The following is a 112086-nucleotide window of genomic DNA, read 5'->3' as shown; positions in this document are numbered from 1 at the left end:
GTTCGGTGCATTCGGCATCTTCATGGGCGTGTGCGGTTTTGCCGGCTGGGCCTTCCATCCCGACATATTGAGCAATTTCCTCGGCTGATCCGCGTTTTCGCAACAAGCCCGGCGTGCCGGCATAAAAATTCCATAATAACGCCGCGCCCGCGCCCGGGTTTAGGTCCACCCGCCTTGTTCAAGGCGAGTAAAGCGTATGATCGACCCTGTTGGACGGCGCCGTCGGCGCAACCTGTCCGCAATGTTCCCGGCGAAGAGAGGCTGATATGCGTGCCTCCGCAATCGCCAAGGGCGGCAACAACCTCAGCGCCTATGCCAGGCACCGGCCCGCCGGTTCGGCACTGTTCGACCGTTACGACGCGGCCATGCCGCGCGGCGTGGAAACCCCCGGGCCCGATGCTCCTGTCGGGACGCGCGCCGACGGGTTGCGTGTCGCGTTGTTCTCCGGAAACTATAATTGCGTCCGCGACGGCGCCAACAAGGCGCTCAACCGGCTCGTCGCGCATTTGCTCGACCGGGGCGCCGCGGTCCGGGTCTATTCGCCGACCGCGCCGGTGCCGGCCTTCACCCCGGCAGGCGATCTTGTCCCGGTCCCGTCGATCGCGATTCCGGGCCGTCCCGAATATCGGCTGGCGACCGGCCTGCCGGCGCGGATTCGCGACGATATCCGGCTTTTCGCCCCCAATATCGTGCATCTCTCGGCGCCGGACCTGCTGAACCTGAAAGCGCGCCGCTTCGCCCGGTCGATGGGCGTTCCGGTGGTGGCGAGCCTGCATACCCGCTTCGACACCTATTTCGCATATTATGGCCTGGGGCTGCTGCGCCGGCCGGCGACCGCCTTGCTGTCGCATTTCTATCGCGGGTGCGACATGGTGCTGGCGCCCAACCGGTTCGAAGCGGCCGGCCTTGAAGAGATGGGGGTCGAGCCCGGCGCGATCCGCCTGTGGGGACGCGGCGTCGATACCGAGACATTCACCCCCGCCCTGCGCGATCCGGCATGGCGCCGGGCGCAGGGATTCGCCGACGAAGATATGGTCCTGCTCTTCTTCGGCCGGCTGGTGCTGGAAAAGGGCCTCGACGTCTTCGCCGATACGGTCGGCGAGCTGCGCCGGCGCGGCCACCGCGCGCGCGCGCTGGTCGTCGGGATGGGCCCGGCCGAGCAGCATTTCCGCGAGCGGCTCGGCGACGCGGTCTTTGCCGGCCATCTCGAGGGGCAACAGCTCGGCCGCGCGGTCGCCAGCGCCGACATCCTGATCAATCCCAGCGTCACCGAGGCGTTCGGCAACGTCAATCTCGAGGCGATGGCCGCCGGCCTCGCCATTGTCAGCGCCAATGTCGGCAGTGCGCGCGCGCTGATCGACGACCGGATGACGGGCCGGCTCGTCGCCCCCAACCCGGCCGACCTGGCCGATGCGGCCATGGAGCTGATGCTCCGCCGCGGCGAGCGGGCTGCGCTCGGCCGGGCGGCGCACCGTGCCGCCTGCGATTATCGCTGGTCCGACATATTGGACGGCGCGATCGCCTCCTATCATGTCGCCAGCCGGCTGGCCGGCCCGGCGACCGGATAGATCGCGAGCGAGGTCGCGGGACCATTACTATAATATTTTTATGCATGGACCTCGCCGCCGCGTGACGACAATCATGATCCCGGCCGATCGGTCCGGCCGGGCGCCCCCTCAGGCCCGGGCCGGTTCCGATGCCACCTCACCACGGCGGTGGGTCTATACAGCCCCGACCCGCCGCCGTGGACCAGAGAGTGAATGATGAGAACCGCGATCCCTGCGCGACGCGCGCCCTATCCCAATCTGATCGGCACGATCTCCGCGCTGCCCGATCGCCGCGAATTTCTCTCGACCGTGGCGATCATCGCGGTCACCGCCGCCAGCGCGGCGCTGGTCGGCCATGTTTATGGCGAGGTCGCAGCGGCACTGATCTTCGTGCTCGGCATCACCATTGCCGGGGCGTTTGGCGGCCTGATCTGCGCGCTCGCCGCCGCGGTCGTCGCCTTCCTGACCTATAATTTCTACCTCACCGAACCGGAGCTGACCTTCCGCCTCGCCACCGGCCGCGACGTCGCCCCACTGGTGATCTTCAACCTGTGCGCGGTGGTCACCGGCATATTGGCGGGCCGGCTGCGCGACCATGCCGAGGCGGCGCGCGATAGCAACGAGCGGTTGCGCAGCCTGCTCGACCTGAGCCGCAGCCTGCAATCCGCGCTGCGCCAGCAGGAAATTGCCGCGACCCTGTCCGGCTTCGCCGCCAGGACCCTGGGCGGCAACGCCGTGCTGCTGCGCCGCGACGAGGGCCGGCTGGTACCGGTCGGCAGCGACGATCTGGCAGCCGAGACGCGGATCATGGCCGAAGCCGCAATCGCCGGCGGCGCAACGGTCGAAACGGAAAACCGCCTGATCCATCCGCTGCGCGGCGGCGATGACGTGTTCGGCGCAATCGTGCTGGAGCAGCCCCCGGCGCAGAAGGCGCGGCGCAAGGTCGACGATGCGCTGCTTGACGCCAGCGGCAATATCGTCGCGCTGGCCGCCGAGCGCGCCTTGCTCTCCGAACAGATGGCCGAACGCCATGCCGCCCTTCGTGCCGAGGAGCTGAAATCCGCGCTGCTGTCCTCGGTCAGCCATGATTTCCGCACCCCGCTGACCGCGATCAGCGCCTCCGCCTCGAGCCTGATCGCGTATCGCGACAAGCTCGATGCCGAAACATCGAGGCGTCTGCTCGCCGGGATCGTCGAGGATTGCGAGCGGCTCAATCGCTACACCGCCAACCTGCTCGAGATGAGCCGGCTCGAAGCGGGCGGGGTCGCCGCCACATTGCAGGTGCTAAGCGTGGCGGAGATGATCGGCGCGGCGCTGCAGCGCGTCCGCGCCCGCGCGCCGGAGCGGCTGATCCTGCGCACCGACTGTCCCGAGGACCTGCTGGTGGCGGCCAATCCCGCCTTGTTCGAGCTGGTCCTGATCAACGTCATCGACAATGCCATCCTGTACAGCCCGGCCGAAGGGCGGATCGCGATCCGGACCGAAAAAATCGGCGGCCGCTGCCGCGTCGAGATCGCCGATGAGGGCGAGGGCATTCCGGCGAGCGAGCTGGAGCGCGTGTTCGAGCGTTTCTACCGCGTCCCCCGTTCGGAGGTGTCACCGCGCGGCAGCGGCCTCGGGCTCGCCATCGCGCGCGGTTTCGTCGAGGCGCTTGACGGCACGATCGAGGCGCGGCGGCCGGGCATCGGCGACAAGGGCAGCTGCATCGTCATCCAGCTGCCGCTGTGCGAGGCGACCGGGCCATGAGCCATATCCTGCTGATCGACGATGAGCCTTCGCTCGTCGCGGTGCTCCGGCCGGTGCTGGGCGCGGCCGGCTATAGCGTCACCATCGCGATGGATGCGCGGTCCGGCATCGCCGCGATGGCGGCGCAGCAGCCCGATATCGTCATCCTCGACCTCGGCCTGCCCGACATGGATGGCCAGCAGGTCATCACCACCATGCGCGCGACCAGCGATGTGCCGATCATCATCATCTCGGCACGGCACCAGGAAGGCGAGAAGATCGCCGCGCTCGACGGCGGTGCCGACGATTATGTCAACAAGCCGTTCGAGATCGGCGAGCTGATGGCCCGCATCCGCGCCGCGTTGCGACGGCACGGTGCGGGCGGCGATGCGCGCAGCAGCTATCGCCACGGCGAGCTCACGGTCGATCTCGCCACGCGTCATGTCGCGCTGGCCGGCGATCCGGTGCGTTTGTCGCCCAAGGAATTCGCGCTGCTCGAGACATTGGTCGGCAGCGCCGGCCAGGTCGTCACGCACAAGCGCCTGCTGATCGCCGGCTGGGGGTCGGAGGCGGCGGACAGCCAGTATCTGCGCGTCTATGTCGGGCTGCTGCGCCAGAAGATCGAGGAGGATCCCGGCGCGCCGCGCCTGATCCTGACCGAACCCGGTGTCGGCTACCGGCTGGTCGCGCCGCAATGACTGACCGGAGTCACTGGTCATGATCGAACTGCGCCCGCTCGACTCGCATGGCCGAACCCGGGACGAGCGGATCGATGCGGTCCACCACCTCGCCTTCAGCGCATTCCAGGATCTGCGCCGGATCGACTGGGGCGACCTGGTGACGCTCAACCACAATATCCTGCCGCCGCGCGGCGAGGTTCGCGCCCAGCCGATCGACGGAGTCGAGAGTCTGGCCATCGTGCGCAGCGGGGTGATCGCGCATAGCGGCATTTTCGGACCGAGATGCCGCGCGGTGGCCGGCGAAGTGATGCTCGTCTCCCCCGGGCGCGGCATGGAGCATGGCTATTTCAATCCCGGCGCCCGCCCGGCCGATTATGTCGAGCTGCGCATCCGTGCCGATGCGCTGCCGGATCGCCCGATGCACCGGACGACCCGCTTCCCGACACGCGCGCGGATCGACGAGGCGGTGGTGATCGCCAGCCCCTGGCCGGAGGATCGCAGCGCATTGCGGCTACACGGGGCCGCACGCGTCCATGCGGCGCGGATCAAAAGAGGTTCCGAGATTCCACTCCGGTTCAATCCGGGTGCGATGGCCTATGCGGTGGTACTCGCCGGCCGGGTGCGCGTCGGCGATCTCACGCTGGGGGCCGGCGATGGCTGTGCCATACGTCATGAGCGGGCACTGACCCTGTACGCACTCGACGCAGCGCACGTCCTGGTGGTCGAGACGGTGTCGCTATGAGAATGGCGTGTTGCGCTGCCACGCTGCTTCTCATGCTCACCGCCGCATGCGACCGCGCGCCTCAATCCACCGATCAGGCCCGGCAAGCGCGTCACAAGCTTGGACTCGAGCGGATCGACCGGGCGGCGTATTGCACGGCCGTGACGAAAGCCGTTTCCAGTTTGGCGACGCCGGCGCTGCGGCGGCAGGCGGAAGCGCTCGGCCTTGATGACGTCACGGCCCAGTTCGCAACCCGCTGGCAAACGGTGCTGAAGCAGCAGGCCCGGCTTGCCCGGGCCGATACCAATGACATCTCAGCCGCGATCGATCGCAATCAGATCATCATTCGCACCACGGCCGATTTGAAAGCGGTTGCCGACGATGCCTTCACCTGTGCCGGCGAAATCGAGCGATCCGGAAACGATTGATCGCGCCGATTCAAAACCGTGCCCGATCCGGGCAGCATGGCGCAATGCGGGACCAGCGATGGTTTCGCGGCGCTCTTTCTCATGTTGAAGACTGGACGACCTCCCTGTTTCAGCGAAAACAGGGAGCGGAATCTCCCTGTTATGCGGGCGAAACTCCCTGTTATGGCCATAACAGGGAGCGGCCTCGTAACCCACTGGGATTACTGGACGAATTTGATCAAAACACCCCCTTTTTCGCCTGAAACGCCTGAAAAAATACCGAACAGGGAAATAACAGGGAGAACAGGGAGCGATATTGCCCCGGCGCCGGAAAGCGGCGACAAACCGGCATGGCCGATATCGTCAACAACACCGCGAAGCAGCGCTACGAACTTCACCAGGATGATGCGCTCGCCATCGCCGCCTATGAACGGCACGGCGATGTGGTGGTCTTCACCCATACCGTGGTGCCGGGCGCGCTGCAGGGCAAGGGCATTGCCAGCCGGCTGATCAAGCATGCGCTCTACAACGTCCGCGCACAGGGGCTGAAGATCGATCCGCAATGCGAGTTCGTTGCGGCCTATCTCGATCGCCATCCCGAGGAACGCGATCTGCTCGCGGACGCCGGGTGAGCACCTCGCTGCCCACACCGTGCGACCAGGCCGCGACTGGCCCGGGCGGCACGACCGGACATCCCAACTGGACGCTTGTCGCGACGATCCTGGCGTCGAGCCTCGCCTTTATCGACGGCTCGGTGGTCAATGTCGCGCTGCCGGCGATCGGACGGAGCTTCGGCGGCGAGGCAGCCGATTTGCAATGGACGGTCAACGCCTATCTGCTGCCGTTATCGGCGCTGCTGCTGCTCGGCGGTGCGGCGGGCGATCATTTCGGGCGGCGGCGGATGCTGATCGCGGGCACGGCGCTGTTCGCCGCCGCGTCGATCGCCTGCGCGGTGGCACCGTCGCTTGCCGTGCTGCTCGCGGCGCGCGCGGTGCAGGGGATCGGTGCGGCAATGCTGATGCCCAACAGCCTGGCGATCCTCGGCAACGCCTTTTCCGGCGAAGCGCGCGGGCGCGCGATCGGCACCTGGGCGGCGGCGGGCGCGATCGCCAGCGCCGGCGGACCGCCGCTCGGCGGCTGGCTGGTCGACGGGCTGGGCTGGCGCTTCATTTTCCTGCTCAACCTGCCGGTCGCGGCGGGCGCGATGCTGATCGCCTGGCGCTATATCGGCGAGAGTGCGGAGGGCGAACAGCCACTCGACTGGCCCGGCGCGCTGCTTGCCACCGCCGCGCTCGGCACACTGACCTGGGCGCTGACCCTGTGGTCGAGCCATCACGAGGCGAGTATGATGGTGTGGGCCGGCACCGGCGCCGGCATCGGGCTGCTTGGCCTGTTCCTGCTCACCGAGCATCGCCGCGGTGACCGCGCGATGATGCCGCTGTCGCTGTTCGGCTCGCGCGCCTTTGTCGGCCTGACCGCGCTGACCTTCCTGCTCTACGGTGCGCTTGGCGGGCTGCTCGTGCTGCTGCCTTATCTGCTGATCGTCGGCGGCGGCTACACCCCGTTCCAGGCCGGCATGGCATTGCTGCCCTTTTCGATCGTGATCGGCGGCGCATCGCGGCTGATGGGCCGGACCACCGAGCGGATCGGCCCGCGCTGGCCGCTGACCATCGGCCCGGTGGTGACCGGGATCGGTTTCGCGCTGATGATGCGGGTCGATCCGCAGGCGAGCTACTGGACCAGCGTGCTGCCCGGCATGGTGGTGATCGCACTCGGCATGGCCGGCGCGGTCGCGCCGCTGACCACCGCGGTGCTGTCCTCGGTCGATGAGCGGCACACCGGCACCGCCTCCGGCTTCAACAGCGCGATCGCCCGCACCGGCGGCCTGATCGCCACGGCATTGACCGGCGCCGTGATCGCGCAGGTCGGCGCGGCGCTGACCTCCGCCTTCCAGGCGGCGGCATTGATCTGCGCGGTGCTCGCGGTGGCGTCGGGCGGCATTGCCTTTCTGACCCTGGACGGCGCGACGCGGCGGGACTGACGTCAGGCCGGAGTTGCGCGGCGCAACTTCACCGGTTCAACAATCCCAACCTTGCAAAGCGTTCGCCGATAAGCCGGTGCGTCGCTGCATCGGGATGCAGCCGGTCAGGCAAGGGCAATGCCGCGTGATCGGCATCGCCATACAAGTCCCGCCCATCGAGATAGTGAACGTTGGGATCGCTTGCCGCGCGCTGTTCCACAACCTGCGCCAATGCGGTGCGGATGACGCCAAGCGTCAGCTTGCCGCTCGCCACATCCGCCGGGTCGCCCGTCGCGCGAAAGCGAAGCTGCCCCTCGGCAAAATCGGGTGCAGCTGGCCCGGGGGTATCTTCGTGGATCGGACAGAGGATTGGTGACACCATCAGCAACGGCGTCGCCGGATGGCCGTCACGGATCGTATCGAGGAAACCATGGACCGCAGGGCCAAAGGCGCGCAGCCGCATCAGGTCGGCATTCACCAGGTTGATGCCGATCTTCACACTGATCAGGTCCGCCGGCGTGTCGCGCATGACGCGCGCGACAAAGGGATCGAGCAAGGCGCCGCCGCCAAAGCCCAGATTGACCAGCTCGACACCGGCAAGCGTGGCGGCAACGGCCGGCCAGGTGCCGGTCGGACTGGCGGCATCGGAGCCATGGCTGATCGAACTGCCATGGTGCAGCCACAACGGCGCGGCGCGCTCAGCACTGGCCTGAACCCGGGCATTGGTGCGCAGCGCAACAAGTTCGGTGGCTTCATTGTGCGGCAGCCAGAGCTCGATCTGCTTCACGCCCGCAGGGAGATCCACGAAGCGCAAGGTGCCGGCAGGCCCGGCTTCGGTCGTGGTGGCGCCGGTCGCCATGTCGATATGGAGAATGTTGCCGCCATCCAGGCTGGCCTGCGCCGCCAGCCGGCCATCGATGCACAGGTCATAAACGCCGGGCGGACGCGGCGGCACGCCCGCATAGAGGCGGCGGGTGGCAAGCGCATCGAGCTCGATCGCCGTCGCACCGGTGCGAAAGACGAGCCGCACTCCCGAAGGCTGGGCTTCGACCATCGCCAGTTGCGGGTCGGTACACTGCGAACGCGCCCAGGCCGGCAGGCGGTGCGGCAGCACGCCGTGGCTGGTCCGCTCCAGCTCGATTGCGCCGCGCATGATGTCCGATGTGATCGGTGTGGTGAACCAGCTCACCCTGACACCTGTGGCCAATGCCGCAGAACGGCATCCAGCGCCTCCAGCGTCCGCCCCCAGGAGTCCTGCGGGTCAGGCGCGCTGTGGCTGAAGCTCCCGCCAAGCTCCAGCGTGGCAAAGCCGAGAAACACACTGCCCAGCAACCGGACGGCATGGGTCTGCTCCGGCTCGGCCAGGTCATAGCCGCGCAGGACGGCACGGATCATCCCGGCAAGCCTGACGCCACCGCTGGTCGCGGCGGTTTCGCTATCGAGCGAAAACCGGGTTGCGGCAAAAAGACCGGGATGCGTGCGGGCGAAGTCGCGATGGACGTCGGCCAGCGCGACCAGTGCTTCCTTGCCCGACCTGCCGGCCACCGCATCGGTCGCAAGGTCGGCCAGTTCGCTGAGCGCCAGGAGCGCGACCCGCGTTTTCAGATCATGCGCACTGGCCACATGCGAATAGAGGCTGGCGACCTTGACGTCGAACAGCTTCGCCAGCGCCGATGGCGTCACGGCGTCAAACCCCGCTTCGTCGGCCAATGTCGCGCCGGCGCGAACCAGCCGCTCCGTCGTCAATCCGGCGCGAACCATGAAATCTCCATCCTAAATCTATTAGCCAGTTTGCCTAATATCTTTAGGCTAGTCAACTATGTCAGGATCTGAACGTCTCAACCGCCTGCGTGATAGCGGTATGGATCGCCCCAAGATCGCTGTCGTCGGTGCAATAAGGCGGCATGACATAGACGGTGTTGCCGAGCGGCCGGAGCAACAGGTCGCGCTCACGGAAAAAGCCTAGCAGCCGCGGGCCAAGATCGGAGAGATAGCCGTCTTCACCCTCGATCTCGATTGCCGCGATCGTCCCGAGCACGCGCGCGCCGCGAATGCCGTGCTGCCCGGCAAGGCTATCGATCCAGGCCTGCTGGCGGCGACCGAGATCGGCGATTCGCTCGCGCACCGGTTCGTCGCGCCAGATCGCGAGATTGGCATTGGCGGCCGCGCAGGCGATCGGGTTGGCGGTGTAGCTCGACGAGTGGAAGAACATCCGCGCGCGGTCCGCCGCATAATGCGCCTGGAACACCGGCTCGCTCGCCATGGTCACGGCAAGCGGGAGGGCACCGCCGGTCAGCCCCTTCGACAGGCACAGGATATCGGGCACCACATCCGCCTGCTCGCACGCCAGCAAGGTGCCGGTGCGCCCCCAACCGGTCATCACCTCATCGGCGATGAACAACACCCCATATCGCGCGCAGATGCGCCGCATCTCGGCCAGCACGGTCGCGACATAGAAGACCATGCCGCCCGCGCCGAGCACCAGCGGCTCGACGATGAACGCCGCCGGCCCGGTCCGGCAAACCGCCTCCAGCGCATCGAGCGTGTGCTGCTCCGCCCCGGCAACTGGAAAGGGGATCGTCGCCACATCGAACAGCAATGGCTCATAGGCCTGATTGAATACGCCGCGCGCGCCGACCGACATCGCGCCGATCGTGTCGCCATGATAGCTGTGCTGCATCACCACGATACGGTCGCGCCGCTCGTCCCGGCTGCGCCAGTAACCGAGCGCCATCTTCAGCGCGACCTCGACGCTGGTCGATCCCGAATCGGAGAAGAAGACACGCGTGAGCGCCGCCGGCATGATCTCGCACAGCCCGCGCGCGAGCGATTCGGCCGGCTCGTGCGTCCAGCCGGCGAAGATGATCTGGTCGAGCTTTCCGGCCTGCTCAGCGATCGCCGCCATGATGCGCGGATGGCGGTGGCCATGCGTGGTCACCCACCAGGACGAGATCGCATCGATGATCCGCCGGCCATCGGCGGTATGGAGTGCGGCGCCCTCACCGTGCGTGACCAGCGGGATCGGCTCGCCCAGCCCATGCTGAGTGAAGGGATGCCAGACGGGCGAACCGCTCACTGGAAATCCTTGAGAGTGAAATGGGCCTGGAATGCCGCCGCCAGAGTCGTGGCGTCGAGCTCGGGCAGATGCGGCAGCCGGCCGAGGCGGCGCACCGCGCCGAGACGGGCAATGGTCGCTTCGCTGTCCTCGACCGCATCGCCGATAAAGGCGATGCCGAGAATCGGCACGTCGCGCCGCCGCAGTGCCTCGATCGACAACAGGCTGTGGTTGATGGTGCCCAGTCCGGTGCGCGCGACCAGCACCACCGGGTATTGCCAGCGCGCGAACAGGTCGGCGAACAGAAGGTCCGGCGTGATCGGCACGAGCACGCCACCCGCGCCCTCGATGACCAACGGCCCGTCGATCGCCGGGATCGCCAGCCGCTCGATATCGATCGCAACGCCGTCGATCTGCGCGGCGCGATGCGGCGAGCAGGGTGTGGTCAGCCGGTACGCCTCGGGCAGGATGCGCTCGGCCGGAAGCCCGCCGAGCCGCGCCACCGTCGAGGTATCGCCGCCCTCGTCCAGTCCTGCCTGGACCGGCTTCCAATAGGATGCGCCGAGCGCTGCGGTCAGCGCGGCGGCGAACACCGTCTTGCCGACATCGGTATCGGTCCCGGTGACGACGATCGTCCGATTGCTCATTGCCCCGTTCATTGCAGGGCGTCCCGCAGAGCCTCGGCCAGCGCGTCGATCTGCGCTGGCGTCACATTCAGCGTCAGCGAGATGCGCAGCCGCGCGGTGTTTGCGGGCACAGTCGGCGGGCGGATGCCGCGGACATCGAAGCCGGCGGCCTGCACCGCGCCGGCAACCCGCATCGTCGTCGCATCGTCGCCCAACACCAGCGGCAGGATCTGCGACCCGGTGGGCGCAACGCCGACCGGTGCGAGCACCCGTTCCGCATGGGCAACCAGCGAACGGAGCCGCTCGCGCCGCTCCGGCTCATCGGCAAGGATCACCAGGCTTTCGCGCGCCGCCCGCGCCATCAGCGGCGACGGCGCGGTGGAGAAGATGAAGCCGCGGCCCCGATTGACCAGAAAATCGCGCAGCACGGCAGGTCCGCACAGCAAGGCGCCCTCGCAACCCAGTGCCTTGCCGCAGGTGCGCAGGGTCAGGACGTTCTCGCGCCCCTCAAGCTCGTCCGCCAGCCCGCGCCCCATCGTGCCGAACACCCCGGTCGCATGCGCCTCATCGATCAGCAGAAAGGCATCGAGCCGGTCCGCCAGATCGGCCAGCGCAGCGAGCGGCGCGCGGTCGCCGTCCATACTGTACAGGCTCTCGACCGCGATCCACGTGCGGCCAGTGCCGCCGGCACGCCGCCAGCGCGCGATCTCGTCCTCGAATGCGCCGACATCATTATGCGGGGCGGAAACATGGTCGGCACGGCTCAGCCGCATCCCTTCATGTGCACTGGCATGGACCAGCGCATCATGCACCACGAGATCGCCGCGCTGCGGCAGCGTCGCGAACAACGCAGCATTGGCGACATAGCCGCTGGAGAAGAACAGAGCCGTTTCCGCACCGAAGAAGCGCGCGGCCTCCTGCTCAAGCACTTCATGCTCCGCATCATTGCCGCGCAACAGCCGCGATCCGCCCGACCCAATCGCCACGCCCTCGCCCAGCGCCGCAGTCACCGCATCGCGCAAGCGCGACGATGTGGCGAGCGCAAGATAGTCGTTGGAGGCGAAATCGACGCCACGGCGCGGGACGAGCGACCGCAGCCGGTCCTGAGCCGCGAGCTGGGCGAGATTTTCCTGATGGACCGACAGCATCGACATCGCCGTTCGGTAGCGACGCGATTCGCCGCTGGCGAGCCCCGGCGTCGATCGGCATCGTGGAGAGTCCGGACGGTATCGTCGCGATCGCAACGAACGGCAGTTCTCGATTTTTCGAAAACTGGAGCGGGCGAAGGGATTCGAACCCTCGACCCCAACCTTGGCAAGGTTGTGCTCTACCCCTGAGCTACGCCCGCTCTGGCGCCTGACCGGTCACGGACCGGGCGGGTAAGGCGGTGGCCTCTAGCAGCGGCTTTCCGGTCCGGCAAGCCCCAACTCGGCCGCCTTCGCATTCCCAACGAAAAGGGTTGGCTTGAGCCCCCAAGCGCCCACATAAGGCCCCATACCCGGACAGCTGCGATATTGGAGTGTGACTTGGCTACCCTTGGAATGAGCGCCGTTGACCGCGAAGCCGTGGAGGCTTTCCGCCGCGACGTGGTCGAGCCGTCGATGACGAGCCTCGTCATCATCGATTTCTGGGCCGAATGGTGCGGACCGTGCAAGGCGCTGACCCCGATCCTGGAAAAGGTCGCCGCCGCCTATGCCGACAAGGGCGTGGTGCTGGCCAAGGTCGATACCGACAAGAATCAGTTCATCTCGTCCCAATTCCAGATCAAGTCGATCCCGACCGTCTATGCGATGTTCCAGGGACAGCTGGTCGCCGACCTGACCCCGGCGCACACTGAATCGCAGCTTCGCGTGATGCTTGACCAGATCCTCAAGCAATTGCCGATCCAGAGCGAGGCCGCGAGCCTCGAAGCCGAGCTCGAGCCGCTGATCGCAATGGGCGAGCAGGTGCTGGCCGAAGGCGATGCCGAACGGGCGCTGTCGGTGTTCGATCAGCTGGCCGAGATGGCGCCGGATCACCCGGCAGTGCTGTCGGGCCGCTTGCGTGCGCTGGTCGCAGCGAATCGGGTCGATGAAGCCGATGCGGCGATCGCCGCACTGCCCGAGGAGATGGCCAAGCTGCCCGAGATCGAGCGCGCGAAATCGGCGCTGGCGCTGGCGCGCGACGCCAGGCCGGTCGATGATCTCGCCGGGCTGGCGGCGGAGGTCGCGGCCAATCCCGACGATCATGCCAAGCGATTCGAACTCGCCGGCGGGCAGATGGCGACGGGCGACCGCGATGCGGCCGCTGATTCGCTGCTCGCGATCATTGCCGCCGATCGCACCTGGAACGAGGGCGCAGCGCGGACGCAATTGCTGAAATTGTTCGACGTCGTGGGGCTCGAAGACCCCTGGGTATCGGCGCAGCGCCGCCGTTTGTCCGCGATCCTGTTCGGATGAACGACACGCCCCGAAACACGCGCCTGTCCGTCTTTCCATTGGCGGGCGCGCTGCTGTTTCCGGGGATGCATCTGCCGCTGCACATCTTCGAGCCACGCTATCGCGCGATGATCTCCGATTCGATGGCGCGCGACCGGCGAATCGGCATGATTCAGCCCCGCCCGAATATGGGCACGCGTGGCGAGCCACCTGCGCTGTTCGACATCGGCTGTGTCGGCAAGATCGGCGAATTCGAGGCGATCGAGGACGGGCGCTACAATCTCGTACTCGAAGGGCTGTCGCTGTTCCGGATCATCCGCGAACTCGACGTCACCACGGCGTTCCGCCAGGTCGAGGCCGAATTGCTGCCAGTATCGGCCGAAGCCGAGATATTATCGCTCTCCCGCCGCTCCTCGCTGGAGATGGAATCGCGCCGCTTTGCCGATTCGCAGGGCTATGCGGTCGACTGGGAAGCGGTCACCCGGCTCGACGACGAGGCGCTGGTCAATGGCATCGCCCAGATCGCACCGTTCGACGTCGCGGCGAAACAGGCCCTGCTTGAAGCCCAGGGTATCGAAGACCGCGCCGAGCTGATCATCCAGCTGATGCAATTCTTCGGCCGACATGACGGCGAGGATTCGGTGACGCTGCAGTGAGCGTGGGTCGATGACTCACACCAGCGCGGATGACCTTAGCGGTCGATGGGACGGCATCTTCAACTATCCCCGCGGGCCCGGATCGAACCATTTCGTCGCCATATTGCGCGATAGCGGCGGCATATTGGTGGGGGAAACCACCGAACAGAGCGATGCATCAGGTGATCGCGGCGCGACGCTCATTGCCTGGATCGAAGGCCGGCACGATGGCGGCAAGGTTAGCTTCGTGAAGTCATACGATAAACCGACCCGTGCGCATTATACGGTTTCGTACCAGGGATCGGTCAGCCCGGACGGTAACGAGATCAACGGAATCTGGGATATTCCGGGAATCTGGTCGGGCACGTTCATCATGGTGCGTCCCGCAGGCAAAGCCATTGCCGCGGAGCAGGAAATCGCCGAACCGGTCCGCTAGACCATCAACCCCTGCAGCAGTTTCGGCACTTCACCGCTCTCTCCGCGTGCCTCGGCCATGAAGCGATCCTTGAGCGGCGGCAGTTTCTGCACCGCCGACAAGCCGAAGCGACGCGCCGCATTGGCGGTCTTGCCGGGGATGCCGAACAGGCGCGTCAGCCCGTCGGTGGCGATCGACACCATCAGCGTGTCGAGGCTGCGCCAGCGCTGATAGCGCGCGAGCAAGGCCGGGTCGCCGAGATCGAGGCCAATTCGTTTCCCCTCGACCAGCACCTCGACCAACGTCGCGACGTCGCGGAAGCCGACATTGACGCCCTGGCCAGCGATCGGATGAATGCCGTGCGCCGCATCGCCGACCAGCGCGAGCCGGTCCGACACGATCTGCGCCGCGTGGTGGAAGCCAAGCGGATAGCTTGAGCGCCCGCCCAGCGGCCCGAGCGTACCGAGAAATCCGCCCATCTTCTTTTCCGCCTCAGCCAGGAAGCCGCGATCGGACAATTTCATCATGCCCGGCGCTTCATGGCGCTTGACCGACCAGACGATCGCCGAGCGATGGCCTTGCGCGTCGTCGTTAAGCGGCAGAATCGCGAACGGCCCCTGCGGGTAGAAGATCTCGAACGCCACATTCTCATGGCTATGTTCGTGATAAAGCGAGGTGACGATCGCGGCGTGATCATAGGTCCAGCGCGCCACGCGGATGCCGGCGGCATCGCGGGTCGGCGAATTGCGCCCCTCGGCAGCGATCAGCAGCGGCGCCGAGATGGTCGCGCCTGAATCGAGCGTCGCGGTGACGCCATGCGAGCCGCGGTCGACCGCCACGGCACGCGTCTTCATGCGCAAATCCACGCCGGGCGCCGCACTGGCCGCCGCGAACAGAGCGCCGCGCAGCAGCCGGTTCTCGAACATATGGCCAAGTGCGCCGTCATCGGCATCGGGTTCGAAGTCGAGCGCACCGGGTTCCAGCCCGTCGCTGACCCGAATGCCCTGGATCGGGCAGCCATGGCCGGCGAGCCGGTCGACCACGCCGATCGCACTGAGCATCCGATAGGGCGCGCTGGCGATCGCCGAAGCACGGCCATCGAATCCGGCAGCCAGGATCACGTCCGGGTCGGCGATATCGACCACGATCGAGCTCAGCCCATGGGTATCGAGCGCCACTGCAAGTGCGCTGCCGACCAGCCCACCGCCCAGGATTATCACATCGGCTGTTTCCATGACCGTCCTGTAACGCTCAGCTGAGGCGCTGCCAATGCGCTCCAGGGTCGTTAGCGTTGACGTCATCAGTCTGACGCCATTTGCTTGACGGGGGAGTCGACAAGCGCGATCATTGCGGAACAGACAGCGGACAGACGGGGATAACACATGGCGAGCCGTGCGCAGCCACCGCTTTGGCGCGAAACGATGAAGGCAGGTGCGGTGCGCAGCAGCGCGCTGCTCGGCGCGATCACCTTGTTCACGCTGACCATTTTGATGATCATTGCGCTCGCCAGCTATCATTCGGGCGATCCGTCGCTCAATACAGCGTCGGGCGGTCCGGCCCAGAATTGGCTCGGCACTCCAGGCGCCTGGTTCGCCGATCTCGCCTTCGCACTGTTCGGGCCGCTGCCCGCCATATTGCTTCTGCCGGTTGCGCCGATCCTCGCGATGCGCCTGTGGCGTGGGGTTTCCGCGGGGCGCTGGCGCCGGATGCTGATCGGCGCGGTGATTGGCGTCGCACTGATCGGTACAGCCTTGTCGTTCGTGTCGGCATCATCGGTGCTGGCTCTGCCCGCCGGATGGGGCGGGCTGATCGGCTTGTCGCTCGCCGACCTGCTGCGCTGGGGCATCGATTTCATTGGCGATCCGGTGGTGATCCTATGGACCGGGCGTGGTGTCGGCCTGCTGGCCGGCGTGGCGGGCGCGGTGGTCTATGTCCGCGCGCTGCAAATCAGCCTGGCTGAGCGCGACTGGCAACAATTGCTGCCGTTCAAGGCCGATCTGAGCATCCCCGACCAGCAGGTGCTGGCGCCAGAATCGCCCCGCACGCCGTCGCGCAAACCCGAGCCGCGGCCGATCGCCATGCCCGATCCCCGGCCCGGCCCGGTGATCGCCGAACGCTCGCTTGCGCCGTCGGTCGCCAAGCCCAAGACCAAACAGGCCTCGTTCGACCTGGGCGACAATTCGCAATTGCCGCCGCTCGACCTGCTCAAGCCGGCGCCGCCGGCGCCCGGCGGGCCGATCGACAAGGCGGCGCTGGAGCGCAATGCCCGGCTGCTCGAATCGGTACTCGACGATTTCCACGTCAAGGGATCGATCATCAACATCCGCCCCGGCCCGGTGGTGACGATGTACGAACTGGAACCGGCATCGGGGATCAAGGCAAGCCGGGTGATTCAGCTCGCCGACGATATCGCGCGCAACATGTCGGCAATTTCCGCCCGCGTCGCGACGATTCCCGGGCGCACCGTGATTGGCATCGAATTGCCCAATGCGCGGCGCGAAACGGTGGGCTTGCACGAACTGATCGGGTCGCAGACCTTCGAGGACCAGTCCGCCTCGCTGCCGCTGGTGCTGGGCAAGAACATTGCCGGCGATCCCGTCATCGCCGATCTCGCGCCGATGCCGCATCTGCTCGTTGCGGGCACCACCGGCTCGGGCAAGTCGGTCGGACTCAACTGCATGATCCTGTCGCTGCTCTACCGGCTGCGGCCCGACCAGTGCCGGATGATCATGATCGACCCGAAGATGCTCGAATTGAGCATGTATGAGGATATCCCGCATCTCCTCGCCCCGGTCGTCACCGACCCCGCCAAGGCGGTCCGCGCGCTGAAATGGGCGGTGGAGCAGATGGAGGACCGGTACCGGCAAATGTCGTCGGTCGGCGTGCGCAGCTTGGCGAGCTTCAACGAGAAGGTCCGCGCCGCCCGTGCCAAGGGCCAGCCGCTCGGCCGCCGTGTGCAGACCGGCTACGACCCGGATACGCGCCAGCCGGTCTATGAGGAGGAAACGCTCGACTTCCAGCCGCTGCCGCAGATCGTGGTGATCGTCGACGAACTCGCCGACCTGATGATGACCGCGGGCAAGGAAGTCGAATTCCTGATCCAGCGGCTCGCACAAAAGGCGCGCGCAGCCGGCATTCACCTGATCATGGCGACGCAGCGTCCGTCGGTCGACGTCATCACCGGTGTGATCAAGGCCAATCTGCCGACGCGAATCAGTTTCCACGTCACCTCGAAGATCGATTCGCGCACCATTTTGGGCGAGCAGGGCGCCGAACAGCTGCTCGGCAAGGGCGACATGCTCTACATGCCCGGCGGCAAGGGCGTGGTGCGCGTGCACGGTCCGTTCGTGTCCGACGATGAGGTACGCTCGGTCGCCGATCACTGGCGCGCCCAGGGCCGGCCGGATTATATCCAGTCGGTCACTGAAGAACCCGAGGACGGTTTCGTCCTCGACGGCACGCCGACCGGCGAGGATTCGGCCGAAGACCAGCAATATCGCTCGGCGATCCAGCTGGTGGTCGAAAGCCAGAAGGCATCGACCTCCTGGCTGCAGCGTCAGCTACGCATCGGCTATAATTCGGCCGCACGGCTGATCGAGCGGATGGAGAAGGACGGCATCGTCTCGCGCCCCGACCATGTTGGCCGGCGCGACGTGCTGCGCGACCGCGACGGGAACCCACTGTAGCGCGAACGGTTCAGAGCGGGTTCAAGGCCGAGCCCCTAGCGCTTGCGGCCTGTATCGGGAGAATTTCGTGAATTTCCGCCTGTTGTCCGCGCTTGCCGCGGTTCCCGCCCTCGTAGCCCCCATTATTGCCGCCGCGGCACCGGCGCCCGCCCGCGCGCCGGGCGACCTCGGCCTGGTCCAGACGCATCTGCAATCGGTGCAGAGCATGACCGCGACTTTCACTCAGACCGACCGGGTCGGCAAGGTGCTGACCGGTGAGCTGACCCTTAAAAAACCGGGCAAGATCCGCTTCCAATATGAAAAGGGCGTGCCAATCCTGATCGTCGGTGACGGCAAGGCGCTGACCTTCATCGATTATTCGGTGAAGCAGGTGCAACGCTGGCCGATCGGCAATTCGCCGCTGTCGATCCTGCTCAATCCCGAGCGCGACATGACGCGATTCGCCAAGGTGATTGCCGGCAACGACCCACGGATCATCTCGGTCGAGGCGAACGATCCCAAACATCCCGAATATGGCCGTATCACCCTGGTCTTTGTGCGCAACGAGTCGGCACCGGGCGGATTGATGCTGCAAGGCTGGGTCGCGCTCGACAGCCAGAATAATCGCACCACCATCCGGCTGACGAATCAGCGTTTCAACGCGTCAATCAGCGACGGAGCGTTCCGCTGGAACGATCCACGGCGCATTTCTGGGCCGCGATAGGATTTCATTCATATTGGCGACAGGTTTGCTTCACTATTACGACCCTCGCGGATGTGGGGCAGTTCGGGATTTTCCCCCTGTTGCTCGAATAAGGTCCCCATCCTGCCTGCGTGACGAACGCTAGGTCGGCCCTCGCTCCATGCCCCCGGAGCGGGGGCCTTTCCTTATCCGGGTCAATGCTTACCCACCTCATGTCCCGTTCCGGCGCAGCGCACTGGCGCTATTGTGACGGCATGGCTACATCGCCGGGATGACGGACACGCTCAAAATCGTTTCGTGGAATATCAACTCGGTGCGGTTCCGCATCGAGATCGTCGAACGGTTCCTGCGCGAGGTCGCGCCGGATATCCTGTGCCTGCAGGAAACCAAAGTGATCGACGGCGACTTTCCAGCCGCGCCATTCCGGGCGCTCGGCTATGACCATATCCTGCTCCATGGGCAGAAGATGCATCACGGCGTGGCGATCATCAGTCGCGTGCCGCTGGTCGAGGACGACCGGTTCGACTGGCAGGCCAATCGCGAGGCGCGGCATATCGGCGTGCGGCTGCCGGGCGGCCTGCGCCTTGAGAATGTCTATGTCCCCGCCGGCGGCGATGTACCCGACCGGGAGGTGAACCCCAAATTCGGTCAGAAGCTCGATTTCGTCGAGCGCATGACCCGTTGGTCGCAAGGGTTGACCGTACCGACCTTGCTGGTCGGCGATTTCAATATCGCACCGCTGGAATGCGATGTGTGGAGCCACAAGCAGCTGCTTGACGTGGTCAGCCATACGCCGATCGAGGTCGCGGCGCTCGACGGGCTGAAAGCATCAAACGACTGGGTCGATCTCGGGCGGCATTTCCATCCCGATCCGGCGCGACTGTACACGTGGTGGAGCTACCGCGCCAAGGATTGGCTGGCGTCGGATCGCGGGCGGCGGCTCGACCATATGTGGGCCACCGCAGATGTCGCGAGGACGGCGATCGGCCATACCGTGTTCGAGGGTTGCCGCAGTTGGCTGAAACCGTCCGACCATGTGCCGATCATGACCGAATTCGCCCTGTGAGCGGCGCGGAGAGGAATGAGGATGGAATGAGCGATGCCGGGGCCGCCGCACGGGCGATCGATGCCCTGCGGCGCGGATGGCCGGTCACCATTGCGGGCAGCGACGGCACGCTTGCGCTGCTGCCGATCGAGACCGCCGACCCGGTACGGCTGGCTACGTTCGATCCCGATGCGCGCGCGCCGATCCTGCTGTCCGCCGGTCGTGCCGCGACACTGAAGCTCGCCAATCAGGTCGACGCGGCGGTACCCGACGCGCCGGTCCTGGTCGAACGCGCATCCTGGCTCGATTTCGCGACCGCGACCGCACTGGCCGACCCGCAGTTTGACCTGAAAACCCCGCTGAAGGGCCCGTTCCATGCCATCCGGCTTGACGCGCCCGAGGCAGGCGCTGCGGCGCTGCGGCTAGCCCGGATCAGCGGGATGCTGCCCGCATTCTTCGTCATTGCCGGCGGCCGCGCCGGCCAGGACATCACCGTCGCCGATATCGATGCGCATGAAGACGCCGTAAGGCTGACGATCGCGGCGCGAGCGAGGCTGCCTGTGGCGGGGGCCGAAGATGCCGAGATCGTTGCATTCCGCACGCCCGAGTCACCGGGCGAGCATATCGCGCTGCTGATCGGCGCGCCCAATGGCCAGCCGCCGCTGGTGCGCCTGCACAGCGAATGCCTGACCGGCGATGTGCTCGGCAGCCTCAAATGCGATTGCGGACCACAGCTCGACACCGCGATTGCCGCGATTGCCGCGAGTGGCTGGGGCATCCTGCTCTATCTGCGCCAGGAAGGGCGCGGGATCGGCCTGATCAACAAGCTGCGCGCCTATGCGCTGCAGGACCAGGGATTCGATACGGTCGATGCCAATACCCGGCTGGGCTTCGCGATCGATGCGCGCGATTTCTCGGTCGCGGCGCGCATGTTGGCGCTGCTCGGGCAGCGGTCGGTGCGCTTGCTGACCAACAATCCGCAAAAGGTCGCACAGCTCGAGGCGGCCGGAATCAACGTGGTCGAGCGCGTGCCGCACTTCCTGCCGACCAATCCGCACAACGAGCGCTATCTGGCGACCAAGCGCGATCGCACCGGTCACCAGCTTTAGGCGATTAGCGCGGCAATCTCGTCGAAGGTACCGGCAATATCGCGCACACCGATCGCGCGCAGCCGGTCGCCATGGTCTGGGGCGCAGTGGCTGCCGCCGACAAAGCCGATGACATGCGCGCCCGACACCACCGCGCCGGTCGCACCGACCGGAGAATCCTCAATGATCACGCAGCGCGTGATGTCGATGCCGAGCGCGTGCGCCGCGTAAAGATAGAGATCGGGTTCGGGCTTGCCGCGCGCGACATGCTCGCGGCCGCTGAAAATCATCGGTTCGAACCGGTCGCGCAGGCCGATATGATCGAGATGGCGCCTGATCCAGCGGCACGAGCTCGATGAGGCGATGGCGATGGGCAGGTCGGCGGGTAGGCCCTGGACGAAGGCGATCGCGCCGGCGACCGCATCGATGCCCTCAGTCATCACGCGCTCATCCTCCGCCTTGCGCGTGGTGTGGAAATCATCCGGCAGGACCCGGCCGATCCAGCGTTCGACCGCCGCGATGAAGTCACCGCCCGAGAGACCCATGAAATTGGCCATCGACTCCTCGGTCGTGGTCGGATGGCCAATGCCGGTCAGATAATGCGCGATCTGTCGGTTGCCGACTAGTTCGCTTTCGATCAGCACACCGTCGAAATCGAAGATGATGGCGTCGTATTTCATGCCCCATCTCCGACCTGTCGCGCGCCGAACAATGCGGTGCCGACGCGCACATGGGTTGCGCCGATCGTGACCGCGGTCTCGAAATCGCCCGACATGCCCATGCTGAGCCCGGCCAGGCCCTGGTCGCGCGCGATCTTCGCCAGCAGCGCGAAATAAGGCGCAGCATCGACTCCAGCCGGAGGAATCGCCATCAGGCCGGCGACCGGCAGGTCGGCGGTGCGCGCTTCGCGCAACAACGCCGTGAGATCGCCGATCGCGCAGCCGCCCTTCTGCTCCTCATCGCCAATATTGACCTGGATGAAACAGGTCGGACGGCGTCCGGACCTGTCCATTGCCCGGGCGAGCGCCGCGACCAGTGACGGCCGGTCGACCGAATGGATCGCATCGAACAAGGCGACGGCCTCTTCCGCCTTGTTCGACTGAAGCTGACCGATCAGGTGGAGGATCGTCTCCGGATAAACCTCGCGCAGGGCCGGCCATTTGGCCTGCGCCTCCTGCACCCGGTTTTCGCCGAAATCGCGCTGGCCAGCGGCGAGCAACGGGAGAATCGACTCATTTCCTTGCGTCTTGGACACGGCGATCAGCGTCACCTCGTCTGCCCGACGTTTCGCCAGGGCGGCGGCGCGAGCGATCGACTCAATGACAGTGGTGAGACGGTCCGGGGCGAGGCGGTCCAGGGCGGGGCGGGTTGCGGGATCGTGCGGAGACATCGGCGCTGCTATAGGCAGGGCCGTGTCCGCTCGCCACCCCGCCCTGCCGATTCCGTTGCCCGACCGGTGGCTGATGACCGACGAACGCATGGGCGACGATCTGTGGCGATCGCTGGAGGCTTTGCCGCGGGGTGCGGGTGTGGTGTTTCGTCATTTCGGCACAGCGTTGCCGGCGCGGCGCATGCTGTTCGCACGAATCCTGCGACTCGCCCGGCGCAAGGGGCTGCTTCTGATACGCGCCGGATCCGAGCGGATGGCCGGCGAAATGGGCGTGCACGGGCCCGGCCGGATGCCGGCCGGCGGAATCAGGACCTGGCCGGCGCATTCGCGGCGCGAGGCCGTCGCCGGCGCGCGCGCAGGAGCGAACCTGATCTTCGTCTCGCCGATCTTTCCGACACGGACTCACCCCGGCACCCCGTCATTGGGTCCGGTACGCGCCGCGCTGACGACGAACAGACTCGGCTTGCCGCGTATCGCCCTTGGCGGCATGAACGCGTCGCACGGCCGGCGATTGGCGAGACTGGGTTTCCATGGCTGGGCAGCTATCGATGCGTGGCAACAGCCGAACCGCAGGGATCAGAAGCGGAAGGCAGTACCGATATAGACCGCCTGGCTGTCGCGGCGTTCATCGGCGAGGCGCGGCAGGCGCTCTGCTTCCGACTTGTAACGCACGCCCGCAGTCACATCGAGATTGCGGGTCAGCGAATAGGAGCCGCCGACATCAAGCGCGTAGGACGGTGCATCCTCGACCAGCTTGGACGAATTGGCCAGCGGGCGATCGGCGATCGCCTTTACCCGGCCGCTGAACTTGCGTCCGGTATAGCTGATCCCGAGATCGACACTCTGGCGGCTGCCCGGCAACGCGGCCAGATCGACGCGGGCGAGGTCACCCGACAGCGCGAAACGCTTCCAGCCGACGGAGACGCCGAGATTATAGGCGATCGGCGCAAGGCTGACCGACGATGCGACCGGAGCGACGATCGACCGCTCGGCATCGATTGCACTGCGCGTCGAACGAGCGCGGACCGCAACGGTCACCGCGCGATTGACATTGCGGCGCGTTTCCGACGGCGTGAAGCGGAAGCCGGTGGTGTCGAGACCACCGCGCGCGAACACCGCCGCGAGCCGCGGGTCGGCCGATGCGGGCGTGAAGGTACCGACACTGCGGACCGCGACAGGACGCTTGTCAACGCGGTTCGAAACCTCCGACGCACCAAGCGCAGGCGCCACAGCGAGGCCGGCGGCGACCAGCGCCCCCAAAGCAACCCCGACAATCGTGCGACCAACGACCACGTGCATCCCCACGCCCGGCGAGAATCCGCGCCAGGTTTCATAACGCGCCTATCACGATTCCGACGGGAGTCACTACCGTGCGGAGTCGCTTTATTAGCAAGTGTTGCAAACCGCCCACAGGGAGACGCGAAAGGCACCGCGGCCCGCCCGTGCTTGCGGCGAGCGCGAGACCATCTATAGATGCACGCTCAGTGTTCAAATTACGCCCAGGAAACCGCCAATGATCCGCCGTCCGGCCCCCGCGCTTCTGGCTTTGCTCGCCCTCGCTCCCGCCCTTGCGCTTGGAGCATGCGGCGGCGGCAAGGATCGCCCCAAGGCCGATCTCGCTGCGTCGAAGATTACGACCATCGGTGTGAACAGCTATTTGTGGCGCGCCAGCCTCGACACGCTGAGCTTCATGCCGCTGCTTCAGACCGATTCGAACGGCGGCGTGATCGTGACCGACTGGTATATCAACCCGTCAGCGCCGACCGAGCGGGTCAAGGTAACCGTGACGATCCTCGATCAGGATCTGCGCGCCGATGGCCTGCGTGTTGCCGCTCTTCGCGAGGTCAACCAGAACGGCCAGTGGATCGCAGCACCGGTCAAGGCGGCAACGGTCCAGAAGCTGGAAGACGCCATCCTGACGCGTGCCCGCGATCTGCGCCGCGCGTCACTCACCGGATAAGGTACTTAATCAAATGGCCTCGCGCTTCAACGCGCTGAAGGCGGACGCGGCGTGGCAGGCGGTGTGGGAGGAACGCCGCACCTTTGCCGCGCGCGACGATTCAGCCAAGCCTCGTTCCTATGTGCTCGAAATGTTTCCGTACCCGTCGGGGCGGATCCATATGGGGCATGTCCGCAACTATACGATGGGCGATGTGCTCGCGCGCTATCGCCGGATGATCGGGCATGAGGTGCTCCACCCGATGGGGTGGGACGCATTCGGCATGCCAGCCGAGAATGCGGCAATGGAAAAGGGCGTCCATCCGGGCGGCTGGACCCGTGCCAATATCGCGACGATGAAGGCACAGCTGAAACGGCTCGGCTTCGCGCTCGACTGGACGCGCGAACTTGCGACGTGCGAGCCCGATTATTACGGGCACGAACAGGCCCTGTTCCTCGACCTGTTCGCTCACGGCCTGGTCTATCGCAAGGAATCGGCGGTCAATTGGGATCCGGTCGACATGACCGTGCTGGCCAATGAACAGGTGATCGACGGGCGTGGCTGGCGTTCAGGCGCGCTGGTCGAACGGCGCAAGCTGAGCCAGTGGTTCCTCAAAATCACCGATTTCGCCGACGAGCTGATCGACGGGCTCGGCGCGCTCGAGCATTGGCCTGACAAGGTCAAGCTGATGCAGGAAAACTGGATCGGCCGCAGCCAGGGACTGACGTTCCGGTTCAGGATCGATGGCGACGGAGAGATCGAGGTCTTCACCACGCGGCCGGACACGATCTTCGGCGCCAGCTTCGTCGCAGTCGCGGCCGACCATCCTATCGCGCGCGCAACAGCTGAGACAAACCCGCAGGCGGCCCAGTTCATTGACCTGTGCAAGCGCGGCGGGACCACCGCTGCTGAGCTGGAGACGCAGGAGAAACTCGGCTTCGACACCGGGCTTCGTGCAACTCATCCCTTTGATTCGACGTGGCAATTGCCGGTCTATATCGCCAATTTCGTGCTCATGGATTATGGCTCGGGTGCGGTATTCGGCGTGCCGGCGCATGACCAGCGCGATCTGGATTTCGCGCGCAAATACGACCTGCCGGTGCGGCGCGTCGTCTCCGACGGCGAGATCGAGGATCCGGTGTTCGCCGGCAATGAGGCCTATACCGGGCCCGGCACGCTGGTGAATTCGCATTTTCTCGACGGCATGGATGTCGAGGATGCCAAGCGCACCGTGATCCGCCGTGCCGAGGATGACGGCTGGGGCAAGGGCTCGACCGTGTTCCGGCTGCGCGACTGGGGCGTGTCGCGCCAGCGTTACTGGGGCACGCCGATCCCGATCATCCACTGCGACGCGTGCGGCGCGGTGCCGGTGCCGCGCGAGCAATTGCCGGTGGTGCTGCCCGAGGATGTCAGTTTCGACATTCCCGGCAATCCACTCGACCGTCATCCGACCTGGAAGCATGTCGCTTGCCCGACCTGTGGCGGCGCAGCGCGGCGCGAGACCGACACGCTGGACACGTTCGTCGATTCGTCCTGGTATTTCATCCGCTTCGCCAGCCAGCCCAAGGACAAGCCGTTCGACCGCGAGGTGGCCGAGAAATGGCTGCCAGTCGGGCAGTATATCGGTGGGGTCGAGCACGCGATCCTGCATCTGCTCTATGCGCGTTTCTGGACGCGAGCGCTGAAGCATATCGGGCGGCTCGATGTGGCCGAACCGTTCGCTGGCCTGTTCACCCAGGGCATGGTGACGCACCCAAGCTACTATGTGCGTCCCGAGGGGTCAGATCGCCCAACATACTTTAATCCTTCGGAAATTTCTCTGCGAGGAGATGGTACGGCCTTTCGGACCAAAACAGGCGGAGATGTTATCGTCGGTCGCGTCGAGAAGATGTCGAAGTCTAAACAGAACACGGTCGATCCAACGGAAATCGTCGATCAGTATGGCGCGGACGCGGTGCGCTGGTTCATGCTTTCCGACTCTCCGCCGGAGCGCGACCTGCCGTGGAGCGAGGCCGGTATCGAAGGCTCGTGGCGCTTTACCCAGCGCCTGTGGCGGCTGTTCGATGGCCTTGAAGCGGCCGAAGGCACCGATGTGGCGGTCGACCGCAAGCTGCACCAGACGATCGCCGGAATCGCGATCGATATCGAGGCACTGGCCTTCAACAAGGCCGTCGCCAAGCTGTACGAGCTGGTCAATGCGATCGAGCGCGCCGCCCCGTCCGCTTCGCGCACCAACGCGGTTCGCACGCTGATGCGGCTCGTCGCGCCAATGGCGCCGCATCTTGCCGAGGAAGCCTGGGCGGCGGACGGCGGGAAAGGCCTGATCGCCGATGCCGCCTGGCCCGAGGTCGATCCGGCGCTGCTGGTCGAGGATGAAGTGACCATTGCAGTGCAGGTCAATGGCAAGCTGCGCGATACGCTGACCATGCCCAAGGGCAGTCCGCGCGAGACGGTAGAGCCGATTGCGCTCGCGAATGCCAATGTTCAGCGCATCCTTGAAGGCGGGACGCCGAAAAAGATCATCTATGTGCCCGATCGTCTGATAAACATCGTCGCATGAAGCGTATCGCCAGCCTCGCCGCCCCGCTCGCCCTTATAGTCCTCGGCCTGTCGGGCTGCGGCCTGAAGCCGCTTTATACCGGCGGTGGTTCAGGCGCAGTGGCAACGACGCTGACCCGGATTCAGGTCGCGCCGATCGAGGGCAAGGCTGGCTGGCTGATGACCAATGCGCTCAACGACCGGCTGTCGGCCGGTGGCGCGACGCCGCTCTACCGGCTCGAAGTCCGTCTCGACGACAAGATCACCGGCCTTGGCGTGCGGCGCGACGACAGCGTGGCGCGCGAGCAGCGGACACTGCGCGCGCGTTATCAGCTGATCGACCTCACCAAGGGCACGGTGCTGCTTGATGCCACGGCCGGATCGGATGCTGGCATCGATGTGGTCGGATCCGAATATGCGACGATCGCGGCGGAAAATACCGCGCTTGAGCGTCTGTCGGACATCGTTGCGGACCAGATCGTCTCACGCGTCGCGCTCTACGCCCAGCGGACGCAAGTATCGAAAGCGCCATGAAGGCGGGACAGTGAAGGCGAACGCCAACCAACTGCGCGGCGCAATCGACGCGGCCAATCCCGATATCCGCTTCTATCTCTTCCATGGGCCCGACGAGGCCGGGGCACAGGAATGGGCGCTACGGCTCGCGCGCGTAATGGGCCCGGAGGCCGAACGCGTCGATATCGAGCCTTCGAGTCTGAAGTCCAATCCGGGCAGACTCGCCGACGAGGCCGCGTCCATGTCGCTGTTCGGCGGCGCGCGGCACATCCGCATCGCTGGCGCAGGCGAGGAATGCCTGGAAGCAGCGACCTTGCTGCTCGACGGCGAGCGGGCGGGAAATCCGGTGGTCGCGATCGCTCCCTCACTCAAATCCTCGGCGAAGCTGGTCAAACTCGCGCTGGCCTCGCCGCGCGCGATGGCATTCGCCTGTTATGTGCCGGAAGGCGCCGATGCGGAGAAACTGGCCGTAGCGATCGCACGCGAACAAGGCCTGCGCACCACTGGCGATGCGGCCATGCGGCTGGCAACCGCCAGCGGCGGCGATCGGGCTGTGATGACGCGCGAGCTGGAAAAGATCGCGCTCTATCTCGACGCGGCGCCCGATCGGCCGCGCGAGATCGACGATGCCGCGCTCGATGCCATTGGAGCCGATCTGGGCGATGCCGAAATGGGCCGCGCGATCGACGCGGCGATTGATGGGCAGCCCGACGCGCTCGGGGCCGAACTGGCGCGGCTGGACGAGGCCGGCGTGTCGCCGATTCCTGTGCTGCGCCAGCTTGCCCGACGGTTGATGACGCTGGCCGAATTGCGCGCGCAGGTCGATGCTGGCGCAGGTGTCGCGCAGGTGTCGGAAGGCGTGTTCTTCCGAGAGAAGGCCATCACCGCGCGCGCCTTGCGGCATTGGCGCAGCGACCGGATTGCCGCCGCGATCGATCGCATTCGCCTCGCCGAGCGCGGTATGATGGGCTCGGCCAGCGCCGGCACCGTGCTGGCGCAATCGGCCATTCTCGCGGTTGCCCGAATGGCGGCGCGCCAGCGCTAGAGTCCGGCCGCTTGACGGGCCAGATTGCACTCCTGTTATTGGCGATATTTTTTCTCAGCCTGTTATGGCCGCTCAAGCAGCCCTATTATCCCATTATTTCAATAGGTTGATTGCACCGCTCCTGTTATTGAAAAACAGGACGGAACAGGAGCCATAACAGGGGCCTTTTTGATCGAAACAGGCGCTTTACGCCCAACGCTTCGCGGCCATGAGAAAGAGCGGGAAGAGCGCGCCTCGCCGACGACTCGTCCGACCCTCACCATGCGACATCTCGCAACCATGTTGAATCGCCGGCTGCCACGAATAACGACGCTCGGGCGGCTTTCAAATCCGCTCCCCGCAGTTTCTTTAGATCCGCTCCCCGCTCAGGCGCTGGCAGATCATGTCGAGCTGATCGAGCGTGGCGTAGCTGAGCGTCAGGGTGCCGCCCTTGGGGCTGTGCGCGATGCGCACCGACAGGCCAAGTAGATCGCCCAGCTGATGCTCGAGCGCCGCCAGATCGGCGTCGCGCCCGCCATCGCCACCGCGCCGCGCGCGCTGCGTATCGGGCTTGGCGGCGCGCGCCAGGCGCTCAGTCTCTCTTACTGAAAGACCCTTGGCAACCACTTGATCGGCAAGGCTTTCTATATCTGCTGCGCCAATCAGCGCGCGGGCATGGCCCATGGTCAGCTCGCCGGTGACGACGCGCTCTTGCACGGGTTGCGGCAAGTCGAGCAAACGCAACAGATTGGCGACATGGCTGCGCGATTTATGGACCAGCTTGCCCAATTCGTCCTGGGTGTGGCCGAAATCATCGATCAGCCGGTGATAGGCCTCGGCCTCTTCGATCGCATTCAGGTCCTGGCGCTGGATATTTTCGACCAGCGCAACTTCCAGCGTCTCCGCATCGCTGAAATCACGAACGATTACAGGGACTTCATGCAGGCGCGCACGCTGCGCAGCACGCCAGCGGCGTTCGCCGGCGACGATCTGATAGCCCTTGCCATGGGGGCGCACGACGATTGGCTGAATCAGGCCACGTGCTGCGATCGAGGTGGCAAGTTCTTCGAGCGCCGATTCCTCGAAATGCCGTCGCGGCTGGCCCGGATGCGGGCTAAGCGATCCGACCGGCAAAGTGCGCACGCCGGTCGATTTGGCGCTGCCTTCGGCAACCGGCTCTTCACGCGCGACATCGCCAAGCAAGGCGTTGAGGCCACGGCCAAGCCCGGAACGGGGTTTGATGCGGCCAAGGCCGCCGGGTTCCTGATCTGTCATGCGGCTCTGCTGGCGGTGTCTGGGGCGGGTTTGGGAAGTCGCGCGATCAGCTCACGGGCCAGTGCCATATAGGCTTCCGACCCGGAGCAGCGATAATCGTAGATCAGCGCCGGAACGCCGTGGCTCGGTGCTTCCGACAAGCGCACGTTACGCGGAATGACGGTTTCGAACACGACGCGGCCGAGCACGGCGCGGACATCGGCCGAAACCTGGTCGGTCAGCCGATTGCGGCGATCATACATGGTCAGCGCGACGCCGAGAATCGTCAGGCCGGGATTGAAGCGTTCGCGAATCCGCTCAACCGTGCCGAGCAACTGACTGAGTCCTTCCAGCGCGAAGAACTCGCATTGTAACGGCACAAGCAGGGAGTTGGCGGCAACCATGGCGTTGAGCGTCAGAAGCCCGAGCGATGGCGGGCAATCGATCAGCGCGACGTCCCAGCGGCTCTCGCAACGCCCAAGCGCCCGGCTCAGCCGGTGGGTGCGTTCCTCATAATCGACCAGCTCAATTTCCGCCCCAGAGAGATCAGCGGTAGCCGCAACGATATCGAGCTTCGGCACACAGGTCGGCATTGCCGCCTCGGTAACCGGCATCTCGCCGAGCAGGATATCATAGGTCGATTTATCGCGGTCGGCACGGTTGATACCAAGACCAGTCGAAGCATTTCCCTGCGGATCGAGGTCGATGATCAGCACGCGCATCCCGGTCGCGGCGAGTGCAGTGCCGAGATTGATTGCGGTGGTCGTCTTGCCGACCCCACCCTTCTGATTGGCAACGGCAATGACATTCATCGACGAGACACCTTGCTGGCGATTACGATGAGCGAGTCCGGATCGGTGACGCTGTGTTCCACGTGAAACATACCATGCCATGTCTCCCGCGCCCGCGCCACCTCTTCGCGCGCTCGAAGGCCCTTTGGCAACAACCAGCGGGTTTCCGCTGTCGCAACATGGGCCGCCGAGGCCAGTAATGCCTCGACCGGCGCGACGGCGCGCGCTGAAATAATCGCCGCGCTGACCTTTGCTGTCTCAACCTTGGACGCGATAACGGTGACGGTTCGGGACAGGCCGAGCACGCCGGCGGCAGTGGTCAGGAAATCGGCCCGACGGCGACGCGGCTCGACCAGAATCGTCGGACGATCGCGCAGCGCCGCCACCACCAGGCCGGGAAAGCCCGCGCCCGTACCGATATCAAGCCAGACACCGTCGCTGTCCCCGGCGAACTGAATCAGCTGGGCCGAGTCGACAATATGACGAACCCATAGCGACTCAAGCGTGGACGCCGAGACGAGATTCTGGTGTGCCGCCTCCGCGCGCACCAGGTCCGCCAGATGGGCCAGTCGCGACTGCCCCTGCCCCTCCGCACCGAATCGGTCCCGAATCCATTGCTGCGCTTCGTCTTCCGTCATGCCGCGCGCCGACGAATATGAAGCAGAATCGCCGTCAGAGCGGCCGGGGTGATCCCCCTGATCCGCCCGGCCGCCCCCAGGGAATCAGGCGCCGCCGCGGCCAGGCGCTCGACCATTTCGTTGGACAGTCCAGGTATGGCGGCGAAATCGAGATCGGCTGGAAGGGCCACGGCGTCATTGCCACGCAAGCGAGCCACGTCATTTTCCTGACGGGTGATATAAGGAGCGTAGCGCGCATCCTCGACCGCTTCCGCGATCAAGGCAGAGTCATGCTGATCAATCAGGTCGGGCGCGATGTGAGCGATGTTGATACCGGCGAGCCGTAGCCAATCCGCCCCCGAGCGCGCCGGCCCTTCGGCGCTCATGCCGCCGCGCTGCATCACCTCCGCTGCCGAGACGCGTCGATCAAGCATCGTGACGATGCTCGCCAACGCCTCACGACGCGCGGCCATCCGGCGGCAGCGCTCGGGTCCGAGCGCGCCGGCAGCCGCGGCAATCTCACCGAGGCGGGTTTCCGCATTGTCGGCCCGCAGGCGCAGGCGATACTCCGCCCGTGCCGTCAGCATGCGATAAGGTTCGGTGATGCCCTGCAGCACGAGATCGTCGATCATGACGCCGAGATAGCTGCTCGCCCGATCAAGTACGACCGGCGCGGTATCGAGCGCGCGCGCCGCGGCATTCAGGCCGGCGATAAGCCCCTGCCCTGCAGCCTCTTCATAACCAGTCGTCCCATTGATCTGCCCGGCGCAGAACAACCCGACCATGGCCCGAACCTCAAGCGTCGGCGCCAGGGCGCGGGGATCGATATGATCATATTCGACCGCATAGCCCGGCACCATGATCTCGGCTTTCTCCAGCCCGGGGATCGAGGCGATCATCGCTGCCTGAACATCGGTCGGCAGTGAGGTGGAAATCCCGTTCGGATAGATCGCTGAATCATCGAGACCTTCCGGCTCGAGAAAGATCTGATGTCCGTCGCGGTCGCCAAAGCGGTGAATCTTGTCCTCGATCGACGGGCAATAGCGCGGCCCCGCCCCGGCAATCGCCCCGCCGAACAAGGGCGAGCGATCAAGTGACGCGCGGATAATATCATGCGTGCGCCCGGTCGTCCGGGTAATCGCGCAGAACAGTTGCGGCAAAGGCCGCCCGTGCGATACCGGCGACATGGTCCATAATTCACTGTCGCTGGGCTGTTCGGCCAGCATCGACCAGTCGATCGTGCGGCCGTCGAGCCGTGGAGGCGTGCCCGTTTTCAGCCGCGCCATGGGCAGCTTCGCGTCGCGCAACTGCACCGCAAGGCGAGTCGCCGCGGCCTCTCCCACTCGCCCGCCGGCCAGGCGCTCTTCACCACGAAACATTCGTCCGCCCAGAAATGTGCCTGTTGCGAGGATCACCGATCGCGCCGTCATAATGCGGCCATCGGCCAGCATGATGCCGCTCACCGCAGCCGAGGAATCGAACGACAGTGCCGCCGCCTCGCCTGTGACGATGGTCAGATTGTCCTGCGCCTGGAGCATCCGCTGGATCGCTGCCGCGTAAAGGCGCCGGTCGGCCTGAACCCGCGGGCCCTGAACCGCGCTCCCCTTGCTGCGATTGAGCATGCGATAATGGATGCCCGCGGCATCGGTCGCGCGCGCGATCAGGCCGTCAAACGCGTCGACTTCGCGCACGAGATGGCCCTTTCCCAAGCCACCGATCGCCGGATTGCATGACATTGCGCCGATCTTTTCGGGATCAAAGCTGACTAGAGCAGTGCGGGCACCACATCGCGCAGCCGCAGCGGCAGCTTCTGTGCCGGCATGGCCTCCACCAATAACGATGACATCGAATGCGATCATGGCTGTGCGCTAGGTCGCAACCGGCGCGCTGTCAAAATTGTTCGCCCATATCGACCGCGCCATTGTTCCACGTGGAACATCATTTGCCGATACAGAATTGCCCAAACAGCGTGTCGAGCATGGCCTCGGTATCACTATGACCGGTTATCCTGTCGAGTGACGCAAGCGCCAGGCGAAAATGTTCGGCCACGATCAGCATGTCCGACGCACGCGATGCCTCGGTGAGCAAGGCGCCGCACTCCGCCGCGAGTGAGCGTTGCCGCCGGTTGAGCACGACATCATCAAGGCGCGGGAGCAAGCTCGTGGTCCGGGCTTCAATCTGTTGCCACAGCTCGACAATGCCCGTACCGGTCGCCGCCGACACAGCGAGCGCCCGCCCCTCCGGCAATGATTCCCGGCCCAGGCGATCCGCCCGCGCATGAATCCATAGACTGTTCACGACGGCCGGCGCTTCATCGCCCAACCACAATATGATGTCGGCCATCGCTATGGCCGCTTCCGCGCGCTCAATGCCGATCGCCTCGATCGGATCCGACGTCTGTCCCGCCAATCCCGCAGTATCCGTCAGCACATAGGCGATCCCCCCATGACTGACCGGTACTTCGATCCGGTCACGCGTCGTGCCGGCGATCGGGGACACAATCGCCACGTCGCGATCGGCCAGCGCATTGATCAGCGTTGACTTGCCGCTATTGGGCGGCCCCGCCAGCACTACGCGAATACCGTCGCGCAACCTTTCGATCGGGGGCGCGGCAACCACCACGGCAATATCATCGGCCAGCGCGCGCGCCGCCGCAGTGATATCGGTCGCTTCCTCAGGCGCGACATCGTCCTCATCGGAAAAATCGAGCTGCGCTTCGGCTCGCGCCGCCAATCCAAGCAACCGCGCTGACCATGTTGCGACCCGGCGACGCACGCCGCCTTCGGCCGCGGTCATCGCTGCTCGACGCTGGGTTTCGGTCTCGGCGGTGAGCAGATCGCCCAGCCCTTCCGCCTCGGTCAGGTCAATTCTGCCCGCCATCAGGGCACGGCGGGTGAACTCGCCCGGCTCGGCCCGGCGCAGCCCCTCCATGCCGTCAAGCGCGTGTTCGACCGCTGCGACAACGGCGCGTCCGCCATGAAGATGTATCTCCGTCACATCCTCCCCAGTCGCACTTGCTGGTCCGGGGAAGACCAGCAGCAAGGCATGATCGAGAATGCCGCCATCCGCCGCGCGCAGTTTGCGGAGTGTGGCGACACGTGCCGGCGGCAAGGTGCCGGCAAGCGCTTGCGTCGCCGAAAAAGCGTCCGGCCCGCTGATCCGCAAGACCGCGATCGCGGCGGGCGGTGCCCCGCTAGACACCGCGAAAATCGTTTCCATTCGGTCAGTCGCCGGACTTGGTCGGGGACTCGAACATCTTGCGCCAGAAACTCATCCCAGCATCGCCCATCGGCGCCCAGCTCTTCATCACATTTTCGAGCATGTCGGGGGCGACCACGCCGTCCATCGAATCCTTGAGCATGGCGATGTATTTTTCATGGACCGGGGTGAAATCGGGCAGCCCCATCACGCGGCGCGCCTCTTCAGGGGTGCAATCCACCTCGACATTGATCTTCATCGCGTCATCTCCGCTTGAGCGACTATCGAGCGCTCGGCATAGTCCTGTCCATGTATGCGCGCGACTTTACCCGGATCGCAACGCCCATTGGCAATGGTGCGCGTCCGAGGCCAATTCTGCGGGCAACAATTCCGCCCAAATCATGGCTGCTCAATGATGAGCGCCGCAATGCTGGAAAGACGCTATTATGACCAAGACGATCAGCATCGATACGCTCGACCATGATGGCAGCTTTAGCGCCTATGTCGCCGAGCCGGCGGGAACGCCGCGCGCCGCGATCGTCGTCATTCAGGAAATCTTCGGCGTAAATGCCGGCATTCGCCGCAAATGCGACCGCCTGGCCGAGGATGGCTATCTTGCCGTCGCGCCGGACCTGTTCTGGCGGATCGAGCCGGGCATCATACTCGATCCCGACATCAAAACGGAGTTCGAGCGCGGATTGGGTCTGTTCGGCGAGTTCGACCAGCAGCTCGGCGTCGCCGATATCGAAGCGACGATCCGCGCAGCGCGCGCGCTGGTCAATGGCGGCAAGGTCGGCGCGGTCGGCTATTGCCTGGGCGGCCGCCTCGCCTTCATGACCGCGACCCGCACCGATGTCGATGCAAGCGTCGGCTATTACGGTGTCGGCATTGACGGCCTGCTCGGCGAAAAGCATGCCATCGCCCATCCAGTCCTGCTGCACGTTCCGCAGGAGGATCATTTTGTCGACAAGGCCGCCCAGGCACGCATGCATGAGGGGCTCGGCGACCATCCCAAGGTCACGCTATACGATTATCCCGGCGAGGATCATGGTTTTGCGACCGAAGTCGGCCAGCGCCGTTCAGCTGCCGCCGCGGATCTGGCAGATCGCCGCAGTGCAGCATTTTTTGCCGAGCATCTGGGCTAGGACGATCTCATCGATTACAATATTATTGTGATTTATCAGCATATTATCGAGTAATGGTGGTGATAAGAGGCTGCATGTCGTGCCAGCCCTCGAAGATCATCTTGCCGGCAACATACAGGATGATGACCAGACCGATCCAGGCGATCCAGCGATAGCGCTCGATATATTTGGCAATCACATTGGCCGCGACGCCCATCAGTGCGACTGACAGGATCAGGCCGATGACCATGATGCCGGGGTGCGCACGTGCCGCACCAGCCACGGCAAGGACATTGTCGAGGCTCATCGACACATCGGCAACGGCGACCGCCCAGGCGGCCGCGATGAAATTCTTGGCCGGCCTGATGCCGCTCCGCTCGTCGCCCGCGACCTCCGGCGAACCGCCGGCCGCACCATGCGGACGAAGTTCACGGTACATCTTCCATGCCACCCAGAGCAGCAACAGGCCGCCACCGAGCACCAGGCCGTAATGTTTGAAGCTTTCCAGGCCGTAGAGCACGGCCACCGCGAAGATGATGCGCAGGATCAGCGCGGCGAGAATGCCGATCGCGATCACGTTCCTGCGCTGATTGGCCGGCAATCCTGCAGCAAGCGCCCCGACAATGACCGCATTGTCCCCAGCGAGCGCGACATCGAGCAGGACGACGGTCACAAACGCGGTCATCGCCGAAGCGGTGGCGATATTGGCGAAATCGCTGACGATATGAGTCCATAGCCAGTCCAGCGACATGGGTTCTATCGCGGAGGCAGCGGCCGATAATGATGCGATGACGCTCAAAGGATCGACTCCGCAAACAGGCCGTGGGCGAAACAGGTGATCGTCAACATCGGCCTATAAAAGCCATGAAGCGGTACGCGTCACCACGCATATCGATCCCGACGTACGGACTTCGGCGCGGTATATCGCCCAGCCGATGACCGACGAGCAACGCCGTCAGCATCTCTACGCCGAACGCTGACCTGCAGAAGGACGCGTTCGAGAATCCTACTGATTCATCGAATCGAAGAAATCCTCATTGGTCTTCGAATTCTTCATCTTGTCGAGCAGGAACTCCATCGCGTCGATTGTGCCCATCTGCATGAGGATGCGGCGCAGCACCCACATCTTCGACAGCTTGCCCTGATCGACCAGCAGCTCTTCCTTGCGCGTGCCGGACTTGCCGACGTCGAGCGCCGGGAAGATGCGCTTGTCGGCGACCTTGCGGTCGAGCACGATTTCCGAGTTACCCGTGCCCTTGAATTCTTCGAAGATGACCTCGTCCATCCGGCTGCCGGTATCGATCAGCGCGGTGGCGATGATCGAGAGCGACCCGCCCTCCTCGATGTTGCGCGCGGCGCCGAAGAAGCGCTTCGGACGCTGCAGGGCGTTGGCGTCGACACCGCCGGTCAGCACCTTGCCCGATGACGGCACGACCGTGTTGTAGGCGCGGCCGAGACGGGTGATCGAATCGAGCAGGATCACGACATCTTTTTTGTGCTCGACCAGGCGCTTGGCCTTTTCGATCACCATTTCAGCGACCTGCACGTGACGCTGCGCCGGTTCGTCGAAGGTCGAGGAAATCACCTCGCCCTTCACCGAGCGCTGCATGTCGGTCACTTCCTCGGGGCGCTCGTCGATCAGCAGGACGATCAGGAACACCTCGGGGTGATTGTCGGTGATCGCCTTGGCCATGTTCTGCAGCAGGACGGTCTTGCCGACCCGCGGCGGCGCAACGATCAGCGCGCGCTGGCCCTTGCCCTGCGGCGAGACGATGTCGATCACCCGCGCCGACTTGTCCTTGATCGTCGGATCCTGCGGATCGAGCGTCAGCTTCTCGTCGGGATAAAGCGGGGTGAGATTGTCGAAATTGACGCGGTGACGGACCGCGTCGGGATCGTCGAAATTGACCGCGGTCAGCTTGACCAGCGCAAAATAGCGTTCGCCGTCCTTGGGACCGCGAATTTCGCCTTCGACCGTATCGCCGGTGCGCAGGCCGAACTTACGGACCTGGTTGGGCGAGATATAGATATCGTCGGGACCGGCGAGATAATTCGCCTCGGGCGAGCGCAGGAAACCGAAACCGTCGGGCAGCACTTCGATCGTGCCGAGCCCCATGATCTGTTCGCCGTTTTCGGCCTGGACCTTCAGGATCGCGAACATCAGATCCTGCTTGCGCAGGGTCGATGCCCCCTCGATGCCAAGCTCCTCGGCCATTTCGACCAGTTCGGCGGGTTTCTTGTTCTTCAGGTCTTTGAGATGCATTTCGGGCGTCCGGCGTCACGGGGCTGGTCGGGGAGCGTCAGTCTGCAAAGAATATGCGACGATGCTGGAGGAAGGACCAGCACGGCAGGAGCGCGTACTGGCTAACTGCGACCTAGGTGCGCACCCTCCCCAAGTCAAGCCGTTCAGAACGGGCGGACGATCACCAATATGACGATCAGTATCACCAGAATCGCCGGCAATTCATTGATCATGCGCAATTGCCGGCCGGTGAGGGTCGGCTTCCCGGCAGCGAGCTTCTTCGCATAGCCCACCGCCCAGCCATGATAGCCGCTGATCACGACCACCAGAAACAGCTTGGCATGAAGCCAGCCAAGCCCCGGCGTGCCCGAAAACAGGCCGAGATTGGCCGCCAGCGCCAGGCCGAGCAGCCAGACCAGAATCATCGACGGCGTCAGGATCATCTTGCGCAGCTTGTTCTCGCGCTCGACCCATGACTGCGCCTCGGCCGATCCAGGCCCGGTCTTCTCCAGCGCCTCCTGATGGTACACCAGATAACGCGGCAGCATGAACATGCCCGCCACCCAGAAGATCACGAAGATGATGTGCGCCGCCTTGACCCAGGGATAGGCACTGCCAAGCATTTCGATCATCGCGCACTCCGAACGACATCGAGCAGCCGCTCGACATGGGCAATCGGCGTATCCTGCAGGATGCCGTGGCCGAGATTGAAGATATGCGGCCGATCGGCAAATGCTGCAAGAATGCGCGATACCGCGCCATCCTGTGCAGCGCCGCCGGCGATCAATACCAGCGGATCGAGATTGCCCTGTACCGGCAAGTCGCGCGGCAGCGAGGCGGCCGCCCAAAGCGGATCGACTGTTTCGTCGAGTCCGAGCGCATCGACGCCAGTCTCCCGCGCATAGGCCGGCAGTTTCCCGCCGGCGCCCTTGGGAAAGCCGATCACCGGCGTGTCGGGATGACGATCGTGCAGCGTCGCGACGATCCGCGCGGTCGGCGCGATCACCCAGCGTTCGAACTGCGCCGGCGACAGGCTGCCCGACCAGCTGTCGAACAATTGCACCGCATCGACTCCCGCCGCGATCTGGCGCGAGAGATACTCGATCGTCATGTCAGTGATCGCATCGATGATCGCACCGAACGCCACCTCGTCGCCATAGGCGAACCGGCGCGTCTCGCCCTGGTCGCGGCTGCCATGGCCAGCGACCATATAGGTGGCCACGGTCCAGGGGCTGCCGGCAAAGCCCAGAAAGGTCGTTTCGGGCGACAGTGCCGCCGCCACCCGGGCGACGGTCGCATAGACCGGCTCGAGCCGCTCAGGGGCGGTTTGCAGCCCCGTCAGCGCATGATCGACCAGTGCCGGCTGCAATCGAGGCCCCTCGCCGACTCCGAAGCTCAGATCCTGTCCCAGCGCCCAGGGGACCATGAGGATATCGGAAAACAGGATCGCGCCGTCGAACCCGAAGCGGCGGATCGGCTGGAGCGTCACTTCGGCAGCTGACTCCGGATCAGTTGCGAGTGCCAGGAAACCGCCCTTTTCCGCTCGCAGCGCACGATATTCAGGCAGATACCGTCCCGCCTGGCGCATCAGCCAGACCGGCGGCACCGGGAATTTTGCGCCTTTCAGCGTGGCAAGCAGAGGTTTGGAAATCGAAGCATCGGTCAATGCCGAGCATTCCTTCTTCTATATAGATTTAAGAATCTAAGAGGTGATTGAAGTGATTGGCAGGTGGATGCCGGGGCTTATGCGGTCATCCCGATAATGCCAACAGCTTGACCCTCCGAGTCTCTCGCTTCCGTGCTGAGTCGGACAATTTGTCCTCCTTATCCACAGGCTGTGGGCAGAATCGCCGCCTGTCGATGGGATTGTGGACAAAGTGCGAGTTATCCGCAGGCCAACGCCGGCTTTTCGCACCGGCGAAGTTCCGCTACCGATTCGAGTCATGTTGTCCACAGACTTGCCCAGCTGATGCGGTTGCACCTCCATCTCCTCTCCGATTCCACCGGCGAGACGCTGGAGAACATCGCCAAGGCGGCGCTGGCGCAATATGACGATGTCGAGACGATCCGTCACTTCTGGCCAATGGTGCGGACCGAAGCGCATCTCGAACGCATCCTGCAGGAAATCGCGCAAAATCCCGGGCTGGTGATCTTTACCCTGGTCAACAGCACGACCCGCCGGACGCTTGAGGCGCGATGCCGTGCGCTTGGTCTCCCGGCGGTGGCGCCACTCGATGCGGTCAATGATGCCCTTTCCGGATTGCTTGGCCAGCAGGCCAAGGCACGGCCTGGCCGGCAGCACGCGCTCGATGCCGCTTATTTCGCGCGTGTCGATGCGATCCAGTTCACCATGTCGCATGACGACGGCATCGGCTGGGAGAATTGGGAAGAGGCTGACATCGTGCTTGCAGGCGTTTCACGGTCGTCGAAGACGCCGACCTCGATCTATCTCGCCAATCGCGGCTTCAAGACCGCCAATATCCCGATCGTGGTGGAATCGCCGCCGCCCGACGCGCTTTATTCGTTGAAACATCCGTTGGTCGTCGGCCTGACCACCAGCGCCGACCGGTTGATCCAGGTGCGGCGCAATCGGTTGTTGTCGCTCAACCAAGTGCCTGAAACTGATTATGTGAACCAGGAAGCGGTGACGCGCGAGGTCGCCTTTGCGCGGCGCATGTTCGCTGACAATGGCTGGCCGGTGATCGATGTCACACGGCGCTCGATCGAGGAAACGGCGGCGGCGATCATTGCGCTGGTCAGCGAACGGGACGGTGCGGCATGAGGTTGGTGCTTGCCTCGCAAAGCGCATCGCGTCGCGCGATGCTGACCGCGGCCGGGGTGCCGTTCGAAGCACTCGCAGCCGGCGTTGACGAGGAGAGCGCCAAGGCGGCCTTTGCCGGCGAAGGCCTGGCCGCCCGCGACATGGCCGACGCGCTGGCCGAGCTGAAGGCACTGAAAGTGTCGCAGCGTGACGGCGAGGCGCTGGTGCTGGGCAGTGATTCGATTGTCGCACTGGAGGATGGCACCATGCTCGACAAACCGGTCGACCGGATGCAGGCGGCGGATCATCTCCGCCGCCTGTCGGGCAAACGGCACGAACTGGTCAGCGCCGCAGTGATGGCCGAACAGGGCCGCGCGATCTGGCGCATCGTCGATCGCGCGAAAATGCATGTCCGGCCGCTGTCCGAGGCGTTCATCGAAACCTATCTCGATGCCGAATGGCCGGCGATTTCGGGCTGTGTCGGCTGTTACCGGATTGAGGGGCCGGGCGCGCAACTGTTCAGCCGGATCGAGGGCAGCCAGTTCACCGTGCTGGGCATGCCGCTGCTGCCGGTGCTCGATTATCTGCGCGTCAGGGGAGTGTTGCCGGCATGAGCAGGCCTTATGCCGAGGTGATCGGCGATCCGATCGCCCAATCGAAATCGCCGCTGATTCACGGCTTCTGGATCGAGGCGCTCGCCATCGATGCCGACTATCGCGCGCACCGGGTCGTCCCCGAGGATCTGCCCACCTATTTTGCCGCCCGCCGCGCTGATCCGCTCTGGCGAGGGTGCAACATCACCCTGCCGCACAAACAGGCAGCGCTCGAGCTGATCGAGGATCGCGGCGGCGTGCGTGGCACGATCGGGGCAATCAACCTGGCGCTGCGCGTCGAGGATGGCGCGGTGATCGGGACCAACACCGACGCCGGCGGCTTTTATGCGCCGATTGCCGATCTCGATCTCACAGGCAAGCCGGTGGTGGTGATCGGCGCCGGCGGTGCAGCACGCGCGATATTGTTCGCCCTGTCGCGAGTCGGGGTCGGGCCGGTGACGATTCTCAACCGCAATGTGCTGAAGGCCGCGGCCCTGCTATCTTCCTTCGGATTGAAGGGCCAGGCACTGCCGCTGAGTACCGCGCTGCCGCCCGCAGCGTTGCTGGTCAACACCAGCGCGCTGGGCATGGTCGGGCAGCCGCCGCTCGAGATTGACCTGGCGCCGCTACCCGACGACGCGCTGGTTTATGATATTGTCTATGCGCCGCTCGAAACGCCTTTGCTCGCCGCGGCGCGCGATCGCGATCTCGATACGGTCGATGGACTCGACATGCTGATCGGCCAGGCTGCGCTTGCATTCGAGTTGCTGTTCGGTGCCGAGCCACCGCGCGATCGCGATGACGAGCTGCGAGATCTGCTGACGTCATGATCGTCATCGGGCTGACCGGATCAATTGGCATGGGCAAATCGACCGTTGCGGCGATGTTCGCGGATCGCGGCGTGCCGGTGTTTGATGCCGATGCGGCGGTCCATCAGTTGCAGGGCAAGAATGGGCGGCTGGTCGCGGCGATCGAAGCGATGTTTCCTGGCACCACCGGCGCGGAGGGCGTCGATCGCGCGCGGCTCGGCGAGGCCGTGCTCGGCGACCCGGCGGCGCTCAAGCGACTCGAAGCACTGGTCCATCCCGCGGTTGGGGAAGATCGCGCCGCTTTTTTGGCCAACAACAAGGCCGCGCCGCTGATCGTGTTCGACATCCCGTTGCTGTTCGAGACCGGCGGCGAGACCAAAGTCGACAAGGTGGTGGTGGTCAGTGCACCGGCCGATGTGCAGCGTCAGCGCGTGCTTGCCCGGCCGGGCATGCACGCCGCCCGACTCGATGCGATTCTCGCGCGCCAATTGCCGGATGCCGAAAAGCGGGCGCGCGCCGATTTTGTCATTCCGACAGGTAATTCTCTCGGCGAGACGCGTGCTGCGGTCGATGCGGTGATCGCTTGCCTGATCGGCTCCGAAGGCAGATAATCACCCGCATGCGCGAAATCGTCTTCGACACCGAAACCACCGGCTTCAGCTTCGACAATGGCGACCGGATGGTCGAGATCGGCTGTGTCGAGATCGTCAACCGAGTCGAGACTGGGCGCACCTTCCACGCCTATTTCAACCCCGAACGCGCGATGCCGCCCGAGGCACAGCGGATTCACGGGCTGGGCGACGCTTTTCTTGCTGACAAACCGCTCTTCTCGCACCAGGCCGAGGCGCTGATCGAGTTTCTCGGCGACTGTCCGCTGATTGCGCACAATGCCGGGTTCGATTTCGGCTTCCTCAACGGCGAGCTGGCGCGGGCTGGACGGGCGCCGATCGATATGGGCCGGATGATCGACACCGTTGCGATGGCGCGTACGCGGCATCCCGGCGCCAAGCACAGCCTCGATGCGCTGTGCAGCCGCTATGGCATCGATCGCAGCCACCGTGTGCTGCACGGCGCGTTGCTCGACGCGCAATTGCTGTCGCAGGTCTATGTCGAACTGACCGGCGGTCGTCAGATCGGGCTGACCCTGGTGTCCGAGACGGTCGAGATACAGACCAGCTTCGCGCCGGTCGCGGCGCCGGCTGTGGTGCGCCCGCCGCGCCTGTTCGAACCGAGCGAAGCGGAACTTGCACGGCATGCGGCGTTTATTGAAAAGATCGCCAATCCCCTTTGGCGGCTTGAGGCGTCAGGTTGACGCGATGACGGGGCCTACCCAGATCGGTGGTCCCCAATAAGGAGAATGCTCATGGAAATCCGGGTATCGGGCCATCAGGTCGACACCGGCAAGGCACTGAAAAGCCATGTCGAGGATCGACTCCAGGGCATTGCCACGAAGTATTTCTCTCGCGCGATTTCGGCGCAGGTCACCTTCGGCAAGGGTCCGCACGATAATGGCTTCACCTGCGACATCGTCGCGCATGTGATGCATGGCCTGGTGCTCAAGGGAACGAACAACGGCAAGGACGCCCATGTCTCGTTCGACGGTGCGGCCGACAAGATCGAGAAACAGCTGCGCCGCTACATGCGCCGCCTGAAGGATCGCCATTCCGCCGGCGCGACCAATGGCGCGGCGGAAAATGGCGCCTATGACAATGCCGGCTATACCGTGTTCCGTGAAACCGAGGATGAAGAAGCGGCGGATTTCCCGCTGATCGTCGCGGAGACGCGCGTCGACGTGCCCGATGCAAGCGTGTCCGACGCGGTGATGATGCTCGACCTGCGCAACACCACGGCGCTGCTGTTCAAGAACAGCGGCTCGGGTGCCTATAATATGGTCTATCGCCGCGGCGACGGGACGATTGGATGGGTCGAGCCGCACCGCTCGGCCTGAGCGGCTTTCACCAACCCGCGTTCGGCGCTATGGGCGCCCGAACGCGGGGGCGATTACGCTAGAGCGTTTCAGGGACGATGATGACCGATTTCAGCGATCTGCTGCTGCCCGAGGCCGTGGTCCAGGGGTTGGCCGCGGGGACCAAAAAGGCATTGCTGCAACATGTTGCGGCGATGCTGGCCGATATCCACGGGCTTGATGCCAAGATCGTCGCCGATGCGTTGACCGCGCGCGAGAAGCTGGGATCGACCGGCTTTGGCGGCGGCGTCGCGATTCCGCACGGCAAGCTTGCAGGCCTGCCGCAGGTGATCGGCCTGTTCGCCCGGATGGCGCAGCCGGTCGAATTCCAGGCGATTGACGATTTGCCGGTCGATCTGGTCTTCGTGCTGCTCTCGCCACCCGATGCGGGTGCAGCGCATCTGAAGGCGCTGGCACGTGTGTCGCGGCGGCTGCGCGATCGCGGCTTTCTCGCCAAGTTGCGCGGTGCGGGGTCTCCCGACGCGCTTTACGCCCTCTTCACTCAAGACGAAGCGCGCGATGCCGCCTGAGCCTGCGAGCGGGGCCGAAGCGCATTTCCGCGCGCTCGAAGCGCTTTATGCCGCGGCCCCGATCAACCAGCTGTTCGACTCGACGCTGGAGATTCCCGAAAGCGGTTTTGCGCGAATCCATTTCCTGATCGACGAGCGCTATTATCATGCCGCGGGCGCCGCCCATGGTACGAGCTATTTCAAGATGCTGGACGATGCGGCCTTCTACGCCGTGAACAGCCTGGTCACTGACCGTTTCCTGCTCACCACCGCGTTCAACCTGTTGTTCACCCGTCCGCTCAAGGCCGGGCCGGTGACCGCGGAAGGGCGCTGGGTCAGTGGTCAACGGCGCGTCTTCGTTGCCGAAGCGCGGCTGATCGATGCCGATGGCGAGGAAGCGGCGCGGGGAACCGGCACCTTCATGCGCTCCCGCGTCGCACTTGCGAGCCTGCCCGGATATCGCTCCGCTCCATGAGCGGGCGACTGCCCAGCGGGGTTCTGGTCAGCGCATTGCTGCGGCGGGTGAATGATGCCGGCGGAATGGGCATGATGCTCGCCCGGGGGGATGATCAGGCTGGCGCAATACTGATCATAGCGTTGGAAAACGGGCAGAATCCGCGAGCGCTGGAGCGCGGGATCGGGCCGGATGGCGCTGTCTCGTTGATCGAGTCTACCCACCAAGCTGTTGATAATCCTTCGGAAATTACCGCCTATTGGCAGCGTCGGCGGTCGCGTGATCCGGATTTATGGGTCATTGAACTGGACAGCCCGTTCGCGGAACGGTTCGCCGCTGAAACGATCCTCGACGATTGACATTGTTGCGCTGCACAAAGATAGCGTCCTCACTGTCAAATGCGTTGTGTCGATGCGGGTGCGATCCGTTCGATTACGCAGTCGGGGGGCAGCCCGGGCGATAGCTCCGTTTGAGCCGGTCGTTCCGCGCACCAACCGCATAGTTCGAAGATTGAATGTCGTTTTTTCAACGCGCCGCAACACTCGCGGCGATGTCGCTCGGAATCGCCGGACTCATCGGCGTCAGCACACCGGGCTTCGCCTTCGAACTGGACCGCGCGATTAACGCATCGCCGCTGGTTCCGGTTCCACTGCCGGCGCAGATTCCGGCCATTGCGCCCCAATCTGCACCTGAGCCTTCCACGCCTGCCATCAATAGCGAAGCGCCCGCGCCGGTCGTCACCACTGACGATGTGGAATATGCGAGCCTCGATGCCGCCGTCGCCGACCAGGACGCACCCACGACGGTTGATGGCGACCTGCGCTGCATGGCCAGCGCAATCTATTTCGAATCCAAGAGCGAGCCGCTTGCCGGCCAGCTTGCGGTTGCCGAGGTTATTCTCAACCGGACCAAATCGGGCCGCTTTCCGAAGTCGGTCTGCTCGGTCGTAACTCAGCGCGGCCAGTTCTCGTTCGTGCGCGGCGGTCATATTCCGGCGATCGCCAACAACAAGCAGTTCCGCACCGCGGTCGCTGTCGCGCAGGTCGCAATGGCCGATCATTGGGACAGCCCTGCCGCCAACGCGCTGTATTTCCATGCGCGTCGCGTCGCGCCGGGCTGGCGGATGAGCAAGGTCGCCTCGATCGGAAACCATGTTTTCTATCGTTGAGTTAGGCCGGCCAGGCCTGTCAGGCTTTATTTCGTTCGCTTAATGTTCTAAGACGGGAGGATGCTTGAGCGTCCTCCCGTTTCCTGTATCGACGACCCCGGATCTGCGCTGTGTGCCGCTGATGTCGCGCGCGGCACGACCCGGATGCTGTTGCGACACGATCTCGTCGCGATGACCGAGGTGTCGCTCGATGGCGGCCGGCGCGCGGATCTGATGGCGATCGATTCGCGCGGCCAGATTATCATCGTCGAGATCAAGGTGTCGCGCGCCGACCTTCTCGGCGATGGCAAATGGACCGATTATCTCGGCTGTTGCGACCGATTCTATTGGGCGCTGCCAGCCGGCTTTGATGCAGCACCGCTCGATGGAGCCGCGTTCCTGCCCGAGCGCACCGGCATCATCATCGCTGACCGTTATGACGCGGCGATTATCCGCGAAGCCCATACCGATCCGCTTTCCGCCGCGACACGCAAGCGCTGCACGCTGGCGTTTGCGCGTCGCGCGGGCCGACGCCTGATCGGCGTGCTCGACCCCGAAGCCGAGGCTGGCGCCGCATTCTGAGCGCTGCGAAACCCTATGGACTCAGAGCTTCGGGCCGGAAACCGCCCGACGTGCCTTTTTCGGTGTCTCGTCAATCAGCTTGGCCATGATCGATGATCGTTTGTCGTCATGCGCATAGTCACGCGCCGACATGCCGGCGAGCAGATCAGGCTGATCGGGGTCGGCCCCTGCGGTGAGCAATGTACGGGCGAGGCCCACATCGCGGCGCTGAACCGCCAGGATCAACGGTGTTTCGCCGCGTGAGTTGGCGAGATTCACATTGGCCTTGGCCGTGATCAGGATATCGACCAATGCGGACTGGCCGCCATTCACGGCAAGCGCCAATGGCGTATTTCCATCCCCATCGCGCAAATTCGGGTCGGCTTGTTGCTGCAGCAGGAAGCGCAGATAGGTCGCATCGCCGCGCTTGACGACGATATGCAGCGCGCCTTCCCGGGTGCCGATATCCCGCGTGTTGATGATGCGGCTGCCGGGCTGGTTCAGCATCTTCAGCACGTCATCGCCCTTGCTGTCGCGTACCGCCTGCAGGAACTTGTAGCTTTCGGATTGCTGCTGCGCGTGCGCGACGCCTGTGGACATCATGAGCGCGGCAGCAGCCACCGCGATCTGCTTCAAACGAACGGTCATCGTGTCGTGCCGACCCTTGTTATGCTGTGGTGACGTATCAACGCAACTTGCGCGCCCCGCCTTAACAGATCATGGCTGGCCACGCTATGAAACTGATCGCCCGCGCTACCGCCGCGCTCCTGATCGCGGCCATGCCTGTCGCCTGCTCCGCACCTTCCGCGCCGGCGCGGCCGCCGCTCGAAGGAGCGACGATCGGCGGGCCTTTCACGCTGACCGATCAGGATGGGCATGAGGTCAGCGATACCGCGTTCAAAGGCAAATATCGCATCGTCTATTTCGGCTATACCTACTGTCCCGATGTGTGCCCGGTCGATGTGCAGAACCTCGGCGCCGGCCTGCGCGCGCTGGAAAAGAGCGACCCGGCATTGGGCGCCAAGGTGGTACCGATCTTCATTTCGGTCGACCCCGAACGCGATACGCCGCCAGTCCTCAAGCAGTTCGTCAGCGCCTTTCATCCGCGCATGGTCGGGCTGACCGGAACTCCCGACGCGATCGCCAAGGTCGCGAAGGCATTCGCGATCTATTACAAGAAGGGCGATCCGGCGCCGGGCGGCGGCTATCTGATGGATCACGCGCGGGTCGCCTATCTGATGGATCCGGAAGGCAAACCCCTGGCCCTGCTGCCCCAGGACGGCAAGCCCGACGCGATCGCCGCCGAACTCAAGCGCTGGGTGCGATGAGCTTGGCCTTATGACCGAGGCGTTCTGGGAAGACAGGCCGCTTGAGCAGCTTGACCGGGGTCAATGGGAAGCGCTGTGCGACGGATGCGGCAAATGCTGTATCCACAAGCTCGAGGATGAGGAAACCGGCGAACTGATCCCGACCAATGTCGCTTGCCGGTTGCTCGATCGATCGAGCGGGCAATGCTCCAACTATCGCCATCGCCACGCCTTTGTCAGCGAATGCGTGCGGCTGACGCGCGATAATGTCCATGACATCGACTGGCTGCCGGAAACCTGCGCCTATCGATTGCGCGCTGCGGGCGAGCCGTTGCCACGCTGGCATTATCTGGTCTGCGGCGATCGTGATGCCGTGCACCGCGCAGGTGAATCGGTCCGCGGCTGGACCATTTCGGAGGTCGATGCCGGCGAACTGGAACATCATATCGTCGACCGGCGTCTGTGATGGAGGGATTGTGACGACCCCGGTCGAAGTCGTCCGCAACGCCCGCGCGCGCCGCGCCAAGCTGTCGGTCGATCCGGCAAGCGGGCGCGTCCGCCTGACATTGCCGCCGCGCGCGCCCCTGAAGGAGGCGTTGCGCTGGGCCGAGGAACAGCGCGGATGGGTCGAGGCGCAGCGCGCGAAACTGCCACAAGCGCGCCCTTTCGCGCCCGGTGTCGAGATTCCGGTCGACGATACGCTGCTGATCATCGACTGGCATGCCGATGCGCCCCGCCGGGTGGTGCGCGAGGGGCCGCTGTTACGGTGCGGTGGTACGCTCGATGGGTTGTCGCGGCGGATCGAACTCTGGCTGAAACGCGAGGCGCTGCGCATTCTAAGTGCCGAAACCGCCGAATTTGCCGCGCAAGCCGGAGTCGGGGTGACGAAGGTGGCGATCGGTGATCCGCGAGCGCGCTGGGGCAGTTGCGCTTCGACCGGGGTCATCCGCTACAGCTGGCGGTTGATCCTCGCGCCTGCGTTCGTGCGCCGATCGACCGTCGCACATGAAGTTGCGCACCGGGTGCATATGCACCATGGCCCGGAATTCCATGCGTTGGCCGATGCCCTGACCGAAGGCGATCCGGCAGCATCGCGCGCCTGGCTCCGCGCCAACGGCGCCGCGCTTCACTGGTTCGGGCGGGTTTCCTGAGGTCGCGTGCGCGGCGCCTCCGGCGGGGGCGCTGCTGAAGGCGCCCGGTTCGGAGCGGCGTTCGGCCGTGGCGGCGGCTGGTTGCGGTCGAGCACGCGGTCGATCCAGTCCTGATCGAGCCGTTCGGGCTTCGCCTCGGAGCCCTGGGCCGGGGGTAAAGCCTGGCCATCAGCATCGACTTGCGAGTCACTGCCCGGATTCGGCGTGGCGCCCGGCTCGATCGGATTGCCGTCCGCATCGACGAACAGGCTGTTGTCAGCTTCGCCGAAATAGGATTCCTCATCGGGTTCGAGCTGCCATTCGGGTAGCGTGACCTGGGTCTCGAATTGCTCGACCGGCCGATTTGCGACGGCAACCTTCATGAAGGCGGAAAAGGCGCGCGCCGGCGCCGTCCCCCCCTGCAGGCCGGGCACGACCTTGGCGTCGTCGCGGCCCATCCACACACCGGTGGTCAGTCCGCTGGAGAAGCCGACAAACCAGCCATCCTTGTTCGACGTTGTCGTGCCGGTCTTGCCGGCGACGGGACGGCCGATCTGGGCGGCCTTGCCGGTACCGGTATTGACTGCGGTCTGCAGCAGGTCAGTCATCTGCGCCGCGACATAGGGTGCGACCAGCACCTGGCTGCGATCGACTTCCTGCGCGTAGATCGTCACGCCTTGCGCGGTCACCTTGGTAATGCCGTACGGAGTGACCGCGACGCCCTTGTTCGCGACGCTGGCAAAGGCGCGGGTCATGTCGATCAGGCGAACGTCGGACGTGCCCAGCACCATGGCGGGATGGGTATCGACCGGCGTCGTGATGCCGAAGCGCCGCGCCATATCGGCGACCGTGCCGAAGCCGACCTCAAGGCCAAGCTTGGCCGCGATGGTGTTGACCGAATAGGCAAAGGCGGTGCGCAGCGTCATTTCGCCGCGATTGGCGCCGGATGAATTGCGCGGGCTCCAGCCCTTGATCGAGACGGGCTCGTCGACCAGCGTATCTTCGGGTTTATGACCCGCTTCGAGCGCGGCGAGATAGACGAACAGCTTGAACGCCGATCCAGGCTGCCGCACCGCCTGAGTCGCGCGATTATAGTTGGACGTGACATAATCAGTGCCGCCGACCATCGACCGCACCGCGCCGTCACGGTCGATCGTGACCAGCGCGCCTTGCGCATTTTTTGGCGCATTGGCGCGGATGGCGGCATCGGCGGCGCGCTGCATGTTCAGGTCGAGCGTCGTCCACACCTCAAGCGGGCGCTGCGTCTCGTCGATCAGCACTTCGAGCTGCGGCAATGCCCAGTCGGTGAAATAGCGCACGCTGTTCTGCTTCGGCTCGGGCGCGAGCGAGACCGATGACGGATTGGCACTGGCCGCCTGGGCGGCACTGATCTTGCCGGTTTCCTGCATCAGCTTGATCACCACGCCGGCGCGGCCGATCGCGGCTTCAGCATCCGCGGTCGGGGAATAGCGCGACGGCGCCTTGACCAAACCGGCGATGACTGCCGCTTCGTTGAGGTTCAGCGTATCGGCGCCATGCCCGAAAAATCGACGCGACGCGGCATCGATGCCGTAAGCGCCGCCGCCGAAATAGACTTTGTTGAGATAGAGCTCGAGGATCTGATCCTTGCTGAACTTGCGCTCGATCGCCAGCGCGAGGATCGCTTCGCGGACCTTGCGACCGAAATCATATTTGTTCGACAGGAAGATGGTGCGGGCGACCTGCTGGGTGATGGTCGATGCGCCCTGCAGCCTCTTGTCGGTACCGCGATTGTTGAAGGCGAGCTTGACCGCACGCAGCACGCCGATCGGGTCGACGCCGGGGTGCGACCGGAACCGGCGATCTTCGACCGAGACCATCGCGTCGCGCATCACCGCCGGAATCTTGTCGTAGGGCAGCCATTCGCCATAGCTTGGCCCGAGCGAGACGATGACCGTACCGTCCGCGGCATGGACGCGGATCATCTGCCCATTGGGTGACGATTTCAGCTCCTCGTAACTGGGCAGCTGGGAGCGTGCGACATAGACCGCGATGACCAGGGCGATCAGCGCGAGAAAGCCAAGCACGCCCAACACCTGCAGCGTACGGATGGACCGACGACGCCAGGGCGAGGACAATTTGGACTTGGATCTGGTGGCCATGAAGCTGCCCGAGATTACGCGTTAATCATGCAGCTCACAAGCCGCCACAGGCTGCAGGGTGCGTCAGGCTAGTCTTTCCACGCCCAATAGAGCTGGGCCGGCGGCAGGTTCCACCATTCCATCGTATGTTCGACCCGCGGGATATAGGGCACGATGAAATCATAGCATTTGGGCGAATATTGATAGACCAGGAAGGCGCCGCCGGGGCGCAGCACATCGGCAGTCGCGGCGCCGATCGCGTCGCCGACACCGGCCGGCAGGGTCGAGAAGGGCAGGCCCGACAGGACGTAATCGGCCTGGTCGAAACCATGATCGGTGATGATCTGCCGCACATCGGCGGCCGATCCGTTCACGACGGAGAAACGCGGATCGACGATCTCATGGCGCAGATAGCGGACGAAATCGGGATTGGTGTCGATCGCGATATATTTTGCATCCGGGCCGAGCTTTTCGAGCACCGACGGACAGAAAGTGCCGACGCCCGGGCCATATTCGACGAATAATTTCGTGTTCTGCCAATCGACCTTGGACAAGACCTTGCGCACCAGCTTGCCCGAGGACGGGAAGATAGCGCCCACCATCACGGGGTGTTTCAGAAAGCCTTTCAGGAACATCCCCATGGGCGAGGGGACGCCTGCGGCGCGAAGGCGCCGGCGGCGTTGGGCGGCGGTGGATGCTGGCATCATAGTCCTGTCGTAAAGGAAAAACGGCGTGTTGAGATCACCCGTCGCAAACTTGTAACGAACATTCAAGCGATCGGGTTGCGTGTCGTGCCCAACCAGGGTTGCACGACCCTCCGATTCGCTTAAGCGAGGCACATGCACGACGACCGGACCGGGCAGATCGCGGTCATCTTCCTGTCGCACCGCACCGATGCGGACGATGCGGGATATGGCGAAGCGGCGGAAGCAATGGAAAAGCTGGCGTCGCGCCAGCCGGGCTATCGTGGCATCGACAGCACGCGCGGCCCGGAAGGACTGGGCATCACAATCAGCTATTGGGTGGATGAGGACAGCGCGCTGGCATGGCGCGCCAACCCGGAACACAGTGCGATCCGCAATACCGGGCGCGAAATCTGGTACGAAAATTATGAAGTGATCGTCGCCCGTATCGCGCGCAATTATGCGTGGGCGCGACCGTGAAGGCGGCCCCGAAACCTTCAGCGCCGGTCAATCGCGACTTCATCCTTCTCTTCCTCGTCATGCTGACCATCGCAGCCGGCAATACCGCGCTGCAATCGGTGCTGCCGGCACTTGGCCGATCGTTGAAGGTGCCCGACAGCGCGGTTGCCGCCGCCTTTTCGGTCTCAGCGCTGCTCTGGGTGATTTCCGCGCCGTTCTGGGCAAATCGCTCCGACCGGCACGGGCGACGTGCCATGATCCTGCTTGGTGTCGGCGGGTTCACCATATCGTTGTTGTTGTGCGGGATCGTGCTGACGGCGGGCATCAATGGCTGGATTGGCGGAACGGCGGCGTTTCTCAGCTTCATCGTCGGGCGGCTGATCTATGGCAGCTTCGGATCGGCCGCCCCACCCGCGGTCCAGGCATTGGTCGCGGGGCGTACGACCCGCGAGGAGCGGACGCGCGCTTTGACGCTGCTCGGATCGGCGTTCGGCCTCGGCACGATCCTCGGGCCGGCGATCGCGCCCTATCTCACGCTTGGCCATATCGGCGGGCTCGATATCGGGCTGGCCGGTCCGGCGTATTTCGGCGCAGCGTTCGGCGCCTGCATCTTCCTGGCCGTGCGCCATATGCTGCCCAATGATCTGATTGCGGAGCCCGGTACCCATGGTGCGGCAAATGCTTATCCGTCGATCGGTGGACAGGCGAGCGGTGCCAGCGTCACCGCCGCGACGCATACCCATAGCGAACAGGTCGGCTATAATGATCCGCGTGTCCGCGCCTGGATGATCGCGGGGCTGGTGATGGGGCATGCCCAGGCGATGACTGGCCAGGCGATCGGCTTCCTGGTGATCGACCGGCTGAAGGTCGCGCCGGTCGAGGCCCTGCAGCCGACCGGCATCGTACTGATGATGGGCGCCGGGTCGTCGCTGCTGGTGCAATGGGGGCTGATCCCTTTGCTCAACCTGACGCCGCGCCGGCTGGTGCTCGCCGGGCTGATGGTCGCCGCCCTCGGCACGGCGCTGACCGGCATTGCCAGCTCGCTCTATGGCATCGCGCTGGCTTATGCGATCGCGTCGGCCGGGTTCGGCCTGATCCGGCCCGGCTTCACCGCAGGATCATCGCTTGCCGTTGGGCCGGAGGCGCAAGGGTCGGTCGCGGGCAAGGTTACCTCAATCAACGGGGCGTCTTTCGTGCTTGGCCCGTCGATCGGGGTTGGCCTTTACGAAGCGCAGCATTCGCTGCCTTATCTGACGGCCAGTGCCGCGCTGCTGATCCTGATCTTCTATGCCTGGCGCAGCCTCAAGACCCCGGCGATATCCGACGACGATCCGGCTTAGTTCGCCGGCCGCTGCGATGCGAGTCGCGCGATCTTTTCCGCTGTTCTTGCGACAATAAAAAACCACCCCTGTTATGTTGGAATCAAAACGCTGATTCATGTCTTATTTTCAGGAGTTTAAGCCATCTTCCGCGGTTTTCGATAACAGCGGTGGAACAGCGCTGGAACAGGGGTGAGCGACCCCTGTTCCCGTCGAAACAGCGGGCGCGGGAACGCGATATTTTCCGGTCATGTCAAAGAGCGGGACAGAATGCCGGCTGGCGCCCCGTCCGCTGCCACCCTGCCCTGGCCATCGGCACGGTTGAATCGATGCGGACCATCGCCCTAATCGGGCACGACCATCGCCGCCCGCCGCGCGCTGATCGAGGCACCGACAGCATAGATGGCCAGCGCGACCCAGATCAGGGCGAACGCGCCAATCTGGGCGGGATGCAGCTTTTCTCCATAGACGAACACCGCGAGCACCAGCTGCAGCGTCGGTGCGAGATATTGGAGCAGCCCCAGATCGGAATATCGAACGCGCTTTGCCGCTGCGGCGAAGAGCAGCAGGGGGAGCGCGGTCACGACACCGCTCGCGGCGAGTAACGGCCAGCCCGGCCCCGCCGCTCCCAGCGTGGTCCCCGCCAGCATCAGCCAGGCGAAGGCGGCCGGCGCCAGAATCGATGTCTCGACCAGCAGCCCGTCAAGCGCATCGACCGGCGTCATTTTGCGGATCAGGCCGTAAAAGGCGAACGAGAAGGCCAGGATCAGCGGGATATAGGGGATGCTGCCCTGCCAGATCGCCAGAAAGGTCACCGCGGCCGTGGCAAGCAATACCGCTACCGCCTCGATCCGGCCGAGCCGCTCGCGCAGGATCACCACGCCGAGCACGACATTGACCAGCGGGTTGATGAAATAGCCCAGGCTGGCCTGGGCGACATGGCCGCCATTGACCGCGATGATGTAGACCAGCCAGTTGATGCCGATCAGCGATGCCGATGCCGTCAGCGCAAGCAGCAAGCGGGGCGTCCGCATGATTCTGATCAGGACCGGCCCATGGCGCAAGGCCACTGCCAGAATCGTCAGCAGCAGCAGCGACCACAGGATGCGATGCGCCAATATGTCCGGCGCGGGCAGCGGATGGAGCAGCTTGATGAAGCTCGGCAACAGGCCCCAGATCACATAGGCGGCAATGCCGAATGCGATTCCGGGGTTGATCTTCCTGCTGCCTGCCATCGATCCCGCGCGGGGGGAGAGCGGATGATCGGTCAATCCGCTCCCTTCGGCCCGCGTGGATGCAACTGGCCGGGCGAGATGAAGCCGATCGGCTGCAACGACGCGGCATCCTGCTTGAGGCGCGACGCCATCTGCTCATAATCGCGTTCCATCTCCGGCGTGACCGAAGCGCGCGAATCCTCCAGCGCCTCCTCGAAATGCGCCATCGATACCTGGGCGACGCTGAGCGACTGGCGCAGCGCGACCATGCCGGCCCGGCGCACCAGATCCTCGAGGTCGGCGCCGGTGAAGCGATCGGTCCGCGCGGCGAGCGAATCGAGATCGACATCGTCGGCCAGCGGCATCTTGCCGGTCTGGATCGCCAGGATACGGCGGCGTCCATCCTTGTCGGGCACGCCGACATAGACCAGCTCGTCGAAGCGGCCGGGACGAAGCAGCGCCGGATCGATCAGATTGGGGCGGTTGGTCGCCCCGATCACCACCACCGACTGCAATTCCTCAAGGCCGTCCATCTCGGCGAGGATGGTGTTGACCACCCGTTCGGTGACCTGCGGCTCGCCCAGGCCGCCGCCGCGTGCGGGGACCAGCGAATCGAGTTCGTCGATGAAGATCACGCACGGCGCGACCTGACGCGCGCGGCTGAACAATTTGGCGATCTGCTGCTCGCTCTCGCCATACCATTTGCTCAGCAGGTCGGACGATTTGGTGGCGATGAAATTCGCCTCCGCCTCGCGCGCGACGGCCTTGGCGAGAAGTGTCTTGCCGGTGCCGGGCGGGCCATAGAGCAGGAAGCCCTTGGCCGGCCGGATACCGAGGCGGCGGAACGCGTCGGGGTCCTTGAGTGGCAGCTCGACGCCTTCCTTCAGCCGCATCTGCGCCTTGTCGAGCCCGCCGACATCGTCCCAGCGGACGCGCGGCGCCTCGACCATCACCTCGCGCATCGCGCTTGGCTGGACGCGCTTCAGCGCATCGAGGAAATCCTCGCGAGTCACCGCCAGCGTATCGAGCACTTCGGGCGGAATCGTGCCCTCGGCGAGATTGAGCCGCGGCATGATCTTGCGCACCGCCTCGATTGCCGCCTCACGCGCCAGGGCGGCGAGATCCGCGCCGACAAAGCCATAGGTGGTGCGGGCAAGCTCGCCGAGATCGACCTTGTCGCCGAGCGGCATGCCGCGCGTGTGGATGCCGAGAATCTCGCGGCGGCCACGCTCATCCGGCACGCCGACAATGATCTCACGATCGAACCGGCCGGGCCGGCGCAGTGCCTCATCGATTGCCTCGGGCCGGTTGGTTGCGGCGATCACCACGACATTGGCGCGTGCCTCCAGCCCGTCCATCAGCGTCAGCAGCTGTGCGACAAGGCGCTTCTCCGCCTCGCCCGATACCTGGCCGCGCTTCGGGGCGATCGAATCGATCTCGTCGATGAATACGATCGATGGCGACGCCTTGGCCGCTTCCTCGAACACCTGGCGCAGCTTGCTTTCGGATTCGCCATACGCCGATCCCATGATCTCGGGACCGTTGATCAGGAAGAATTCGGCCGCACTTTCATTGGCGACGGCGCGCGCGAGACGGGTCTTGCCGGTGCCGGGCGGCCCGTGCAGCAACACGCCCTTGGGCGGATCGACGCCGAGGCGCTGAAACAGTTCGGGATAGCGCAGCGGCAGCTCGACCATTTCGCGCAGCTGGTCGATCGTCGGGCCCATGCCGCCGATATCGTCATAAGTGACGTCGGCGCGGCGCGCTTCCTTCGGCTCCTCATATTCGGGGCGCAGTTCGATCTCGGTATTCTCGTCGACATGGACCACGCCCTTGGGGCTGGTCGCGATCACCGAGAGGCGAATCTCCTGCAGCGCATAGGCCGGCGCGCGGAGGAACTGCTGGACGCCGGGCGGCATGTTGTCGACGCGCTGCTGGCCGGCGGTCGCCACGACATCGCCCTGGCAGAGCGGGCGGCCGAAAAAGGTCCGCTTCAGCGCGTTGGATGACCCTTCGAGGCGAAGATTCTGCTGCGCGGGCGCGAAGACGACGCGGGTCGCCGGTTTGGATTCGACCTTGCGCACTTCGACGAAATCGCCGGCGCCGGCGCCGGCATTGGCACGCTGCAACCCGTCGATGCGGATGATTTCGAGCCCCTCATCTTCCTGATAGGGCGCGACGGCGCGGGCCGGGGTGGTGGATTTTCCGACGATCTCGATCACATCGCCCTCGGCAAGGCCCAGGGCCGCCATCAGGGCACGGGGAATATGCGCAAGGCCACGACCGCTGTCTTCGGGCCGGGCATTGGCGACTTGTAATTTGTGGACCGGTGATTCGCTGTCGGCCATGAGATTCCCTCGCAAACGCGCTGTTCAGCGTGTGAGATAGGGAACGGGTTCCGGCAATGCGAGAGTTAAAGGGCGAGTGTTAAGGCCGGATCGCCGGGGCGCGGCATGGCTTTTCGCACGGCGTGATCCGCCAAGCTGTTGAAAAGACAAAAAAAGGGCCGACCCCGGAAGGATCGGCCTTGAAAGTTTTAGGAGAGGATGCCTGAAAGGCACCGTCTTTGTGCACGGGCACAGTTTATTGTGCAAGTGCGAAAAGAGCAGTGATAGATGCGTTTCATGCAACTACTGCTAGCCAAACTACGAGGGAGGATGTTAGGTTTCGAGTATGGGGTATATGGTGCAACGCACAATCGAGCAGAATTTTCATGCGTAGATTGCCACCCCTGACCGCGATCGAGGCCTTTGTTCAGGTGGCGCGGCTGGGATCGATCAAGGCCGCTTCGGCCGAACTGGCGCTCTCACCACCCGCGCTCAGCCGGCGTGTGCAGGCGCTCGAACGGTTCATCGACAAGCCCTTGTTCGACCGCCGCCACCAGGCGGTGGTGCTCAATGCCGATGGCGAAAGACTGCTGGCGCAGATCGCACCGGCGATCGACAGCCTGTCGGACGCGGTCGAGGCGATGATGAGCGGCAGCGACGTGTTGCGGTTGCGGCTCGGCATCCTGCCCTTGTTCGCCTCGCAGCGGCTGTTTCCGAAACTTGGCGATTTGCGCGCGAAACATCCCGAACTGCATCTCGATATCGACACCGCCGGGCACGGCGTGCTGCGCCTGGGCGACGGGCTCGATGCGGTGATCGCGCTGGCCCGCGATATCGACCCCGGCCTCTATGCCAAGCGGCTCGATCGCAATTCAGTCTATGTGATCGGCGCGCGTGCCCTGATCGAGGGCGACACTCCGGTGACCGATCCGGCGCAGCTCAAATCGCTGACCGCGCTGGTCCACCGCGACATGCCCGATACGTTCAGCGCATGGCGGCAGGCGGCGGGGCTTGGCGACCTCGAACCGCTGGCGATCGACCATTTCGATTCCGGGCCGTTGATGCTCGAGGCGGCGGCGCAGGGGCTCGGCATCGCCTTCATGCACGAAAGCCATTTCGAGGACGCGCATGACGAGCGGCTGGTCAGGCTGTTCGATATCGAGGTCGAGAGTCCATACAGCTATTGGTTCGTGTGCCGTCCACGCGCGCTCGCGCTGCGTCCGGTCAAGCTGTTCCACGACTGGCTGATCGAGGCCGTCGCCGAGAAGTGAGCCGTGAACGGACCGGCACCGCCAAAATGCGCCCTCAGCGCATTTTCAAACGGCCGGCCCGCTCACAGGTCGGGTGATTATTCGGCGCGCATCGACACGATCTTGCCCGGCTCGCGCGGCGGCTCGCCCTTGGGCAGCGCGTCGACATGCTCCATGCCCTGGGTCACTTCGCCCCATACGGTGTACTGGCCGTCCAGGAAGCGAGCGTCGTCGAAGCAGATGAAGAACTGGCTGTTGGCCGAATTGGGGCTCTGCGCACGCGCCATCGAGCAGGTGCCGCGAACATGCGGCTCCTTGGAGAATTCGGCCGGCAGGTTCGGCTTGTCCGACCCGTGCATGCCGGTGCCGGTGGGATCGCCGCCCTGCGCCATGAAGCCGGGGATCACGCGGTGGAACACGACGCCGTCGTAAAAGCCGTCATTGGCGAGTTCGACGATACGCGCCACATGCTGCGGTGCGAGGTCGGGGCGAAGCTTGATCGTCACGGTGCCGCTGTCGAGCGTCAGCGTCAGGGTTTCGGGGGTATCGGCCATGAGGGGCTCCTGAAAGGGGAAAGCCGCGCCCTAGCGATCTGGGGCACGGCTGGCAAATAAGCGCTGTTATGGTGGCGCGATCCGGGCCGGTGCGGGCGATCAGCCCGGATTGGCATTAGGGCAAGGCGGCGTTAGACGGCAATGATACCGGGTGCGCCGTTTGCGCCAGGCCATTTTTTGGAAAGGGGAGGTCCAGCATGAACGAGACCGACCTGACATCCGCCGCAGACGAGGTCGAAACCGGCCAGCTCGACGAGGACGACCGGCTCAAACCCGAATTCGTGCGTGCGGTGCTCGACGCGGTCGAAGCGGGCGATGACGAAGCCGCACGATCGCTGGTCGAGCCGCTCCATCCAGCCGACATCGCCGATCTGTTCGAGCTGACCCCGAACGAACGCCGCAGCGATCTGGCCAAGGCGATCACTGACCTGCTCGACGGCGATGTGTTCGCCGAGATGAACGATTATGTCCGTGAGGATCTGATCGATTCGCTCAGTGCGACGCAGGTCGCCGATATCGCCTCCGAACTCGATACCGACGACGCCGTCGCGATCATCGAGGATATGGAGGAGGACGACCAGCGCGCCGTGCTGCGCGCGCTTGATCCCGACGATCGCGCCGCGATCGAGGAGGCGCTGTCCTATCCGGAGGAATCGGCCGGCCGATTGATGCAGCGCGAGCTGATCGCGGTGCCCGAACATTGGACGGTCGGCGACGCGATCGATTATCTGCGCGGTCATGAGGAACTGACCACCGATTTCTGGGAAATCTTCGTTGTCGATCCGGGCCACAAGCCGGTCGGAACCTGTCAGCTGTCATGGATATTGCGCACGCCGCGCACGGTATCGATCGGCGATGTGATGAAGCGCGAACAAACGCTGGTGCCAGTCGATATGGACCAGGAAGAAGTCGCGCTGCGCTTCCAGAAATACGCGCTCATTTCGGCCGCCGTGATCGATGCGGGCGGGCGGCTGGTCGGCATGATCACCGTCGACGATATCGTCCACATCATTTCCGAAGAAGCCGGCGAGGATATCCTCCGCCTGTCCGGCGCGGGCGAAGGCGACATCAACGAGCCGATCGCGCTGACCGTGCGCACCCGCATCACCTGGCTGGTGGTCAATCTCGGCACGGCGATGCTCGCGGCATCCGTGGTTGGCCTGTTCCAGGGCGAGATCGCCAAGTTCGCGCTGCTCGCGGTATTGATGCCGATCGTCTCGGGCATGGGCGGCAATGCCGGCACCCAGACCCTGGCCGTGGTGGTGCGCGCGCTGGCCACCAATCAGCTGACCAGTTCGAACACCGCACGGATGATCCTGCGCGAATTCCGCATCGCCGCCGCCAATGGCGCGATGCTCGGCATATTGATCGGCATGGGCACCTGGCTGATCTTCGGCAATCCCGACCTGGCAATCGTCATCGCCATGGCGATGGTCATGAACAATCTCGTGGCCGGCCTGTCCGGCGTGCTGATTCCCGTCAGCCTCGAACGCGCCGGAGTCGATCCCGCGGTATCGTCGGCGGTGTTCGTGACGATGATGACCGATGTGATGGGATTCTTCTGTTTCCTCGGCCTCGCCTCGCTCTGGGGGCTTGGCGGCTAGCCGCTTCGCGCCCATTTCCAGACCATGCCGCTTCATCTCACCAAGGTCGCGTTTGGCGCCACCGGTATCGAAAACCTTGCCGAGCGCCTACTGGTGCGCGCCGAGGCCGGGCCGGTCTTTCTCACCACGCGCTATTTGCCCAAACGGCATGAGGAGATCGCCGGCCAGGGGTCGCTGTTCTGGATCATCAAGCATCAGCTCATCGCGCGCTCGCCGATCCTGCAGTTTGGCGAAGCGGAGGGTGGCCGGATCGCCATCCATATCGATCCGCACCTGATCCTCACTCATGCGCGGCCCAAACGTGCGCATCAGGGCTGGCGCTATCTGGAGGATGCCGATGCGCCGGTCGATCTCGGTGTGGATGAAGTGGCCGGCGACGTCATGCCCGCTGCATTGATGGGCAAATTGTCGGGCCTGGGGCTCATCTGAGCGGCGGGACGTCGAAGAGATTTCGGGCTGAGTTGATTCACTCTCTTCCGTTCGCCCTGAGCTTGTCGAAGGGCCGCTCTTCTCTTTCCAACGCCAGAGAAGAAGGACGGTGCTTCGACAAGCTCAGCACGAACGGGGGAAAGTGGTTCTGCCCGAGGCGAGGCACGCTAAGGCTTTGGTTTGCCGCACGTCACTGGCCCGCCGGCCATCGCCTTGACCACACAGGCCGGTTCGCCGCTGACAGTGACGCGACCCAGGCCGGTGGTGGTCACCGCCGCGGTATAACGCGCCGCGGCGCGTGTTTCGCCGGTGCCGTCGAGCCGCACGATCAGGTCGCTGGCATCGAGTGCGCCGGCATCGATCGTGCCGGGGCCATTGGTCATCAACCTGGTTTTCGCCGCACGGCCGCTCAGCGTGACCGACCCGCTGCCGATCACCGTGGCATTGAGCTGATCGGCGGCGATCCCGTTGACGGTCAGCACGCCCGATCCATTGATGGCGAGATCGATCCGCTGCCCGGCCATCCCGCCGACGGTCAGCCGCGCGCCGGCATTGACGTTGACCGAACGCAGCGTCGGCGTGGACAGGGTGATAACCGGCGCCTTGCCGGCGGTGGTCGGCGTCTCGCCCCAGCCGTCATTGCCCATGCGAATGATCAGGGTGCCGCCTTCGACGCGGATGGCGAGCCGATCGAGCGTACGGGGGTCTGCATCGGCCCGCGCGCCGGGTGCCTTGCCGGTGTCAAGCCGGACATCGAACGGGCCGTCGATGCGGATACGGTCGAAACTGCCGATGGCATAGGTCCGGTCGGCAGCGTCCGCGCTGGCAGGAAGGAATAACAGGCTGGCGGCGATCAGATGACGGATCATGCGACCTGCATCGCACTGATCCGCCATAGTGCCAAGCCTGTCAGGCGATCAGCCGCAATGGACTTCGCCCGACCCTATCTTCGACGTCGTGCATTTCGCGCCCTTGCCAAGATCGACATCGCCGGATCCGATGACGGAGACATCGGCCGGGCCGGTCACGTCGGCGGTGGCGCTGCCCGATCCGGCGATCGAGACGCTCGCGTCCTCCGCCTTGACGCCGCCGGCATCGATATCGCCTGATCCGGCGATCTTCATCGACAATTGTTTCGCTGCGCCCGCGACATTCATATCCCCCGAACCCGCGATCGAGAATTTGCCGGTCTGCACATTCAGTGCGGCGATCGTCAGATTGCCCGATCCGGCGGTTTCACCGGCAAAGCTTTGCCCGTCGATGCGATCGATCGTCATATTGCCCGATCCAGCAATTCCCGCCCCGGCGATGCGCGGCATGGTCACGAAGATCTTCACGCCCTTCTGATCGCTGTCCCAGTTGAAGCCGGAATTGTTGATCCGGCCGACTTTAAGCGTGTTGCCGATCTTCTCGATCTTGAGCTTGTCGAGTTCCTTGGACGGGCCTTCGGCGCGAACCGAGAAGCCGGTGCCGACCCGGACATCGATATCGTCCGATCCGCGCAGGTCGACCTGGTCGAAATCGGTGGCGGCAAAGCTTCGCGTCGTGCCGCTGCCTGACCCGGGAAGGCCCTGTTTCGCATCGGCAGAATCCGAACCGAAGGAGCAGGCGGCGAGCGGAAGGACGGCGATGGTGGCGAACAGGCGCATGAAACTCTCTCCACTGTGTATTGGTTGGATAACACACTTAATAGCGGAGGTGCAAGCAAAAAGGGCGGCCATTGCTGGCCGCCCTCTTCGTTCGTCAGGTCAGGCCCCGATCAGGCGGGAACCTTGTCCTTGTTGTGGATCGCTGCGGCCTTGCGCAGAATCTCCAGGATCTTTTCCTGTGCGGTCGGCTCATCGACCTGCTCCATCGCCGCGAGTTCGCGGGCGAGGCGGCTGGTCGCGCCTTCGAAGATCTGACGCTCCGAATAGCTCTGCTCGGGCTGATCGTCGGCACGGAACAGGTCGCGGACCACTTCGGCGATCGACACCAGGTCGCCCGAATTGATCTTCGCTTCATATTCCTGCGCGCGACGCGACCACATGGTGCGCTTGACGCGCGGCTTGCCGGTCAGCGTATCGAGCGCCTCACGCAGCGTCTTATCCGAGGAAAGCTTGCGCATCCCGACCGACTCGGCCTTGTTGGTGGGCACGCGGAGCGTCATGCGCTCTTTTTCGAAGCGCAGCACATAGAGTTCGAGTTGCATGCCGGCGATTTCCTGCCGCTGCAGCTCGATGACACGGCCAACGCCGTGCTTGGGGTAAACGACATAATCGCCGACGTCGAAGGACAGCGCCTTGGCAGCCATTCCGTTGAGCCTTTCTGTGGACCGATGCCCCCGGAGAAGCGCGACGGCAACAGTGCCGGGTCGCGCGATGGGGAGTGTTGATTTCAGTACGTCTCCAGATCGGAAGAACGCGCAACCGTGCCTTCCGTCTCCGGCTATTTAACACAGTCGTAATAAAATTACCAGCCAAACATGGCTGGACACAGGCAATTAACGCTGAAACCGACCCAGATCGGGCAGCATCGGACCTCGATCAGTCCCCCGTGCCGGGCTCGGCCGAGAAGTATTTGTCGAACTTGCCCTCTTCGCCCTTGTGCTCATCGGCGTCCGCCGGAGTCTGATCCGACTTGCGCGTGACATTGGGCCATTGCGCGGAGAAGGTGTTGTTGAGTTCCATCCACTGCTCGAGACCGGATTCGGTGTCGGGCAGGATCGCCTCGGCCGGGCATTCGGGCTCGCACACGCCGCAATCGATGCATTCGCTTGGATTGATGACGAGCATATTCTCGCCTTCGTAGAAACAGTCGACGGGGCAGACCTCGACGCAGTCCATATACTTGCACTTGATGCAGGCGTCGGTGACGACGTAGGTCATGGCGGTATCCCGAATAGGCCCCGAAAAGGGCAGATAACCCGCTTCTGCTATGCGCCGCTTCCGTCCCCGTCAATCGGATGCGGCTTGCTGCGAGACGTTCTCAGATTCCGCTGGCACCGATAAAATGCGCTCTATCGCGCATTTTCGAAGGAGCTCTCTGTGAGCTCGGTATAGCAGGAACGGGCTTCAGGGGCTGGCCCTCTTCTGGGTGGCAATGCTTCGACCCGGATCACCCGCACGCCGCCAGGACCGAGAAAGGTCAGCACATTGCCGATCCTGACCGGGACATGCGCCCGGTCGATCGGCCTTCCATCGATACGCAGCCGGCTGCTGGCAGCGATCGCCTGGGCGGCGCTGCGGGTCTTGGCCAGCCGCGCGAACCACAAGAAGCGATCGAGACGCATCGCTGCGCCGTCAGGCATGACAATCAGCCACGAAACCTATCCACGAAACCTATCCACGAAACAGGGCGAGATCGGCGAGCGCCGAGAAGGCATTGTCGCGCGGTGGCGGTACGACCTTGGCGCGAGTCTGACCGCGCCAGATCCAGCGCGGCCGGTCGTTTTCGGGCGGTGCGGCGCGAAAGCCCAGCCCGGCCATCAGCCGTTCGAGTGTCGCGGGCGCAACGCCGATCGAGGTGGCAAGGGCGGGATCGGGCGTGAAGGGACGGCGCCCTGCCCGCGCATCATGGGCCGCGCGGGCGATGCGCTCGACCAGATCGATGCGCACCGCCTGGGTGGCAATCTGGCGATACCCGGACTCAAGCGTCGCGCCGGGCGTGCCGCGCGCCAGCACCGTCGCGGCGTCGGGCGGTCCCTCGGCAATCACTGTGCCGGTGCGCGCGGCAAGCAATGCGCGCCGCCATAGCGCGGCGGCGGGCTTCAGCAGGCGCGGATCGAACAGGTCGAGCGCACCGATCGTGATGCCGATCGCCCGCAATCGCTTGCGCGCCGCCGGGTCGAGGCCATCGACCGCCACCTGCAGGTCGATGCGCGCGGCAAGGCCGGCGCGATCGACCAGGGCGGCGGAAACGGCGCGCAGCGCCGGGCTGGCGGCCGCGTCGCGTGCGGCCGCGTCCAGCTGAACCAGCGCGGGCAATCGCGATCGGGTCTGATCGGCGATCCAGCGATCGAGCCGCGTCGCGATCTTCGTACGCATCGCCGAATCGAGGCAGTCGAGCGCGGGGTCGAGCTTTACGCGCGGCCGGACGAGCGACGGCCCCGCCACCAGCGCCGCAACCGTCAGCCCGTTCCAGGTGAGCAGCGGCTTGCTGCGGATATCAGCGACGAGCGACAGTGCCGCATCGTCCGCGCCGGCCAGCGCCGCGCCGCGCCGGGCGCGTTCGTCGCCGAGCCGGCGTTCGGCCGCGGCGAGCAACAGGCGCTTGTCGCCGTGCCGCGCATCGGGTGCGACAATGAAGCGGAACCCGTCGAGCCGGCCGATCGGATGATCCTCGACCATCACTTCGCCCTGCTCGCCGATCACCACCGGCAAGGCGCGCGTGTCCGCGCCGATCTGCCGCAGCAACATGGTGGTGCGCTTGTCGACGAAACGCTGCGTCAGGCCGAGATGCAGGGCATCCGACAGCCGTTCCTCGACCTCCCCTGCCCGTCCCGCCCAATGCGCGGGGTCGGCCAGCCAGTCGGGGCGGTTGGCGATATAGGCCCAGCTGCGCGCCGCCGCGATCCGTCCGGCCAGCGTTTCGACATCGCCCGCGACGGTATCGAGCCGGGTGATCTCATCCGCGAACCATTGATGCGGAATATGGCCGGACCCTTCGCTCAGATGACCGAACACCCGCCCGACGAAGCGGGCATGCGGATCGACGCCGAGCTTGCGGAAATCGGGCAGGCCACAGGCCGCCCAGAGCCGCGCGACCATCGCCGGCGACCGCACCCGGTCGCGCACCCAGTCCTCGCCCGCCAGGCGTTTGAGCACCGCGAGGTCGACTGCCTCGGGCGCGGCGCGCAGCGCGCGGTTGCCGGGCCGCGCCTCCAGCGCGGCGATCAGGTCGTCGATGCTCGACAGATCGGGCTCGCCGTCGCGCCAATAGAGGAAGTCGAGCCGCGGGAAGCGATGCTCCTCGATCGCCAGCACTTCCTCCGGCATGAACGCGCCCGGGCCTTGCTCGACCAGTGCGCCGAACGTGCCGTCGCGCTGGTGCCGCCCGGCACGCCCGGCGATCTGCGCCATCTCGGCGACGGTCAGGCGGCGCTGGCGATGCCCGTCGAACTTGTTGAGGCTGGCAAAGGCGACATGCGCGACGTCCATGTTCAGGCCCATGCCGATCGCATCGGTCGCAACGAGATAATCGACCTCGCCCGCCTGGAACATCGCGACCTGCGCATTGCGCGTGCGCGGCGACAAGGCACCCATCACCACCGCCGCGCCGCCGCGCAGCCGCCGCAGCATCTCGGCCACGGCATAGACTTCCTCGGCGCTGAACGCGACGATCGCCGACCGCTTGGGCAAACGCGAGATTTTCTTCGCCCCGGCATAGCTCAGGGTCGAGAAACGCGGACGGTTCTGGATATCCGCCTCCGGCACCAATGCTTTCAGCATGGGACGAAGGGCTTCGGAGCCGAGGATCATCGTCTCCTCGCGGCCGCGAGCGCGCAGCAGCCGGTCCGTGAAGACATGGCCGCGCTCCGAATCCGCTCCGAGCTGTGCCTCGTCGATCCCGACAAAGGCGAGATCACGGTTAAGCGGCATGCTCTCCGCCGTGCACAGGAACCAGCGCGCGTCCTTCGGCACGATCTTCTCTTCGCCGGTGATCAGCGCGACGCGCGACGCGCCTTTCAGCTTGACGACCCGGTCATAGACTTCGCGCGCCAGCAGCCGCAGCGGGAAGCCGATCATGCCGCTCGAATGGCCGCACATCCGCTCGACCGCGAGGTGCGTCTTGCCGGTATTGGTCGGGCCCAGCACGGCGGTGATGGGCGGGGCGTGGTCGGCGCGGCTCATGGCAATGACGAACATCGTCGCAGTGCCGCGCCGGCGCAACCCGGTCAAAGCGGAAATCGCGGCCAAGCAATTAAGATGGTTGAAAGTTCCGGTAAAAAAATCGCTTCGCCGCAGCGTCTGAACGGTTGACCTTACGGCTTTGGCTACGGAACATTCCTTAATTTGACTTTAGTATTTCCGCGCCACAGTCAGTCGACGCGAGCCCGGGGGTGAGCGGCGACGAGTGGCGTGGGGGAACTATCGCCTTGTTTTTACGCAGCGATCATGGATTGGATCAGGCAGGTGGCACGGCTACCCTGTCGTTCGGCCGCGCCGCGTTCGTTCCCGCGATGCCCTCGACCCTTGACCGGCTTCGCGCGGCCATTGCCCGGATCGACTGGGCGCCCGATCTCGGATCGCAGATCGGCTCGGCCGACTGGTGGCGCGGCGCTGCGACGTGCACCGCGCTGATCGCCACGACCTGCCTGTTGTCGCCCGGCTTCGATCGCCCGGTCCTCGGCGATGTTCCGCCGCCGCTGTCGGGCAGCGAATGGGACGAGGCGCGCGCTCAGTCGATCGCGCCGCTTGCCTGGGGGGCGGCGACCGGCCGGCACATGGCGGCGAATGACATGGTCGCACCGCTTGCCGAACGCCCGGAACGCCCGATTCAGGATGTCGTGCTGACCTTTGGCCAGGGCGACAGCTTCGCGCGTGCGCTTGAGCGCGCCGGCGTCTCCAGGGCGGATGCCGGTGATGCGGCGCAGCTGGTTTCGGGCGCGATCGCGCTCGGCGACATCCGGCCGGGCACACGGATCGACATGACGCTCGGGCGTCGCCCCGACCGCACCGTCGCTCGTCCGCTCGAAAAACTGGCATTCCGCGCCAAGTTCGATCTCAAGGTTCTGCTTAACCGCAATGGCGACACGCTCGCTTTGACTCGTCAGGCAATTGCCGTCGACCATACGCCGCTGCGCATCCAGGGGCTGGTGGGATCGAGCCTGTACCGCTCGGCGCGCGCCGCCGGCGCTCCGGCCAAGGCAGTCGAAGCCTATATCAAGGCGATCGCGTCGCGCATCTCGATCGGCCGCGATGTGGGATCCGCCGATACCTTCGACTTCGTGCTCAAACAGGCGCGCGCCGCGACCGGCGAAGTCCAGCTCGGCGAGCTGATGTATGCGGGTCTCGATCAGGGCCGCAAGAAGATCCAGCTGGTCAAATGGGGCGACCAAGGCCGCGAACAATGGTTCGAGGCCAATGGCGTGGGCGAGCGTCGCGGCACGATGGGCATGCCGGTCGCCGGTCGGTTGACCTCCGGCTTCGGCATTCGCATCCATCCGATTCTGCGTACCGCGCGGATGCACAAGGGGCTCGATATCGCGGCCGCTTATGGCTCGCCAATCTATGCCGCGATGGACGGCGTGGTGGCGCTGGCCGGGCGCAATGGCGGCTATGGCAATTTCGTGAAGCTAATGCATGGCGGCGGCATGGCCACTGGCTATGGCCATATGAGCCGCATTGCGGTGCGCCCGGGCACACGCGTCGCGCGCGGCCAGGTGATCGGCTATGTCGGCTCGACCGGCATGTCGACCGGGCCGCATCTTCATTATGAATTGTGGAAGAACGGCGTGGCGATCAACCCGCGTTCGGTCTCGTTCACCACCATGGCGCAGCTGTCGGGCGCAACGCTCAAGGCCTTCAAGGCGCGCGTCGCGTCGCTGATGTCGGTCCGTCCCGGCGGCCGCTGACGGTTCGCTGGTTCGTAGCCGGCCGTGCCTCCTCTTGTCCCGTGACGAGGCGGCACTATTGAAATTCTTCTAAGTCATTGATTCACATGGGATATGTCGCCATGGCGGACGCCGGAGATGTGCGACTGGGGGTGTCCCATATCTCACTCGACCGCCCATCCGACCGCGTGATTCGATCGTCCAAAGCCCGCCCGAAGATACGCAACAACCGGTGTCCCATATCTCGTCTGGTCGAGGGTGATCGAAACGCCCGATTACCGCCCCTGCGAGCGCCAGCGCTTGATCGTGCGGCCGATGATCTGATCCTCCGACCCGACTTCGCGCCACAATTCGGAGAAGAGCGGATCGTCCGATGCCGGGCGCTTATTCTCTTCCAGCCCGTCGAACGACACGCGGATCGGAATGGCGACACCCTCGCCGCAGATGATGCATTCGCGGTTGCGCAGTGCGGGGATCGAATCGAGAAAGCCGCGCGCGCCTTCGGGCATCGCGGCGCGCACGAACGCCTGGTCGCGGTCATTGTTCAGCCGCATCGAGATGATCGTGCCGCACTGCGACAGCACGCCTTCGGCCAGATCCGACGGACGCTGTGTGATCAGGCCGAGCGAGACGCCATATTTGCGCCCCTCCTTGGCAATCCGGCTAAGGATACGGCCGACCGACGAGGTATCGGCATTGCGTTCGTTGGGAATGTAGCGATGCGCTTCCTCGCACACGAGCAGGATCGGGCGCTGCGCCTCGTTGCGCGACCAGATCGCAAAGTCGAACACCATGCGGCTCAGCACGGCGACCACCACGGACGTGATGTCCGACGGTACGCCCGATACGTCGATGATCGAGATCGGCTTGCCGTCGCCGGGCAAGCGGAAGATGCGCTCGATAAAGCTCGCCATCGTGTCCGCGACCAGCATGCCGGAGAACATGAAGCTGTAGCGCGGATCGGCCTTGATCTCCTCGATCTTGGTGCGCAGGCGCAGATAGGGCGCGGTGTCGCCGGCGCGGTCCATCTTGCCCATTTCCAGGCCGATCAGATTGGTCAGGTCACTGAGCAGATAGGGGACCGGCGCGTCGACGGTGAGCTTGGTGATTTCCTGCCCCAGCCGCCCCTTGGCGCGCGCCATCAACAGGCATTTTGCGAGGATGTCGGCGTCGATCTGACGCTCCGAACCCGCCGTGGTCAGGAAAACCTCGCAATGTTCCTCGAAATTCATCAACCAGTACGGCATCTGCAGGTTCGACACGTCGAAGATCGCGCCATTGGTCTTGAACGCGGCGGCATATTCGCCGTGTGGATCGACCATCACAATATGCCCTTGCGGGGCGAGTTCGCAGATCTTGTGCAGGATCAGCGCGGCACTGGTCGATTTGCCGGTACCGGTCGACCCCAGCAGCGCGAAATGCTTGCCGAGCATGGCGTCGATATAGAGCGACGCGCGGATATCGCGGGTGGGGTAGACCGTGCCGATCTCGATAAAAGCGCGATCGTCGGCGGCGTAGACCTGTTTCAGGTCGGCGGTCGATACCGGGAAAACCTGGGTACCGGGGACAGGATAGCGCGTGACGCCGCGGCGGAACTTGTACAGCTTGCCGGTCAGCTTCTCCTCATCGCCTTCGCCGAGGAAATCGACCTGTGCGGCGATGCGGTTCTGGGCACCTTCGACCAGCCGCAACGAGCGGATATTGGCGATCAGCCAGCTGCTGCCGACGCGCATCTTGATCTGGCTGCCGACCGATCCGGCGCTGGCGACGACCGGGTCGGGGCTGTCCGCGAATGTGTCGAGCGCACGGGGATCGAGCATCACCTGGCTGCTCGATCCAGCGATCTCCAGCACCACGCCGATCGCTTCGCCCAGCGCGCCGGGCAATATGGCCTTCGTCTTTGCCATCATCGTTGCGGGCGCGGCCTTGTCGAAAGCCTGGCTGCCCAACATTTCCGTCATCTGGGTGGTCCCCCGGGTTTACCCCGCGGCGTTATGGTGCAAACTCGTAAACATAAGGTTCTACTGTATTTGTGCGGGTCGTTACGGGCCCGTACTCTCTCAAAGACGCCGCGCGACATAGCCGGCGGTCCAGCCGAACAGCACTGAAAGCGCGACGGCGACCAGGCCATAGGCGATCGAATGATTGTCGGCGGCGCGCGCGACATAGCGTTCGAAACCCGATTTGCGGATGTCGATGTCGCGCGTCGCGGCGGCCAGCACGCGGCCGTCGCGAATCAGGAAGGTTTCGGCGGTGAAGCGCCCGACCGGCACGCGCGCGGGGATGGTGACGCGGGCGCGGTACAGCACGCCGTCAGTGATCTCGACCGCGCGCGGCGCTTCGTAATAGAGGCCGGACCGGCGCTTGAGATCGACCAGGCCGCTGGCGAAGCGATCCTGTTCTTCGGGCGGCGCACTACTCGCGGGCGATAATTGCAGGCTGCCCAGGCCGAGTTCGTAGATCGCGCGGGTGCGGTCATCGACCAGGTCGCCGATCGGCCGGGACGACAGGATCGCATAGAAACTGGGCGCCGACCGATAGCGCAGCCGCGCGGCATTGACCCAGATACCGGCGACCTTTTCCTTCTCGCGCACCAGGATCGATTGCACCGGCCCCTTGACCACCACCACCACATCGGTCGGTTTCTCGACCCCTGGCAATCGGCCGCCGGGATAGAGAACCGCACCGAACAGCAGCAGTTCGGCGCCGGTGAAGGAATAGGCGATCTCGATATTGCGCTGCGAAACATCGGGTACCAGCACGGGCTTGGCCTGCCCCATCAGCAATGGCGCGAACAAGAGCAGCGCCAGCCGCTTCATGACAATTCGACCGAATAAATTTCGTCGGGCCGCCAGCCGAGCCCGATCGCGATCCGGACCGCGACCAGCAGCACGATGATGGCAAGCGCGAAGCGGAGATATTCGGGCTTCACCCGATTGGCAAAGCGTGCGCCGACCTGCGCGCCGACCACCGAGCCGAGCAGCAGCAGCACCGCCAGCACGATATCGACCGCCTTGGTCGTCGTCGCATGGACCATGGTCGCGGCAGCCGTCACGAACAGCGTCTGGAACAGCGATGTGCCGACCACCACCTGAGTCCCCATACCAAGCAGATAGAGCATCGCCGGCACCAGGATGAAGCCGCCACCGACCCCGAGCAATATGGTCAGGATGCCGGTGAAGAAGCCGAGCAGCAACGGCGCGAGCGGCGAAATATAGAGGCCCGAGGCATAGAAACGCGTCCGGAGCGGCAGCGCGGCGACCAGCGGATGGTGCCGGCGCTTGCGTGCCTGGGGCGCGGTGCCACCGCGTGACGCGCTGATCGCCTGGAGCGATTCACGTGCCATCAGCCCGCCGATCGACCCGAGCAGCAGGACATAGACCACCGCGATCACCGTATCGATCTGGCCGCTCGCCTGGAGCAGCCGGAAGATCCCCGCCCCGGCAAAGGAGCCGACCACGCCGCCCGCGACCAGCACCCCGCCCATCTTGAAATCGACGCCCTTGCGCCGGACATGCGCGAACACCCCTGATACGCTCGCGCCGGTCACCTGGCTCGCGGCGGATGCGGCAGCGACGGTCGGCGGAATGCCATAGACGATCAGCAGCGGTGTGGTCAGGAATCCGCCGCCGACCCCGAACATGCCCGACAGGATGCCGACCCCGCCGCCAAGCAGGATGATGACGAGCGCATTGACCGACAAATTGGCGATGGGCAGGTAAAGATCCATTGCCGATGATGACTATCCTGTTCGCGCGACAGGCGGAAGCGGCCCTATTCAGAAAATCGGCCTGAGAAATCGGTACTGGACTTCACTGCGCCCGACGCTTTAGCGTCCCGCTGCCTAAGGGGAGCGTTTGATGAAGCTGGCAATTCGTCTCACTCTGCTGGGCCTCGCGCTCGCACCGGTCGCGGCTTTTGGGGATAATAGTCCCCAGGTCATCCTTGCCACACCCGGCATTGGCGGCGGCGCGATCGAACGCTTCACCGCACGTTTCAGCCAGCCAATGGTCGCTTTGGGCGATCCGCGCGCGACCGGCCCGTTCGACGTGACCTGCCCGGTCGCGGGCGAAGGCCGCTGGGTCGACCCGCAGACCTTCGTGCATGAATTCAAGAACGGCCTGCCCGGCGGTACCACCTGCGAGTTCAAGCTCAAGGGCGGACTGAAAAGCGTGTCGGGCTATGCCGTTACCGGCCAGCAAAGCTTCAAGGTCGATAGCGGCGGGCCGGTCGCCCGCGCTGTCCTGCCGGAGCGTTATGACGGCGAGATCGAGGAGGACCAGACCTTCCTGGTCGCCGCCAATCTGCCCGCGACCGCCGCGTCGGTCGGCGCCAATGCCTATTGCTCGGTCGAGGGCATCGGTGAGAAGATTCCGGTCGATGTGCTGCCCGCCAGCCTGCCGGGCGAATTGCTCGGCAAGATGGGCACCGACAATTGGAACGTGCGCAGCTTCCTGGAAACGGCTGGACTGCCGGCCTCGGTGCCCGCTTCGGCGGCGGACCGCGCCAAGGCCTATGAAGGCGTGACCGCGCTCAAATGCCGCCGTCCGCTGCCCCCCGGCCGCGATGTCGCGCTGGTCTGGGGCGCGAACATTGCCGGCGCCGGCGGCAAGCTGGCGGGCGCCGATCAGCGCTTCGACTATACCGTGCGCAAGCCGTTCACGGCGCGCTTCGAATGCAGCCGCGTCAATGCCCAGGCGGGCTGTTCGCCGGTCGAAAAGGCGCATGTCCGCTTCACCGCGCCGATCGCGATGACCGACGCGCAGCAGATCAGCATCACCACTGCCGACGGCAAGACGATCGCGCCGGTGTTCGATGACGACGACAAGAAAAAGGCGACGATCAGCGATATCGACTTCGCCGCACCGCTACCGGCATCGACCGCCGCGAAACTGACACTGCCGGCGGGTCTCAAGGACGAAAGCGGCCGCCCGCTCGCCAATGCCGAGCGCTTCCCGCTCGACGTCCGGTTCGACGAAGCGCCGCCGCTGGTGAAATTCGCCGCCCCCTTCGGCATCATCGAGGCGAAGGAGGGCGGCATCCTGCCGGTCACCGTGCGCAATATCGAGGATAGCCTGCAGGGTTCGAATCTTGCCGTTGCCGGGCAAAGCCTGCGCGTCGAGGCATCGGACGGACAGATCGCCAACTGGCTGCGCATCGTCGACGACGCCGATGACGAAAAATCGGAGACGATCAAGCGCGGCGGGGAAGACCTCCGCATCAACAATACCGGTGCGGCGCCAATCCTCGCCGGCGGGTCGGCCACGGCGCTGAAAGTGCCGCTGCCCGGCAAGGGCAAGGATTTCGAGGTCGTCGGGATCAACCTGGCCAAGCCCGGATTCTATGTCGTGGAGCTGGCCAGTCCCGTGCTTGGCCAGGCGCTGCTCGGGCGCAAGGCGCCGCGCTATGTTGCCAGCGCCGCTCTGGTCACCAACATGGCGGTGCATTTCAAATGGGGCCGCGAACGCAGCCTTGCCTGGGTGACTCAGCTCGATAGCGGCAAGCCAATGGCCGATGCCGAGGTGCGCATCACCGACAGCTGCAGCGGCCGGCTGCTCGCGCGCGGCGTGACCGATAAGGCCGGCGGGCTGTTCGTGCCGCCCGGCCTGCCCGAGCCGCAAACCTATGGCAGCTGCGACAATGGCAATACCGGACCGCTGATGATCTCGGCCCGCGCCGGCGACGATTTCAGCTTCACCCTGACCGCCTGGGGCGACGGCATCCGGCCCTATGATTTCGACTTGCCCTATGGCTACGAAGCCAAGTCGGAAATCCTCCACACCGTGTTCGATCGCGCGCTCGTCCGCCAGGGCGAGACGGTCCATATGAAGCATATCGTGCGCAAGCCGATCGGTAACGGCTTTGAAAAGACGCCCGCCTTTACCGGCACGCTGCGCCTGTCGCATCGCGGTTCGGACACCCAGTTCGACCTGCCGCTGACGATCGACGACAGCGGCGTGGGCGAGACCGAATGGAGTGCGCCGCAGGGCGCGCCGATGGGCGATTACGACCTGCAGGTGATCACCGGGGACCGCACGATCTATACCGGCCAGTCGTTCAAGGTCGACGAATACAAGCTGCCGACGATGCGCGCGACCGTGACCGGTCCGAAGGAAGCCGCAATCCGCCCCAAGACCATGCCGCTCGACCTGTTCGTCGGCTATCTCTCGGGTGGCGGTGCGTCGAACCTTGCGGTCGATATGCGCGTCGGCTGGTTCGGGCGCAGCGCCAATCCCGAGGGCTATGAAGCGTTCAGCTTCGGCGGCGAGGACATCAAGGAAGGCGTGAAGCCGCTCAATGGCGATGGCGAGGAGCAATCGACGCCACTGCCGCCGACTCAGACGCTCCCCGCGACGCTTGGCGGCGACGGCACCTCGCGCACCACGATTGACGTGCCGGCGCTCGAAAACGGCGCCGATATGCTGGTCGAGATGGATTATCAGGACGCCAATGGCGAAGTGCTGACCGCGTCGCGGCGCATCCCGATCTATGCCTCGGCGGTGCAGCTCGGCGTGAAGACCGATGGCTGGCTGATGAAGCAGGACGATCTGCGCCTGCGCTTCGTCGCGCTCGACACCTCGAACAAGCCGATCGCCAACCAGAAAATTTCGGTCGCGCTGTACAGCCGCAAGGTGCTGACCGCGCGGCGCCGGCTGATCGGCGGCTTCTACGCCTATGACAATCAGATGCGCACCGAAAAGCTCTCGGCGACGTGCAGCGCGACGACCGATGCACAGGGCCTGGCGCAATGCTCGGCCGATCCGGGCGTGTCGGGTGAAGTCTATGCCGTGGCGACGACCAGCGATGCGAACGGCAATGTCGCACGTGCGACGCGCTCGGTCTGGCTCGCCGGCGATGACGATTGGTGGTTCGGCGGCGACAATGGCGATCGCATGGACGTGGTCCCCGAACGCACCGATTATAAAGCCGGCGAAACCGCACGCTTCCAGGTGCGCATGCCGTTCCGCGAAGCGACCGCCCTGGTCACGGTCGAGCGCGAAGGCGTTCTGTCCAGCTTCGTCACCACGCTGTCGGGCAAGGATCCGGTGGTCGAGGTGAAGATGCCGGGCAGCTATGCGCCCGACGTCTTCGTCTCGGTCATGGCGGTGCGCGGCCGTGTGCAAAGCGGCTTCTGGAGCTGGGTCAACGGTATTGCGCAAAGCCTCGGGCTGGCGAGCGGACCGCCTGAAGGACAGGAGCCGACCGCTCTGGTCGATCTCGCCAAGCCTGCTTATCGCCTCGGCATCGCCAAGGTGAAGGTCGGCTGGGACACGCACAAGTTGCAGGTTGCGGTCAAGGCGGACAAGGAACGCTATGCCGCGCGCGACACAGCGCAGGTCGATGTCCAGGTCAACGCGCCTGACGGCAAGCCGGCCGCCACCGCCGATGTCGCGTTTGTCGCGGTGGACGAAGCGCTGCTGCAGCTTGCCCCCAATGACAGCTGGGACCTGCTGACCGCGATGATGGGCGAACGCTCGCTCTCGGTGCTGACCTCGACCGCGCAGATGCAGGTCGTCGGCAAGCGCCATTATGGCCGCAAGGCGGTCGAGGCCGGCGGCGGCGGCGGTGGCGACCTGTCGGGCCTCAATCGCGAGAATTTCCAGCCGGTGCTGCTGTGGAAGGGCCGCGTCACCCTCGATGCGAAGGGCAGGGCGCGGATTCCGGTGCCGCTGTCCGACGCGCTGAGCTCGTTCAAGCTGGTTGCGATCGCAACCGACGGCGCCGATCTGTTCGGCACCGGCATGGCGGCGGTGCGCACCGCACAGGATCTGTCGATCTTTGCCGGCATGCCGACTCTGGTCCGATCGGGCGATTTCTATGCCGCGGCGTTCACGCTGCGCAACGGTTCGGACAAGCCGATGAAGGTCACCGCGACGGTCGATGTGTCGCCGCGCGTGGCTGAAGGCCGTCCGCTCACCGTGACCATCCCGGCGGGCGGCGCGGTGCCGGTCGCGTGGAACCTGACGGCGCCGGAAAATATCGCGACCTTGCGCTGGCAGGTGAAGGCGGTCGCGGACGGCAAAAAGGCGGTCGACCAGATCACGGTCAGCCAGGATGTCATTCCGGCGGTCCCGGTCGAAGTGTGGGCGGCGACGCTCGCACGCGTCGGCACCGATACGTCGATCGCGATCGCACCGCCGGCGGGCGCGCTGCCCGGTCGCGGCGTGGTCGATATCCGGCTCGACGATACGCTCCAGCCGCCACTGCAGGGCGTTCGCGCCTTCATGACCGCCTATCCCTACGAATGCTTCGAACAGACGCTGTCGCGCGCGGTCGCGCTGGGTGATGGCGGCGCCTGGACGCGGCTCGCGGCGAGCATACCGACCTATCAGGCATCGGACGGGCTGTTGCGCTACTGGCCGTCGGACAGCCTGACCGGGTCGGAGGCGCTGACCGCCTATGTCCTGTCGATGACCGCCGAGGCCGGCCTGCCGATCCCCGAAGCGCCGCGCACGCGGATGATCGAGGCGATGAAGGCCGTGCTCGACGGACGCTTGCGGCATGAACAATATGGCGATGTCCGGCTGCAGCGCGTTGCCGCGCTGACCGCCCTGGCGCGGCAGGGCGCGGCGTCGCCGGGCATGCTCGGCCAGCTCGGCATCCCGCCGAATGAAATGCCGACCAGCATGCTCGCCGACTATCTCGTGGCGCTTGATCGCATTCCCGGTATCGCCAATGCCGCCGCGCTCAAATCGAACGCCGAATCGGTGCTGCGCACGCGCCTGGTCTATGAAGGCACCAGGCTCGACCTATCGGATCAGAGCAACGCGCCCTGGTGGCTGATGTCCTCGGGCGATGAGGCGTCGATCAAGGCGGTCATCGCGACGCTCGGCCGGCCCGGCTGGCAGGACGATGCGCCGAAGATGATGGTCGGGGTCAGCCTGCGTCAGCTGCGCGGCCATTGGGATACGACCACCGCCAATGCCTGGGGCACGATCGCCGCGCGCAAATTCGGTGAGCTTTATCCGGCATCGGCGATCACTGGCCCGACCACCCTGTCGCTCGGCTCAGGCACGGTTACCCGTTCCTGGCCGCTCGCGGTCGATTTGCGCAAGGCGTCGTTCCCGCTGCCGGCGGTGACCACCCCGCTGAAAATGGCACAGGCCGGTTCCGCCGGCCCCTGGGCAATGGTCTCGGTCTCGGCGGCGGTGCCGCTCAAACAACCGCTCTTCGCCGGCTATAAAATGGCCAAGAAGACCGAGATCGTGCAGGCGCGCACGCCCGGCACGCTGACCCGCGGCGATGTGGTCAAGGTGACGATCACGGTCGAGGCCTCGGCCGAACGCAACTGGGTTGTGGTCAATGACCCGATCCCGGCGGGCGCGACGATCGTCGGCAATCTTGGCGGCCAGTCGCAGATTCTCGCCGGTCAGGCCAAGGCCGGTGACGGCGAGAGCTTCACGGCGGCTGATGGCGACGGCAAGCTATGGGATGTGCAGGTCGGCGTGCAGGCCTCTTATGTCGAGCGGCGGCGCGATTCCTGGCGCGGCTATTTCGCCTGGGTGCCGCGCGGCAGCTTCACCATCGTCTATCTGATGCGCATGAACGGCGCCGGCCGGTTCAGCCTGCCGCCGACGCGGGTCGAGGCGATGTATTCGCCCGCGATCCGCGCGCAGCTGCCCAATGCGCCGGTGACGGTGGCCCAACGGTGAGGTGTGCCTGACCCTGATCCAAGGCGCTCGCTCTCCCTGAGCCTGTCGAAAGGCCGTTCCGCCCTGCTTCGGCTGGGGGACAGGGGTGAGGCGGCGCTGCGCCAGGTACAGCCGAAACGCTGGTGGGCGGCGCTCACCAGCCGGAAGGGGCTGACCCTGACCGGGCTGGCGGCAGCGATCGGCCTGGTCGCCGCTGGCGATTATGCCACTCAGCCGCCGCCTTTGCCTGACTATGTGCAGGTCCGCTCCGGCTGGCATCCGTCCGAATCATGGCTTTACGACCGCAACGGTGTGCTGATCGATTCCGCCCGGGTCGATTTCGCGGCGCGTCGCCTCGCCTGGACGCCGCTGGACAAGGTCTCACCGGTCACCCGTGACACGCTGATCGCGGCCGAGGACCGGCGTTTCTACAGCCATGGCGGGGTTGATGGCCTTGCGCTGATCGGCGCGCTGCGCGACCGCATCCGCGGCACGCGGCACCGCGGTGCGAGCACGCTCTCGATGCAGGTCGCCGGCTTCCTCTCGCCCAGCCTCGCCGATCCGGGATCGCGCGGAATCTGGGACAAATTGCGCCAGATGCGCGCCGGCTGGGCGATAGACGGCGCCTGGAGCAAGGACCAGATCCTTGAGGCCTATCTCAATCTGGCCGGTTTCCGGGGCGAGGCGCAGGGGGTCGGCGCGGCGGCGCTCGGCCTGTTCGGCAAGACGCCCGAAACGCTCGCCCGCGACGATGCGCTGCTGCTCGCGGCACTATTGCCTAATCCGCAAGCCGATCCGCGCCTTGTCGCGCGCCGTGCCTGTGCTCTATCGCATGATCGGGATTGCTCACGTTTCCCCGGTGAGGCGGCGTCGATGCTCGGCCCGGCGCGCAGCCTCGCGCTCGATCCCGGCCTTGCGCCGCATCTCAGCCAGCGGCTGCTGACCAAAGCCGGCCTGCGCGTGAAGACGACGCTCGAGGCGCGGCTGCAACGCATTGCGACGATTGCGCTGCGCCGCCAGCTCCAGGGGCTGGGCGGCACGCGCGCGCGCGACGGTGCGGTGGTGGTGGTCGATAATGCCAGTGGCGATGTGCTGGCTTATGTCGGCGGAATCGGCGGCGCGTCGACCGCACCGGCGGTCGACGGCGCGTCGAGCTATCGCCAGGCCGGATCGACGCTCAAGCCGTTCCTCTACGCTCAGGCGATCGAAAAGGGCTATCTCACCCCGGCCTCGATCCTCGACGATTCACCGGTGCAGCTCGATACCGCCTCGGGTCTTTACGTGCCGCAGAATTACGACCGCGGCTTCAAGGGGCCGGTCTCGGCGCGCAGCGCGCTCGCCGGCTCGCTCAATGTGCCGGCGGTGCGGACGTTGCTGCTGGTCGGGGTCGAGCCGTTCCGCGATCGCCTATGGGACACCGGCTATCGTGGCATGACCGAGGACGGCGATTATTACGGCTTCAGCCTCGCGCTCGGGTCGGCCGAAGTGACTCTGCTCGAACAGGCCGATGCCTATCGTGCGCTCGCCAATGGCGGCCGCTGGACGCCGCTTCGTCTTACCGCCGATGATCCGCGCCCGGCGCCGCGCACCGTCACCTCGCCGCAGGCGGCCTGGCTGGTGTCGGACATGATCGCCGACGCCAATGCCCGTGCCGGGACTTTCGGGCTCGACAGCGCGCTGCGCCTGCCCTTCTGGGCGGCGGTCAAGACCGGCACGTCGAAGGCGATGCGCGACAATTGGTGCATCGGCTTTTCCGATCGCTTCACCGTCGCGGTGTGGGTCGGCAATCTGGAGGGCGATCCGATGCGCGCAGTGTCGGGTACGAGCGGCGCGGCGCCGGTGTGGCGCGACCTGATGCTTGCGCTCCATGCCGATCGCGCGGGCGCGCGGCCCAAGCGTCCGGCCGGAATCGAAGAACGCACGATCCGCTTCGCCAATGCGATCGAGCAGCCGCGGCGGGAATATTTCCTTGCCGGCACGGCCCAGACGCAGATCGCGGTCGCACCGGAGGGGGCGCGCCGTCCGCGCATCATCAATCCGGTGTCGGGCAGCGTCTATGCGATCGACCCGGATATCCCGCCCGACCGGCAAAGACTGGCGATCGGCGTGTCTGGCGAGGTCACGGCGCACCGCCTGCGGCTCGACAAGCGCGATCTCGGCGCGGCGGATTCGCATCCGCTGGTGCTGGCAGGTCCCGGACGGCACCGGCTGAGCCTGGTCGATGTCGGTGGCCGGGTGGTCGATCAGATCGTCTTCACGATCCGCTGAATGTGCAGGACCGGGATCGCGCATGATTGGGCGCCCGGCAGGTCAGCTGCCGGGCGCCATCAGTCGCTTACCAGTAGAAGTTGCGGATCACATCGACCACCACGCCGCGCCGCGTATCGACCAGGATCACGTCGTTATAATGACGTACCCAGCGCTGGTTGCGGCCAACATTGGGCAGGCGATAGCGCCACGGATCGGCGATGTAATAGCGCGACCCGAAATAGCTCGGCGCAATACGGATGCCGGGGCGGAACGCAGTGTAGCGGAACGGCGCGTTCCAGTTGCCGCGGGCATAGATGGCGCGATTATGGTCGCGATAGCCGCGCCAATCGTTGCGGCCCCAGGCGCGATTGCGGTCGCGAACATCCTCGCGCAGTTCCTGGCGTGCCTCGCGCACGTCGCGGCGCTGCTCGCGAATGTCGCGACGGTCCCCATGGCGATAGGCGCGATTCAGTTCGCGCTGTTCCTGGCGGAGATCCTGCCGGTCGCGGCGGACTTCGCCTTGCGATTGTGCGCTGGCGGCGACGGGAAAGGCAGTGGCCCCGATAAGCGCCGCGATGATCAGTTTACGCATGGTCTTGCTCCATTGTTGGTCGGCGACGCATGGACAACGCGACGCCACGCGCCCTTTTTGCCGGGCCGCGCTGAATGGAGCGGGAACGAGTCAGTCAGGAAATTGTAAGGCTGGGGAGCGGGCCGGTACCGTCCAGGACTTCGCTCTTTCGCGAAGTCCTGGAAAAAAAGCCCTTACGGCTGGTCGCGATCGCCGCCACCGCCCGGCGGGCCACCGATGGCGCCGACGGTGCCGATATTGCCGAACAGTTCGTCGAACAGGCCGCGCTTGCGGCCCAGCGTCGGCGTCTTCTCGCCCGATGGGCTGATCGAGGCGATCTGCTCGACTCCGCCACGGCTCACGCCGGTCACGGTCCCGTTCTGGTCGAACATCACGCGGAGCGTGATCTGCGAGGTGACCTTGGGATTGTTATAGGCGAAATTACGCGTGTCGCGGGCGACATAATACCAGTCGCCCTGGTTGAACTGGCTGGTGAAGCTGGGCTTGCCCAGCGTCTGCAGCACCGAATTGCGGTTATCGACGCCGGGCTGAACCGAGTTCACCAGGTCGGCATCGATGATATAGCCCTGATGCGCGCGCAGCGGTGTGCAGGCGCCGGACGCCAGGGTTGCGAGGCCAAGCGCGGCACCCATCATCAATCGGCCCTTCGTGAATCGGGCTGCGGCGACGCTCATCAAACTCTCCCAGAGGGGGCACTACGCACACAAAGCTAAACGCGCCGAGATGCGCATTGCATCGCGGAGCGTTCGTCTCAATATGCCGAGCTTCGTGGCCAAACAAGGGCGCAGGGCCGTTTGGGGCAGTTTGGAGTCGAGATGGGGTGGATGGCGAGAATGTTCGGGGGCCGGACCGAAGGCGCGCTGTCGCTCTATAATGCGGTGGTGACGCGGGCGCGGGAACCGCATTGGTACCTCGACGGACAGGTGCCGGACACGGTCGATGGCCGCTTCGACATGGTGGCGGCGATCCTGTCGTTCGTCGTGCTGCGGCTCGAAAAGGATCCGGCCGGGGCCGCGACCAGCGCGCTGCTCACTGAGCGTTTCGTCGACGACATGGACGGGCAGCTGCGCGAACTGGGCATTGGCGATGTCGTGGTCGGCAAGCATATCGGCAAGATGATGAGCATGCTGGGCGGGCGAATCGGCGCCTATCGCGACGGGCTCGTTGCGGGTGATCTGGCGCCGGCGCTGCTGCGCAACCTGTATCGCGGCGAGGATCCGGGCGCGCCGGCGGTCGGTCATGTGCGCGACGCGCTGCTCGGGTTCGATACGGCGCTCACCGCGCTGCCGCTCGGGTCGGTGATCGCGGGGCAATTGCCATGAGCGCGCCCGAATTTTCTCGCCTCGAACGGATCGATACCTTTGGCGCTGGCGAACGCAGCATCTCCATCGCCGCGAACGACACCGAACGCGCTGCGCTCGCCGCGCGCTTCGGCTTGATTGCGATCGAACGGCTTGAGGGCGAGTTCAAAGTGCGCAGCGAGCCGGCGGGCATTGTCGCGCGCGGCCATGTCTCGGCTGCGGTGGTGCAGGCCTGTTCGGTTACCGATGATCCGATTCCCGCCACGGTCGAGGAGGACGTTGCGCTGCGCTTCATCGTCGACGGGGCTGTCGATGAGGAGGAAATCGAGCTGTCCGAGGATGTGCTCGACACGATATTCTATGCCGGATCGGCGATCGACCTGGGCGAAGCGGCGGCGGAAACCATGATGCTGGCGCTCGATCCCTTCCCGCGCGGACCGAATGCCGCCGCGGCGCTGCGCGCGGCGGGCGTGATCAGTGAGGATGAGCTCAAGCCGCTCGGCGCGCTGGCCGGGCTGAAGGGCTTGCTCGAAAAAAAGGACTGACCGCCGATTCAATCCGGTCTGCGATCGTGGAAGAACCATGCAAGGCGGACCCGGCAGGGGCTGCCGCGCTCTTTGACATGACTGGGAAATGTTAAACGATTCTGCGCTGGCTGTTTTCGATCAGAACAGCCAGCGTCGTTCGCTGTTCGCTGGCTGATAACTGGCTGTTCGCTGGCTGTTACCCAATGACAGCCAGCTCTTACCTAAGCATTTGAGAAATAACTATAAATTCACTCCCAAAATCCAACATAACAGCCAGCAAAAAATGTTTTTGCGAAATAACAGCCAGGAACAGCCAGCACGGTCGGTTGCGACTCGGAAATTCTCAGTCGTCGGGACCCAGTGCCGGATCCAGGTCGCGCGGCCGGATGAACCGGGTAAGCCGCGCCGTGCCCGCCGCGACATCGGACCAGGTGCCGGACTCGAAGCGCAGCTCGGCGATCGTCGCGGTCGGGTATTTCTGCTCGACCTCGTCGCGCAGCGGCTCGGCCAGCGTGTCGGGGACCAGCATCAGCACCAGGTCCTCGAGCCCGGGATTATGCCCGGCGAACAGGACCTGATCGGCCGTGTCGGGCAGGCCGTGGATCACGTCGAGCAAGGTCACGGCCGAGGCGAGATAGATGCGTCGGTCCCAATGCGGGGCGAGCGCTTCGCCATAGCCGACCACCACTTCGTCGAGCGTCTCGGCGACGCGGACCGCGGGCGATGCGACGACATGGTCGAAGGTCAGGCCAAGCGATTTCATGTGCCGGCCGACCATCACGGCGGCGCGTTTGCCCTTGCCGTTCAGCGGGCGGTCGAAATCGCGCGCGACCGGGTCGTCCCAACCGGATTTGGCGTGGCGGAGCAGCGTCAGTGTCTTCATGGCGCCGGTCGCATCTCCAAACCCTCATCCCCGTCACCGCTGATGTGCTCACCGGTGGCGTCGCGGGCCTCATGCCCATTTTCGATGACGGAAGGAAGACGCGAGACGCGCGCCACCGCTTCGTCAAGGGTCACGCGGGCGATCGGCACGCCCGGCGGAAAGGCGGCGAGCAGCCGCGACGGCATCGCGGCGGACAGCAGCACGAATGCACCGTGATCGTCGGCGCGCCGAATCAGCCGCCCGAATGCCTGTGCCAGCCGCGCCCGCACGATCCGGTCATCATAGGCGCTGCCGCCGCCGGCCAGACGGCGGGCGGCGTGCAGCACGGTCGGCTTGGGCCAGGGCACGCCCTCCATCACCACCAGCCGCAGCGACCGGCCCGGCACATCGACCCCGTCGCGCAGCGCATCGGTGCCGAGCAGCGAAGCCGAGGCGTCGTCGCGGAAAATATCGACCAGGGTGCCGGTATCGATCGGGTCGACATGCTGCGCGAGCAGCGACAGCCCGTCGCGCGCCAGCCGGTCGGCGATCCGCGCATGCACCGCGCGCAGCCGCCGGATCGCGGTGAACAGGCCCAGCGTGCCGCCACCCGCCGCCGACATCAGCCGTGCATAGGCATTAGCCAGCGCGCCGGTGTCGCCGCGCTTCACATCGGTGACGATCAGCACTTCGGCCTGCAACGCATAATCGAACGGGCTGACCGCCTCGAACCGCGCGGCGGGCTTCACCAGGTGATGCGCGCCGGTCCGCGCCTCGGCGACCTCCCAGTCGCCGCCGCCGCGCAATGTTGCGGACGTGACCAGCGCACCATGCGCCTGTTTCAGCACCGTCTCGGCGAATGGCTTGCTTGGATCGAGCCAGTGGCGGTGCAGCCCGATATCGTAATCGCGCCCCTCGATCCGGTCGACCGCGAGCCAGTCGACGAAATCCGGGCTGGCGGGGCCGCCGATCCGCGCAAGCAGCGAGAGCCAGGCCGCGACCGTCTCCGCGCGCCAGCCAAGCGATGCGACCGCCCCCTCGACTCTTGCCCGCGCCTGGCCATCGAGCCAGTCGGGCGCTTCGGCTAGCACCGCTTCGAGCCGCCGCCCGAGCGCGACCAGCGGCCTGACCAGTGCATCGAGCGCATGGGCAGCGGGTCCGGCCGCTTCGATCAGCGCCGCATCGGGTTCGGCAAGCTCGGTCTCCAGGCCGTATCCGGCATCGCCTTCGGTCTCGGCACGCGCATAGGTCAGCCCGCGCACTGCCGCGAGCAGCGCCTCGATCGGCCCGAACGGCGCGCCCTCGCCCAGCCGCTGCAGCCAGCCTTCGCCGGCCAGCCCCTGCGCCGCGGTCACCGCATCGCTGATCGCCCGCGCGCCCTGTTCGTCATAACTGGCGACATCCGACAGCCGCGCGGCAAGCCCGCGCCGCCGGCCGCGACTGCCCGATTCGGGTCCGAGCACCCAGCGGCGCAGCTCGATCGTCTCCTGGCCGGTCAGTGCGGTCGAGAACATCGCGTCGGCCGCATCGAAGATATGGTGCCCCTCGTCGAATACATAGCGCGTCGGCCGGCTCGCCGTTTCGCGGCCGCGTGCGGCATTGACCATCACCAGCGCATGGTTGGCGATGACGATATCCGCCTCCGCGCTGCTCCGCGCGGCGCGTTCGATGAAGCACTTCCGGTAGTGCGGGCAGCCGGCATAGACGCACTCGCCGCGCCGGTCAGTCAGCGCGGTCGGCCCGTTGCGCCGGAACAGGGTCGGCAGCCAGCCGGGCAAGTCGCCGCCGACCATGTCGCCATCCGCGCTATACCCCGCCCAGCGCGCGACCAGCTGCGCCAGCACCGCCGCTCGCCCCGCGAACCCGCCCTGCAGCGCATCCTCCAGGTTGAGCAGGCAGACATAATTCTCCCGCCCCTTGCGCGTCACGACCTTGGCCTTGCGTATCTCGGCATTGGGGTAGAGCCGCACGGTTTCATGCGCCAATTGCCGCTGCAGTGCCTTGGTGAAGGTCGATACCCACACCGCGCCGCCGGCCTTTTCCGCCCAGAGCGAGGCCGGAGCGAGATAGCCGAGCGTCTTGCCGATCCCGGTCCCCGCCTCGGCCAGCACCATGTTCGGCGCGTCGCGCACCATGCGCGGTTCGAACGCTTCGATCGCCGCCTCGGCATAGGCGCGCTGCCCCGGGCGTTGTTCGGCGGCGCTGCCGGTCAACCGGGTCAGCCGCTCCTGCGTCTCCGCCGCATCGATCGAAATGGTGCGCGGCGCCGGGCGTGGCGCGCCTTCCGACCATTCGGGCAGGCGCGAGAACAGCCAGCGCTCATGCTGCTCCGGCATCCGGATATGTTCGGCGACCACTGGCGCCCAGGGCCAGCGCAGCCGGGCGAGCGACTGTGCGCTGGTCCAGGCCCCTTCCCGCTCGGGCCAGTCGCCCTGCGGGATCGCCAGCATCGCTTCAGTCGCGCGCAGCAGGAACGCCGCGATCTCGTCATCGCGCGCCGGTACCTCTAGTCCGGTGACTCGCGCGAGCCCGCGCGGTGTCGGCACCATGAAGCGTGCCGGGCACAGAAAGGCGAACAATTCGAGCAGATCGAGCCCGGACAGATCGGCATAGCCTAGCCGCTGTCCGGCCAGCACGGCGTTGAGCACGATGACCGGCGTATCGGCGGCAATGCGGATCGCTTCGCCCCGCCCGACCTGACGCGTACCATCCGCCGTAGCGACCCAGATGCCGCTATGGCTTGCGTGGAGGGCGGGATAGGGCAAAGACGCGACCATTCGCGCAGGACAGTGGCGCGACCGGAACGAAAGGGCAACAGCAAGTGAGTGAATTGCGCACCGCCGCCATGGAATCCAAGGCCTGGCCTTATGAAGAGGCGCGCAAGCTGCTCAAACGCTATCCTAACGGCAAGGCGAACGGCCCGGTGCTGTTCGAAACCGGCTATGGCCCGTCGGGCCTGCCGCATATCGGCACCTTCAACGAAGTGCTGCGCACCACCATGGTGCGCAACGCCTTCCATGCGCTGTCCGACACGCCGACCAAGCTGATCGCCTTTTCCGACGACATGGACGGGCTGCGCAAGGTGCCGGACAATGTCCCGAACAAGGAGATGCTGGCCGAATATCTCGGCAAGCCCCTGACCCGCATCCCCGACCCGTTCGGCACGCATGACAGTTTTGCCGCGCATAACAATGCGATGCTGCGCGATTTCCTCGATCGTTATGGCTTCGACTATGAATTCGCCTCGTCGACCGATTATTATACCAATGGCCGCTTCGACGAGGCGCTGAAGTCGGTGCTACGCCAGTATCAGGCGATCCTCGATGTGATGCTGCCGACCTTGCGTGCGGACCGCCAGGCGACCTATTCGCCAGTGCTGCCGATCAGCCCGAAGAGCGGGATCGTCCTGCAGGTGCCGGTCGAAGTGATCGATGCCGATGCCGGCATCATCGCGTTCATCGATGAAGGCGAACGGATCGAGCAGTCGATCCTGGGCGGCAAGGCCAAGCTGCAATGGAAGGTCGACTGGGCGATGCGCTGGGTCGCGCTCGGCGTCGATTACGAGATGGCGGGCAAGGACCTGATCGATTCAGTGGTGCAATCGTCGAAGATCACCCGCGTGCTCGGCGGTCGCCCGCCCGAGGGCTTCAATTACGAGATGTTCCTCGACGAAAAGGGCGAGAAGATCTCCAAGTCGAAGGGCAATGGGCTCAGCATCGACGACTGGCTGACCTATGGCCCGGAGGAGAGCCTCGCCTTCTACATCTATCGCGAGCCGAAAAAGGCCAAGACGCTGCACATGGGCGTGATCCCGCGCGCGGTCGATGATTACTGGCAGTTCCGCGGCAATTATGCCGGTCAGGAACTGAAGGAACGGCTCGGCAATCCGGTGCATCACATCCATGACGGCAAGCTGCCGGCGGGCGAATTGCCGGTGACCTTCGGCCTGTTGCTCAACCTGGTCAGCGTGATGGGCGATGCGACCAAGGAGCAGGTCTGGGGTTATCTCGGCAATTATGTGAAGGATGCGGACGCTGCGCGTTATCCCGAGCTCGATCGGCTGATCGACCGCGCGCTGGCTTATGGCCGCGATTTCGTCACGCCGACCCTGAAGCGCCGCAAGCCTGAAGGGGTCGAGACGGCCGCGCTCGAACGACTGGATGCGGACCTTGCCGCCCTGCCCGAGGGGGCAAGCGCCGAGGAAATCCAGAATATCGTCTATGAGATCGGCAAGACCGGTGGGTTCGATACTCTGCGCGACTGGTTCAAGGCGCTATACGAGACCCTGCTCGGTGCGGAACAGGGCCCGCGCATGGGCAGCTTCATTGCGCTTTACGGCATTCCCAACACGCGAAAGCTGATCGCTGAGGCACTTGCGAAATAGTCTTGGAGTCGACTCGGTGTATCGGAACATATAAAGAACACTCCTGAGTCGATTCAGGACATGTCCAATGCCCCGCAGGCCGATTGCTGCCGAGTATCGCTTCTTCTTTGCGCTCTTGCCGCCGATCATTTTGGCGCGGCAGATCGTGCAAGCGATGATACCCGTCGCGAGGGACGGCACGATGATGCAGGCCGATCGCCTGCACATCACGCTCGATATCTTGCGGGATTTTCCGACATGGCCCGGCTCGGTCGTGACCAGGCTGCTCGAGATCGGCGCGGCGATCAGCGCCGCTCCGTTCGAGATCGTGCTGGATCAGGCGTCGGGCGGTGCGAAAAGCGTTGCGTTGCGTCCGCGACGCAAAAACCCCCTGCTCGAAACCTTGTACCGCGACATCGCTTCACGCCGCGCCCAGGCAGGTCTTGTGCCAATGGACCGCACCTTCTCGCCGCATATGACACTGGCTTATGATACTGGCATGCCCGCCAGTCGCCCCGCTGGTCCATTTGGCTGGATCGCCCGGGAATTCGTCCTGATCCACAGCCATATCGGCCATACGCGGCACGAAGTGCTTGGTCGCTGGCCGCTGGACGGCGTTCATCGGGGACAGCTCGAGCTGTTCTGATTGCCTCGCCCGTCCCAGCCGATAAGGTGACTCAATGGCGATCAAGGCGCGACGTTCGGCGTTGCATGATTTTTTGAAGGACGAGGCGGCGGGCGGCATCGTGCTGATCGCCGCCGCGCTGCTGGCGATGATCGCGGCCAATTCGCCGTTCGCTACCGCCTATTTCCATTTCCTGCATCTCGAAACCGGCCCTGCGCTTGCGCCTGCGCTGGGGCCGATGACGGTGCATCTGTGGATCAACGACGCGCTGATGGCGCTGTTCTTCCTGCTCGTCGGGCTGGAGATCAAGCGCGAGTTGATCGATGGACAGCTCGCCAGCCCGGCGCGGCGACGTCTGCCGATCGTCGCGGCGGCGGCCGGGATGATCGTGCCGGCGCTGATATACCTCGTCATCACCATGGGCGATGCCGCGCTGCGTCCCGGCTGGGCAATCCCGGCGGCGACCGATATCGCCTTTGCGATCGGCGTGATGGCGCTGCTCGGCTCGCGCGTGCCGCCCGCGCTGAAGCTGTTCCTGACCACCGTGGCGATCGTCGACGATATGGGCGCGGTGGCGATCATCGCGGTCGCCTATAGCCATGGCCTCGATCTCGGTGCGCTCGCCGCGGCGGCCGGCGTGCTCGCGATCATGGCGGCGATGAGCCGGCACGGCGTGCGGTCGCTCGCGCCCTATCTCCTTGCCGCCGTCTTGCTTTGGTGGCTGGTGTTGTTGTCGGGCGTGCATGCGACCGTTGCCGGCGTGCTCGCCGCAGTCTTCATCCCAATCACACCAAGCCCCGGCGCGCCCGACGATGCGCATTCGCCGCTGCACCGGCTCGAACATGCGCTCAGCCCCTGGGTCGCGTTCGCCATCGTGCCGCTGTTCGGCTTCGCCAATGCCGGTGTCGCGCTGGGCGGCATGTCGCTTTCCGTGCTGGTGGAGCCGCTGGTCATCGGCATCACGGCAGGGCTGTTCCTCGGCAAGCAGGCCGGCATTCTCGGCGCCATCGCGCTGGCGGAGAAACTGAAGATCGCGGAGCGCCCCAAGGGAACAAGCTGGATGCAGCTCTACGGCGTGGCCTTGCTCGCCGGGATCGGCTTTACCATGAGCCTGTTCATCGGCGGCCTGGCCTTCCCGGGTGAAGCGGTGCTGATCGACAAGGTCAAGATTGGCGTGCTCGCTGGATCGATCCTGTCGGCGGTCGCCGGTTTCCTCGTGCTGCGCTTTGCGCCAATGCCCTCAAAAGCAGCAATGGAGGGATGATGCGGACATTCTTCGATCCCCGGCAGCTGGCCCATGCACCGTTGCAGGAGCTGCATAATGGCGGCTTCATCGCCTATTCGGAGGCGCCAGTCCGCGCCGAAGCGATCCGCACGGTGCTGCCCGGGCTCGAAACGCCGGCCGATCATGGCGAGGCGCCGATCCTCGCCATCCATGATGCCGGCTATGTGAACTTCCTGAAGACCGCGCCGGCGCGCTGGGCCGACGCAGGACGGCCAGGCGACGTGATGGGCTATATCTGGCCGATCGTCGGCCGCCGGCCGCTGAAACTCGATCGGATCGACGCACTGGCCGGGCAGTACAGCCTCGACGCCTCCACCCCGCTGACTGCCGACACCTGGGATGCCGCCTATTGGAGTACGCAGAGCATCCTTTCGGCGACGCATGCCGTGCTGGGCGGCGACGTTGTCGCGTTCGCATTGTGCCGCCCGCCCGGCCATCATGCCGGAAGGGATTATCTCGGCGGCTATTGCTATCTCAACACCGCCGCGATCGCTGCCCAGGCGGCGCGCGATGCGGGGGCAAAGCGGGTGGCGATCCTCGACATCGACTATCACCACGGCAACGGCACGCAGGACATCTTCTGGGATCGCGGCGATGTCTTCTATGCCTCGATTCACGCCGATCCGGCGACCGATTATCCCTTTTTCTGGGGCCATGCCGATGAGGTCGGCGAGGGCGGCGGACAGGGCGCCACGCTCAACCTGCCGCTGCCACAGGGTGCGACACTCGCTACGTTTCGCACAGCCCAGGCGACGGCGCTGGACGCGATCGCCCGGTTCGGTCCGGACCTGCTGATTCTGAGCTTCGGCGCCGATACCTGGGACGGCGACCCGATTTCCGACTTCAAGCTTGCCACGGCCGACTATGCGACGCTTGCACGCGACATTGCCGCACGCGGCTGGCCGACGGTGATCGCGATGGAAGGCGGCTATGCCGTCGACGCGCTTGGGGCGAATGTGGCCAGCCTGCTCGCCGGCTTCTGATGCGTGGCGCGCCCGACCAGACATTGATCGACATCCTGCGCGTCGATCATGCCGGCGAATATGGGGCGATCCGCATCTATGGCGCGCAGATCGCCATCGCACGCCGGGTCGCGCCCGATCTCGTGTCGCTGCTCGAGCATGCGCTTGGTGATGAGCGGCGGCATTGTGCGACATTCGCGGCCAATCTTGCCGAGCGCGGCGCCAAGCCGTGCGACATGCTGCCTTTATGGGGAATCGGCGGCATGTTCCTTGGGGCGATCACGTCGCTCTTCGGCCATGACGCAATCCTTGTCTGCACCGAGGCGGTGGAGCGCACGGTGCACCGGCATATGGACGAACAGGTTGCCTGGCTGGCGACCCGCGATCCCATATTGTCGCAAACCATCGCGGCCATACGCGATGAAGAGATCGCCCATCTGGATGGCGCCGTCACCGCCCGCCGTGTGGCGTCCGGCATCTTCCTGCGGATGCTCGACGCGATCGTCGCGGCCGCTACGGAGGCACTGGTGTGGCTATCCACCTATGGTGTTTCCTCACGCATGCGGGCGCGGATTACTCACGATGATCGATAGCTAGGTGAGGATAACAGGCAGGTATCAAAAGCAGGATATTCTTCTCTCGATCCATCAAATACCCCGACCGACCCTAACGCCCGGTGAAGCGGCCCGGCCGCCGTTCCGCGACTGAGCGGACGCCCTCCTCGAAATCCTCGGTATCGCGCAGTTCGGCCTGGCGCATCGCTTCGATCGCGGCCGCAGCGCGGATCGCTTCAACCAGCCCGGCGCGCAGCGTCGTGCGCGCCGATTGCACGGCGAGCGGTGCGTTTTCGGCGATCTCGTGCGCCAGGGCACGGGCCGCCTCGTCCAGGCCGTCGAGCTCGACCAGCTGGTCGACCAGGCCCCAATCGCGCGCGGTTTCGCCCGCAATGCGCCGCCCGGTCAACAGCATCAGCGCCGCGTGCTGATCGCCGATCAGCCGGGGGAGGCTATGCGTGATACCGAAGCCTGGATGAAAGCCGAGCTTGACGAAATTGGCCACAAAGCGCGCTTCCGGTGCGGCAACGCGGAAATCGGCGACCAGGGCGAGGCCGAGTCCTGCGCCGACCGCCGCGCCCTGTACCGCCGCGACGATCGGCTTGCGCACGCCGAACAGGCGCGCGGCCTGGGCGTAGAGCGCGTGGGTGAAGTCCTCGCGCACGCCATCGACCCCGCCCTCGACGCTGCCCGTGCCAGGCGTCAGGTCGGCGCCGGCGCAGAACACGCGGCCCTCGGACCGCAGCACGCTGGCACGGCAGCCGGGATCGGCGTCGATCGCCTCGAACGCGTCGGCCAGCGCGCGAACCAGATCGATACTGACGAAATTGTGCGGCGGCCGGTGGAAGGTGACGATGGCGATGTCGCCATCGCGGTCAACCGATACGGCGTCATGGGTGCCCATTCTCTCTGCAGTCATTTCAGCGTTTCATTCCGAACAAATTTCGGGCCACGACCCATTGGTGGACCTCGGTTGGTCCGTCATAGATGCGCATCGTGCGCAGCTTCGACGCCATCAGGTGCAGCGGCAATTCCCGCGTCATGCCCATTGCCCCGAACGCCTGCATGACATGGTCGACCACCTCATAGGCCATTTCGGTGGCATAGGCCTTGATCATCGAGATTTCCTGCCGGACATCGCGGCCCTGATCGAGCTTCCAGGCGCAATCATAAGTCATCAGCCGCGCGGCGTGGATGCGGGTCGCGGCATCGGCCGCCCAGAACTGGATCGCCTGGCGCTGCGACAGCGGCTGGCCGAAGGTGGTGCGGTGCGGGGCATAGTCGACCAGCATGTCGAGCGCGCGCTGTGCCATGCCGATCGACCAAGCGGCCATTTCGACCCGCCGCGTACCGAGCCGGACCTGCATCGGCGCAAACCCATCGCCTTCCTGTCCGAGCAGTTTCCAGCCGGGCACGCGGCAATCCTCCAGCGCCAGTTCAAAGGTCGCTTCGCCGCCGAGCATGGCGATGCGGCGCAGCACGTTGAAACCGGGCGTAGCGCGATCGACCAGAAAGGCGGAGATGCCGTTGCGTGCGCCCTCCCGCTTCTCGGTCACCGCCATGACGATGGTGAAATCGGCCTCATCGGCGCGCGTGATCCAGATCTTGCGGCCGCTCAGCACCCAGTCATCGCCGTCGCGCACCGCGCGGGTGGTCATGCCCGAGGGATCGGAACCGGCGCCGGGTTCTGAAATGCCGATCGCCGAGATCGTCTCGCCGCGCACATAGGGCATGAGATAGACGTCGCGCTGCTGCTCGGTGACGGTCGCCAGCAGCATGCGCAGATTGGGCGAATCCGGCGGCAGGATATAGGGGACGATCGTGCGGCCCAGTTCCTCATTGACCCCGACCATCGCCACCTGCGGCAAATCCATTCCGCCGATATCGGCCGGCGCATCCAGGCCCCATAATCCCATGTCGCGCGACACTGTGTCGATGCGCGCGCGATCGTCGGCCGCGAGGTCCTTGGGCTGGCCGGCGGCCTCGCGCTCCAGCACGCCCGCCTCGTGTGGCAGCAATTCGGTATCGACGAAACGCCGCACCAGATCCTTGAGCATCCGGTGTTCGTCATCGAGTTCGAAATGCATCGCTATCGTCCTGCCCAGACCGGGAGAGTGATCCGCGCCGAACGGCGGTGTGATCGTCGTACCCGGCGGGGGATGAATATCCAAACCGACGCCGAACGGTAATGGTCGCGTCACGACAATGCTGCACCCGCGAAGGCGTTCGGACGTCAACGGGGGCCTTTCATGCGCATCACATCCACACTCATCTTTCTGCTTGCCTCGGTGGCGGCGCTGCCCGCCATGGCGCAGGTGCAGGAAACAATTCCCGAGATCGACGAGAACGACATCATCGTGACTGCGCAGAAGCGCAGCGAGAAGGAAATCGATGTGCCGATCACGCTGACCGCGGTGACCGGCGATCGGATGAAGCAGCTCGGTGTTTCCGATCTCGACGAACTCGCCTTCTTCGTCCCGGGGCTCAACATCCAGGAGCAGAGCGCCAATAATCCCGGCATCGTCATTCGCGGCATCACGTCGGATTCGGGATCGGCGCAGCAGGCGGCACGCGTCACGCTTTATTATAACGGCGTCGACATTTCGCGCTCGCGCGGGTCGTATCAGGACATTTACGATGTCGAACGGATTGAAGTGATCAAGGGGCCGCAGGCGACCCTGTTCGGTACCGCCTCGGCGGTCGGCGCGATCAGCATCATCTCGGCGCGCCCGAAGGAAGGCTTTTCGGGCGAGCTGACCGGCGGGGTCGGCAATTTCGACCAGCGCCTGCTCGCCGGCAACATCAATCTCGGGTCGGACAAGATTGCCGGCCGCCTCGCCTTCGCGTTCAAGAAGCGCGACGGCTATGTCAACAATCTTGCCCCCAACCAGGACGATCTCAACGGCCAGAACCAGCTTGGCGTGCGCGGATCGCTACGCGTCACGCCGACCGAGGATTTCACCGCCGACCTGATCCTGACCTATGACCGGCAACGCAATCCGGGGACCGCCTTTGTCTCGCGCGCGCTGCCCACCTCATCGGGGCCGGGCAACCCGTTCGGCGATGCCTATCTCGGCGGGTCGCCATTGTCGCGGCAGGCGCTCGGCGCAGCGAAGCTCGGACTGAAGCGCGACGTCTATGATGCCAATCTGACGCTCAGCTATGATTTTGCCGATGACTGGTCGGTGACCATGGTCAATGCCTATCGCAAGTTCGATTCGCTCGAGATCTTCGATGCCGACGGGTCGGCCGCCTGGTATCTCGAATTCGCCGAGCTCGCCAAGGGCAGCCAGTTCAACCACGAAACGCGTTTTGCCTATAGTAGCGACCGGTTTCACGGGTCGTTCGGGTTCAATTTCTTCCATGAAAACAACCTGCAGAACATACCCTTCTCGGCCGAGGAAGGGACGTTTCTGCAATGTGCGGCGCGGCTGATCCCGGGCCTCGCCTGTGTTGCGCCGAACGGCACCGTTGCTGCCTCGGCGGCGACGGCGATCCTGACCAAGGGCGCGGCGACGGTCATTCCGTACAGTTCGGTGTTCCAGAATTCGGGTATCAACGACAGCTATTCGGTGTTTGCCGACGGCACGTTCACCCCGACACCCCGGCTTGAGCTGACCGCCGGCGTGCGGCTGTTGATCGAAAAGCGCCAGTCGGGCTTCTTCGCCCGCGTGCCGCGGTCGGTGATCACCGGCGGCGCATCGCTGATTCCGGGCCAGGTCGATACCGGTGGCCAGACATTCCGCACCGAAGACAGTTTTGCCGCTGTCCTGCCGCGGTTCAACGCGCTGTACCGCCTGTCGGACAAGGTGAATGCCTATGCCACCGTATCGAAGGGCCGTCGCTCGGCGACCGTGCAGCTTGGGGCGGCAGCGACGGCAACCGGGCCGGTCGCTGCCTTCACGCCGGTCGCGGCGGAGAATGTCTGGAATTATGAGATCGGGCTGAAGGGATCGGCGGGCATCGTGTCGGGATCGATCGGCGCCTATTACATGACCTATGACAATTTCCAGGTCAGCGTGGTCCTGCCCGACGGCAGGACCCAGACACAAAGCGCCGGCACGGCGAGCAACAAGGGCGTCGAGGCAGAAATCAATCTTCGCCCGACAAAATGGCTGAGCGCCTTCGCCAATATCGCCTATATCGATGGCGGCATTGACGATAAGCTGTCGATCGCACCCAATTTCCGCGGCGCCAAATTCCGGCTACAGCCCGATGTTCAGGCATCGGGTGGCATCACCATCGACACGCCGATCGGCCATGGCCTTCGCATCTTCGCCACGCCGACGATCACCTATCGCAGCCGCATCTTCTTCGAGATTCCGAACAATCCGTTGATTGCTCAGGGGCCGGTGACTCTGGTCAATGTGCGGGCCGGCGTGGGTTTTGGCGGCGAAGGCGACGACCGGTTCGAACTCGCCGCCTTCGCCCGCAACCTGTTCAATAAGGATTATCTGCTTGATGCCGGCAATACCGGCGGCGGGTTCGGCATTCCTACCTACATCCCGGCCGAACCACGCCTCTACGGCGTGCAATTGTCGGCAAAATTCTGATTGGTGCTCATGGCCGTCCTTCCGCAGCAGCACGAAGGACGGCCAAAAAGCGGCGGTCGAACGCGCTCCGTCTCGCTCATTGAGTGTCATGGCGTAGCTTGTCTGCCCGCTCGCATTGGCTATCATTCGAGACATTGGGGGTGGTCATGAACCGATATCTTGCGACGGGTCTTTCCTTGGCGCTTTTATTGCCGGTCGCACCGGTCGCGGCATCGACGCTCCACTTTGACTGCGACTCGACAGGAGGTCGGTTCTCCGAGTTGAAAACGACGCAATCCGGTAACGTGAACAGGGTCAGCGGTGTGCTGACGGCGCGTAATATGATCGAAATTCCCCGTTGGGGCGCCGTAGGCAATGTCGCATTGAGCAGTGCCGATCGTAAGAATTCGATCCAGCTGCAGTTGGCTGGATTCCCCAGTATCGATGCCCAGGCGCTGACGGCATCGATCATTTTCACCATCGACGGCGAGAAAACAGAGGTCGAGATCGGCAAATCCGCATTGCTGCAGCCAATGCCCTTCACGATCAGCGTCGATGCATCGGGTTCGGCAACGATCGTCTTCGCCGGGGTGGAGAAGAAGGCCATTGTCGTATTGGGTACAGCGCCGATCGCCCGCGTGTCCTGCTCGACCGGCGAGTTCATCTTCGAGACGCTTGATCTCGGCAACTGAGTTTACCGGAATTTGGCGCTACAGCGCGGCATCGCCGGCCTGGAGTCCGAGCCATTCGAGGTCGCCCGGCAGGTCGCTCACCGCGAAGTCGATCTGCAGTACTCGGCGCCGCGCCGGTCTGGTGGCCAGGTTCGATGCATGCAGAATCAGCGTCACTTACAGCCACACATCGCCGCGCTTGGCGAGACAGGCGATCGTGCCGCATCGTTCGACGATCGCATCGATCTCCGACTCGGCGATCCGGCCAAGCCGATGCGAACCCGGCGCGATCAGTAACGGCGCATTGGTGTCAGGCACATCGTCGAGGTGCACGCGCATCGTCACCATGCCAGCGAGCAGGTCGGCCGGCGGCGCGACATGGGTCATACCGGCCTTGACCGTCCATGGTCCGAACCCCGGTGTCTCGTGACGCTCGCGCACCACGATCGTACGGTCCTGGTGCCAGCCCAATGCCCAGTTGGTCGCTTCGGTCTTGTCGAACAGGATCGCACGCACCGGCCTGCATCCCGAGCCGAGCGTTCGAGCCGCGAGCGCGCCGAGCGGTCCATCGCCTGCCAGCAAGGGGACAAGCGCATCGACACCCTGCAGTCTGATTCCGGCACGGTCGCGCGGCTGGCGATCGGCCAGCGCATCGAGGTCGCCCAGAATCGAAAGGGCGGCGCGATCACATCGCACCGCCCCATCAAGTTCCAGCGTCATTGCTGACACGGATCAGAGCTTTTCGGTCAGCTCCGGCACGATCTTGAACAGATCGCCGACCAGGCCGATGTCCGCGACCTGGAAGATCGGTGCGTCCTCGTCCTTGTTGATCGCGATGATCGTCTTCGAATCCTTCATCCCCGCAAGATGCTGGATCGCGCCGGAAATGCCGATCGCGATATAGACTTCGGGGGCGACGATCTTGCCGGTCTGGCCGACCTGATAGTCGTTGGGGACATAGCCCGCATCGACCGCAGCGCGCGATGCGCCGACGCCGGCGCCGAGCTTGTCGGCAAGCGGTTCGATGATCGAGTGGAAATTCTCCGAGTTCTGCAGCGCGCGGCCACCCGACACGATGATCTTCGCGCTGGTCAGCTCTGGACGCTCCGACTTGGCGATCTCCGACCCGACATAGGTCGACAGGCCCTTCTCACCGGTCGATGCGACCTTCTCGATCGTGCCTGATCCACCCGAAGTGGCGGCCTTTTCGAACGCGGTACCGCGCACCGAAATGACTTTCTTCGCGTCCTTCGACTGGACGGTGGCGATCGCGTTGCCGGCATAGATCGGGCGGGTGAAGGTATCCTCGCTCTCGACCGACAGGATGTCGCTGATCTGCATCACGTCGAGCAACGCGGCGACGCGCGGCGCGATATTCTTGCCGTTCGACGTGGCGGGCACGAGGAACGCATCATGATCCGCCATCAGCGACACGACGAGCGGCGCGACATTCTCGGCCAGCGCATGCGCATAGGCCGCGTCGTCGGCGACATGGACCTTGCCCACGCCGGCGATCTTGGCGGCTTCGGCGGCGACGCCGTCCACGCCTTGCCCTGCGACGAGCAGATGCACTTCGCCAAGCTTGGATGCGGCGGTGACCACGGCGAGCGTGGCGTCCTTGACGACCTTGCCGTCATGTTCGACCCAGACGAGCGTCTTCATTTCGCGACTCCCATCGCCTTGAGTTTAGCGACCAATTCATCGACATCGGCGACCTTGACGCCGGCGGTGCGCTTGGCGGGCTCGACCACTTTCAGCGTGGTCAGGCGCGGGGACACGTCGACGCCGTAATCGGCCGGGGTCTTCTGCGCGAGCGGCTTGGACTTGGCCTTCATGATGTTGGGCAGCGACGCATAACGCGGCTCGTTGAGGCGCAGGTCGGTGGTGATGATCGCGGGGAGCGAGAGCTTCTCGGTCTCCGAACCGCCATCGACTTCGCGCGTCACCGTGACGCTGTCCGATGCCAGCTCGACCTTCGATGCGAAAGTCGCCTGGCCGACGCCAAGCAGGCCGGCGAGCATCTGGCCGGTCTGGTTGTTGTCGTCGTCGATCGCTTGCTTGCCGAGGATCACCAGCTCAGGCTTTTCCTCCTCCACTATCTTGGCGAGCAGCTTCGCGACGCCCAGCGGCTCGACCTTCTCGTCCGACACGATCAGGATCGCACGGTCGGCTCCCATGGCGAGCGCGGTGCGCAGTGTTTCCTGCGCCTTTTGCTCGCCGATCGAGACGACGACGATCTCGGTGACACCCTTGTCTTTCAGACGGATGGCTTCTTCGACCGCGATCTCGTCGAACGGGTTCATGCTCATCTTGACGTTCGCCAGATCGACGCCCGTCCCGTCCGCTTTCACGCGGGGTTTCACATTGTAATCAAGCACCCGCTTGACCGGCACCAGCACCTTCATTGCATCTTCTCCGTGTGACCTAATGCGTTCCTGGGGAGAAACGGCTCAGGCAGCAGCTTTGACTTCCGCGACGATCTTGCGCGCCGCGTCGCCGAGATCATTGGCGGGAACGATCGCCAGGCCCGAGGTCGAGAGGATGCGCTTGCCCTCTTCGACATTGGTGCCTTCGAGGCGAACCACCAGCGGCACCGAAAGGTTCACTTCCTTCGCCGCCGCGACGATGCCGTCGGCGATGATGTCGCACTTCATGATGCCGCCGAAGATGTTGACCAGGATGCCCTTCACCGCCGGATCGGCGAGGATGATCTTGAACGCCGCCGTCACCTTCTCCTTCGAAGCGCCGCCGCCGACGTCGAGGAAATTGGCCGGGAACATGCCGTTGAGCTTGATGATGTCCATCGTCGCCATGGCGAGGCCGGCACCGTTGACCATGCAGCCGATGTCACCGTCGAGCTTGATGTAAGCGAGGTCGTACTTCGACGCCTCGAGCTCGGCCGGATCCTCTTCGCTCTCGTCGCGCAGCGCCATCAAATCGGGGTGGCGGAACATGGCGTTGCCGTCGAAGCCGACCTTGGCGTCGAGTACCAGCAGCTGCCCGTCATCGGTGACGGCAAGCGGATTGATTTCGATCTGTTCGGCATCGGTGCCGAGGAACGCGTCGTACAGCTTCGACGCGGTCGATGCGGCTTGCTTGGCGAGGTCGCCCTCCAGGCCGAGTGCATTCGCGACGGCGCGGCCATGATGCGGCATGAAGCCGGTCGCGGGATCGATATCGAGAGTCTGGATCTTTTCCGGCGTGTCGTGCGCGACGGTTTCGATGTCCATGCCGCCTTCGGTCGACACGACCATCGAGATGCGGCCCGAGGCGCGATTGACCAGCAGCGCGAGGTAGAATTCCTTGGCGATGTCGACGCCGTCGGTCACGTACAGGCGGTTGACCTGCTTGCCATGCTCGCCGGTCTGGATCGTCACCAGCGTGTTGCCGAGCATGTCGGTTGCTGCCGCGCGAACTTCGTCGGCAGTCCTGGCCAGCCGGACGCCGCCCTTGGCATCGGGGCCGAGTTCCTTGAACTTGCCCTTGCCGCGGCCGCCGGCATGGATTTGTGCCTTTACGACATAGAGCGGCCCGGGCAGCTTGGCGGCGGCAGCGACCGCCTCGTCCACGGTGAGGGCGGCAAAGCCGGCGGGAACGGGGACGCCGAACTTGGCGAGCAGTTCCTTGGCCTGATATTCGTGGATGTTCATGGGGCGGGCGCCTCTTCAGAAAATCGATGTCGCAGGGCCTTAAGCACAGCGCGTCAGGCGAATCCACCCCTTCGCTTGCTCGCTGCTTGCGCACCGCGCCAGACCATCTGATCCCCCGGGGCGCGGCTAGTCAGCCAGCCCGACGGCACAAAGCCCCGCCGAACTGGTGGTCACGCGGACGATCTCCGGATCGTTGAGCGACCGTATGCTGCGGAGGAACTGCTCGATATCGCGCGATTGCTTCGCTTTGCCCAATGCCGACAGGCGACGCAGCTGCAGCAGCGAAAGGCGATCGACCATCCGGCGCGCCATACATCCGGCGATCGGCTTGGGAATCCCGGCTTTGATCAGGCCGTCGCGGGTAAGCGTTTCCGGCGTCGAACAGGCCGAAAGGAGCAACGCTGGCAGCACCAGCGTGGAGAGCGGCAATAAACGGCGCATTCGGCGGCCTCGCAATCATTCAGCCCCGCCGCTATATCGCCCCCCATGCATTGGACAACCGGCCTGCCATTATTTTTCGCGACGATTCTCGCGATGGAACTGGTCGCCTATGTCGCGCACCGCTGGGTGATGCACGGGTTCGGCTGGTTCCTGCACGAAAGCCATCACCGCCCGCGTACCGGCAATTGGGAACTGAACGATCTTTACGCGGTGATCTTCGCGATCCCGTCATTCGTGCTGCTGCTCGGCGGCGTGCAGCTCGGCTGGTGGCCCGGCTTCACCTGGATCGGGGCGGGCATCGCCGGGTACGGCGCAATCTATTTCGGCTTTCACGATGTGATCGTCCATCGCCGCATCGCGACCCGCTATCTGCCCAGATCATCCTATATGAAGCGCATCATCCAGGCGCACCGGCTGCATCACGTCGTCGAGACCAAGGCAGGTACGGTCAGCTTCGGCTTTCTCTGGGCGCCCCGGCCGGAGGTGTTGAAGGCTGAACTCAAGCGCCGCCAGCATGCCGGGGTCCGCGCGCCCGTCGGGCGGCCGGACGCCCTGCCCGTCGATTGACCGAAGGCGCGCTGTTCTTCGCACTCGCCGTGCCGGCGGTGATCCTGCTTGGCCTGTCCAAGGGCGGGTTTGCCGGCATGGGCGCGCTGTCGCTGCCGATCATGGCGCTGGCGATCTCGCCGGTACGCGCGGCGGCGATCCTGTTGCCGATCCTGATCGTGCAGGATGTGGTGAGCCTGTGGGCGTTCCGCAAAAGCTGGGATGGTTATGTGCTGGCCTGGACTCTGCCGGGCGCGGCGATCGGCATCGGGCTTGGCTATCTGTTCGCGGCGCAGGTGTCGGCCGATGCGGTGCTCGGGCTGGTCGGTGCGATCTCGCTGCTGTTCGGCGGCTATCGCCTGTGGGTCGAACGCGGCGGCGTGCTCCGCGCCTCGTCGCGCTCGCCGGGCTGGATCGGGGCGCTGTGCGGCGTCGCCTCGGGCTTCACCAGCCAGATCGCTCATGCCGGCCAGCCGCCATTCCAGGTCTGGGTGCTGCCGCGCCGGCTCGACCGCGATGTGCTGATCGGCACGACGGCGATCTTCTTCGCCGCGGTCAACTGGGCGAAAGTGCCGGCTTACTGGGCGCTTGGCCAGTTCAGCCATGACAATCTCGTGGCGGCGGCGTTGCTGCTGCCGATGGCGATCGCCTCGACGCTGGCCGGCGTGTGGCTGGTGCGCCGGGTCGCGCCCGACCGCTTCTACAGCGCGATCTACGTGCTGATGATGCTGGTCGGGGTGAAGCTTATCTGGGATGCGCTGACCTGATTTCGCTCAATCGAACAGCGACGACACCGAGCTCTCATCCGCGATCCGCTTGATCGCTTCACCGAGCAGCGGCGCGATGGTCAGATGGCGGATACGCTTCGCGTCCTTGATCACCTCATGGCTGCCGATCGAATCGGTGATCACCAGTTCCTCCAGCGCCGATCCCTCGACTCGCGCCACCGCGCCGCCCGACAGCACGCCGTGCGTGACATAGGCGACGACACCCTCGGCGCCGGCTTCCTTCAGCGCGGCGGCGGCGTTGCACAGGGTGCCGGCCGAATCGACGATATCGTCGATCAGGATGCAGAAACGCCCTTCGACATCACCGATGATGTTCATCACTTCGGATTCACCGGCGCGTTCGCGGCGCTTGTCGACGATCGCCAGCGGTGCGTTGTTGAGTCGCTTGGCCAGCGCGCGGGCGCGCACCACGCCGCCAACGTCGGGCGAGACGACCATCAGGTTGCGGTCGCCGAAGCGAGTCAGGATATCGGCCGACATGACTGGCGCGCCATAGAGATTGTCGGTTGGGATATCGAAGAAGCCCTGGATCTGCCCGGCATGGAGATCGACCGAGAGCACGCGGTCGGCGCCCGCCACGGTGATCAGATTAGCGACCAGCTTGGCCGAGATCGGGGTGCGCGGGCCGGGTTTGCGGTCCTGCCGGGCATAGCCGAAATAGGGCACGACGGCCGTGATGCGCTTGGCCGAGGCGCGTTTCAGCGCGTCGATGCAGATCAGCAGCTCCATCAGATTGTCGTTCGCCGGATAGCCGGTCGATTGCAGCACGAACACGTCCTCGCCGCGGACATTTTCATGGATTTCGACGAACACTTCCTCATCGGCAAAGCGTCGCACGCTCGCCTGGGTCAGTGCGATCTCGAGATAGGCTGCGACATCGCGCGCCAGCGGCAGGTTGGAATTGCCGGTCAGTAACTTCATTTTGGGCCGCCCTTTTTGCTCGCCGATTGAGCGTCTCTTAGAGGCGGGCTAGAGAAATCGAAAGGCAGGAGTGCGACGATGCCCGGTGAGACCAGCTTTCGGCCCGATGTCGACGATTATATCGGGGCGGCGCGCGTCTGGTACATGCATGCCTTGCGCAAGCGCCGTTTCTCCGTCCGCCTGTCGATCATCACCGCGCTGGTGGCGTTCGGCGGCGTGCTGATCACCTGGGATGAACCGGATCTCGGTTACCGGCTGCTGTTCGTCCTGGGCATGATGGCCGGTTTCCTCGCCCTCATGACGGTGCTCATGCTGATAAGCTATGCGCTGCTGCCACGCCGCGCGACGCGGCTGTTTCGCCAGCAGCGCACGCTGGAGAACGACTTTACCGTCCGCTGGGATGGCACTGGCACCGATACCAGGTCCGATGTTGGGACAAGCAAGATTGCCTGGGTCGATTATCACGCCTGGGCCGAGGGGCCGGCGGCCTTCATCCTCTTTCTCAATGACCAGCTTTATCATTTCATTCCGAAACGGGTGCTCTCCCCCGAACAGTTGATCGACCTTCGGTCCTCGATACAGGCGGCGCGGGCGGGCCGGTAAGCAGGACCGATCGCCGGTTGCGGCTCATGACTATCGACCTTAAGCGACGCATATGACCGTCATCACCCGTTTCGCGCCCAGCCCGACCGGCATTCTGCACGTCGGCAATATCCGCACCGCGCTGCATAACTGGCTATGGGCGAAGAAGACCGGCGGGCAATTCTGGCTGCGTATCGACGATACCGATGCCGAGCGCAGCGAGGAGGCGTTCGTCACGGCGATCCGCGCCGATCTCGACTGGCTCGGACTGGCGCGCAATGGCGAGGAGCGGCAGTCGGCGCGCTTTGCCCTGTACGAGGCGCGTTTCGAGACATTGCGCGCCGCCGGGCATATCTATCCCGCCTATGAAACCGCGCAGGAACTCGACCTGAAGCGCAAGATCGCCGCCGGTCGTGGCCTGCCGCCGATCTACGACCGCGCCGCGCTGGCGCTGAGCGACGACGATCGTGCTGCGCTGGAGGCGGACGGGGTGCGCCCGCACTGGCGCTTCAAGCTCGATCATTCGGCGGCGATTGAATGGGATGACCTGATCCGCGGCCATCAGCGTTTCGACCCGGCGACAATGAGCGATCCGGTGATCCGCCGCGCCGACGGATCCTGGCTCTATATGCTTCCGTCCGCGATCGACGATGTCGATATGAGCGTCACTCATGTCGTACGCGGTGAGGATCATGTGTCGAACACCGCATTGCAGTTGCAGATGTTCACAGCGATGGGTGCGACGGCGCCGTCCTTCGCGCATGAGGCCTTGCTGGTTGGCAGCGAGGGCAAATTGTCGAAGCGGCTCGGCTCGCTCGGCGTTGCGGCGTTTCGCGACCAGGGCATCGAGCCGCAGGCGATCCGCGCGCTGCTCGCGCGGCTCGGCACCAGCGACCCGGTCGAGCCGATCGCCGAGGCCGAGCCGCTGGTCGCCAGTTTCGACTTCGCCCGTTTCGGCCGCGCGCCGGCGCGCTTCGATGACGCCGAACTGGCGGCGGTCAACACCCGCATCATCCATGGTCTGGATTTCGACCAGGTCGCCGGCCGGCTGCCGGGCGGCATGGGCCGTGCGGAATGGGAAGCGGTGCGGCCCAACCTGACGGTCATCGCCGAGGCGGCGGATTGGTGGGGCGTGATCGAGGGGCCGGTCGAGTCGGTGGTCGATGATGCCGATCAAGAGTTCCTGGCCGAGGCGGCCCGAGTTGCGGAAGATCTCGACTGGAGCGCCGACCCCTGGCACGCGTTGACCGCTGCGCTCAAGGCATCGAGCGGCCGGGGCGGCAAGGCGCTGTTCCTGCCGCTGCGCCGCGCGCTGACCGGGCGCGATCACGGTCCCGATATGGCTGCGTTGCTGCCATTGATCGGACGCCAGCGTGCGGTGGAACGGCTGACGGCATAGGCAGCATGGCGTGTCGCCCCGGCGGAGCGATTTTCTTGATGCTTATCATGTAATGGTATATCCTAACTCTACTTCGTCACGGCGAGCGAGCTTGGGGAGGCTATCAATGTACATGAATCGCAACGGCGGGTCCGGAATCAGGCTTGGCTCGCTTGGGCTGGCCATCAGCTCCTATGGCATGATCGTGGCCGCTCTGATCTCCTCGATACCCGGCGTGTTCGCCTTTGAGTGGGCTGAGTCGGCAACGATATTGCAGACGCGGAATATCCCACTCGTCGCGTATGTGCCGGCAGTGCCGTTGTGCAAGGCGGTTGGACCGAAGACCGGGGCCACGTTTGCAGGGACCGGGATACGCTCGCGGTCGTCGGTCGGCATCACCCGATCGGGCGTGGCGCATAAATCCGGGCGGGCACGGACAAAAAGGTTTGACTGGCCCACGCCGCGATCACCCGCTCTCCCATCGACTGTCGTGCAGAATGACCGGCCTCTTACCTGGTCCAAATGCTGAGACAGAGTTCTGTCATGCGATGGGGCGTGCCATTGTTGCGCTGTAACGTTATATCATTGACAGCCATTGAAGTAACGTTGTATCATTCCATCAACAACCCGGCGTCAGACCGGAAGGTCCACTCAAGGAGATGATGGAGACGGCCAATGTACGCGGATCGCTATGGCAAGACCGGGATCAAGCCCGGTTCGCTGACTGTCGCAATCGGATTGAACGGCGCGATTCTCGCTGCGCTGATTTTCTCGACGCCGGAAATCACAACGACGATCGACACGGTTCTCAGGACTAGGAATATTCCGATTGTTGTGCCGCCGCCTGTCGATCTGGTCAAACCCAAGATCAAACCCAAGACCGAAACCAAGGTGGTCGAGCAAGCACCGATTGAGCGGCTGGTGACTCCCGACCAGGTGGTTCCCACCACGGGTCTCAATTACGTCAATGGTACGACGGAGACCACCCCGCCCTTTGTACCGGGCACCGGCGGCCTGGGGACGATTATCGAGCCGATCCACATACCGACATTGACCGGCGCGGTCCGCGATCCCAAATATATCAATGTGTTCCAGCCGACCTATCCGGCGGGCGAACGGCGCGCGGGCAATGAAGGCCGCGTTACGGTGCGGGTCCTGATCGGTGCCGACGGCCGCGTGAAGCAGGTCATAAAGGTCAGCGCGGCGAGCGACGCCTTTTTCGAGGTGACCGAGCGCCAGGCACTGAGCAAGTGGCGCTTCAAGCCGGCCACGCGCGATGGGGTTCCGCAGGAATCGTGGCAGACTCTCAGCGTCAGCTTTGTGCTCAACGAGGATGGTTGAGCATGATCAGGTCGGGGCGATGCTGATTAACTTTCCTGGGGCATCATCCTGACCATGGGCGCGTGGGGCTGGCATCACCGTCCCCACGCGCCTATCTTCACGCCCATGAGCGTCCTTCGTCATTTCAACATGTTCCGCGCCGTCGACGACTTGCGCGGATTCCTGAGGCAGCGCCGGCCGCATGAGCTGGGTTTTCTGCTGCTGTCGGTTGCGCTGTTCGGTTCGATCCTCGTCGCCTTCACGATCGATAGCCATGAAGAGCGGGTCTATCGACCCAACATCATCTATGTCGAGCAATGGCCGGCATCGCGCACCGATGCCGAAATCCGCGCGCAGCAGAAGATCGACGGACCGATCGAGGCCAAGCGCCGTGCCGATGAAGAAGCGCAGCGCAAACAGACTCAGGAAGAGTTCAAACGGCTCGACAGCAAGCTCAAAAAGCTCGGCATCTGAGTATAGCGTCGCGAGCCGATGCGCGCTGGATGGCGGCCGCGCTCGCGCTCGCCGAGCGGGGGCGTGGTCGGACCGCGCCCAATCCCAATGTCGGCTGCCTCATCGTCAAGGACAGACGCGTCATCGGGCGCGGCTGGACCCAGCCGGGTGGCCGGCCCCATGCCGAAGCCATGGCACTGGCGGCAGCGGGAGACGCGGCGCGCGGCGCGTCCTGCTATGTGACGCTCGAACCCTGTGCTCATGCCTCGCCGCGCGGCCCCGCCTGTGCCGACTTGCTGACCGCGGCGGGCGTTGCGCGCGTGGTGATCGGCCTGCGCGATCCCGATTCGCGCACCGACGGGCTGGGCGCCGAGCAGCTACGCGGTGCCGGGGTCGAAGTCGCGATGGGTGTTGCCGAGGTCGCCGCCCGGCGTTCGATGGCCGGCTTCATCACCCGGCGGGCGCTGGGCCGTCCGTCCGTCACCTTGAAACTGGCGATGTCGCTCGACGGCGCGGTGGCGATGGCCAATGGGTCGAGCAAATGGATCACCGGCCCCGAGGCGCGCGCCCATGCGCATCTCGAGCGCGCCCGGCATGAAGCGATCCTGGTCGGGCGCGGGACGTGGCAGGCCGATGCGCCCGTACTCGATGTGCGCCTGGCTGGATTTGAGGAGCGTAGCCCGCGCCGTATCCTGCTGTCTCGATCGGCGAGACCTGACGGGTGGGAGACTGTGGCAACGCCTAGCGACATTGCGACTCTGGTCGATATCGACTATCTGCTGGTCGAAGGCGGCGTCCAAACTGCGGCCGCATTCCTGTCCGCCGACTTGGTCGATCGCCTGCTGCTTTACCGTGCACCGATTCTCGTCGGCGACGGCCTGACCTTGCCCGACATCGGCCTGGCCGATCTTGCTGCGGCGCATGGCCAGTGGCGCTTGCACGACAGCCGCATGCTTGGCAGCGACCAGCTCCAGGTCTACGAGCGCCACGGTCGCCAGCGCGATAGGGAGCTCGTCTGAATGTTCACCGGCATCATCACCGACATCGGCGCGATCGAGCGACTGGAAACACAGACCGACACCGGGGGCGACACACAGGTGCGCATCTCGACCGGCTATGACACCGCGACGGTCGATCTGGGCGCGTCGATCGCCTGTTCCGGCGTTTGCCTGACCGTCGTGGATAAATCTGGTCCCGGGGCCCCCGGCTGGTTCGCAGTCGACGTGTCGGGCGAAACGATCAGCCGCACCGCGCGCGATCAGTGGCGCGAAGGCCGGCGCCTCAACCTAGAACGCGCATTGAAGCTCGGTGACGAACTGGGCGGGCATATCGTCACCGGCCATGTCGACGGCATCGGCACGGTCGAAGCGATCGTGCCCGATGGCGGCTCGCACCGCGTGACGGTGATCGCACCGGCAGAGATCGCCCCCTATATCGCGGCCAAAGGATCGATCACGCTCGATGGGGTCTCGCTGACCGTCAACGCCGTGGCCGATCGGGCCGATGGCACCGCCGCGTTCGATCTCAATCTTATCCCGCATACCTGGGCGGTGACTGCGCTCGGTGACCTCGCCGTCGGCCACGCCGTCAATCTCGAGATCGATGTGCTGGCGCGTTATCTGGCGCGGATGCAGGAGCGGCTCGGCGCAGCTTGATATTGGTTCTTGATATCGCAATGTGATGACCATATTAAAGATCACATCCTGATGTGATTTAGGCGATGGGCCATGAGTACGCAATTGATCGAGAAACTCCGCAGCCTGGTCACCGATGGCGGCATGTCGCGCTCCGGCCTGGCCCGTGCCGCAGGCCTCCACGCCAACACGCTGCGGGATCTCGACCAGCTCGACTGGAATCCGACCGCCGACACGCTGCGCAAGCTCGAAACCTTCATTTTTTCCAATGACGATACGCCGGCTTTGGTCTCGATCGAGGAGATCATCGACGAGGCGCGCAATGGCCGCATGTTCATCCTGGTCGATGACGAGGACCGCGAGAATGAGGGCGATTTGATCATCCCGGCGCAAATGGCGACGCCCGATGCGATCAACTTCATGGCGACGCATGGCCGCGGCCTGATCTGCCTGTCGATGACCAAGACGCGAGTCGATGCGCTCGGCCTCGAACTGATGAGCCGCGCCAACGGGACGCGGCATGAAACCGCCTTTACCACCTCGATCGAGGCGCGCGACGGCGTGACCACCGGCATCTCCGCCGCCGACCGCGCGCGGACCATTTCGGTCGCGATCGACGCGGCCAAGGGCAAGGAGGATATCGTCACCCCGGGCCATGTCTTCCCGCTGGTCGCGCGCGACGGCGGGGTACTGGTCCGCGCCGGCCATACCGAGGCAGCGGTCGATGTCGCGCGGCTCGCCGGATTGAACCCGTCGGGCGTGATCTGCGAGATCATGAAGGATGACGGCACCATGGCGCGGATGGACGACCTGGTCGCCTTCGCCCGGCTACACAATCTGAAGATGGGTACGATCCGCGATCTGATCGCCTATCGCCGCAAGCATGACCATCTGGTCGAAAAGCGCGCGGAAATGGTGTTCGAGAGCCGCTGGGGCGGCGACTGGCGCGCGATGACTTTCTTCAACAAGGCCAGCGGCGATGAGACGATCGCACTGGTCAAGGGCCATATAGACCCCGATGCGCCGACGCTGGTGCGGATGCATACCGCGTCCTGGTTCGTGGATATGTTCGGGGAAACGTCGGAGCGGTCCGGCCTGTTGTCGCGCTCGATGGAAATGATCGCGGAAGCCGGGTCGGGCGTGATCGTGGTGATCAACCGCCCGATGAAGGACAGCGTGTCGCGCTTCATCAAGCTGCGCGGCGAAGGCAAGGGCGCCGGCGCGCCCGAGATCGAGGAACTGCGCGATTACGGCGTCGGCGCGCAGATTCTCGCTGAACTGGGCGTGCAGGACATGGTGCTTCTGACCAATACGCATCATACGCTGGTTGGGCTCGACGGCTATGGCCTGTCGATCGTCGGCGAGCGTGCAATTCCTGGGACCGGAGGCGAATAATGGCCAAGTTTCTGATCGTCGAGGCGCGCTTCTACGACCATCTCAACGACTTGCTGATCGAGGGTGCCCGTGCCGCGATCGAGGCGGCCGGACACAACCATGAGACCATCACCGTCCCTGGCGCGCTGGAGATTCCCGGCGCGGTCGCGCTGGCCGCCGACAGCGGCGCCTATGACGGCTTCGTTGCGCTTGGCGTGGTGATTCGCGGCGAGACCTATCATTTCGAAATCGTCGCGGGCGAAAGCGCGCGCGGGCTGATGGCATTGTCGATGGACGGCGTGGCGATCGGCAACGGCATCCTGACGGTCGAGAATGAGGCGCAGGCGCTGACCCGTGCGCGTCGCACCGAGAAGGACAAGGGCGGCGAGGCGGCCAAGGCGGCGATCGCCATGTTCGAACTGAAAGGCCGGTTCGGCTGATGAGCCTGCCGGTCCTGTTCACCGAACGCCTGATTCTGCGGCCGCTCGCTGCGGAGGATTTCGAGGACTGGGCGCGCTTTCATGCCGACGAGACCGTGATGCGCTTTCTCGGCGGTGTGGTACCGCGCAGCGTCGCCTGGCGCGGGTTGTGTGCGATGGCGGGCGCCTGGTCGATTCGCGGCTTTTCGATGTTCTCACAGGTCGAGCGCGACAGTGGGCGCTGGGTCGGCCGCGCCGGGCCGTGGCGACCGGAAGGCTGGCCCGGAACCGAGGTAGGCTGGGGTGTGCTCCCCGAATTCGCCGGCAAGGGTTTCGCGTTCGAGGCGGCGACAGCGGCGATCGATTACGCGATCGATGTGCTCCACTGGGAGGATGTGATGCATTCGATCGATCCCGGCAACGCACCCTCGATCGCGCTCGCGCGCCGGCTCGGCGCGGCCAATCGCGGCCCGACCAGGCTGCCGCCGCCGTTCGAATCCGACCCGGTCGACAATTGGGGCCAAAGCGCTTCAGCCTGGCGTGCGCGCCGTTCGGCCGGCAGGAACTGAGATGAGCGGGGTGCCGGCATCCCGCTACCGCGTGATCGAGAAGGATCGCCGGCTTTTCGTCATCGACACCTGGGCCGAGAGCGGCAGACCGGTACAAACTGCGCCGTCGCCGCTGCCCAAATCGCCCGGGGGAGCACCCGCCGGGTCGCTGAAACTGTCCTTGCCTAAACAGACCCGCTTCGACGGCAGCGCCGAGATCACCACCCACCCCTTCTACGACGATCGCGCGCCGCGCACCATCAAGCTCGATGCGGCCCGCATGCAGATGCTGGCGCGCCTGAAGCTCGGTGTCTACGCCGCATCGTTCGCTTTCGCGCTGGTGGTGATCTCCAACCCCTGGTTTCTCGTCGCGCCGCTCGTCCTGCTCAATCCGGGGCTGCGCAAGGGCGTGCGCAGCATACTCACGGCATGGCTCGACCGCGCCGAACGCGAGTCCGCCGAACACTGACTTTCAATTGTCCCGACTCTTACTTATACTGATGTAAGTAAGGAGATCCGGCATGGCTTACGCGCATAGCTTCGAGGCGAATCCCCACTGGCTGCCGCGTCCGGCACCGCGCGCCCTACGGGGTATCCCTGGCGAGGACGGCCTGCCCTTTATCGGCAGTACGCTCAGGATGCTGAAGGATCCGATCGCTTTTGCCCGTCGCATGGAAGCGGCCTATGGCCGGGTCTACCGCGTGAATGTCTTTGGCGGGCCCAGCCTCGCGCTGCTCGGTCCTGAAGCGAATGAGCTGGTGCTGTTCGACCGCGATAAGATATTCTCGTCGGAACAGGGCTGGGGCCCGCTGCTCAACCTGCTGTTCCCGCGCGGACTGATGCTGATGGACTTCGAGAAGCACCGCGCCGACCGCAAGACATTGTCGGTTGCGTTCAAGCCGGAACCGATGCGTCATTATGCCGAGAGCATGAATGATGGCATCGCTCGCCAAGTCGCCGGCTGGTCGGGCAAGCCGATCAAATTCTACGACGCGATCAAGGCGCTGACGCTCGATCTCGCGGCGGAGAGTTTTCTCGGCATGCCGCTCGGTGAAGAAGCCGAGCAGATCAATCGCGCTTTTGTGGATGAAGTGCAGGCGACGGTCGATCCGATCCGTCTCCCTCTGCCGGGTACGAAAATGCGTAAAGGCGTCAAAGCGCGCGCCTTTCTGATGGATATTTTCGCGCGCGAAATCCCGAAGCGGCGCGCGCTCGATGCGGCCGGGGAAGGCGGGCAGGATTTCTTTTCGCAATTCTGCCGCGCGGTCGACGAGGACGGGCAGCCATTGAGCGATGCCGCGATCATCGATCATATGAATTTCCTGATGATGGCGGCGCACGACACCATTACTTCGTCGGCGACCAGCTTGGTCATGCTGCTTGGCCGCAATGTCGAGTGGCAGGACCGGTTACGGGAGGAAGTGCTCTCGCTCGGCCTCAACGATGCCGGCGTGCCGCATACCCAGCTCGACCGGCTGGTGCTGACCGAATATGCCTTCAAGGAAGCGTTGCGGCTGATCCCGCCGGTGCCGTCGCTGCCCCGGCGCGCGCTGAGGGATTTCAGTTTCGGCGGCTACGACATCCCCGCCGGGACGTTTATCGGCATCAACATCCGCCACACGCATCAGATGCCGGATTTGTGGCCCGATCCGGACCGGTTCGATCCACTGCGCTTCACGCCCGAGGCGAGCAAGGGGCGGCACAAATATGCCTGGGTGCCGTTCGGCGGCGGCGCGCATATGTGCCTTGGGCTGCATTTCGCGACGA

112 protein-coding genes and 1 tRNA gene (2 of these 113 only partly in view) are annotated in these 112086 nt (G+C 64.9%); 65 read left to right on the top strand and 48 right to left on the bottom strand.

All coding sequences use genetic code 11. The annotated features are described in order from the left end of the window. From ACRECS_RS02295 to ACRECS_RS02260, 8 genes are all read left to right on the top strand, one after another. Positions 1-88, top strand: partial view of a DUF4337 domain-containing protein gene (locus ACRECS_RS02295; protein WP_431581327.1) — the 3' end only. Its footprint begins 491 nt before the window's first position; 88 of the gene's 579 nt are visible here — the last part of the coding sequence; the start codon falls outside the window, past its left edge; its stop codon occupies positions 86-88. 277 nt (positions 89-365) lie between these two features. Then, a complete protein-coding gene (locus ACRECS_RS02290) occupies positions 366-1568 on the top strand; it encodes a glycosyltransferase family 4 protein (protein ID WP_431581412.1) in 1203 nt (400 codons plus the stop codon). A 195-nt stretch (positions 1569-1763) separates the two neighbouring features. Next, the gene (locus ACRECS_RS02285) at positions 1764-3293 is read left to right on the top strand and encodes an ATP-binding protein (protein WP_431581326.1); all 1530 of its coding nucleotides are present in this window, start codon (positions 1764-1766) and stop codon (positions 3291-3293) included. Beyond that, complete coding sequence (locus tag ACRECS_RS02280; RefSeq protein WP_431581325.1) at positions 3290-3970, top strand: response regulator; 681 nt, start codon at positions 3290-3292, stop codon at positions 3968-3970. The genes ACRECS_RS02285 and ACRECS_RS02280 overlap by 4 nt, the downstream gene beginning before the upstream one ends. Positions 3971-3989: 19 nt before the next feature. After that, positions 3990-4694: a hypothetical protein gene (locus ACRECS_RS02275; protein WP_431581324.1), complete on the top strand. Its 705-nt coding sequence runs from the start codon at positions 3990-3992 to the stop codon at positions 4692-4694. Positions 4695-4726: 32 nt separating this feature from the next. Then, positions 4727-5101, top strand: a complete 375-nt coding sequence (locus tag ACRECS_RS02270) for a hypothetical protein (RefSeq protein WP_431581323.1) — start codon at positions 4727-4729, stop codon at positions 5099-5101. Positions 5102-5430: 329 nt separating this feature from the next. Then, complete coding sequence (locus tag ACRECS_RS02265; protein WP_431581322.1) at positions 5431-5712, top strand: GNAT family N-acetyltransferase; 282 nt, start codon at positions 5431-5433, stop codon at positions 5710-5712. Then, positions 5709-7121 (top strand): MFS transporter, encoded by a 1413-nt coding sequence (locus ACRECS_RS02260; RefSeq protein ID WP_431581321.1) that lies wholly within the window; start codon positions 5709-5711, stop codon positions 7119-7121. Before ACRECS_RS02265 ends, ACRECS_RS02260 begins: the two co-directional genes overlap by 4 nt. Before the next feature lie 28 nt (positions 7122-7149). Here ACRECS_RS02260 and ACRECS_RS02255 read toward each other — a convergent pair whose 3' ends face one another. The 6 genes from ACRECS_RS02255 to ACRECS_RS02230 all read right to left on the bottom strand — a co-directional run bounded on the left by ACRECS_RS02255 (position 7150) and on the right by ACRECS_RS02230 (position 12129). Beyond that, a complete protein-coding gene (locus tag ACRECS_RS02255; protein ID WP_431581320.1) occupies positions 7150-8289 on the bottom strand; it encodes a GDSL-type esterase/lipase family protein in 1140 nt (379 codons plus the stop codon). Further along, the gene (locus ACRECS_RS02250) at positions 8286-8861 is read right to left on the bottom strand and encodes a TetR/AcrR family transcriptional regulator (protein ID WP_431581319.1); all 576 of its coding nucleotides are present in this window, start codon (positions 8859-8861) and stop codon (positions 8286-8288) included. The genes ACRECS_RS02255 and ACRECS_RS02250 overlap by 4 nt, the downstream gene beginning before the upstream one ends. Before the next feature lie 61 nt (positions 8862-8922). Next, entirely contained in the window at positions 8923-10176 is a 1254-nt protein-coding gene (locus ACRECS_RS02245) for an adenosylmethionine--8-amino-7-oxononanoate transaminase (protein WP_431581318.1), read from the bottom strand. Next, complete coding sequence (gene bioD, locus ACRECS_RS02240; protein ID WP_431581317.1) at positions 10173-10802, bottom strand: dethiobiotin synthase; 630 nt, start codon at positions 10800-10802, stop codon at positions 10173-10175. The genes ACRECS_RS02245 and bioD overlap by 4 nt, the downstream gene beginning before the upstream one ends. A gap of 8 nt (positions 10803-10810) precedes the next feature. Then, on the bottom strand, positions 10811-11935 hold the full coding sequence (locus ACRECS_RS02235) for an 8-amino-7-oxononanoate synthase (RefSeq protein ID WP_431581316.1): 1125 nt from the start codon (positions 11933-11935) through the stop codon (positions 10811-10813). Positions 11936-12054: 119 nt separating this feature from the next. Then, positions 12055-12129: transfer RNA gene (locus tag ACRECS_RS02230), tRNA-Gly, on the bottom strand. Positions 12130-12322: 193 nt separating this feature from the next. Here ACRECS_RS02230 and ACRECS_RS02225 point away from each other — a divergent pair. From ACRECS_RS02225 to ACRECS_RS02215, 3 genes are read left to right on the top strand one after another with little or no spacing between them, the layout of a single operon-like run. After that, the gene (locus tag ACRECS_RS02225; RefSeq protein ID WP_431581315.1) at positions 12323-13219 is read left to right on the top strand and encodes a tetratricopeptide repeat protein; all 897 of its coding nucleotides are present in this window, start codon (positions 12323-12325) and stop codon (positions 13217-13219) included. Further along, positions 13216-13854: an LON peptidase substrate-binding domain-containing protein gene (locus ACRECS_RS02220; RefSeq protein ID WP_431581314.1), complete on the top strand. Its 639-nt coding sequence runs from the start codon at positions 13216-13218 to the stop codon at positions 13852-13854. Before ACRECS_RS02225 ends, ACRECS_RS02220 begins: the two co-directional genes overlap by 4 nt. 10 nt (positions 13855-13864) lie before the next feature. Further along, positions 13865-14269 (top strand): hypothetical protein, encoded by a 405-nt coding sequence (locus tag ACRECS_RS02215; protein WP_431581313.1) that lies wholly within the window; start codon positions 13865-13867, stop codon positions 14267-14269. On the opposite strand, the gene ACRECS_RS02210 is transcribed toward ACRECS_RS02215, so the two are convergent. Next, positions 14266-15483, bottom strand: a complete 1218-nt coding sequence (locus ACRECS_RS02210) for a UbiH/UbiF/VisC/COQ6 family ubiquinone biosynthesis hydroxylase (protein ID WP_431581411.1) — start codon at positions 15481-15483, stop codon at positions 14266-14268. The two genes, ACRECS_RS02215 and ACRECS_RS02210, sit on opposite strands and share 4 nt — an antisense overlap. Before the next feature lie 147 nt (positions 15484-15630). On the opposite strand from ACRECS_RS02210, the gene ACRECS_RS02205 reads away from it, so the two are divergent. From ACRECS_RS02205 to ribA, 4 genes are all read left to right on the top strand, one after another. Then, positions 15631-17934, top strand: a complete 2304-nt coding sequence (locus tag ACRECS_RS02205) for a DNA translocase FtsK (RefSeq protein WP_431581312.1) — start codon at positions 15631-15633, stop codon at positions 17932-17934. 67 nt (positions 17935-18001) lie between these two features. Next, complete coding sequence (locus ACRECS_RS02200) at positions 18002-18637, top strand: LolA family protein (protein WP_431581311.1); 636 nt, start codon at positions 18002-18004, stop codon at positions 18635-18637. A 250-nt stretch (positions 18638-18887) separates the two neighbouring features. After that, complete coding sequence (locus tag ACRECS_RS02195; protein ID WP_431581310.1) at positions 18888-19682, top strand: exodeoxyribonuclease III; 795 nt, start codon at positions 18888-18890, stop codon at positions 19680-19682. Positions 19683-19708: 26 nt separating this feature from the next. Continuing rightward, positions 19709-20770 carry a GTP cyclohydrolase II gene (ribA, locus tag ACRECS_RS02190; protein WP_431581309.1) on the top strand — a complete coding sequence of 354 codons (1062 nt, stop codon included), beginning with the start codon at positions 19709-19711 and terminating at the stop codon, positions 20768-20770. Here the strand turns inward: ribA and ACRECS_RS02185 are convergent. Next, positions 20767-21429, bottom strand: coding sequence for an HAD family hydrolase (locus ACRECS_RS02185; RefSeq protein ID WP_431581308.1), 663 nt, complete (start codon positions 21427-21429; stop codon positions 20767-20769). The genes ribA and ACRECS_RS02185 overlap by 4 nt on opposite strands. Further along, positions 21426-22139, bottom strand: a complete 714-nt coding sequence (locus tag ACRECS_RS02180; protein WP_431581307.1) for a YggS family pyridoxal phosphate-dependent enzyme — start codon at positions 22137-22139, stop codon at positions 21426-21428. The genes ACRECS_RS02185 and ACRECS_RS02180 overlap by 4 nt, the downstream gene beginning before the upstream one ends. 22 nt (positions 22140-22161) lie before the next feature. On the opposite strand from ACRECS_RS02180, the gene ACRECS_RS02175 reads away from it, so the two are divergent. Further along, the gene (locus tag ACRECS_RS02175) at positions 22162-22743 is read left to right on the top strand and encodes a thiamine phosphate synthase (protein ID WP_431581306.1); all 582 of its coding nucleotides are present in this window, start codon (positions 22162-22164) and stop codon (positions 22741-22743) included. Here the strand turns inward: ACRECS_RS02175 and ACRECS_RS02170 are convergent. Beyond that, a complete protein-coding gene (locus tag ACRECS_RS02170) occupies positions 22716-23438 on the bottom strand; it encodes a hypothetical protein (RefSeq protein WP_431581305.1) in 723 nt (240 codons plus the stop codon). The genes ACRECS_RS02175 and ACRECS_RS02170 overlap by 28 nt on opposite strands. A gap of 214 nt (positions 23439-23652) precedes the next feature. On the opposite strand from ACRECS_RS02170, the gene ACRECS_RS02165 reads away from it, so the two are divergent. Genes ACRECS_RS02165 through holA form a run of 4 tightly spaced genes read left to right on the top strand, consistent with a single transcriptional unit; the run spans position 23653 to position 28174 of the window. Beyond that, positions 23653-24099, top strand: a complete 447-nt coding sequence (locus ACRECS_RS02165) for a DUF3576 domain-containing protein (RefSeq protein WP_431581304.1) — start codon at positions 23653-23655, stop codon at positions 24097-24099. Between the two features lie 13 nt (positions 24100-24112). Further along, positions 24113-26638 carry a leucine--tRNA ligase gene (gene leuS / locus ACRECS_RS02160; protein ID WP_431581303.1) on the top strand — a complete coding sequence of 842 codons (2526 nt, stop codon included), beginning with the start codon at positions 24113-24115 and terminating at the stop codon, positions 26636-26638. After that, positions 26635-27150 carry an LPS assembly lipoprotein LptE gene (lptE, locus tag ACRECS_RS02155; protein ID WP_431581302.1) on the top strand — a complete coding sequence of 172 codons (516 nt, stop codon included), beginning with the start codon at positions 26635-26637 and terminating at the stop codon, positions 27148-27150. The genes leuS and lptE overlap by 4 nt, the downstream gene beginning before the upstream one ends. A 10-nt stretch (positions 27151-27160) precedes the next feature. After that, positions 27161-28174, top strand: coding sequence for a DNA polymerase III subunit delta (gene holA / locus ACRECS_RS02150; protein ID WP_431581301.1), 1014 nt, complete (start codon positions 27161-27163; stop codon positions 28172-28174). 348 nt (positions 28175-28522) lie between these two features. On the opposite strand, the gene ACRECS_RS02145 is transcribed toward holA, so the two are convergent. The 6 genes from ACRECS_RS02145 to ACRECS_RS02120 form a co-directional block, all read right to left on the bottom strand. After that, positions 28523-29428: a ParB/RepB/Spo0J family partition protein gene (locus ACRECS_RS02145; protein ID WP_431581300.1), complete on the bottom strand. Its 906-nt coding sequence runs from the start codon at positions 29426-29428 to the stop codon at positions 28523-28525. After that, positions 29425-30219, bottom strand: a complete 795-nt coding sequence (locus ACRECS_RS02140) for a ParA family protein (protein ID WP_431581299.1) — start codon at positions 30217-30219, stop codon at positions 29425-29427. The genes ACRECS_RS02145 and ACRECS_RS02140 overlap by 4 nt, the downstream gene beginning before the upstream one ends. Continuing rightward, the gene (locus tag ACRECS_RS02135; protein ID WP_431581298.1) at positions 30216-30836 is read right to left on the bottom strand and encodes a 16S rRNA (guanine(527)-N(7))-methyltransferase RsmG; all 621 of its coding nucleotides are present in this window, start codon (positions 30834-30836) and stop codon (positions 30216-30218) included. Before ACRECS_RS02135 ends, ACRECS_RS02140 begins: the two co-directional genes overlap by 4 nt. Next, positions 30833-32674, bottom strand: coding sequence for a tRNA uridine-5-carboxymethylaminomethyl(34) synthesis enzyme MnmG (mnmG, locus tag ACRECS_RS02130; RefSeq protein WP_431581297.1), 1842 nt, complete (start codon positions 32672-32674; stop codon positions 30833-30835). The genes ACRECS_RS02135 and mnmG overlap by 4 nt, the downstream gene beginning before the upstream one ends. 79 nt (positions 32675-32753) lie before the next feature. Next, positions 32754-34034 carry a tRNA uridine-5-carboxymethylaminomethyl(34) synthesis GTPase MnmE gene (mnmE, locus tag ACRECS_RS02125; RefSeq protein ID WP_431581296.1) on the bottom strand — a complete coding sequence of 427 codons (1281 nt, stop codon included), beginning with the start codon at positions 34032-34034 and terminating at the stop codon, positions 32754-32756. 4 nt (positions 34035-34038) lie between these two features. Then, positions 34039-34272, bottom strand: coding sequence for a DUF6489 family protein (locus tag ACRECS_RS02120; protein ID WP_187761401.1), 234 nt, complete (start codon positions 34270-34272; stop codon positions 34039-34041). A gap of 187 nt (positions 34273-34459) precedes the next feature. On the opposite strand from ACRECS_RS02120, the gene ACRECS_RS02115 reads away from it, so the two are divergent. After that, positions 34460-35158: a dienelactone hydrolase family protein gene (locus tag ACRECS_RS02115; protein WP_431581295.1), complete on the top strand. Its 699-nt coding sequence runs from the start codon at positions 34460-34462 to the stop codon at positions 35156-35158. A gap of 43 nt (positions 35159-35201) precedes the next feature. Here the strand turns inward: ACRECS_RS02115 and ACRECS_RS02110 are convergent, their stop codons facing one another. From ACRECS_RS02110 to hemE, 4 genes are all read right to left on the bottom strand, one after another. Further along, the gene (locus tag ACRECS_RS02110) at positions 35202-35888 is read right to left on the bottom strand and encodes a YjbE family putative metal transport protein (protein ID WP_431581294.1); all 687 of its coding nucleotides are present in this window, start codon (positions 35886-35888) and stop codon (positions 35202-35204) included. 255 nt (positions 35889-36143) lie between these two features. Then, a complete protein-coding gene (gene rho / locus ACRECS_RS02105) occupies positions 36144-37400 on the bottom strand; it encodes a transcription termination factor Rho (RefSeq protein ID WP_034157723.1) in 1257 nt (418 codons plus the stop codon). 143 nt (positions 37401-37543) lie between these two features. Continuing rightward, positions 37544-38011 (bottom strand): CopD family protein, encoded by a 468-nt coding sequence (locus ACRECS_RS02100; RefSeq protein ID WP_431581293.1) that lies wholly within the window; start codon positions 38009-38011, stop codon positions 37544-37546. Continuing rightward, positions 38008-39045, bottom strand: a complete 1038-nt coding sequence (gene hemE, locus ACRECS_RS02095; protein ID WP_431581292.1) for a uroporphyrinogen decarboxylase — start codon at positions 39043-39045, stop codon at positions 38008-38010. The genes ACRECS_RS02100 and hemE overlap by 4 nt, the downstream gene beginning before the upstream one ends. Before the next feature lie 303 nt (positions 39046-39348). Here hemE and ACRECS_RS02090 point away from each other — a divergent pair, with 303 nt between their 5' ends. From ACRECS_RS02090 to ACRECS_RS02040, 11 genes are all read left to right on the top strand, one after another. Further along, the gene (locus ACRECS_RS02090) at positions 39349-40161 is read left to right on the top strand and encodes a pyruvate, water dikinase regulatory protein (protein WP_431581291.1); all 813 of its coding nucleotides are present in this window, start codon (positions 39349-39351) and stop codon (positions 40159-40161) included. Further along, on the top strand, positions 40158-40754 hold the full coding sequence (locus ACRECS_RS02085) for a Maf family protein (protein WP_431581290.1): 597 nt from the start codon (positions 40158-40160) through the stop codon (positions 40752-40754). The genes ACRECS_RS02090 and ACRECS_RS02085 overlap by 4 nt, the downstream gene beginning before the upstream one ends. Beyond that, positions 40751-41563: a shikimate dehydrogenase family protein gene (locus ACRECS_RS02080; protein WP_431581289.1), complete on the top strand. Its 813-nt coding sequence runs from the start codon at positions 40751-40753 to the stop codon at positions 41561-41563. The genes ACRECS_RS02085 and ACRECS_RS02080 overlap by 4 nt, the downstream gene beginning before the upstream one ends. After that, positions 41560-42153, top strand: a complete 594-nt coding sequence (gene coaE / locus ACRECS_RS02075) for a dephospho-CoA kinase (protein WP_431581288.1) — start codon at positions 41560-41562, stop codon at positions 42151-42153. The genes ACRECS_RS02080 and coaE overlap by 4 nt, the downstream gene beginning before the upstream one ends. A gap of 8 nt (positions 42154-42161) precedes the next feature. Beyond that, the gene (gene dnaQ / locus ACRECS_RS02070) at positions 42162-42854 is read left to right on the top strand and encodes a DNA polymerase III subunit epsilon (RefSeq protein WP_431581287.1); all 693 of its coding nucleotides are present in this window, start codon (positions 42162-42164) and stop codon (positions 42852-42854) included. Between the two features lie 51 nt (positions 42855-42905). After that, positions 42906-43490: a ribosome hibernation-promoting factor, HPF/YfiA family gene (gene hpf, locus ACRECS_RS02065; RefSeq protein WP_431581286.1), complete on the top strand. Its 585-nt coding sequence runs from the start codon at positions 42906-42908 to the stop codon at positions 43488-43490. Positions 43491-43570: 80 nt separating this feature from the next. Then, positions 43571-44038: a PTS sugar transporter subunit IIA gene (locus ACRECS_RS02060; protein ID WP_431581285.1), complete on the top strand. Its 468-nt coding sequence runs from the start codon at positions 43571-43573 to the stop codon at positions 44036-44038. Next, positions 44028-44492 carry a PaaI family thioesterase gene (locus tag ACRECS_RS02055; protein WP_431581284.1) on the top strand — a complete coding sequence of 155 codons (465 nt, stop codon included), beginning with the start codon at positions 44028-44030 and terminating at the stop codon, positions 44490-44492. The genes ACRECS_RS02060 and ACRECS_RS02055 overlap by 11 nt, the downstream gene beginning before the upstream one ends. Further along, the gene (locus tag ACRECS_RS02050; protein ID WP_431581283.1) at positions 44489-44830 is read left to right on the top strand and encodes a DUF1491 family protein; all 342 of its coding nucleotides are present in this window, start codon (positions 44489-44491) and stop codon (positions 44828-44830) included. The genes ACRECS_RS02055 and ACRECS_RS02050 overlap by 4 nt, the downstream gene beginning before the upstream one ends. Positions 44831-44985: 155 nt before the next feature. Then, the gene (locus tag ACRECS_RS02045; RefSeq protein ID WP_431581282.1) at positions 44986-45639 is read left to right on the top strand and encodes a cell wall hydrolase; all 654 of its coding nucleotides are present in this window, start codon (positions 44986-44988) and stop codon (positions 45637-45639) included. A gap of 60 nt (positions 45640-45699) precedes the next feature. Continuing rightward, entirely contained in the window at positions 45700-46200 is a 501-nt protein-coding gene (locus ACRECS_RS02040) for an MmcB family DNA repair protein (protein ID WP_431581281.1), read from the top strand. Between the two features lie 21 nt (positions 46201-46221). Here ACRECS_RS02040 and ACRECS_RS02035 read toward each other — a convergent pair whose 3' ends face one another. After that, positions 46222-46827 (bottom strand): ankyrin repeat domain-containing protein, encoded by a 606-nt coding sequence (locus ACRECS_RS02035; RefSeq protein ID WP_431581280.1) that lies wholly within the window; start codon positions 46825-46827, stop codon positions 46222-46224. An 86-nt stretch (positions 46828-46913) separates the two neighbouring features. Between ACRECS_RS02035 and ACRECS_RS02030 the strand changes: the two genes are divergently transcribed. From ACRECS_RS02030 to ACRECS_RS02020, 3 genes are read left to right on the top strand one after another with little or no spacing between them, the layout of a single operon-like run. After that, positions 46914-47507 (top strand): SCO family protein, encoded by a 594-nt coding sequence (locus ACRECS_RS02030; RefSeq protein WP_431581279.1) that lies wholly within the window; start codon positions 46914-46916, stop codon positions 47505-47507. Between the two features lie 10 nt (positions 47508-47517). Further along, on the top strand, positions 47518-47952 hold the full coding sequence (locus ACRECS_RS02025; protein WP_431581278.1) for a YcgN family cysteine cluster protein: 435 nt from the start codon (positions 47518-47520) through the stop codon (positions 47950-47952). A 10-nt stretch (positions 47953-47962) separates the two neighbouring features. Then, complete coding sequence (locus ACRECS_RS02020) at positions 47963-48637, top strand: M48 family metallopeptidase (protein WP_431581277.1); 675 nt, start codon at positions 47963-47965, stop codon at positions 48635-48637. Here the strand turns inward: ACRECS_RS02020 and ACRECS_RS02015 are convergent. Next, on the bottom strand, positions 48613-50757 hold the full coding sequence (locus ACRECS_RS02015; protein ID WP_431581276.1) for a transglycosylase domain-containing protein: 2145 nt from the start codon (positions 50755-50757) through the stop codon (positions 48613-48615). The genes ACRECS_RS02020 and ACRECS_RS02015 overlap by 25 nt on opposite strands. Before the next feature lie 68 nt (positions 50758-50825). After that, positions 50826-51440 (bottom strand): class I SAM-dependent methyltransferase, encoded by a 615-nt coding sequence (locus ACRECS_RS02010; protein WP_431581275.1) that lies wholly within the window; start codon positions 51438-51440, stop codon positions 50826-50828. A gap of 135 nt (positions 51441-51575) precedes the next feature. On the opposite strand from ACRECS_RS02010, the gene ACRECS_RS02005 reads away from it, so the two are divergent. Beyond that, positions 51576-51899, top strand: coding sequence for an antibiotic biosynthesis monooxygenase family protein (locus ACRECS_RS02005; protein WP_431581274.1), 324 nt, complete (start codon positions 51576-51578; stop codon positions 51897-51899). A gap of 59 nt (positions 51900-51958) precedes the next feature. Next, positions 51959-53218, top strand: coding sequence for an MFS transporter (locus ACRECS_RS02000; protein WP_431581410.1), 1260 nt, complete (start codon positions 51959-51961; stop codon positions 53216-53218). Between the two features lie 323 nt (positions 53219-53541). Here the strand turns inward: ACRECS_RS02000 and rarD are convergent, their stop codons facing one another. Continuing rightward, the gene (gene rarD / locus ACRECS_RS01995) at positions 53542-54468 is read right to left on the bottom strand and encodes an EamA family transporter RarD (protein ID WP_431581273.1); all 927 of its coding nucleotides are present in this window, start codon (positions 54466-54468) and stop codon (positions 53542-53544) included. Further along, entirely contained in the window at positions 54465-56759 is a 2295-nt protein-coding gene (locus ACRECS_RS01990; protein WP_431581272.1) for a CDC48 family AAA ATPase, read from the bottom strand. Before ACRECS_RS01990 ends, rarD begins: the two co-directional genes overlap by 4 nt. A 365-nt stretch (positions 56760-57124) precedes the next feature. Between ACRECS_RS01990 and ACRECS_RS01985 the strand changes: the two genes are divergently transcribed. After that, a complete protein-coding gene (locus ACRECS_RS01985; RefSeq protein WP_431581271.1) occupies positions 57125-58009 on the top strand; it encodes a LysR substrate-binding domain-containing protein in 885 nt (294 codons plus the stop codon). A gap of 77 nt (positions 58010-58086) precedes the next feature. On the opposite strand, the gene ACRECS_RS01980 is transcribed toward ACRECS_RS01985, so the two are convergent. Next, positions 58087-58542, bottom strand: a complete 456-nt coding sequence (locus tag ACRECS_RS01980) for a peptidylprolyl isomerase (RefSeq protein ID WP_431581270.1) — start codon at positions 58540-58542, stop codon at positions 58087-58089. Positions 58543-58739: 197 nt separating this feature from the next. Between ACRECS_RS01980 and mgtE the strand changes: the two genes are divergently transcribed. After that, positions 58740-60146 (top strand): magnesium transporter, encoded by a 1407-nt coding sequence (mgtE, locus tag ACRECS_RS01975; RefSeq protein WP_431581269.1) that lies wholly within the window; start codon positions 58740-58742, stop codon positions 60144-60146. Between the two features lie 24 nt (positions 60147-60170). Next, the gene (locus ACRECS_RS01970) at positions 60171-60575 is read left to right on the top strand and encodes a DUF1489 family protein (protein WP_431581268.1); all 405 of its coding nucleotides are present in this window, start codon (positions 60171-60173) and stop codon (positions 60573-60575) included. A gap of 167 nt (positions 60576-60742) precedes the next feature. On the opposite strand, the gene ACRECS_RS01965 is transcribed toward ACRECS_RS01970, so the two are convergent. From ACRECS_RS01965 to ACRECS_RS01940, 6 genes are all read right to left on the bottom strand, one after another. After that, on the bottom strand, positions 60743-61444 hold the full coding sequence (locus tag ACRECS_RS01965) for a GIN domain-containing protein (protein ID WP_431581267.1): 702 nt from the start codon (positions 61442-61444) through the stop codon (positions 60743-60745). A gap of 48 nt (positions 61445-61492) precedes the next feature. After that, the gene (locus tag ACRECS_RS01960; RefSeq protein WP_431581266.1) at positions 61493-62224 is read right to left on the bottom strand and encodes a head GIN domain-containing protein; all 732 of its coding nucleotides are present in this window, start codon (positions 62222-62224) and stop codon (positions 61493-61495) included. Between the two features lie 110 nt (positions 62225-62334). Beyond that, positions 62335-62868 carry a CarD family transcriptional regulator gene (locus tag ACRECS_RS01955; protein ID WP_034157698.1) on the bottom strand — a complete coding sequence of 178 codons (534 nt, stop codon included), beginning with the start codon at positions 62866-62868 and terminating at the stop codon, positions 62335-62337. Between the two features lie 232 nt (positions 62869-63100). Next, positions 63101-63442 (bottom strand): ferredoxin FdxA, encoded by a 342-nt coding sequence (gene fdxA / locus ACRECS_RS01950; protein ID WP_431581265.1) that lies wholly within the window; start codon positions 63440-63442, stop codon positions 63101-63103. Positions 63443-63573: 131 nt separating this feature from the next. Continuing rightward, a complete protein-coding gene (locus tag ACRECS_RS01945; RefSeq protein ID WP_431581264.1) occupies positions 63574-63864 on the bottom strand; it encodes a S4 domain-containing protein in 291 nt (96 codons plus the stop codon). A 31-nt stretch (positions 63865-63895) separates the two neighbouring features. Continuing rightward, entirely contained in the window at positions 63896-66406 is a 2511-nt protein-coding gene (locus tag ACRECS_RS01940) for a helicase-related protein (RefSeq protein WP_431581409.1), read from the bottom strand. 245 nt (positions 66407-66651) lie between these two features. On the opposite strand from ACRECS_RS01940, the gene ACRECS_RS01935 reads away from it, so the two are divergent. Beyond that, positions 66652-68130: a M23 family metallopeptidase gene (locus ACRECS_RS01935; RefSeq protein WP_431581263.1), complete on the top strand. Its 1479-nt coding sequence runs from the start codon at positions 66652-66654 to the stop codon at positions 68128-68130. A gap of 254 nt (positions 68131-68384) precedes the next feature. Here ACRECS_RS01935 and ACRECS_RS01930 read toward each other — a convergent pair whose 3' ends face one another. The 3 genes from ACRECS_RS01930 to ACRECS_RS01920 all read right to left on the bottom strand — a co-directional run bounded on the left by ACRECS_RS01930 (position 68385) and on the right by ACRECS_RS01920 (position 71839). Next, positions 68385-70070 carry an ATP-binding protein gene (locus ACRECS_RS01930; protein ID WP_431581262.1) on the bottom strand — a complete coding sequence of 562 codons (1686 nt, stop codon included), beginning with the start codon at positions 70068-70070 and terminating at the stop codon, positions 68385-68387. A gap of 99 nt (positions 70071-70169) precedes the next feature. Continuing rightward, on the bottom strand, positions 70170-70928 hold the full coding sequence (locus tag ACRECS_RS01925) for a TIGR02186 family protein (protein ID WP_431581261.1): 759 nt from the start codon (positions 70926-70928) through the stop codon (positions 70170-70172). After that, on the bottom strand, positions 70925-71839 hold the full coding sequence (locus ACRECS_RS01920) for a sulfite exporter TauE/SafE family protein (RefSeq protein WP_431581260.1): 915 nt from the start codon (positions 71837-71839) through the stop codon (positions 70925-70927). Before ACRECS_RS01920 ends, ACRECS_RS01925 begins: the two co-directional genes overlap by 4 nt. Before the next feature lie 130 nt (positions 71840-71969). Between ACRECS_RS01920 and ACRECS_RS01915 the strand changes: the two genes are divergently transcribed. Together ACRECS_RS01915 and pbpC are read left to right on the top strand one after the other, a co-directional pair. Beyond that, on the top strand, positions 71970-77762 hold the full coding sequence (locus ACRECS_RS01915; RefSeq protein ID WP_431581259.1) for an alpha-2-macroglobulin family protein: 5793 nt from the start codon (positions 71970-71972) through the stop codon (positions 77760-77762). Between the two features lie 150 nt (positions 77763-77912). After that, the gene (pbpC, locus tag ACRECS_RS01910; RefSeq protein WP_431581408.1) at positions 77913-80009 is read left to right on the top strand and encodes a penicillin-binding protein 1C; all 2097 of its coding nucleotides are present in this window, start codon (positions 77913-77915) and stop codon (positions 80007-80009) included. A 67-nt stretch (positions 80010-80076) separates the two neighbouring features. Here the strand turns inward: pbpC and ACRECS_RS01905 are convergent, their stop codons facing one another. Next, entirely contained in the window at positions 80077-80583 is a 507-nt protein-coding gene (locus tag ACRECS_RS01905; protein WP_431581258.1) for an RcnB family protein, read from the bottom strand. A 173-nt stretch (positions 80584-80756) separates the two neighbouring features. Beyond that, positions 80757-81257: an outer membrane protein assembly factor BamE gene (locus ACRECS_RS01900; RefSeq protein ID WP_431581257.1), complete on the bottom strand. Its 501-nt coding sequence runs from the start codon at positions 81255-81257 to the stop codon at positions 80757-80759. Positions 81258-81416: 159 nt separating this feature from the next. Between ACRECS_RS01900 and ACRECS_RS01895 the strand changes: the two genes are divergently transcribed. Together ACRECS_RS01895 and ACRECS_RS01890 are read left to right on the top strand one after the other, a co-directional pair. Next, positions 81417-81905 carry a ubiquinol-cytochrome C chaperone family protein gene (locus ACRECS_RS01895; RefSeq protein ID WP_431581256.1) on the top strand — a complete coding sequence of 163 codons (489 nt, stop codon included), beginning with the start codon at positions 81417-81419 and terminating at the stop codon, positions 81903-81905. Continuing rightward, the gene (locus tag ACRECS_RS01890; protein ID WP_431581255.1) at positions 81902-82429 is read left to right on the top strand and encodes a YceD family protein; all 528 of its coding nucleotides are present in this window, start codon (positions 81902-81904) and stop codon (positions 82427-82429) included. Before ACRECS_RS01895 ends, ACRECS_RS01890 begins: the two co-directional genes overlap by 4 nt. A 325-nt stretch (positions 82430-82754) precedes the next feature. Here ACRECS_RS01890 and ACRECS_RS01885 read toward each other — a convergent pair whose 3' ends face one another. After that, the gene (locus ACRECS_RS01885; protein WP_431581254.1) at positions 82755-83294 is read right to left on the bottom strand and encodes a SixA phosphatase family protein; all 540 of its coding nucleotides are present in this window, start codon (positions 83292-83294) and stop codon (positions 82755-82757) included. Further along, positions 83291-86050 (bottom strand): ATP-dependent DNA helicase, encoded by a 2760-nt coding sequence (locus ACRECS_RS01880; protein ID WP_431581253.1) that lies wholly within the window; start codon positions 86048-86050, stop codon positions 83291-83293. Before ACRECS_RS01880 ends, ACRECS_RS01885 begins: the two co-directional genes overlap by 4 nt. A 44-nt stretch (positions 86051-86094) precedes the next feature. Between ACRECS_RS01880 and ACRECS_RS01875 the strand changes: the two genes are divergently transcribed. The 5 genes from ACRECS_RS01875 to ACRECS_RS01855 all read left to right on the top strand — a co-directional run bounded on the left by ACRECS_RS01875 (position 86095) and on the right by ACRECS_RS01855 (position 91101). Then, on the top strand, positions 86095-87657 hold the full coding sequence (locus tag ACRECS_RS01875) for a lysine--tRNA ligase (RefSeq protein ID WP_431581252.1): 1563 nt from the start codon (positions 86095-86097) through the stop codon (positions 87655-87657). 67 nt (positions 87658-87724) lie between these two features. After that, positions 87725-88282, top strand: coding sequence for a 2'-5' RNA ligase family protein (locus ACRECS_RS01870; protein WP_431581251.1), 558 nt, complete (start codon positions 87725-87727; stop codon positions 88280-88282). A gap of 34 nt (positions 88283-88316) precedes the next feature. Continuing rightward, entirely contained in the window at positions 88317-89525 is a 1209-nt protein-coding gene (gene nhaA / locus ACRECS_RS01865; protein WP_431581250.1) for a Na+/H+ antiporter NhaA, read from the top strand. Then, on the top strand, positions 89525-90529 hold the full coding sequence (locus ACRECS_RS01860; RefSeq protein ID WP_431581249.1) for a histone deacetylase family protein: 1005 nt from the start codon (positions 89525-89527) through the stop codon (positions 90527-90529). Before nhaA ends, ACRECS_RS01860 begins: the two co-directional genes overlap by 1 nt. Then, positions 90529-91101: a demethoxyubiquinone hydroxylase family protein gene (locus tag ACRECS_RS01855; protein ID WP_431581248.1), complete on the top strand. Its 573-nt coding sequence runs from the start codon at positions 90529-90531 to the stop codon at positions 91099-91101. The genes ACRECS_RS01860 and ACRECS_RS01855 overlap by 1 nt, the downstream gene beginning before the upstream one ends. A gap of 73 nt (positions 91102-91174) precedes the next feature. Here ACRECS_RS01855 and ACRECS_RS01850 read toward each other — a convergent pair whose 3' ends face one another. Both ACRECS_RS01850 and ACRECS_RS01845 read right to left on the bottom strand, forming a co-directional pair. Then, positions 91175-91981, bottom strand: a complete 807-nt coding sequence (locus ACRECS_RS01850; protein WP_431581247.1) for an enoyl-CoA hydratase/isomerase family protein — start codon at positions 91979-91981, stop codon at positions 91175-91177. A 1-nt stretch (position 91982) separates the two neighbouring features. Then, complete coding sequence (locus tag ACRECS_RS01845) at positions 91983-93149, bottom strand: acyl-CoA dehydrogenase family protein (protein WP_431581246.1); 1167 nt, start codon at positions 93147-93149, stop codon at positions 91983-91985. Positions 93150-93311: 162 nt separating this feature from the next. Between ACRECS_RS01845 and ACRECS_RS01840 the strand changes: the two genes are divergently transcribed. Continuing rightward, positions 93312-95615 carry a TonB-dependent receptor gene (locus ACRECS_RS01840; RefSeq protein WP_431581245.1) on the top strand — a complete coding sequence of 768 codons (2304 nt, stop codon included), beginning with the start codon at positions 93312-93314 and terminating at the stop codon, positions 95613-95615. Positions 95616-95761: 146 nt separating this feature from the next. Then, positions 95762-96286 carry a hypothetical protein gene (locus tag ACRECS_RS01835; protein WP_431581244.1) on the top strand — a complete coding sequence of 175 codons (525 nt, stop codon included), beginning with the start codon at positions 95762-95764 and terminating at the stop codon, positions 96284-96286. An 18-nt stretch (positions 96287-96304) separates the two neighbouring features. Here the strand turns inward: ACRECS_RS01835 and ACRECS_RS01830 are convergent, their stop codons facing one another. From ACRECS_RS01830 to ACRECS_RS01805, 6 genes are all read right to left on the bottom strand, one after another. Beyond that, the gene (locus tag ACRECS_RS01830; RefSeq protein ID WP_431581243.1) at positions 96305-96442 is read right to left on the bottom strand and encodes a hypothetical protein; all 138 of its coding nucleotides are present in this window, start codon (positions 96440-96442) and stop codon (positions 96305-96307) included. Next, a complete protein-coding gene (locus ACRECS_RS01825) occupies positions 96443-96985 on the bottom strand; it encodes a phytanoyl-CoA dioxygenase family protein (RefSeq protein ID WP_431581407.1) in 543 nt (180 codons plus the stop codon). A 12-nt stretch (positions 96986-96997) separates the two neighbouring features. Then, entirely contained in the window at positions 96998-97927 is a 930-nt protein-coding gene (locus ACRECS_RS01820) for an electron transfer flavoprotein subunit alpha/FixB family protein (protein WP_431581242.1), read from the bottom strand. Beyond that, positions 97924-98670 carry an electron transfer flavoprotein subunit beta/FixA family protein gene (locus ACRECS_RS01815; protein WP_431581241.1) on the bottom strand — a complete coding sequence of 249 codons (747 nt, stop codon included), beginning with the start codon at positions 98668-98670 and terminating at the stop codon, positions 97924-97926. The genes ACRECS_RS01820 and ACRECS_RS01815 overlap by 4 nt, the downstream gene beginning before the upstream one ends. Before the next feature lie 45 nt (positions 98671-98715). Next, positions 98716-99915 (bottom strand): ADP-forming succinate--CoA ligase subunit beta, encoded by a 1200-nt coding sequence (gene sucC / locus ACRECS_RS01810; protein WP_431581240.1) that lies wholly within the window; start codon positions 99913-99915, stop codon positions 98716-98718. Positions 99916-100041: 126 nt separating this feature from the next. Further along, positions 100042-100356, bottom strand: coding sequence for a hypothetical protein (locus ACRECS_RS01805; protein WP_431581239.1), 315 nt, complete (start codon positions 100354-100356; stop codon positions 100042-100044). Between the two features lie 45 nt (positions 100357-100401). Between ACRECS_RS01805 and ACRECS_RS01800 the strand changes: the two genes are divergently transcribed. Together ACRECS_RS01800 and ACRECS_RS01795 are read left to right on the top strand one after the other, a co-directional pair. Next, the gene (locus tag ACRECS_RS01800) at positions 100402-100923 is read left to right on the top strand and encodes a sterol desaturase family protein (protein WP_431581238.1); all 522 of its coding nucleotides are present in this window, start codon (positions 100402-100404) and stop codon (positions 100921-100923) included. Next, positions 100920-101669 carry a sulfite exporter TauE/SafE family protein gene (locus tag ACRECS_RS01795; RefSeq protein WP_431581237.1) on the top strand — a complete coding sequence of 250 codons (750 nt, stop codon included), beginning with the start codon at positions 100920-100922 and terminating at the stop codon, positions 101667-101669. The genes ACRECS_RS01800 and ACRECS_RS01795 overlap by 4 nt, the downstream gene beginning before the upstream one ends. Positions 101670-101675: 6 nt before the next feature. On the opposite strand, the gene ACRECS_RS01790 is transcribed toward ACRECS_RS01795, so the two are convergent. After that, positions 101676-102611, bottom strand: coding sequence for a ribose-phosphate pyrophosphokinase (locus ACRECS_RS01790; RefSeq protein WP_431581236.1), 936 nt, complete (start codon positions 102609-102611; stop codon positions 101676-101678). A 78-nt stretch (positions 102612-102689) separates the two neighbouring features. On the opposite strand from ACRECS_RS01790, the gene ACRECS_RS01785 reads away from it, so the two are divergent. The 11 genes from ACRECS_RS01785 to ACRECS_RS01735 all read left to right on the top strand — a co-directional run. Next, positions 102690-103214, top strand: coding sequence for a YcxB family protein (locus ACRECS_RS01785; protein ID WP_431581235.1), 525 nt, complete (start codon positions 102690-102692; stop codon positions 103212-103214). A gap of 52 nt (positions 103215-103266) precedes the next feature. Continuing rightward, positions 103267-104592 (top strand): glutamate--tRNA ligase, encoded by a 1326-nt coding sequence (locus tag ACRECS_RS01780; RefSeq protein WP_431581234.1) that lies wholly within the window; start codon positions 103267-103269, stop codon positions 104590-104592. A 654-nt stretch (positions 104593-105246) separates the two neighbouring features. Then, positions 105247-105912 carry a TonB family protein gene (locus ACRECS_RS01775; RefSeq protein ID WP_431581233.1) on the top strand — a complete coding sequence of 222 codons (666 nt, stop codon included), beginning with the start codon at positions 105247-105249 and terminating at the stop codon, positions 105910-105912. Positions 105913-106017: 105 nt separating this feature from the next. Next, the gene (locus ACRECS_RS01770) at positions 106018-106365 is read left to right on the top strand and encodes a hypothetical protein (protein WP_431581232.1); all 348 of its coding nucleotides are present in this window, start codon (positions 106018-106020) and stop codon (positions 106363-106365) included. 2 nt (positions 106366-106367) lie between these two features. Beyond that, on the top strand, positions 106368-107363 hold the full coding sequence (gene ribD, locus ACRECS_RS01765; protein ID WP_431581406.1) for a bifunctional diaminohydroxyphosphoribosylaminopyrimidine deaminase/5-amino-6-(5-phosphoribosylamino)uracil reductase RibD: 996 nt from the start codon (positions 106368-106370) through the stop codon (positions 107361-107363). Continuing rightward, on the top strand, positions 107364-107999 hold the full coding sequence (locus ACRECS_RS01760; protein WP_431581231.1) for a riboflavin synthase: 636 nt from the start codon (positions 107364-107366) through the stop codon (positions 107997-107999). It abuts the gene before it with no gap. 72 nt (positions 108000-108071) lie between these two features. Beyond that, positions 108072-109373, top strand: a complete 1302-nt coding sequence (ribB, locus tag ACRECS_RS01755) for a 3,4-dihydroxy-2-butanone-4-phosphate synthase (RefSeq protein ID WP_431581230.1) — start codon at positions 108072-108074, stop codon at positions 109371-109373. Further along, complete coding sequence (gene ribH / locus ACRECS_RS01750) at positions 109373-109792, top strand: 6,7-dimethyl-8-ribityllumazine synthase (protein ID WP_431581229.1); 420 nt, start codon at positions 109373-109375, stop codon at positions 109790-109792. The genes ribB and ribH overlap by 1 nt, the downstream gene beginning before the upstream one ends. Next, on the top strand, positions 109792-110340 hold the full coding sequence (locus ACRECS_RS01745; protein ID WP_431581228.1) for a GNAT family N-acetyltransferase: 549 nt from the start codon (positions 109792-109794) through the stop codon (positions 110338-110340). Before ribH ends, ACRECS_RS01745 begins: the two co-directional genes overlap by 1 nt. Before the next feature lies 1 nt (position 110341). Continuing rightward, on the top strand, positions 110342-110788 hold the full coding sequence (locus ACRECS_RS01740; protein WP_431581227.1) for a hypothetical protein: 447 nt from the start codon (positions 110342-110344) through the stop codon (positions 110786-110788). 52 nt (positions 110789-110840) lie between these two features. Next, on the top strand, positions 110841-112086 hold the 5' portion of the coding sequence (locus tag ACRECS_RS01735) for a cytochrome P450 (RefSeq protein WP_431581226.1). 140 nt of this gene lie beyond the right edge of the window; only the first 1246 of its 1386 coding nucleotides appear in the window; its start codon is at positions 110841-110843; its stop codon lies beyond the right edge, outside the window.

The organism is Sphingomonas sp. (assembly GCF_050725575.1).
Classification (GTDB): domain Bacteria; phylum Pseudomonadota; class Alphaproteobacteria; order Sphingomonadales; family Sphingomonadaceae; genus Sphingomonas.
This window is presented reverse-complemented; position numbering and strand designations above follow the sequence as displayed.

Bases quoted from the DNA above. Each gene is read 5' to 3' on its own strand.
- ACRECS_RS02290 (WP_431581412.1), top strand. From the start codon at position 366: ATGCCGCGCGGCGTGGAAACCCCCGGGCCCGATGCTCCTGTCGGGACG.
- ACRECS_RS02285 (WP_431581326.1), top strand. From the start codon at position 1,764: ATGAGAACCGCGATCCCTGCGCGACGCGCGCCCTATCCCAATCTGATC.
- ACRECS_RS02280 (WP_431581325.1), top strand. From the start codon at position 3,290: ATGAGCCATATCCTGCTGATCGACGATGAGCCTTCGCTCGTCGCGGTG.
- ACRECS_RS02275 (WP_431581324.1), top strand. From the start codon at position 3,990: ATGATCGAACTGCGCCCGCTCGACTCGCATGGCCGAACCCGGGACGAG.
- ACRECS_RS02270 (WP_431581323.1), top strand. From the start codon at position 4,727: ATGCTCACCGCCGCATGCGACCGCGCGCCTCAATCCACCGATCAGGCC.
- ACRECS_RS02265 (WP_431581322.1), top strand. From the start codon at position 5,431: ATGGCCGATATCGTCAACAACACCGCGAAGCAGCGCTACGAACTTCAC.
- ACRECS_RS02250 (WP_431581319.1), bottom strand. From the start codon at position 8,861: ATGGTTCGCGCCGGATTGACGACGGAGCGGCTGGTTCGCGCCGGCGCG.
- bioD (WP_431581317.1), bottom strand. From the start codon at position 10,802: ATGAGCAATCGGACGATCGTCGTCACCGGGACCGATACCGATGTCGGC.
- ACRECS_RS02235 (WP_431581316.1), bottom strand. From the start codon at position 11,935: ATGTCGATGCTGTCGGTCCATCAGGAAAATCTCGCCCAGCTCGCGGCT.
- ACRECS_RS02225 (WP_431581315.1), top strand. From the start codon at position 12,323: ATGAGCGCCGTTGACCGCGAAGCCGTGGAGGCTTTCCGCCGCGACGTG.
- ACRECS_RS02220 (WP_431581314.1), top strand. From the start codon at position 13,216: ATGAACGACACGCCCCGAAACACGCGCCTGTCCGTCTTTCCATTGGCG.
- ACRECS_RS02215 (WP_431581313.1), top strand. From the start codon at position 13,865: ATGACTCACACCAGCGCGGATGACCTTAGCGGTCGATGGGACGGCATC.
- ACRECS_RS02210 (WP_431581411.1), bottom strand. From the start codon at position 15,483: ATGGAAACAGCCGATGTGATAATCCTGGGCGGTGGGCTGGTCGGCAGC.
- ACRECS_RS02205 (WP_431581312.1), top strand. From the start codon at position 15,631: ATGGCGAGCCGTGCGCAGCCACCGCTTTGGCGCGAAACGATGAAGGCA.
- ACRECS_RS02195 (WP_431581310.1), top strand. From the start codon at position 18,888: ATGACGGACACGCTCAAAATCGTTTCGTGGAATATCAACTCGGTGCGG.
- ribA (WP_431581309.1), top strand. From the start codon at position 19,709: ATGAGCGATGCCGGGGCCGCCGCACGGGCGATCGATGCCCTGCGGCGC.
- ACRECS_RS02185 (WP_431581308.1), bottom strand. From the start codon at position 21,429: ATGAAATACGACGCCATCATCTTCGATTTCGACGGTGTGCTGATCGAA.
- ACRECS_RS02180 (WP_431581307.1), bottom strand. From the start codon at position 22,139: ATGTCTCCGCACGATCCCGCAACCCGCCCCGCCCTGGACCGCCTCGCC.
- ACRECS_RS02170 (WP_431581305.1), bottom strand. From the start codon at position 23,438: ATGCACGTGGTCGTTGGTCGCACGATTGTCGGGGTTGCTTTGGGGGCG.
- ACRECS_RS02165 (WP_431581304.1), top strand. From the start codon at position 23,653: ATGATCCGCCGTCCGGCCCCCGCGCTTCTGGCTTTGCTCGCCCTCGCT.
- leuS (WP_431581303.1), top strand. From the start codon at position 24,113: ATGGCCTCGCGCTTCAACGCGCTGAAGGCGGACGCGGCGTGGCAGGCG.
- lptE (WP_431581302.1), top strand. From the start codon at position 26,635: ATGAAGCGTATCGCCAGCCTCGCCGCCCCGCTCGCCCTTATAGTCCTC.
- ACRECS_RS02145 (WP_431581300.1), bottom strand. From the start codon at position 29,428: ATGACAGATCAGGAACCCGGCGGCCTTGGCCGCATCAAACCCCGTTCC.
- ACRECS_RS02140 (WP_431581299.1), bottom strand. From the start codon at position 30,219: ATGAATGTCATTGCCGTTGCCAATCAGAAGGGTGGGGTCGGCAAGACG.
- ACRECS_RS02135 (WP_431581298.1), bottom strand. From the start codon at position 30,836: ATGACGGAAGACGAAGCGCAGCAATGGATTCGGGACCGATTCGGTGCG.
- mnmG (WP_431581297.1), bottom strand. From the start codon at position 32,674: ATGATCGCATTCGATGTCATCGTTATTGGTGGAGGCCATGCCGGCACA.
- mnmE (WP_431581296.1), bottom strand. From the start codon at position 34,034: ATGGAAACGATTTTCGCGGTGTCTAGCGGGGCACCGCCCGCCGCGATC.
- ACRECS_RS02120 (WP_187761401.1), bottom strand. From the start codon at position 34,272: ATGAAGATCAATGTCGAGGTGGATTGCACCCCTGAAGAGGCGCGCCGC.
- ACRECS_RS02115 (WP_431581295.1), top strand. From the start codon at position 34,460: ATGACCAAGACGATCAGCATCGATACGCTCGACCATGATGGCAGCTTT.
- ACRECS_RS02110 (WP_431581294.1), bottom strand. From the start codon at position 35,888: ATGTCGCTGGACTGGCTATGGACTCATATCGTCAGCGATTTCGCCAAT.
- rho (WP_034157723.1), bottom strand. From the start codon at position 37,400: ATGCATCTCAAAGACCTGAAGAACAAGAAACCCGCCGAACTGGTCGAA.
- ACRECS_RS02100 (WP_431581293.1), bottom strand. From the start codon at position 38,011: ATGATCGAAATGCTTGGCAGTGCCTATCCCTGGGTCAAGGCGGCGCAC.
- ACRECS_RS02090 (WP_431581291.1), top strand. From the start codon at position 39,349: ATGCGGTTGCACCTCCATCTCCTCTCCGATTCCACCGGCGAGACGCTG.
- ACRECS_RS02085 (WP_431581290.1), top strand. From the start codon at position 40,158: ATGAGGTTGGTGCTTGCCTCGCAAAGCGCATCGCGTCGCGCGATGCTG.
- ACRECS_RS02080 (WP_431581289.1), top strand. From the start codon at position 40,751: ATGAGCAGGCCTTATGCCGAGGTGATCGGCGATCCGATCGCCCAATCG.
- coaE (WP_431581288.1), top strand. From the start codon at position 41,560: ATGATCGTCATCGGGCTGACCGGATCAATTGGCATGGGCAAATCGACC.
- dnaQ (WP_431581287.1), top strand. From the start codon at position 42,162: ATGCGCGAAATCGTCTTCGACACCGAAACCACCGGCTTCAGCTTCGAC.
- hpf (WP_431581286.1), top strand. From the start codon at position 42,906: ATGGAAATCCGGGTATCGGGCCATCAGGTCGACACCGGCAAGGCACTG.
- ACRECS_RS02060 (WP_431581285.1), top strand. From the start codon at position 43,571: ATGACCGATTTCAGCGATCTGCTGCTGCCCGAGGCCGTGGTCCAGGGG.
- ACRECS_RS02055 (WP_431581284.1), top strand. From the start codon at position 44,028: ATGCCGCCTGAGCCTGCGAGCGGGGCCGAAGCGCATTTCCGCGCGCTC.
- ACRECS_RS02050 (WP_431581283.1), top strand. From the start codon at position 44,489: ATGAGCGGGCGACTGCCCAGCGGGGTTCTGGTCAGCGCATTGCTGCGG.
- ACRECS_RS02045 (WP_431581282.1), top strand. From the start codon at position 44,986: ATGTCGTTTTTTCAACGCGCCGCAACACTCGCGGCGATGTCGCTCGGA.
- ACRECS_RS02040 (WP_431581281.1), top strand. From the start codon at position 45,700: ATGCTTGAGCGTCCTCCCGTTTCCTGTATCGACGACCCCGGATCTGCG.
- ACRECS_RS02035 (WP_431581280.1), bottom strand. From the start codon at position 46,827: ATGACCGTTCGTTTGAAGCAGATCGCGGTGGCTGCTGCCGCGCTCATG.
- ACRECS_RS02030 (WP_431581279.1), top strand. From the start codon at position 46,914: ATGAAACTGATCGCCCGCGCTACCGCCGCGCTCCTGATCGCGGCCATG.
- ACRECS_RS02025 (WP_431581278.1), top strand. From the start codon at position 47,518: ATGACCGAGGCGTTCTGGGAAGACAGGCCGCTTGAGCAGCTTGACCGG.
- ACRECS_RS02015 (WP_431581276.1), bottom strand. From the start codon at position 50,757: ATGGCCACCAGATCCAAGTCCAAATTGTCCTCGCCCTGGCGTCGTCGG.
- ACRECS_RS02010 (WP_431581275.1), bottom strand. From the start codon at position 51,440: ATGCCAGCATCCACCGCCGCCCAACGCCGCCGGCGCCTTCGCGCCGCA.
- ACRECS_RS02005 (WP_431581274.1), top strand. From the start codon at position 51,576: ATGCACGACGACCGGACCGGGCAGATCGCGGTCATCTTCCTGTCGCAC.
- ACRECS_RS02000 (WP_431581410.1), top strand. From the start codon at position 51,959: ATGCTGACCATCGCAGCCGGCAATACCGCGCTGCAATCGGTGCTGCCG.
- ACRECS_RS01990 (WP_431581272.1), bottom strand. From the start codon at position 56,759: ATGGCCGACAGCGAATCACCGGTCCACAAATTACAAGTCGCCAATGCC.
- ACRECS_RS01985 (WP_431581271.1), top strand. From the start codon at position 57,125: ATGCGTAGATTGCCACCCCTGACCGCGATCGAGGCCTTTGTTCAGGTG.
- ACRECS_RS01980 (WP_431581270.1), bottom strand. From the start codon at position 58,542: ATGGCCGATACCCCCGAAACCCTGACGCTGACGCTCGACAGCGGCACC.
- mgtE (WP_431581269.1), top strand. From the start codon at position 58,740: ATGAACGAGACCGACCTGACATCCGCCGCAGACGAGGTCGAAACCGGC.
- ACRECS_RS01970 (WP_431581268.1), top strand. From the start codon at position 60,171: ATGCCGCTTCATCTCACCAAGGTCGCGTTTGGCGCCACCGGTATCGAA.
- ACRECS_RS01965 (WP_431581267.1), bottom strand. From the start codon at position 61,444: ATGATCCGTCATCTGATCGCCGCCAGCCTGTTATTCCTTCCTGCCAGC.
- ACRECS_RS01960 (WP_431581266.1), bottom strand. From the start codon at position 62,224: ATGCGCCTGTTCGCCACCATCGCCGTCCTTCCGCTCGCCGCCTGCTCC.
- ACRECS_RS01955 (WP_034157698.1), bottom strand. From the start codon at position 62,868: ATGGCTGCCAAGGCGCTGTCCTTCGACGTCGGCGATTATGTCGTTTAC.
- fdxA (WP_431581265.1), bottom strand. From the start codon at position 63,442: ATGACCTACGTCGTCACCGACGCCTGCATCAAGTGCAAGTATATGGAC.
- ACRECS_RS01945 (WP_431581264.1), bottom strand. From the start codon at position 63,864: ATGCCTGACGGCGCAGCGATGCGTCTCGATCGCTTCTTGTGGTTCGCG.
- ACRECS_RS01940 (WP_431581409.1), bottom strand. From the start codon at position 66,406: ATGAGCCGCGCCGACCACGCCCCGCCCATCACCGCCGTGCTGGGCCCG.
- ACRECS_RS01930 (WP_431581262.1), bottom strand. From the start codon at position 70,070: ATGACGGAAATGTTGGGCAGCCAGGCTTTCGACAAGGCCGCGCCCGCA.
- ACRECS_RS01925 (WP_431581261.1), bottom strand. From the start codon at position 70,928: ATGAAGCGGCTGGCGCTGCTCTTGTTCGCGCCATTGCTGATGGGGCAG.
- ACRECS_RS01920 (WP_431581260.1), bottom strand. From the start codon at position 71,839: ATGGATCTTTACCTGCCCATCGCCAATTTGTCGGTCAATGCGCTCGTC.
- ACRECS_RS01915 (WP_431581259.1), top strand. From the start codon at position 71,970: ATGAAGCTGGCAATTCGTCTCACTCTGCTGGGCCTCGCGCTCGCACCG.
- ACRECS_RS01905 (WP_431581258.1), bottom strand. From the start codon at position 80,583: ATGCGTAAACTGATCATCGCGGCGCTTATCGGGGCCACTGCCTTTCCC.
- ACRECS_RS01900 (WP_431581257.1), bottom strand. From the start codon at position 81,257: ATGAGCGTCGCCGCAGCCCGATTCACGAAGGGCCGATTGATGATGGGT.
- ACRECS_RS01895 (WP_431581256.1), top strand. From the start codon at position 81,417: ATGTTCGGGGGCCGGACCGAAGGCGCGCTGTCGCTCTATAATGCGGTG.
- ACRECS_RS01890 (WP_431581255.1), top strand. From the start codon at position 81,902: ATGAGCGCGCCCGAATTTTCTCGCCTCGAACGGATCGATACCTTTGGC.
- ACRECS_RS01885 (WP_431581254.1), bottom strand. From the start codon at position 83,294: ATGAAGACACTGACGCTGCTCCGCCACGCCAAATCCGGTTGGGACGAC.
- ACRECS_RS01880 (WP_431581253.1), bottom strand. From the start codon at position 86,050: ATGGTCGCGTCTTTGCCCTATCCCGCCCTCCACGCAAGCCATAGCGGC.
- ACRECS_RS01870 (WP_431581251.1), top strand. From the start codon at position 87,725: ATGCCCCGCAGGCCGATTGCTGCCGAGTATCGCTTCTTCTTTGCGCTC.
- nhaA (WP_431581250.1), top strand. From the start codon at position 88,317: ATGGCGATCAAGGCGCGACGTTCGGCGTTGCATGATTTTTTGAAGGAC.
- ACRECS_RS01860 (WP_431581249.1), top strand. From the start codon at position 89,525: ATGCGGACATTCTTCGATCCCCGGCAGCTGGCCCATGCACCGTTGCAG.
- ACRECS_RS01855 (WP_431581248.1), top strand. From the start codon at position 90,529: ATGCGTGGCGCGCCCGACCAGACATTGATCGACATCCTGCGCGTCGAT.
- ACRECS_RS01850 (WP_431581247.1), bottom strand. From the start codon at position 91,981: ATGACTGCAGAGAGAATGGGCACCCATGACGCCGTATCGGTTGACCGC.
- ACRECS_RS01845 (WP_431581246.1), bottom strand. From the start codon at position 93,149: ATGCATTTCGAACTCGATGACGAACACCGGATGCTCAAGGATCTGGTG.
- ACRECS_RS01840 (WP_431581245.1), top strand. From the start codon at position 93,312: ATGCGCATCACATCCACACTCATCTTTCTGCTTGCCTCGGTGGCGGCG.
- ACRECS_RS01835 (WP_431581244.1), top strand. From the start codon at position 95,762: ATGAACCGATATCTTGCGACGGGTCTTTCCTTGGCGCTTTTATTGCCG.
- ACRECS_RS01825 (WP_431581407.1), bottom strand. From the start codon at position 96,985: ATGACGCTGGAACTTGATGGGGCGGTGCGATGTGATCGCGCCGCCCTT.
- ACRECS_RS01820 (WP_431581242.1), bottom strand. From the start codon at position 97,927: ATGAAGACGCTCGTCTGGGTCGAACATGACGGCAAGGTCGTCAAGGAC.
- ACRECS_RS01815 (WP_431581241.1), bottom strand. From the start codon at position 98,670: ATGAAGGTGCTGGTGCCGGTCAAGCGGGTGCTTGATTACAATGTGAAA.
- sucC (WP_431581240.1), bottom strand. From the start codon at position 99,915: ATGAACATCCACGAATATCAGGCCAAGGAACTGCTCGCCAAGTTCGGC.
- ACRECS_RS01805 (WP_431581239.1), bottom strand. From the start codon at position 100,356: ATGCGCCGTTTATTGCCGCTCTCCACGCTGGTGCTGCCAGCGTTGCTC.
- ACRECS_RS01800 (WP_431581238.1), top strand. From the start codon at position 100,402: ATGCATTGGACAACCGGCCTGCCATTATTTTTCGCGACGATTCTCGCG.
- ACRECS_RS01790 (WP_431581236.1), bottom strand. From the start codon at position 102,611: ATGAAGTTACTGACCGGCAATTCCAACCTGCCGCTGGCGCGCGATGTC.
- ACRECS_RS01785 (WP_431581235.1), top strand. From the start codon at position 102,690: ATGCCCGGTGAGACCAGCTTTCGGCCCGATGTCGACGATTATATCGGG.
- ACRECS_RS01780 (WP_431581234.1), top strand. From the start codon at position 103,267: ATGACCGTCATCACCCGTTTCGCGCCCAGCCCGACCGGCATTCTGCAC.
- ACRECS_RS01775 (WP_431581233.1), top strand. From the start codon at position 105,247: ATGTACGCGGATCGCTATGGCAAGACCGGGATCAAGCCCGGTTCGCTG.
- ACRECS_RS01770 (WP_431581232.1), top strand. From the start codon at position 106,018: ATGAGCGTCCTTCGTCATTTCAACATGTTCCGCGCCGTCGACGACTTG.
- ACRECS_RS01760 (WP_431581231.1), top strand. From the start codon at position 107,364: ATGTTCACCGGCATCATCACCGACATCGGCGCGATCGAGCGACTGGAA.
- ribB (WP_431581230.1), top strand. From the start codon at position 108,072: ATGAGTACGCAATTGATCGAGAAACTCCGCAGCCTGGTCACCGATGGC.
- ribH (WP_431581229.1), top strand. From the start codon at position 109,373: ATGGCCAAGTTTCTGATCGTCGAGGCGCGCTTCTACGACCATCTCAAC.
- ACRECS_RS01745 (WP_431581228.1), top strand. From the start codon at position 109,792: ATGAGCCTGCCGGTCCTGTTCACCGAACGCCTGATTCTGCGGCCGCTC.
- ACRECS_RS01740 (WP_431581227.1), top strand. From the start codon at position 110,342: ATGAGCGGGGTGCCGGCATCCCGCTACCGCGTGATCGAGAAGGATCGC.